Genomic DNA, 105,805 nt, shown 5'->3' with positions numbered 1-105,805 from the left:
GCATCTAAGCGCGAAGCCCCCCTCAAGATGAGATTTCCCAGTATGTAAGACCCCTTGTAGACGACGAGGTTGATAGGTTCGAGGTGGAAGTGCGGCAACGTATGCAGCTGACGAATACTAATCGGTCGAGGGCTTAACCAATTCCTAAGTAATCTAACTTTACGTTGAAGTTTCGTATCTAGTTTTCAAGGCGCAAACAAACGCTTTGACTGTTTGGTGATGATGGCGGAAGGGATCCACGCGTTCCCATCTCGAACACGACCGTTAAGCCTTCCAGCGTCGATGGTACTTGAACCGCAGGGTTCTGGGAGAGTAGAACGTTGCCAAACGACATAGGGATCTTTTGACTTGTCAAAAGTCTCTCTGCATTCCCTGATAGCTCAGTTGGTAGAGCACTCGACTGTTAATCGAGTTGTCACAGGTTCGAGTCCTGTTCGGGGAGCCATTTATTTTTCAAAAACCAGGCCTTTTTATGGAGAGGTGTCCGAGCTGGCCGAAGGAGCACGATTGGAAATCGTGTAGGCGTCACAAGCGTCTCGAGGGTTCGAATCCCTCTCTCTCCGCCATAAGAGCTTTCATTGTAGAAGTGCCTGTTTACGAGGCCCGTTGGTCAAGTGGTTAAGACACCTCCCTTTCACGGAGGTAACAGGGGTTCGAGTCCCCTACGGGTCACCATTTATTCTTAACATCCCATGGAGGCTTAGCTCAGCTGGGAGAGCATCTGCCTTACAAGCAGAGGGTCGGCGGTTCGATCCCGTCAGCCTCCACCATATTATGATTTAATAGTAACGTCGCGGGGTGGAGCAGCCCGGTAGCTCGTCGGGCTCATAACCCGAAGGCCGCAGGTTCAAATCCTGCCCCCGCAACCAACCTCTAACTAAAGAGGAGAATTTTATAGTGTGGAGCTGTGGTGTAGTGGCCTAACATGCCTGCCTGTCACGCAGGAGATCGCGGGTTCGAATCCCGTCAGCTCCGCCATTTTTTTATTACAAGACATGAGTCATTAGCTCAGTTGGTAGAGCACCTGACTTTTAATCAGGGTGTCGTAGGTTCGAATCCTACATGACTCACCATTTGCCTTATTTACAGCATGCGCGTATGGCGGAATTGGCAGACGCACTAGACTTAGGATCTAGCGGGCGACCGTGGGGGTTCAAGTCCCTCTACGCGCATCCAAACAAAAAGAGCTTTCTTTTATCCTTTAACGAGGATCGAAGAAAGCTCTTTTTTCGTACAAACTCGTCTAATTTTTGGTTGACATTGATTATTATTATCACTAATATCAATAGTAGTGATAGACGCGAAATGGCGGGAGGAGATCATTTGAAAACGATTAAGTACTGCTGTCGAAATGAGAAATTTGGATCCAAACAAATATATAAATCCATAAAGAATGAATTTCCCGATTTGAAGCAGAAGAAGAAAGACTGCCTTGGCAATTGTAGACATTGCAAGAAAGAGTGTATTGCGATGATCGGGAAGAAGAAACTGCTTTGCGCGGAATCACCAGACCATTTGTATGCTCAATTAAAAGAAATCATCTCGGCATCTAAAGCCAAAAGTGTGACGGCTTGAACATAGATCTATTAAAATTATTACTTCCGTTTGTATTTCTATGCACAATTCTGGTAATCTTGTATGTATGGGGAATACGCAAGAGATAACCATACAGAAAGGTGTGTGCACAGATGTTAAACGATACACTAACAGAAGCGCTAAACGAACAGATGAATTATGAGTTTTACTCCGCGCATGTCTACTTGGCTATTGCTGGTTATTGCGCTGCGGAAAGCTTGGATGGGTTTTCGAACTTTTTTAAAGTACAAGCAGAAGAAGAGAAATTTCATGCAATGAAAATTTTCAAATTTATTAATGACCGTGGGAAAAAGGTCAGCTTTGCTGGCATGAATACACCGGTGAATCAGTACGAATCGATTTTGGATGCATTTGAGCATGCGTATCTGCATGAGCAAGAAGTAACGAAACGCATCTATCATCTGTCCGACTTAGCGTTGAACGATCGAGAGCATGCGACGATGCAGTTCTTGAAGTGGTTCATTGATGAGCAGGTAGAGGAAGAAGCGATGTTTGACAGCATTATTAATAAATTGAAACGCATCGATAAAGATAGCAATGCCTTCTATATGTTGGATGCCGAATTTGCACAACGCTCGTTTACCCCACCAGCTGCGGAATAATTACATATCCTTTTCAAGAGACAAAAACTTACTTGTTTCGCATATTGCTGCGAGAGGTAAGTTTTTTCTGTTTGTTGACATAGGGTGTCAGGGTTTATTAAGTATACTAAAAGTAAAAGAGAGGAAGTTCATCATGGATAAATTAGATTTAGCCAAAACCTATAAAACTTACTATACGGCTCCGACCAAGCCTCAAATTGTTGAATTTGAACCTATTTCTTACGTCACGATCGTAGGGAAAGGGGATCCTAATGATTCGACCTTTGCTAACGCAACAGAAGCGCTGTATACCGTCGCTTATGGTGTTAAGGGCTATTGTAAGAAGGCTGAGCAAGATTTTACTGTACCGAAGTTAGAAGGGCAGTGGTGGGTGGATGGCGATCCTAGAACAGCGTTAGAGGTGCCGAGAGAGGAGTGGCATTGGAAACTGCTGATTCGGATGCCTGTGTTTGTAACGGCGGAGCTCGTAGAAGAAGCACGCAATGGTGCATTATTGAAGAAGAAGGAGCTTAAGGTTATTGCGGATGTAAGGCATGAAACTATACATGAGGGACTCTGTGTCCAGATGCTGCACGTGGGACCGTATGCGACAGAACCAGAAACACTGGCACAGATGGAGCATTTCATTTCACAAGAGCAGCTCAGCTACCGTGGGCTCCATCATGAGATTTACTTATCAGATCCGAGGAAGATTGATCCAGCCAAAATGAAAACGATATTGCGGTACCCCGTTCAAGCAATAGAAGTGGTGAAGGGGTGATTTTTGCTGTAAAATAAAAGATAATGTCGGGAATGGTGGGAGTGAGTACGGATGCACATACGTAAAATGGCTGCAATGGGACAAGCGGTGGTTGTCCTCGTGATTTTGTTAAGTTTGCTGTATCCGGCACCTGCCGCCCACGCTTCTTGGTTAGATCGGATCAAAGATATATATCAATTACCAAGCAATGTAGAGCAGATTCAGAAGGATTACGACGCTACGAAGCAGCAATTAGAAGAACAGAAGGACAAGCTATCGGAGGCCGTCAGACAGTCTCAAGAAATTGAACAACGACTTTTGAGCCAGAATGAGGCGCTTAAAAAGGACAACGAGCAATTGCAGGAACGCTTGAAGGCTATGGAACAAGTTGCCTTAGACAAAGATAAGCGTAATCGTAAAATTACCTACATGATCATTACGGCAGCGGCATTAGTAGTAGGCTATTTCTTGCTTGGACGTGTGTTTCGTTTCTTCGTATGGCAGAGAAGGAAGCGTGGGATGCGCTAGCAGGAGCGGCAAGGGGGTTGTATGGTTTGGAGATTATCTATGAAAATGCAAGCTCACAAGCCAGAATGGCTACGCTGCAGCTTCTAAAGGGAGAGGCTGTGCATGTTCTGCACCCGAACCAAATTGTTGCCTTTCAGGGAAGGCCAGAGCAGCGTGAGGATGCACTGATGAAGCTTCCCAGCATGTATAGGAAGAAGCGGTTGATCCAATCACGCATACTCGGTCCTGGGCGTGTGCTCATGGGCTTGCCAGAAGCGTATAGTTTGGCTGTCGTCCCTTTGGAAGCAGATGACGATCTATTGTTTGAATTTCGTCATGTGCTGTTCTATACGGAAGGTGTGACGTTTACAACGCATTTACAGAGTATGAAGAACACGTTGATTACGCAAGATTTGGTTAAAATGCAGTTTCACGGCCCTGGTAATCTAGGTTTGCTAACAGCTGGCCCTATCCATCACATGGCCCTAGATCCTGTGGAGCCCTTGTATGTTGATGTCCATTGCCTTGTTGCCTACCCGCGGCAGGCTAAGCTGCGCCTCTGTGTATACGGCAACACGCTGGCGAGCCAACATATGAATTATCACTGGGAGATAACGGGGCAGGGTCACGTACTCATGCAGCCTTGTAAGCCTGATCCCAAATTAGATGAGCATATGAAATCGGATAGTTTGCTGCGTCGCATAGCGCGGGAAGTACTGCCCTTTGGCGGCGTTTTCATAAAATAATAAAAAATTATGAAAAATAGTTGCATTTGTTTTGAATACCTGATATATTATTCCTTGTCGCCTCAGAGAAACACTTGTTGAGCGAAAGAGAAATAATACCGTGCGGAAGTGGCTCAGCGGTAGAGCATCGCCTTGCCAAGGCGAGGGTCGCGGGTTCGATCCCCGTCTTCCGCTCCAATATTTGCGCCCTTAGCTCAGCTGGATAGAGTATTTGACTACGAATCAAAAGGTCGGGAGTTCGAATCTCTCAGGGCGCGCCATTTATACTTTATTCACACTTCGGGACGTAGCTCAGCTTGGTAGAGCACCTGCTTTGGGAGCAGGGGGTCGCATGTTCAAATCGTGTCGTCCCGACCAATTCGTTATTTTTAATATGCGGGCGTAGTTTAATGGTAGAACTTCAGCCTTCCAAGCTGATCGCGCGGGTTCGATTCCCGCCGCCCGCTTACGAGCAAGAGAAAAGGCCACCTTCGGGTGGTTTTTTTTTGTTTATATTTGGGTTCGCAGGAGTTTGCATAGTAGCGAAGGATGAACTAATCATCAAATTTTCGATAGTCATACTCGTATATCTAGGTTAAAATGGGAAAAACATGCAAAGGGGACTTACCGAAATGAACGCAATTGAAAATCGTATTCAAGGGCTGCATAACTATCATTCGGAGTTAACAGCACCCACTGATCTGGCTGCATTCTGGGAGCGCGCATACGCGGAAGCTACACAAGGAGCATCATATACGAGAGAGTCGGTGCCTTCAAATTTTGTACAAGCAGAAGTGAATAAGATCGTTTTGAGGGGTGCTGCGGAAACGCCGATTCATGCTTGGTTGTTACTGCCTGCAGAGAGCAAGTCTAAGAAAGTGCCTTGTATTGTTACATTCCCGGGCTATACAGGTTCCAAGGGAAGACCAGAGGATCATGCAGCTTGGCTGCTTATGGGGTATGCGGTACTTGCGGTTGATGTACGCGGGCAAGGCGGCGAGAGTGGTAACCTGCTGCCGCAGGAGACCGGCATGACGAAGGGATGGATTACACAGGGGATTCTCGATGCGGAGACGAGCTATTATCGAGCGGTTACAATCGATTCCTTGCGTGCTGTACAATGTGCGTTAGAGCAGCCTGAGATCGACAGTGAGCGAGTATTTGTAAGCGGCGGAAGCCAAGGCGGAGGGATTGCCTTACTCGTTACTGCACTTGAGAAGCGTATTCGGGCAACCATTGCCCATGTACCAAATCATTGTCACATGGATCTAGGCTTGTTGAATTCGGTTAGTTCACTCAGCGAAGCGGCTGATCTGGTTACCCGGTTTCCAGAATATCTGCCTAAAGTACTGAAAACGATTTCTTACTTCGATATCATGAACCTAGGTGATCGTATTGGGCAGCCTGTTCACATTTCGGTAGGATTGAAGGATACGTGTTGCTTACCAGAAGCGATATTCGCTGCCTATAACCGAATTGAATCCCCAAATAAATCGATTAAAGTGTATCCCTTCATGGGGCATGCGACACCTCCTGGTTCCCATGCAGCGGCACATGCCTTTTTCTCAAAGTGGTAAGGACTAAAACAAGTGTCGAGTAAAGATGACAATCCCCTGCCTTGTTGGAAAGTAAGAAGCTGCACAGTTGGATAACCTAAAGCTAACTTGAAGGGAGGTGGGGACGGATGGTCAATGAGGAGTCGTTTGAAGAGGTATTCGAGCTGATGCAAGTCGCTTTTCCAGAAACGGAAATAAGAACGTATGAGGGTCAGCGGGCGCTTTTACCTCATCCTAGTTACAGGATCGATGCCGAGAGAGATGACCAGGGGCAATTGCTCGGTTTTTTGGCCAGTTGGAACTGGAGCACGTTTCGATTTGTAGAACATATTGCTGTCAATGTTGCCATAAGAGGTGGCGGGATTGGCAAGCGAATGCTGATGAAGTACATGAGCAGTGCAAGCACGCCTATTGTACTTGAAGTCGAGCCTCCAACTACCTTAGATGCGACGCGGAGAATCGAATTCTATAAGCGCTGTGGTTTTCATTTGAACCGATTTCCCTATGCACAACCTCCGCTGCGAGAAGGGCAAGCGATGCTTCCTCTCCATATCATGAGTTATCCGAATCCTTTGACTGAAAGTGAGTTTAATCCCTGTAAGGAGGTTCTGTTTACAGAGGTATACAGGCAGCCAGTGGGCTTGGTCTGAGGTCATTTTGAAGACAGTTACTCTGAAAAGAGTAGCTGTTTTTTTGCGATTTTCACCCGAAAAGGAAATAATTACCGCCATGTAAAAGTTGTCAAGCCAAAACAAACTGTGCTAGTCTAACATAGACAAAAAATGCCGAATCTCGGAGCATCGAAAGCTCCGGTACGGGGGAATTCTTTATTTGGGGTGAATGAATGCTCAGTTAGTCTAGTTTTAGGCTAATGGGGCTTACTAGGGAAAACCTCTTCCCGAACCCGTCAACTAACCTCGGAGGCTTCAAGGAGGCACAACGTTTTGAAACTTTTTACCAAAAGCTTTATTTGTTCATGCGCTATTGTAGGCGCAGCCATTTCACTGTTCGCCGCGCCATCCGCGCATGCGGCAACGGATTCTTCTTCGGTGAAGGTTCAAGTCAACGATGACTTGGTGCAGTTCCCAGAGGTACAGCCTTTTATTGATAAGGCCGGTACACTCCAAGTGCCACTTCGCGTGTTGTCGGAGAAGTTAGGTTATCAAGTGGGTTGGGCGAAGCAAGGCGATGAAGTTGTCGTCACACTTATGAACAAAGAGCAATCCATTCAACTTACTACTGACGAAGAGAAAGCGATCGTGAACAGTAAGTTAGTTGAACTAGAGAGCAGTCCTACGTTGCTAGAGGGAAGTACCTATGTTCCGCTGCGTTTCATCACAGAGACGTTTGGCTCTGAGATTGCGTGGAATGATGCGAATAAAATCGCTATCGTCGAACAAGACGGTAAAACTCACAAGCCCGCATGGATTGCACCCCCACCCGCAGCCCTAGCAGCTCCAGTCGCCAAGATTGTTCAGCCATCCGTTTCAGCTCAAATTATTCAAGCTGCAACGACTTTTAAGGGGACGCCTTATCGATGGGGAGGAACGACACCTAAGGGCTTCGATTGCTCTGGATTCGTTCGTTATGTATACGAGGCCAAAGGTATTGAACTGCCACGCACCTCCGTGCAAATGTACGATCAAGCAGGGACAAGAGTGACGGATTTGAAAGCGGGAGACCTTGTTTTCTTTGCTTCAGGTATCGTCAATCATGTGGGCATTTACATCGGCAATAATCAATTCATCTCCTCAACAACATCTGTTGGTGTGACGGTTGATAGTCTCGCTAGCTCCTATTGGGGCTCAAGATATGTAGGTGCAAAACGCGTACTATAAGACAGTTACTCCATATCGTATATGCAGGGTGAATAAGAGCGTATGTTCGCTGTGTCTTTCGCAAATGAAAGCATAGCGGCGGATGCTCTTTTTTTTGCGCGAAAATATGCGATTTTTATCGAAATTTTGAGGATTATAGCCTATAATGAGAAAATGGTTGGAAGAAAGTAGGTGACGCGTACGACATGCAAGTTAGTGTCTGGAAAAGCTGGTTTCATAAAATTAAAATGTCGGGTCGAACAGATCGCATGTACAACGTGGAAACAGGTCCTGCCATTCCGGACGACATTCGGGTCGTGATTAAGCAATTTTTTCATACGTATAACCATTTCAAAGGGGCAAGGCAATTCCAAACGGATACTTTTATTAAAGAAGTATTCTATGCAACGAAACAAGATCCGAAGGATCACCGCTCGATAGATGAGATGGAAAATTATATCCAGAGCAAGAACGTCAACCGTTTACGACTGAAATCGTATGTCATTGATGAATATCTGCGAATTGGTGAAAAGGTATGTATGATTGGTGTGACGCGGGAGTTTAGCAATGCGCATCGCAATCGTGTGCTTTATTTTATCGTACAGGAAGAAGGCACTTGGCGGTTTCATCATATCGTGAGATCACATCATGGGAAAATTATCGAGAAGTTTCAGGTGAAGGAACAGGTTGGATTTGTAGTTGGGGATGATAAGGTAGCGTTGCTCTTTCTAACACATGCAGATTCAGCAGATGCTTCCTCGTTTATGTTGGGGGATTATGTACATACGGAAGGCTATTTGGAAGTGGAACAAGAGGTAAGCGGTCAGCTCTATTATCGGATTGTTCGGATGAATCGCGTTCATTAAGAAGGTATAAGTCAGGATACAAGCGGCATGAATAGGCTTTGCTCTGTCGAGTAACGCTTATTTGGTGTGCGTGCAGATGGCGGTAGGTAAGTGGACAGGGCGCATCTCCTTATGAAACAATAGAACTATCATTTATCAGGTTAAAATGAAGTGCAACATGTTTGGAAGGGAGGCAAAGATGGAGAAAGAACCGTTGGAGCTGCAAGCGCAGTTTTGGAAAAAGGTAAATGGTGAACAGTTAGGTCAGCTTTTACAACAGATCGCATTGCGCACGGAGTTGAATCCTAGTGAGTTGGCTTTTGTGTGTATCGGGACCGATCGTTCAACTGGCGATTCACTAGGTCCACTCGTTGGAAGCAAGCTTGCAGAGCTAGGCTATCCGCATGTCATTGGTACGTTAGCGGCACCGTGTGATGCCAGTAACTTGGCGATTCGCCTGCAGGAAGTTCCACCGAATGTCGTGGTGATTGCGATAGATGCATGTTTGGGACAAAAATTAAGTGTAGGTTTATACCAGTTGTCGAACCAGCCGTTGGCACCCGGGAAATCAGTCGGTAAAGTGTTGCCGCCTATTGGTGACTATACGATTGCGGCGATCGTCAATGTGGATGGACCAAGGCAGTACAATGTGCTGCAAACGACTTCGTTATATCATGTCTTGCGAATGGCAGATGAAGTTGTTCGTGCAATCACCTATGCAATTCCTTTGTAGCTGAGGGGCAGCAAAGAGGAGAAAGATCGGAGTGATATGTGAGTGATAGGATCAGGAGGGCCAGGGGGAATGGGGCGGCTGTCCGACCGGAATCGTCCCAAGGCCAAGTTGAAGGATGTATCGATACGAAGGATTTTGTTATTGTTCAAAAGCTATTGGGGACAAATTATGGTGATTATTGGCTTGGCGCTGCTTGCGGCAGTGATTGGGCTTATTCCACCACTCGTTATGAAAGAAATTATTGATACGGCGATCCCGCAGGGGCGTGTCAAACTGCTATCGGTTATGGCGCTGCTGATGATTCTGCTGCCTGTGCTGAGCGGCGTGCTCGGCGTTTGGCAAAACCATCTGAATACCAAAGTAACCCAAGGGGTTATTCGGGATTTAGGACAGTCCTTGTTTGTTAATTTGCAGCGACAGTCGATGGCGTTCTTCACGGACGCGCGCTCAGGCGAAATTGTGCAGCGAATCACTGGCGATGTGCAGTCGGTACAGAGTGTGGTGACATCCATTGTGGTCTCCTCCATCACGCAGATTGTTATCGTCTTCACGACGATAGGCATTTTATTTGCGCTAGATTGGAAGCTTGCGATTATCTCGGTATTGATATTGCCGCTTTTTGTGCTGCCTGTTAAAAAGGTCTCCCAGGTAAGGAAGGTCTTGCGGCTCGAAACACAAAAAGTGCGTTCGGAAATCACCTCGCAGTTAAATGAGAACTTCGGCATTTCGGGTGCGTTGTTGACGCGGATTTTTGGCAGAGAGAAGCAGCAAGAGCAGGAATTTACGAAGATGAATCAAAAGGTGATGGATCTCGAGCTGCGTCTCAATCTAGTCGGTCGTTGGTTCGGGATGGCAACGAATACCCTTGGGCCTTTAGGAACGGCCATCATCTATATCTATGGCGGCTACTCCGTTATCAACGGGGATATGACGTTAGGTTCAATCGTCGCGTTTACGGCGTATTTGGGAAGATTGTACATGCCTGTAGGCACACTCCTGAATCTGCAAGTTGAAGTCGCTACGGCGCTAGGGGTATTCCAGCGGATTTTTGAGTATCAGGACATGGTGCCTGATGTCATGGATGCCGAGGGAGCACGCCAGTTAGGAACGGTTGCAGGGCGCGTGAGTTATAAGCAGGTGTCTTTTGCTTATAAGTTGGAGAAGACGGGGAGAGCGGAGGAGCTAGGAGTAGGGCAGAGAGGAAGAGCGGAAGAGCTAGGAGTAGGGCAGAGAGGAAAAGCGAAAGAGCCTAGAGAGAAGGTGGTGCAGTATGCGCTGCGCGACGTCACCTTCGAAGCGCAGCCAGGTGAGATGGTCGCGCTCGTGGGACCAAGCGGCGCGGGGAAGTCGACGCTGATCGGGATGATCGCGCGGCTGTACGACCCGACAGCCGGTGTTGTCGAGGTCGACGGCGTCAACGTCCGCGACGTGGGGTTAGCGTCGCTGCGCGCGCAGATCGCGTATGTGACGCAGGAGTCTTTTCTGTTCCACGCGACGATTGGCGACAACTTGCGCTTTGCGCGGGAGGACGCTACGCGTGAGGAGATGGAGGCCGCTTGTCGGCAGGCCTACATCCACGATTTCATCGTGTCGCTCCCCGAAGGGTACGACACGATGGTCGGAGAGCGCGGCCACCGGCTCTCCGGTGGCGAGCGTCAGCGGATCGCGATTGCTCGCGCGATCCTGAAGCGCCCGCGTATCCTCATCCTCGATGAGGCGACGTCGCACTTGGACTCGGAATCCGAGTCCTATGTGCAGGCCGCGCTCGAGGAGCTGATGCAAGGGCGCACGACGCTCGTGATCGCGCACCGGCTCTCCACGGTGCTGGCCGCCGATCACATTCTGGTGATCGAAGCGGGCAGTGTCGTGGAGCGGGGCACGCATAGCGAGCTGCTCGCACTGGAAGGGCTGTACGCACGGCTGTACAGCACGCAGTTCGCCAAAGCGGCCGAGGAGGCAGCGAAAGGCGGCTTAGCGTAGCCGCGAAAAGCAAGGAATAAGGCTCGAAAGGGGCCTTATTCCAGAGCAAAGCCGCGCACGGCATGGCAAATAGCGCCCCAAAAGGGCGCTAAAACCGAGCATCGCCCGCCGAACGGGCGGAAACGCAAAAAAAGGGATATTCTCCCAGGTCAATGGACCGGAGGGAATATCCCTTTTTCATTACTCCACCCGAACGTTCACCTGTGGAGCGGGGGCTCCTGTGGGTTCCGCCAACGCTGCGGGATCCAGTTTGGTTTCTTCGCGCAGTAAGTAGCCGAAAAACAAAACGTAGTAGGATACGATGATGAAGAAAACACCAGCGGTGACAGGATCCTTTGAAAACTGAGAGAGCTCAGCAGGTGTAAAAGTAGTCGTTGGACCTGTCGACAGGGCAACAGCTGCGTAGCGGTATGCGATGCGGCCTAGGAAGAGAACGAGTACGGTGACTTCAACCCAGAGATGTGTACGATAATACCAGCCATCGCTCCTATGCTCGAAGCGGGTATGGCGGATTGCTGTACGTCCAAGCAACGTACCGCCAGCAAGTCCGATCAGATAGCCGATGAAATGGATGGGGTGCACGAAGCCCAAGAGGAAAATGATGACCCCGAGGAGGCTGAATAAGGACAGACGAAAGATGAGTCTGCCACGGGAAAGCTTTTGAAAGCCAATGGTACGCTTCGTCCTTCGATAAATAAAAAAGCCAAAGATGAGAAAAGGAATCACATAATGCAAAGAATCCTGCAGGTGAAGCACCTCCAAACCTGTCGTTGTATATGTCCATATTGTAGCAAATTTGGACGGCCCATCGTGAGAAATGTTATTCCGTTTACAAAATATTGTCATACACTTAATAGTAGTTCGATAAACTTACTATTACACACTCAAAGTGCAGCAAGGAGTTGACGGTAAATGGCAATGATCACTCATGTTAATGTATGTAACACAGTTAATGAAATTTACTGTTGTCTTCGTAATAAAGTCGTGAAGCTGGACGTGCAGCAAAAGGAGCAATATTGCAAAGGGTGTAAAATGTTCGCAGGTGGTGCAGCGGGCTACGACAACGGGGTTTCTTGTATATGGGAAGATTTGCGAACCATAAGTAATCCGCATGTGGTCTTAGATCCCGCCCAAGAGTTTAAACATAATCAAATTCGCCAAGTGCCGCCCGAGGGTCCGGCCTTATTTGTATATACACCCAGATGGTAAAACATATCCTATTTGATTTTGATGGGACACTTGTCGATTCGAGGGCGCTTTTAGTTAAGCTTTACAATGAAATGGCCATCCAACATCGTTTTCGCCCTATCCGCGAACAGGACTTAGGCCCTTTACGCTCGATGTCGATTTCTGAACGCGTAGATCGCTTAGGGGTGCCTGTGCTTCAAATTCCTAAGCTGATGGTGGCAGGGCGACAACTGTATCACGAAAATATTCGATCCCTGCAGATTGTGCCTGGTATGAAAGAGGTCGTTGCGAAGCTTTCCGCGCAAGGCGTTAAGAGCTCGATTCTTTCTTCCAATTCAGAAGCAAATATTCGGCTATTTTTAAGAAAGAATAAGCTGGAGGGTGCATTTAAGGAGATCATTTCAGCGAAGCATATTTTCGGCAAGCATCACTCTATTCGCAAAGTAATGAAGCAGTGGGGAACCACGCCTACGCGCATGATTTATGTTGGCGATGAAATACGAGATATTGAATCCTGTAAAAAGTTAGGTGTGCCCATCGTAGCTGTGACATGGGGATACGATTCTCCGCAGCTGCTGCACAGCGGAAATCCAGACTATATGGCAAACACGCCTGGGGAGCTATACCGCACGTTAATGAGTCTAACTTGAGGGACAACAGGGTAGATAGGCAGGGGGCCGCCACAGGATGACTGGGGGGGCTTTTTATGTTGACCTTAAGGGGGAAAGCGTAGAATTAACAGTTATCCGTATTTTTCAAGTAAAATAAGAGAGCAAGGTGAAGGAAGGGAACAGGAGGTTTAACATGTTATTTTATTCAATTATTCTAGTGACTACAGCTATAGATCAATTGTCTAAGTATTGGATACGCTCCGTGATGACGGTGGGTGAATCTATGCCATTTTATAAAGATATCATCTCATTTACGTATTATCAAAATAGCGGGGCAGCAGGCAGTTCACTGCAGGGATGGGCTCCTATACTCGGCGTTCTGGCCATTCTCATTGTCGCAGGAATTTGGTGGTATCGTAAAAAAGGGGGCTTTCCAGGCCCGTTAAAACAAAGCGCTGCTGCATTTCTTGTTGGTGGAGCGATTGGTAACGGAATTGAACGTCTGCTATTCGGGAAAGTCACTGACTTTATCGTTTTTCACTCCGGAGGTGGCATTATGAATCTAGCTGATCTTGCCATTAATTTGGGTGTTGTGCTGTATATGGTAGATATGCTGTGGGCACAGAGGGGCAAATGGAAGGGAAATCGAAAAAATCCGCAAATTTCATAGGTATTTATACCCTTTCATGTGAGGGTTGATATGGAACTTAAGAACTATTTGTGGTATCCTTCAAGAAGAAGTAAGTTATTTGGAGGGATGGTCACATGAAACCGGATCGACAACTACTTGTTGATGAGTTTTTTGCGATGATTCGAAGGTTGAACCGCACGGGTGCCGATATTATGCATGTGAGAGAATTTTTCTGGCGATCGTCTGAAATTCGCGGACTCATTCCGCCAACTGTTGAGTTTATGACGGTTCTCAAAGCATACAATGCGGTGCTTTTTCACGAGTTTCGCAAATCATTAGTGCCCCATACAAGCATGCATATCTTAGCCAATGTACATATGGAAGCAGGCGATGCGCTGGTTAGCTTGGGGATCACAACGTTAGAAGATCTTGAATTAGCGGTTAAAGGCAGGATTTTAACCAAAAATTAACATAGTTACAAACATGCCGATGCAAAAGCCCAAGCGAATTCGCTTGGGCTTTATGCTTGGCATTAGTCGTCTTTCTTCTGCTGAAGGGCTGCAAGCAGCTTGTCTGCGAGTGAGTTCCCAACGCCGGCAGAATCGGAGAATTGTTCGATCAGCTGGCGGTTGGCCTTGGCTGTAGCCTTGCGACCGCCGCCTCCCTTCGCATCGCCATCGATTTTCTCAACGACATTGCAGGGACGGCATTGAAAATATTTGCCTGCTTTCCCTGTGTGGATTTCCATCTTCTTATGGCACTGCGGGCATCGGTGGTTCGTTAATTGTCCGTCAGCTTCACGTTTATAGGAGCATTCCCGACTGGAACAAACGAGATAACGTCCTCTTTTACCTTTGACTTCCTGAAGGAACTCGCCACAGTCGGGGCACTTACTGCCGGTCAAATTATGCGGTTTATACGCTGCGGAGCTGTGTTTGACTTCGTCAACAAGTTCGGCTGCTTTTTTGCGAATACCGCTGAGAAAAGCTTCCATGCTGCCTTTCCCTTTGGAGATGCGTTCAAGTTCTTGTTCCCAGCGTGCCGTAAGCTCGGGTGAACGCAGCTCTTCAGAAGCCAGCTCGATGAGCTGTGTGCCCTTACCGGTAGGAATGAGCAAGGAACCTTGGCGCTCAATCGTGTCGGAGGACACGAGCTTCTCGATGATATCTGCGCGAGTCGCAGGTGTGCCGAGACCGAATTTCTCCATTTGCGATAGCAGAGATGCTTCATTATGGCGAGAAGGAGGCTTCGTTTGGCGGCTAACTTGGCGGACGTTGCGAGCGGTAACGGTGTCTTTCTCAGAAGCCTCTGGCAACAATTGTCCAGAATCTTCTTCAGCATCATTGTCTTCGCGATCAGGATCGCTGAAATCCGTGGCACCATAGACCTCTTTCCAGCCCGCTTGTTTCACGACTTTGCCTGAAGCGTAGAGCTTCTCGCCAGCGATTTCGATGGTTAATTTCGTTTCATCGAAGCGGCAAGGACCGCTGAATAAAGCTAAGAAGCGGCGAAGAATCAGATCATAGAGTCGACGTTCATCTGCACTTAATGTTGCAAGTGAGATGGCTTCACCTGTTGGTATAATGGCATGGTGATCGCTGACTTTGGAATCGTCGACAATCCGTTTCGTGATGGTTAGCGGCTTCCGGATAAAAGGTGCAGCCAGCGCCGCATAAGGGCCAATAGCAGCACCTTTCAAACGGCCGAGCAAGGTCGGTACCATGTCCGAGGTCAAATAGCGCGAATCCGTTCGCGGGTAAGTGACCAACTTGTATTGCTCGTAAAGCCGTTGTAGAACATTGGACGTCTGTTTAGCGGAGAAGCCAAATTTGCGGTTCGCGTCGCGCTGCAGCTCCGTTAAATCATAAGCCAGCGGATGCGGAATCTGCTTCTCGGTTTTATTAACCTGCACGATACGGCCGTTCTGGCCTTGCAGTTTGGCTTTCAAGCTATCGGCGCGCTCGCGGTCCCAGATGCGCGAGTCGCCGGTCTTCGGATCCCGCCACTGGGCGCGGAAGGATCCGAGTTCGGCTTCGATCAACCAGTAGTCGACGGACCGGAAATCGCGGATTTCCGCCTCACGGTTGATCATCATGGCCAGCGTGGGCGTCTGCACGCGTCCAGCGGATAACGACGCGCCGAACTTGCTGGTCAGCGCGCGGGTTACGTTGAGGCCGATCAGCCAATCGGCCTCGGAACGGCAGACGGCTGCTTGATACAGCCGGTTGTAGTCAGTGCCAGGCTTCAGCTGCGCGAAGCCTTCGCGGATGGCCTGATCCGTCTGCGACGAGATCCAAAGCCGTTTGAACGGCTTCTTCCAGCGGATCAGCTCCATAATCCAGCGCGCGACAAGTTCGCCTTCGCGCCCCGCATCGGTTGCGATGACCAGCTCCGACAGGTCACCTCGACGGCTGAGATGCTCGATGGCACGAAACTGCTGCGACGTTTCTTTCATGACTTTGAGCTTCATTTTGCCTGGAATAATGGGCAGATCTTCAAGGTTCCAGGTCTTGTACTTGGGATCGTAATCATCAGGCTCAGCGAGCGTAACGAGATGACCGAGTGCCCAGGTGACAACATATTTAGAGCCCTCGAAATGATGTTTCTGCTTCTGATTACAGCCCAGCACGCGAGCAATTTCTTTGGCTACACTTGGTTTTTCGGTCAGTACAAGAATTTTCATAGGGTGAATTACCTCTTTTCTTCATACAAAATAGCATAAGCGATAGAGAAGTACTTTTCAAACGAGAGTACTTTCTAAGTATTCATACAATTACAATGGGAATTAGTGAAATTTGTCTGTTTTTGTCCTCATATAAGGTATAATGCAGATATATAGAATAGAGGGGGAAACCTCAATGGGGCATTTGTTTTCTCTTTTTACCAATCATACCATTAAAATAAGACTGCAACTCTGGATCAGCGGTATCATTTTGGTGCTGGCGTTCTCGATTATTATTCCTTTTTATTTTATAGAGAAGGGCAATCGGATCGAGGAGGCTGGGGTTCAACTGAAGCAAGTGATTGATGTGCAGGGTTTATATATTGAAAGTTGGAATCAGGAAAAGCTGGATACCATTAAACGCTTCGCACTTTCAGATAACGCCAAGTTCCATCGCATCGGTGATTTGAAACGGGAATTTCAAGATTACGCGAAGGTAAAATCTGAATTTTATTCGATTACCTATGTGGAGCCTGACGGTTATATACGTACAAATTCAACACAGACCTATGTAGGTGATCGTGAATATTACGCGCGCGGCAAGGAAAAGAAGAGCTTTGTTTCAGGTGTTGTCATGTCCAAAGAAAATGATACACCTATGATTACATATTCATCTCCTGTGCTAGGCGATCATGGTGAATTCAAAGGCATTGTGCTTGGTGTTGTTACGCTCGAAATGCTGAATACATTGATGTCACGGCTCAGCTTCGGGGATACGGGGGAAGTCTATGTGCTTGATGGATACGGCAATATGGTAACGGCGTCCAAGCGTATGGAGAATTACCTCCATCCCCAAGGAGTCACACCGGAAATTTATCAACTAGCGTTGGTGAATCGTAAGGCGGATCGTGCTTATATTGGCTTCCGAGGTGAGAGTGTCTACGGTCAATATCGTTGGTCGCAAGAGAAGAACTGGCTAGTTGTTGGGGAAATTACGAAGAAGGAAATCTTCCAGAAGCTCAATGAATTAAGCGTGACGATTATTGTGATCTCGTTGATTGCTCTATTGCTGAGCGTAGCAGCTGCCGTGCTGATTGCCTCCAAAATAGAAAGGCCGATTCGCTACTTGCTGCGTGCAACGAAGGTCATTCAGAAGGGCAATTATGATTACCAGATCAATGCAGATAAAATAAAACATGCACCTGTAGAGCTGCGTCAATTAGTGGTGACATTTAACCTCATGTCTGATCGTTTGAAATCATATATTTCGTTATTGGAGCATTCGGCATGGATGGATCAATTGACAGAGGTTCACAATCGACGGTATATGATGCTTGAAGGAAACAAGCAGCTGCAGTCGTGCATTTACTCAGGACAGACTTGTTCCGTCTTGATGATGGATATTGATCATTTTAAGAAAATTAATGATACGTATGGTCATTTGGTTGGCGATGGCGTTCTGCATCATGTTGCAAGTGTTTTGAAAAGGTATGCCGGAGAGGATGCGATTGTAGCCAGGTATGGCGGTGAAGAATTTATTCTTTTGTTACTGCGAAAGGATGCGCAAGAGAGTGCAGCTGTAGCTGAGGAGGTACGTGAGGTTTTAAAAGAGGAGCCATACAGAAAAGAGTCGCTAACCGTGAAAATAACGGCCAGCATTGGAGTCGCAGAATACTCACCGACCTTGGAATACGGAACGATGGTGCTCGAAGATATGGTTTCCAGGGCAGACCATGCGTTATATCGTGCAAAGGCAAGCGGAAGAAATCGTGTTGTAGTGGATAACAAAAGGTTGTATGAGGAAGATGACCATGTATAAATATGACGTTGGAGGCGCGCTATGAAAGGGAGAACGGCGATTGTTGCAGGAGGAACGGGCTTAGTCGGCAAGGAACTGATCAAACAGCTACTGAACGATCCGGACTATGAGAAGGTTATTGCCTTAGTGCGTAAGAAGATGGATCTGGAGCAAACAGGTGGACAAAGTAAACTAGAGCAGCGAGTGATTGATTTCGCTAAACTGAGTGAGAATCTGAAGTCATCCGAGTTTGCGCATGCTCATGTCTTTTGTACCTTAGGAACGACGATTAAAAAGGCAGGCTCAAAACAGCAATTCCGCAGAGTCGATCGCGACTATCCCCTCATGTTGGCTGAAGTGGCAAGCAAGGGACAAGCAGATAGCTTCGCCATTGTGACAGCGATGGGGGCCGATCGAAGCTCTTCCTTTTTCTACAACCAGGTGAAAGGGGAAGTGGAAGATAAGCTGCGGGGAATGCGGCTTCGTGCACTTCACATGCTTCGTCCTTCACTTATTCTTGGCAACCGAGGGGAGTTCCGACTAGGCGAGAAGATTGGGAGCATCCTGTCGATAGCGGTAACGCCACTGATGACGGGACGCCTTCGTAAGTATCGCCCCATTCATGCGCATACGATTGCGACGGGATTAATTCGAGCTGCGAAGTCAGGGAAAACGGGTGCTCAGGTGCTCAATTCCGATCGGATTGCAGCCATAGCTGGTAAGTGATCCGCTAGTGAGGCCGAGTACCGCACTCAACTTGAATCGAGGGTGGTACTCGGCCTCTATTTTTGATAAGATTAATGTCGTTCATTATTGATGTTCGAAATGATTATAGACATAGAAAGAAGGTTCACACCATGATTGATCATATTGTCCTTGTAAAATTTGGCGAAACAACAACGCAGGAGCAGCTGCAAGAGGTTGTTGATCGTTTTAAAGCACTGCGTCCACATCTAACAGGTATCGTTGATATTCAAGCAGGTCTTAATTTTTCTGAGAAAAATCAAGGTTTTCAAGTCGTACTATCCGTTCGCTTTGAAGATCAAGCAGCCTTGGCGGCATACGGGCCAAACCCTGAGCATCAAGCTGTAGCAGCGTATATCCGTGAAGTTGGGCGTGTAGACAGCCTGATTGTGGATATTGAGATTTAAGTGTAAACCGGTTCTATTTGATTGGTATTTACGAAATATTTACATATTCATAGCTTGAAATTAACACTACTCCTCTATGCTGGAAGAGCATATTCCAATAAGAGGGGTGTTTGTGTTGAAAAAAATGATGAAAACTGTAGTTGGCGGGGCAATGGCGGGATTGCTTGTCGTGGCAGGATTAACGCCTGCTTACGCGATGGCAGCAGAAACAACAACGGATCTTCCGTTACGCAAGACGATTGAAGGAATGGAAGGCAAAGTGACATGGAATGACAAAGACCGTTCTATTCAAATTCAAGTTGGCGGTGTACAAGCAGTCGTAAAACTGGATTCCACTGAAGCTACTTTTCAAGGGAAATCCGTTCAATTGGATAAAAAGCCGTACCTAATCGATGGTTCTGCGCAACTAAGTAAAGATGCATTCAAGACGATTCAGAATGAAGTTATCAAACTTCAAAACAAAACCGGTTTGGAATTGCTCACAACGTATCAAATGCCGAATAAAAAGGCTGAAATCTCAACGTCTACGCCAGATGGTAAAACGTTAATCGTTACCCAAGCAGATCTCGGCAGCATCGCACTGGTATCGATTGAGAACCTAGCAGCTGTGTCGGTTAAGAAAGAGATTAGTTTCACGGATCTTTCCAAAGAAGCTGAAGTGACGAGTGTCGTGAGTACACCTGATGGCAAGTACGTACTTGTAGGTGTTCGCGCTGGCGACAATGTAAATACAGCGAATAAAGGTTACTTAGCTGTTGTGGATATTGAGAAACAAGCGACAGTTAAGACTTATGAAATTGGCGTAGGGCCAGATTCCGTTACAATTTCTAGCGATGGTAAATACGCTGTGGTGTGTAATGAGGATGAAGAGATCGATCCTGCTACAGGTGAAATTGATATGAAGAGTGTCAAGCGTCCTGGTTCGATATCGATTATTGAGTTCCCGAATGGAGATGTCTTGAAAGGTGTGCATACGGAGCTGAAGATTGATTTAACGCAAGTTGGTGGAGGTGTGACTTACCCGAATGATCCACAACCGGAGTATGTAGCGAGTAGCCCGGATAACTCGAAAGCAGCAATTACACTGCAAGAGAATAATGCCATCGCTATCGTTGATTTAGCTTCCAAAAAAATCATCAATATGTTCGGTTTAGGAGTAACGAAGCATAAAGCTGATTTGAAGAGCAATGGTGAGGTATCGATTACGGAAGATATGACGGCACGCCCTGAACCGGACGGGATTGTATGGTCTTTGGATGGGAAGTATGTGATTACAGCCAACGAAGGCGATTTAGGCAAGGATGAGTTTAAAGACGGCGTTAAAGCGGGCGGACGCAATATTATGGTGTGGGATTTACAAGGTAAAGCCATCTATGACAGCATGGAGCTCATTGATAAAATGACAGCTCAAGTTGGTGTGTATCCCGATAGCAGAAGTGCTAATAAAGGCAGTGAAGTGGAGAACTTAACCATTGGAGTTATCAACGGTAAGCCGATGCTAGCAGTAGCTTCTGAGCGTGCTAGCGCCATCTTATTTTTTGACATCACAGATGCAACAAAACCAAATTACTTGGGCCTATTGCCATCAGGCGGCGAGTCACCAGAGGGTATCCTTAAAGTAAGCGGGAAGAACTTATTCGTAAGTTCGGATGAAGTTTCTGGAACGCTTAGCTTTTATGGCGTGAAGTAATAAACAATGCACGAGAGCCTATGCCAAGATGTTGGTATAGGCTCTTCGACATGTCATGAGGAAATGTCACTCTGACTGGTTGTTTCTGAGTTCCTTGCGATAGACCGAAGGCGCAGAACCACTCCATTTGTGAAACTGCTTGGAGAAGTAGAGCGCATCGTTAAAGCCGACGGACGAGGCAATCTGATCGATCGTCATGGCCGTTCGTAACAGCTGTTTAGCCCTTTCCATGCGGATGTTGAATAAATACTGCATAGGGGACAAGCCCGTGGATTGTTTGAACATTTTGCATAGATAGGTCCGATGATAACCAAGGTTGCGAGCGAGATGCTCGATAGAGACGGCTTGCGTGTATTGCAGTTCTAAGTAGCGGATGGCCTGGCCAATTTGGCGCTTAATATCGGTTTCTGCCGTATGTTTAACGGAAATATGGTGTGTATTCACGCGGCCAAGTTCATGTAGAAGCAAGCGCAGCCAGCCCTCGGCTTCCAACTCCTCCAACTGGGGGAAATCGCTTTGGCGAAAAGAGGAGCGAATATGACGATAGTAGTGCCTAATGGTTCGCGGTGTGCTGCCAGATATGACAGCTTGCTCGGGTGACATGCCAATTTGTGCAAGTGTCGTGCTTGCGGCACGGCCGGTAAAAGCAACCCACGTATAGTGCCATGGCGTATTGGCATCTGCGGTGTAAGTGAACAGCTCGCCTGGATAGATGATGAAGGTATCCCCGGCCTGGCAGTCATAGGTTCGTCCACACATTTCAAAAGTACCCTTTCCCGCATGTACGGTATGAATCAAAAAATAATCATGAACAGCGGGTCCCGTTTTGTGGAGCGGGAAAGGCTTGCCTTCACCGCTAAAAAGCACGGACAGTTCAAGGTTACTATGAAGGGGGTTAATATTTACTGAGAAATAAGTGTGCTCTGGAATCATAGAAGCCTCGCTATGTTTTTATCTTGAGCGTACCCTATTAAACTACAAATGTCCATATTGGAGTTGTTTCAATCCATATTTTTCAAACCGAGCATGCGCTATAGTAAAGATATGAAATAGATGAACTATTGGAGGAGAATCTCACATGTCCAAAATTACTTTTTTAGGTGCAGGAAGCACGGTTTTTGCGAAAAATGTACTCGGTGATTGTTTGCTTACACCCGCATTACAAGGCTTTGAAATCGCTCTCTTTGATATTGATCATGAACGGTTGCAAGACTCAGCAAATATGTTGAATAACATCAAGAAAACAAGTGGAAGCACATCCATTATTAAATCGTATACAGACCGCAAAGAAGCGCTTAACGGTGCTAAATATGTGGTGAATGCGATCCAAGTAGGTGGTTATGATCCATGTACAATTACGGATTTTGAAATTCCGAAGAAGTATGGTTTGCGCCAAACGATTGCCGATACGGTTGGTATTGGTGGTATCTTCCGCAACTTGAGAACGATTCCAGTTATGCTGGATTTTGCAGCGGATATTCGCGAGGTGTGTCCGGATGCGTTGTTCCTTAACTACACGAACCCAATGGCTGTGTTGACGAATGTGATGAACACGTATGGCGGTGTGCGTACAGTAGGTCTATGTCACAGTGTGCAAACTTGCGTGCCGGAGTTGTTCAAGCATTTGGAAATTGATCAAACAGGTGTGAAAGCGAAAATCGCGGGTATTAACCACATGGCTTGGTTGCTCGAGGTATCCAAGGATGGCGTTGATTTGTATCCGGAGATTAAGAAACGTGCCGCCGAGAAGCAAAAAGAGAAGCACAAGGATATGGTTCGCTATGAAATGATGCTGAAATTCGGTCACTACATTACAGAGTCCTCTGAGCATAATGCAGAGTACCATCCGTACTTCATCAAACGGAGCTACCCGGAGTTGGTGGATCGTTTCAATATTCCGCTGGATGAGTATCCGCGTCGTTGTATTGACCAAATTAGTCGCTGGAAGCAAATGCGCGAGGATCTTGTGAACGATGCGAATCTGACGCATGTGCGTTCACATGAGTATGCTTCGTATATTTTCGAGGCGATTGAGACGGATGTTCCGTTCAAAATCGGTGGTAACGTGATGAATACCGGCTTAATTACGAACTTACCGCGCGAAGCGTGTGTAGAAGTACCGTGCTTGGTAGATCGCAACGGCGTTACACCTACCTATGTAGGTGATCTGCCTCCGCAGCTAGCGGCGTTGAACCGTACGAACATCAACACGCAGTTGTTGACGATTGAAGCTGCGATTACACATAAACGTGAGCATATTTATCATGCTGCGATGCTAGATCCGCACACAGCTGCTGAGCTGTCGATGGATGATATCGTCGCGATGTGTGACGAGATGATTGAGGCGCATGGCAAGTGGCTGCCTGAGTATATGTAATGGTTGAGGTCGCGGGGGCGGTTGTGCCCCGCGGCTTTTTTTTGCGAAGCGAGAGGGGAGGAGGAAGCAACAAACCGCCAAACCGCCAAACCGCCAAACCGCCAAACCGCCAAACCGCCAAACCGCCAAAACTTTCTCACCGTCAAAAAAGGCACAACCTCTCAATTCAAAACACCCAAAACTGCAAATATGCAGCTTTTATGGAGTTTTTTCGTCAAATATTGGGAAAAACTGCGAATATACATCTTTTTAGTGTCATTTGAGGATTGAGAAGGAAAAAAAAGGTGAATTGATGTATTTTTGCATCAAATCACTGAATTAGAGTGAAGAGGAGCTGAAAAAACTGCATTATCGCATCTTTTTAAAGAATTTGCAGGGGCCAGGAAGAGTAGAAAGAGTGGAAGAGCAGTAGCAGTAGCACTAGCAGTAGCAGTAGCAGGGAAAGTAAGAAGAGCAACAAGAGCAGCAAGAGCAGAAATATCTAGGAGTAGAAAGTGGAAGGAAAAAAGGCAGCAAAAAGGCCCGTAATCACTCCGGGCCTTCCGTGATATTAACCGCCGAATGCGTCGCGGAATGCCTCCGTTAAGCTTTCCAGCTCGACGTTCCATATAGGGGCGATCTCCGGTCCTACGTGTTCGGCGAACCAGTCGGCTAGTAAGCGACGGTTGCTGCCATTATCGACGATGAAGGGGAGATTCAGTATCACTTTTTTCACATAAATGGTCTCAGCGGACTTGATTTGCTCGGGGGTTAGCCAAATTTTGAGCCGCTTAATGGTTCGATATAATTCCTTGTTGCATGCTCTCCGAATAGCACGAGCGTTGGGGTATTGCTGTTTGTGACGTTCACTTTGATTCTGATACACCATAAAGGGATCGACGCTCCTCTCTCTGATATGTGTATGCACAGAGAGGGCGGAGAGCGACTCGTGACAAGGACCTAGGGCGCCCAAGTTCGTGAAGAAAGCTTCGCTGTATTCACACGCGGCTCCATCTTAGTCATCAGTGCTGGAAGCAACATGCCTCGTACGAGAAAGGTATCGATGAGAATACCGGCAGCCATCGCGAATCCAAACAGCAGCAGCTCCTGTAAAGGCTGCGTCATTAAGACGCAGAAGGTCGCCGCCAGCACGATGCCAGCTGAAGAAATGACGCCACCAGTTAACGCGGCACCACGTTGCACGGCTACTTGCCAAGGATGGCGCCGCGATTCCTCTTGCACCCGAGAGACCAAGATGATGTTATAGTCCACACCTAACGAGATGAGAAAGATAAACGTGTACACAGGCAGACGGTAGCTGAAGGCATCGTAACCAAATCCGAAATGAAACACACTCCACACGATTCCCATCGTAGCTGCGTAGGACAGCAGCATGGTGGCCATCATGGTGAGCGCCAGTCGAATTGAACGGGACTGCCAGATGAGCATAAGGGTAATCAATATCGTAATAAGTGAGAAAATAACGAGCGTATCACGCTTATTCATAGTACGAACATCAAGCTGCTCTGCAGTCTGTCCAGCATAATGCAGGGTGAACTGGCCAGGCTCAAAGCCACTCTGCTCAAGCATGGCATCACTATCCTTGCGTAAGCTGGAGATCAAATCAAGTGCGGCTTGATCATAAGGATTCAACTTTAAAATGAGCTGAAGTTTCATATGCTTAGATATGTCAGTATGCTCAGAAGTTAACTGAGCGGGGTCGACCGCCATTGTAAGCGAACTAATCCCCTCACGCCCCTGAATAAGTCCAGTCAGTGTATTTATTTTTTTATTAAACGACTCGTTCCTTACGATTGCTTTCTCCGACTCCAAAAGGACAGTGACTGGCGCCAATTCCCCTTGTGGGAATCGTGCCTCCAGAATTTCAAAACCTTGTCTGGAAGAAATATCGATAGGGAAGGATTTCATGAGATTAAATGAATAACGCGTTCCTAGTGTAGATAGCGCAGGTGCCAACAGTACAATTATGAGCACAAGTGCGGTTATCCGTGGCTTTGTGGTCACGCGAGTGCTGATCCACGCCCAGAAGCTGCGAGGCTCCTCCTTCACAAGCGACGCTTCCTCACGTGGAATAAACGGCCAAAAAGCTCTCCGTCCAATCAAGGCAAACATGGCAGGAATCAACGTCAGTCCACCAAGCAAAATGACGACCATCGCGATGGCAAACACTGGAGCAAAGCTATGATACGGCTTGAACACTGCTGTGAATAAAGTGAGCATGGCGATTAGCACGGTGCCGCCGCTAAAGAAAATCGGTTCAGCTACATGGGAGAAAGCCTTCGACATCGCATCGTACTTGGAATCCGTTGTCCGCAGGGCAGAACGGTAGCGCGCTATGATAAATAAGCAGTAATCCGTCAACACGGCAAAAAGCAAAATCATCATAATGGAGAGGGATTGCTTCTCGACGAATATCCAGCCCATTTTGCCAGCTAAGCCTATGAGTCTATCCACGACTGCATATACCATGCCTGCGATAACCAAAGGTAACAAGGCTAGAAGCGGGGAACGATAGATGACGATTAAAATAACGAGAATAATCCCAAGTGTGGCGAGCATTAACACAATATCGGCCTTTTTGAAGAGCATGATGGTATCGGATGAGATGCCCGCAGGACCTGTAATTTCAAGCTTCATCGTCCCCAAGCTTTGTTGCTCCGACATATGACGAATCTGTTCAAGGGTATCGTAGACAGGACCAGATGCCAGATCCTTCTGCAGGGAGAGTGTTAACAAGAGCGTTGTTCGATCTGCGGAAAATAAGAGCTCTTGCTGCGCGGCAGGCATTTGATGGAAGGGTAGAGAACGCGTGACGTAGAGTGGCTTCTGATCAGAAGCCAGCCACGTACTGATGCTCGTAATAGCACCACGTTCAGAATCTGTAATGGGTTTCTGGGAATGGAACACCAGGATGGCAGTTAAGCCGTCTTGGGAAGGGTAGGCCTCTTGCAATAGCTGTTTAGCTGTTTCAGACAGTGTATGGCTACCAAGGCTGCCTTCACCACCACTTTGAGCGACTTCTTTGGAAGATGGCGCAAATGCGCTTAATAAAAGGATGGCAGCTAACCAGCTGATGAGTACGATTCGGACACCTTTGGCACTGCTTACGAACTTGGCAAGATGTGATAAAGTAGGTTTCATGCAGGTTCATTCCCCTCTCCTAAATCTATTTCAAATAGTAGGAGAGGAATATGAACGGATGATGAATGGGAGATTACATTCGAGGGAGCCTAACAGTGAAAGTAGTCCCTTTACCGAGTTCACTTTGCACATGAATACTGCCACGGTGCAGCTCGATGATTTTCTGAACAATGGATAAACCAAGGCCCGTGCCGGCACTAGCTCGGTTTCGAGAGCGATCCGCTTTGTAGAAGCGGGTGAAAATATGAGGTAGTTCCGCCTCCGACATGCCAATCCCTGTGTCGCTTACCACGACGGTGACCTCCGTCTCTGAAGACTGAATGGCAAGGTGTAAGGCGTCATGAGGACGAGCGTATTTGATGCCATTCGTAATAAGGTTAAGCCAAACCTGATGCATCAATTGATGGTCTGCCGAGACGTCGGTTTCCGGTAAATTCAAATCAATCGCTAGGTCTTTATCCGACCATTGCCACTCGGTATTAATGAGAATTTGACGAATTTGTTCGTCCAGCCTGTACAGGGTTCGCTTAACTACATGACTCTCTTTATCTAACGAGGCTAGTGTTAGGAGTTGTTTGCTGAGAGAGGACAACCTTTTGCTTTCGTCTAAAATGATATGAAGATAGCGCTCCTTCTCCTCCTCGGAGGTCGTCTGATCCAGTATGGATTGGGCGAAGCCCTGAATTGAGGTTAAGGGAGACTGGATTTCATGCGAGACATTGCCCACGAATTCCTGCCTCATAGCTTCTACCTGTTTGAGCGATTGCGCCATGTAGGTGAAATCTCGTGCAAGCTCCCCAATCTCGTCCTGCCGGGAAACGTCCATCGTTATTTCATAGCTGCCTCCAACGATTCGCTTTGTGGCTTCTCGTAATTTTTTGATAGGCTTTACGATAAGTTGGGAGAGAATGATGATGAGGACGATGCTGAAAAGGAAGGTAAGTCCGAGTAGAAAAGCCATCAGGACGCGAACGCCGCCGATCTGCTGTTCCAGAGCAGGCCGAACAAACAAGGCATACGATTTCCCTTGCACCTGAAGGGGAACACCGATACTGTTGCGCAGGCTATTTTCAAAATAACCGATCACCATGAGAACATGCCGCTCTTGCAGCATTCCACGGTACGTTTCCCCCGCTAGAACACGTTGAATATGCTCCGGATCGAACTGTGTATGTTTATACGGTGCCCCATAGAAGGTCCCAGCCATCTGCTCATTCACAACATAGAGCTGGAAGCCCATATTGGCGATATGGGTGAAAAAGGTTGAGGGCTCTACACCCGGCATTTCCTCGTAAAGCGTGCGAATTTCCGTTGTAATTTTCCAAATCTGTTCCTCGTTCTGATCTCTTAATTTCGTTAGATAATACCAATTCGAAAGAAAGAGAGCGAGCACGGAGCTGACCATTGCGATGAGAATAAACGTAACAACGATGCGAAAATATAAAGTTTTCACCTTTCTGTCACCTCAAGCTTGTAACCAAGTCCTCTCACCGTCGTAATTATAAAGTCACTAGTTTTCTCGTAAAAACGCTCCCTCAGTCGCTTGATATGCACATCGATGGTTCGACTGTCACCCTCATAATCTGTACCCCACAGCATGTGAATCAGTTGCTCTCGCGTAAAAATGCGCCCTGGATGACTCGCCAATTGCGCAAGCAGCTGGAATTCTTTGAGCGGTAGAAGCAGCGTTTCACCTGAGATCGTGACTTCATAGCTTTTGCGATTGATGACCGTGTGTCCGAGTGTAATCATTTCCGAGGAAACGAGCTGATATCGCCGTAATAAGGCGCGTGCTCGGAAGAGCAGTTCCTTCGGCTCGAACGGCTTTACTACGTAATCATCGGTGCCTGAGGCAAAGCCCTTTTCTTTATCTTCCATGTCTCCTTTGGCCGTTACAAGAAGAACTGGAATGTCGTAGTGTTCGCGGATTTCAGCGCACAGCTCCAAACCGTCACGAAGCGGCATCATGACATCAACAACAGCGAGATGGATTTGTTCCATTTCCAGCAGTCGAGAGGCTTGTTCACCATCACTTGCTTCAAAGACGGCATAACCTTCTTTGGAAAATAGGAAGCGCATCAATTCGCGTATATGGGCATCGTCATCGACCACGAGTACATGTGTTTTCAAAACGGGAAGCACCTTCTTCGTTGGGATTCAATTGAGCTTGGCATCAGTGTAAACGAAAAAAAGCCTTAATGCCACTTCTGATGTCGAGTCGCCTGAGAATGTGACGATTCGAGTTCGCAGAAAGATGGTTTAAGGTTTCGCTGGAGAAGCCATTTAATACACCTCGATATAACCGACCATCGGACCATTATGGGCCATATCCGTATGCGTCATACAGATGAGGCGATACGTCCCTGCTTGATTGGCGGTAAAATGTACGATGGTTTCTTTGCCTTTTTTGATCTCACCACTGATATTGAGCCCTTCGATGAAAAAGGGGTGACTCTCACCATTGATGCCAAGGATGCTGAGCTTGATGTGTTCACCCTTCTTAACGGGAATGGAGCCAGGGTCCCAGCGGTAAGCCTCGATGGTTTTGCCATCAGCGGTAGTGGATTTGAACTCCCCAACAACCATGTGAATGGTGCGTTCTGCCGTTGGATTGGCTAATGTGGGCAGGATGGTATCGCGATTGACATACAGCCATCCAATGAGAAGGAGTAGAAGCGCGGCTGCTAGTTGAATGACATGCTTGCGTTTGATAATCCATACTCGGGACATAGGGTACGCCTCCTGTACAAGGGTCTTGTACATCTTATGCGGGGGCTTGTCAGCGCATGAATCGGATTATTGGATGAAGCAAATTGACTCAACATGCGGTGATGTGCCAACATCAATTGGTGTATTTTAACAATGAGTTGCATACAAGTAGAGGATAAGAGCCTGTCTATGATAGAATGTGAATGGGATTAGAAAAGCAGAATATCAGAAATAGTCAATACAATTAGCACAGATATATGAGCCCATGGGGGCTGTGTTTACCGGCAAAAGAAAGAAGCGAAGAGAGGGTTACATATGCATGAGTTGATTCAAAGTGTTTTGGTATATTTGGAAGGCCTGGGGTACTGGGGGATATTCCTTGGACTCATGCTTGAGGTCATTCCGAACGAATTGCTTTTAGCCTACGCAGGGTATCTAGTATCCAAAGGTCAAATTAACTTCGTTGGCGGCATGGTGTGCGCGGTCGTTGGGGGAACATTGGCTCAAGTTGTTTTGTATTGGATTGGACGTTATGGCGGCAGACCTTTCCTAGAAAGATACGGCAAATACCTTCTAATCAGTAAGCATCATATCGATGTAGCGGAGAGCTGGTTTAACCGGTATGGGACGGGTATGATTTTTACAGCGAGATTTATTCCAATTGTTCGTCATGCGATCTCTTTGCCAGGCGGAATGGCCAAAATGCCATTAGGTAAGTTCACCTTGTATACGGGACTAGCGTTAATTCCTTACTCGTTTTTGTATATTTATTTGGGCATGAAATTGAAAGACAACTGGGAGACGATCGGCGAATATGCTGGGCCTTATATTAAACCATTGATTATCGCTGCGGTCGTGCTGACAATCTTGTATGCGGGCTATCAATTTTATCTCAAAAGAAAAACGAAAGCATAGCAACATATTGATTTGGCGGTTTCGTTTGCTTTTGATACAATGAAAGGGAATATGGACGATCTAGGGAGGATGAAAACGATGGGTGCAAATCTTGCTAGTAAGTTAGGTACAGGCCTAAAGCCGAAACAATTTATCGAGAGTATGGAGAAAAATAAAGAGCAATTTTTGGCGTATTACGATGGTTTTGCCTGGGATAATGAAGAGGACAAAGAGTATTTTGAATCGTTGAATAATCGCGATGATCTTCGTTGCTTGATTATTGCTGCTGACTGGTGTGGCGATGTTGTTCGCAATGTGCCGGTAGTTTTCAAGGCTTTGGAAGATAGCGGTATTCCAACGGAAGTTCTCATCATTGAACAAAACTATGATGTTATTGATCAGTTCCTGACAGGCGGCGGACGTGGGATTCCAATCGTCGTGTTCACGGATACAGGCGGCTTCTCGCTTGGACACTGGGGACCTCGTCCGAAGAACGTGCAAGCGGTGATGACGCAATTCAAGAAAGATAATCCAGATCGCGATGCGGCTGATTATAACGAAAAAATTCAAGTAGCCAGAGCCGAAATGGGCCGTCAATATGGCGAAGGTAACGGATATCATGCTGTTATTGTGAAGGAACTTCGTTCATTGATCGAGTCGTTCTAAAAAGGTGAAGGTGGCATCACGATGATTAACATTCAATCCTTCGTCCTGGGTCCGGTTCAGACGAACGCGTACTTACTGTCGAATCCAGAGACGAATCAAGGTATTATTATCGATCCTGGTATGAATCCGAAGTCGCTGATCAAGAAGATTGCCGATATGGATATCGTGGCGATCCTGCTGACCCATGCGCATTTCGATCATATCGGTGGCGTGGATGAGATTCGTAAGCTCAAGGGGTGTCCGGTGTATATTCATGACCTGGAAGCCGATTGGCTAACGAATCCGAAGAAAAACGGCTCCGCTCGCTGGCCTGACCTCGGTGCTCCGATTGTGACGGATCCAGCGGAATTTGCTTTGGATGAGGGACAAGTGCTGGAGTTCCTGGGCATTAAGCTCAAAGTGTTCCACACCCCTGGTCATTCGCCAGGCAGCGTGAGCTTCCTGTATGACAATCACCTGTTCAGCGGTGATGTTTTGTTTAAATTATCGGTCGGTCGCACCGACCTACTTGGTGGAGACAACAATACCCTGTTGGATTCCATTCAGGATAAGCTGTTCCTGCTGGATGACGAGGTTATCGTCTATTCCGGGCATGGCGCGAAAACAACGATCGGCTTCGAACGTGAGAATAACCCATACGTGTAAAAGATAAGGACTGCTCCCTCTGTTGAGGGGGCGGTCCTTTTTTTGGGGGTTTGGAGGGGGGAGTGGAGATAGTAGAAAAATTCGAGTTATGGGAGGAGAAGGTGGAGAAATGGCCGCTGTAAGTCGAAATAATCGAGTTAGGGGATGAGAAAGTGAAGAAGTAGCAGCTGTAAGTCGAAAAATTCGAGTTAGGGGAGTGGAAGGCGGAGAAATGGCTGTTGTATGCTCGTTCGCCCATGACACCCACCCAATTTATTCAGTAACTGGGTGTTTACCGTGTGCAACGTAGGTGCTTCCCCATAGACTGATGTTGTAAGCTATTCACCCAACTTCAACAATAACCTTTGAGTTAAACGGTAAGCTTGTGTAAGTCCCTTAAGGGAAAATAATTAGGAGGTGCTCTCTCATGGAATATGTAAAAGTTCCGAATTACCCAATGCAACCAATGCCAATGCCAACTCCAATGCCGATGCCGATGCCTATGCCGACTCCGATGCCAGCTCCAGCGCCAATCATGCAGCAACCCGCACACAATAATATTCACCTGCACGCATCCTACCAACAAACTGAATTTGTTTTCCCGAAACCAGTGACTACTCACGCAGTAGCTCCATGTCCACCAAAAAACAATTCAGCTGCTAGTATTCTAGTATTGTTCATTCTATTGGTTATCATTACACGTTGTATCTGTAGGTACTAATTTCTGGAAATGAAGATGTAAAAGAGGAAGGTAATCTTACTGGACGGTTGTCTAAGTGGGGTTGCCTTTTCTTTTTTTGATGTATTTGAGAATTTATCAATCTAGCAAACTACTAGACAAATAATGGATTACCCGCTAGTATGAAGCCATATAACTACATAAATTGCGAGTAAGGTGTACTTTTGATGCTTCAGTCGAAGGTACTTAAAAGGGAAGTCAGGTGTAAAACCTGCGCGGTCCCGCCACTGTAAATGCGGAGTTGCTTTTCTATCAGGCCACTGTCTCCTTGGGAGATGGGAAGGCGAAAAGTTGACGATGATGCATGAGCCAGGATACCTGCCTTATTTCGTTGTTGCTCTGATTCTCCGGGGGGTGGGAATTCAGTTAGCGTTCTGTAGCCATTATGGCGCACGTATGTTTGTTTATTGATGAATTAAGAAGGCCACCCCGCCTGAGGGATGGTCTTTTTTGTTTTGGCGTGCGATAAATCAAAGCAAAGGGAGAGAAGTGGAAAATGTTTACGAAGTTACAACGCAAAATAATGTCGACAATGTTAGCTGTAATCATGGTACTATCTGTTTTATTTACTGCCATAGCACCAGCTAATCAAGTTTTCGCAGCGAGTGAAGATCCCGTTACCGTTGCACTTCGCGTCGAAGGACCTCAGGGCCTAATTCAAGAGGAGTCTGCTACAGGCTCAACTGCATTAGAAGTACTGCAATCTAAATTCCTGCCAGACAATTTAATTGTCACTAGTTCCCAATATGGTCGCTATGTCTCTAGCATCAATGGGATACAAGAGGCACAATATGGACAATATAGCGGTTGGAATTTTGCTATTAAACGTCAGGGGCAGTGGATCATTCCTGATGTTGGGATAGATCAGTACCGATTAGAAAGTAATGACCAAGTTCTAGTTTATTATGGAGACCTCAATACGCAACTGTTGAAATCGATCTCCATTTCGTCTACACCTGTTAACGCGGATACCCCCTTTTCCGTAACAGTTACGAAAACAACTTATGACTGGGTGAACACAGGGTTTATAGACTCACCAGCTAATGGTATTAAGGTAAAAGTCGGTGCAGTTGATGCGATTACGAATGCTAGTGGTGTAGCTGTATTTGACCATGGTGTAGCCGCGGGGAATTATTCTGTGGAAGCTACCGATTATCGTTCTGGTGCAGCTCCTGGCGTAGTAAGAGGTACACAACCATTGATTGTGGAAACGAAACCAGAGCCTGCTCCCATTGGCCATGTAACGCTCTCGGTTGAGAAGTTTACGATAGGGCAGGGTTATTATAAAGAACCTGTAATCGTCCCTTTCTTCAATGGAGATAATGGTGCTTCCTTGCTTACACGTGAATTAGGTGCGGGGAATTATCAAAATGCAGGAGAAATTAATAATTCTTTCTATTTAACAAAGGTTAAGGATAATAAGACGGCTATACAAGTACCATCATTTATCCAAGATCAAATTACAACAAATGGAGATCAGATTGGCGCGAAAAATGATGCGAACTGGCTGGGTGAATTTGATTATACATCGATGTCCGGATGGATGTACGCTGTTAATAATGTTTTACCAGATGTAGGATTATCTCAGTATATCCCCCACGAGGGGGATGTGATTCGCACGCAATTTTCCCTGTACGGATGGGGAGCTGATCTAGGAGCTAACGAGTGGAGTTATCTGCCAAACCCAGCGGATAAAGATGCGTTAGTTGCTAGAGTAGCTAAAATAAACAGCGACCCGAATAAATCAACTGTTTTAGCGGATACAGCTGTTCGATTAGCATATGAGCACGCCTATACTGTGCTTACAAACTTGGAGAGTACGCAAGCAAGTGTAAATAGTGCGCTAGTTAATCTGAATAAGTCATTTGAAGATACGGAAAAGCCGGGCATTACGGTTACGGGAATTTCGAATAACCAAGAAGTAACTCAGGCCAATCTAGGTTTCAACGTGGTCGTGACGGATAATCGTCCTGAGGCTATTGTATCCGTTGTTAAGTTGAATGGAACGGTGATAACGAAGCTAAACGAAACTTATTCAGTTGTTCTAGTTCCTGGCACGAATACGATTACCATTTCTGCTACAGATGCAGCTGGAAATATCGCCGAGAAATCAATTGTAGTTATATATAAAGCTAGTATGGCTACGACGGCTAAAAACCATTTGAATAAGACTTTAGCCTATATGCTAAGAACAATTACTAGTCCGGGGTATGGAACAGGTAATGGTGAATGGTCGATTCTGTCTTTGGCAAGAGCTAACTACACAGTACCCGAGGAGTACTATCAATCGTATTACACGAAAGTAGTTACCGAAGTTGATCGCCGAATGACTTTAAATAATGGTTTATTGGACAAAGTGAATGGTACGGAGAACTCAAGAGTAATTCTAGGACTTACTTCAATTGGCAAAGATATATCCAGAGTAGGGAACTATGATCTGAGATCAGCGCTTTCTGATTACGATTATGTCATTAAACAAGGAATTAATGGACCGACCTTCGCTCTACTTGCATTTGATAGTCGGAACTATGTTATTCCTAATGCAGGAGCAGGGAAAACACAAACAACGAGAGAAAATTTGGTTTCCTATATTGTAGGTAAAGAAGTGAAAAAAGGAACGATAGATGCAGGAGGTTGGGGGTTCTCTCTAACGAGCGCGGATGTTGATTTGACTTCGATGGCCTTGCAGGCTCTCGCTCCTTATTATCAGTCTCAACCAGATGTGAAAAGTGCTGGAGACCGTGCCATTGCATGGTTGTCGAAAAAACAGGACAGCGAGGGTGGATTTGGTTCGAGCAGCGAAAGCATTGCGCAGGTTATTACTGCATTAACAGCGCTAGGCATTGATCCAAGTACGGATGCAAGATTTATCAAGAATGGTAAGTCTGCTATGGATGCTATACTCACATTTGCTGCAACTGATGGTGGATTTAAACATACTAGAACAGGCGGCGTAAATGGTCTCGCTACAGATCAAGGTGCTTATGCACTTGTTGCTTATGATAGGTTCGTAATTGGTAGCAAACGCCTTTATGATATGACGGATGTAACGGTTGAAGACACCGTGAAGCCTGTTATGACAGTAACCGGGGTTTCAGATAATCAGGAAGTAACGCAGCCGGAGTTAAGTTTGGGCGTTGAGGTAACTGACAATTCCTCTACAAGTGTAACTAAAGTCGTAAAGTTGAATGGGACGATCATATCCGAGGAAAATGGGAGTTATCATCTTATCCTTCTTGAAGGAACAAATACGATTAACATAACTGCAACTGACGAATCAGGCAATATAGCCGAACGTGACATAACTGTTATCTATAGTAAGCCAGATCTCAATCAAGTGTTAAATAAGAATTTAGCTTACATCCTAAAAACCGTCACTAATCCCACATTCGAAACAAGTGGTGGTGAATGGTCGGTACTTTCACTGGCAAGAGCTAAATATGAAGTACCTGAGGGCTATTATCAGGGGTATTACAACAATGTAGTAAATAAAGTAAAAGAATTGATGAATGTAAATAAAGGTGTTCTTGATACGATTAAAGGAACTGAGCATTCAAGAGCTATTCTTGGACTTACGTCTATTGGAAAAGACCCAAGGAACGTGGGAGGATACGACCTCACATCAGCTCTTGCGAACTATGATTATGTGATTAAGCAAGGAATTAATGGTCCTATTTATGCTCTGCTAGCTTTTGATAGCCACAACTATGCTATCCCTACCGTACAGGCGGAGAAGAAGCAAGCAACGAGAGACAATTTAATCGCACATATTGTAGGGAAAGAAGTTAATAAAGGAACGATTGATGCCGGTGGTTGGAGCCTTGGAACACCGCGGCCCGATGTTGATTTGACTGCCATGGCGCTCCAAGCCCTTGCTCCTTATTATCAAACTCACCCTGATGTGAAAAGTGCTGGAGACCGGGCGGTTGCTTGGTTGGCGAAGACACAAGATGAATATGGTGGTTTTGGTACTAGCAGTGAAAGCATTGCACAGGTTGTTACTGCCCTTTCAATACTAGGAATCAACCCGAATACGGATGAAAGATTTATCAAGAATGGCAAGTCGGCACTTCATGCTTTACTTTCCTTCGCTGTAGCGGATGGAGGATTTCAGCATGTGAAGTCAGGGCCAGGATCTGGTGTCGATTCAATGGCTACGGATCAAGGAACTTACGCGCTTGTAGCCTATGACAGATTTGTAAATAGTCATAAATCGCTATACGACATGACGGATGTAACGTTAGAGACAGCACCGCTTCCAGGGGGGAATGAGATCCTTTTACCGGATGGGGATACACCGATAATTCAGATTCCTTCCGATAATAAGGATTACACGGTTGCTGTAACGACTGCCGATACAAATAAAGAAATTACAATTAAGATTCCTGAGGATAACAATGCGAAAATTCAAGTTAAATTGCCATCTAACAGCAGCTTACCCCAAATAGAGGCTGTAAAAGGCAATGTGTCATTGGCTATTCCAAAGGGCGCTCAGATTACTAGTGGTGACTCATCAGCGATCGAGTTAATAACATTTATAGATACGACGACATCCTCGTTAATTAATAAAGTAAACACGATTATTACGAATGGAAAGAAATTAGATTCGGTAAACCAAGCGATCACACTTGGCGGTAACAATAGAATTGAATTTGATCAATTTATCACGCTAACCTTTAAGGATAAGAAAGGGAAGCAAGCTGCTTATATCCAAAATGGCTCTATTCATGTTATTCAAAGCTATGCTAGCGATGCAGAAGGCTTAGCTGGCGGGAATCTTGAATATGCCTACGATAATGGTAATGATCTTATTGTTAAAACAAAGCATTTTACTGACTTTATTACTTACACGTCCAGCGTGGTACAATCTCCAGGTGGTGGTGTGCCTCCAACTTCCAATCGTGTAACATTATCCGTAGATAAGCTGACAATTGATAAAGGTTATGTTATACCCAAATCAAGTGTTGATTTGCAAAGCGGAGATTCTGTATGGAGTGTTCTGAAGAGAGAACTTGATAAACTTGGAATACCCTACGAATTGGGTGCAGAGAAATATGATAGTGTTTATGTAGCATCAATTGATGGAGACGGAGAATTTGACCATGGCAGCGGTAGTGGCTGGATGTACAATGTCAACGGTACCTATCCTCAAGTTGGCGCAAGCAAAATATTCCCTAAGAGTGGGGACTCTATTGAATGGCGTTATACGAAGGATCTCGGGGAAGATTTAGGAGTAAAACCACCAACAGGAGCACTGCCAATTGGCACTACAAACGATAAAAAACCAATCATTGATATCCCATCTGATATCAAAGCAGATTACCCAGTCAACATCACGAAAGACATGAAAGACAAGGAATTAATCACCATCAATATTCCTAATGTCACTTCTAAAGTGATCCTTAACCTTGAAGAAGTGAAAGATAGCATTCCTATGATTTCCGCAGTGAAAGGTGACATCTCATTCTCCATCGATAAGGGAACGGTTCTAAAATCGGGGAATGCCAATATCGAATTAATTACTGCATTAAATACAAATGATACAACGCTTCAGGATTTGATGAAGAAGGGTCTAAGCGAAGAGATTACGAAACAGCTCAAGCTTGGTCAAGCTTTTGCAATGGGGAACGCGAAGGAATCGGTTCTATTCGATAGACCAGTAACCCTTGTTCTAAAAGGTGCGAAAGGTCAGCAAGTCGGATTCATCGAGGGCGACACGTTTACGCCAATCGAAGTATACACGACAGAAGCTGAAGGAATTGAGGCTACAAAAGGTAAGGAGAAGATCACTTACGCGTTTGTAAAAGACAATGATTTGATCATTAAAACGAATCATTTCACGAGCTTTGTTTCGTATACGAGCACCGAAAAAGCGCCTGAGGCATTCGATTTAACTAAGGTGTATTCGGACGCCAACACGATCTCCCCTTGGGCTGTTGATGCGATTAGCGAAGCGACAGAGAAAGCTCTTGTCGAGGGCAGCGATGGTAAATTTAGTCCGCAAACGACGGTTACACGAGCTGAGTTTACGAAAATGTTAGTAGGCGTTCTTGGGCTGGATGTGCAATTGGCTAAGGCGATTAACTTTAACGACGTGACACAAGGGGATTGGTTCTATCCTTTCGTGAATGCTGCGTATAAAGCTGGATTCATTGCAGGAACGAGCTCCGACCAGTTTAGTCCCAATGAGAAGCTGACGCGTGAGCAAATGGCGGTCATTATGGTTAATGCGCTTAAGCTTTCAGCTACTGAGCAGACGCCAATGATTGACGATTTGGAGCAGGTGTCGGCTTGGGCTAAATCGGCTGTACAAACAATTATTTCCCAGGAACTGATGTCAGGATGGGATAATCAATTCCACCCGAGTGATGAAGTAACGCGCGAAATGGCAACGGTTGTTGCGATGAGAGCTTACGATTCTATTAATAACACGAAGTAGGTAGTAAACAAAACAGCACCCCAATGGTTAGTTACTAACCAATGAGGTGCTGTTTTGTTTATGAAACTAACCCGTACTTTTCTTTAATTCTATCTAGTTTATTAAGCATGGGTCTTGCAAGGACAGACAAGAATATGACCGTTGCACCTGCGTGAATTAAATCAAAGGGTACACCTCGAATGCAAGCAAGCACTAGTACGCTAATGGTAGGTTTAGCCTGTGTCATCACGACCGAGGAAAAGTTCATGATGATTCCATAAATGATAAATGTAGCTATACCACCAAAGATACAAAGAGCTATTCGATTTCTTCGTAAAATTCCCTTTTTAAAAAGTGCTCCAGCAAGAAAACCTATGATCCCGAAAGCGAACATCTGCCAGGGTGTCCATGGTCCTTGTCCAAAGAAGTAGTTGGATACAAAACCTGTGACGGCACCGACTAGAAAGCCGGTTTCAGCTCCAAAAGCTATGCCAGAAATAATGACTATGGCAACGACGGGCTTAAATTGAGGAACCATGAAAAAGGCCATCCTGCCAAAGACGCCTATCGCACATAGTACCGCTATGACGACAAGCTCTCTTGCCTGTGGCTTGCGTCCTTCAAAAATTAACGTGAAAGGAAGCATCGTTTCCAAAATAACTAGCATGCTTATAAAGTAGTATTTTCTATCGTCCAGATAATAAATACCGAACCAAATGGTTAACGGTATTAATAAAAGAATCATTAGTGTGGCAGTCCATGTACGTTTGGATAGACTTCTATGTTCCACGGGTGTTTGCTCTTTAGGGTCTGATAGGCTTGCATGAGCATGCTGTTTATTCATGGAACGAGATATACGTAACTTTGGCTTGGGTTCAAAAGAAATGGATTCTTCCGTACCATTAAAGGCCTTAATGATGTCATTCGTGGTAACGGCTTTTGGAATCAAATCTCTGGCCATTCGGCTTGCAGACGTCGTATAGAAGCTATTCCCAGCAAAGAATTCCCTAGGACTGCCCTCGGATACGATCGCTCCGTCGAAGAACAAAGCACATCTATCGGCAAAGCTAGCGCAAAACTCGATATCATGACTGACCATAACAATAGTTGTACCTTGTAGTTTTAAATTGTTCAAAATGTCGGCGAACATCAATTTGTAATGCGCATCTAAACCTTTGGTCGGCTCGTCCAGCAGCAGAATGGAAGGCTGCAGAAGTAATATTTTAGCTAAAGCTGCTCGTTGTTGCTCGCCTCCAGATAGATCATAAGGGTGACGGTCGAGAAGTTCCTGTAACATGCACAACTCCGCAACCTCATGAATGGATTGCTGCACAGCATCCTTGCCCAATTTGCTGTCAGACAGCATCTCAAGGAGATCAGCCCTCACTGTTTTTTGTACAAAAAGTGCTTGTGGATTCTGAGGGAGAACGCCAAGGAGTCCATTGAACTTCTCACCATCTGAATACTTGTCGATTAGTTTCCCCTTTATATGAATAGTTCCACGGTAGTGTTTGCGAAGTCCAGATAGAAGGGAGAGAGTGGTTGTTTTACCTGTTCCATTCCCACCTACAATCGCATAGATTTCACCTGGGTAGGCACGAAAGCTAAGACCTTTCACAACATCAGGGGAATTTTTTTCATATTTAAACCATACCTCGTTCAACACAATCGCAGGATTATCTTCCCGCACTGGAGGATCAGTAGGAAGTATGTCTTTCGTATATGCCTGCTGCTGTGCAAGGTTATGTAAGAATTCCCTTCCCTCACGAACCGTAATGGGGCAAGAAAGCTGATTTTCAATTCTTGCATATACGCGTGTAGGCGTTGGCATCGCATAAAACATGTCGTGCTGTAGATCCCGAAGCTGTTCACCGACTTCTTTCGGTGTGCCTGAATAGAGGATTTCCCCTCGATCCATCACGATAACACGATCAGAAAGTGGCATAACTTCCTCGAGCCGATGCTCGGAGATAAGAATAGTGACGCCAAGTTCTCGGTTGATTTTACCAATAGCAGCTAGAAATTCGGATGCAGCGATAGGATCAAGCTGGCTTGTGGGTTCATCCAGAATTAATACCTTGGGTTGCATGACCATAATTGAAGCAAGGTTCAGAAGCTGTTTTTGGCCGCCGGACAGTTCACTTACTCCTTTATAAAACCATTCTTGTATGCCGAAAAAGCTTGCCATTTCAGCAACACGTCGACGAATTTCTGGCGTACTGAAACCAAGACTTTCAAGGCCAAAGGCAAGCTCATGCCAGACCTTGTCTGTCACAATTTGATTGTCAGGGGATTGCAGGACATAGCCTATTTGAGCGACTTGTATACGTCTTTCTAGCTCTTCTTGAGGCGTCCCATTAAATGAAATCTTACCGCTCCGTGATCCATGGGGTGTAAGATCTGTTTTCATATGTCGCAAAAGGGTTGATTTGCCGCATCCCGACTTTCCGCAGATGGTTATAAACTCGCCTTGATTAATGCGTAACGATACATTGGTTAATGCGTTCTCTGAAGAACCAGGATAGGAGAACGTCAAATGTTGGATTGTAAAGATTTCCACTTGTAGTCCTCCCAAACGTTGATGGATAGCGGTATTGCACAAAGAATGGCATAGGCAACAAAAACGCTCATACTAAACACGGAGAAATCTACGCTCCGCATAGATGGGAAATATCGGAAATACAATGCTTTTGTGCATGCTCCAAAGATGAGGTAACCCCCCGTTACTACAATAGCTATAAGTGCTGCTTTATCGCGGCTATCCCATTTAAATATGGAAAACGCGGTTCTTCCTTGCAACCCGTAGCCTCTGCTTTTCATGGAATCAGCCGTTTCGATGGCGTTCTCCAGCATCCAGGTGACCATGATAGACAATATCCGTATTCCATGCATGATTCTAGGGATTACACTGCCATTGGACACATCTCTGCCGATACAACGTTGAGCATGCGAAACGATGGTAAGTTGCGCCTTGAACTTGGGTACAAATCGCAGCACCATTGAAAAAATTAGCGACATGGCCGGAATGATTCTCCCAAATAGATAAATGAATTTATCCGAAGTCATAATGGCGTTGTAGCAGGAGAACCAGCAAATGACCGTTACGAACATGGTTGCTGATGCAATACCATATGTAATGGATTCCAGAGTAAGGGGATTGCCATTATGTAAATAGGTTAAAATCGTAACTCCCTCATGGTTAAAGGCAGGATTGATTAATGCTGTCATTATAAGCAGAGGAAGCATATACAGAAAATTAAATTTTAATGCTTTTCTCCCATTAAGATAGATGGAATATGAGAAGGCAAGGGTAATGGAAATTGCCAGACATATCGGATGCATGAAAATCATGGAGAACACGATAACCAATGTAAAATACAGAAAATTAACGATAGGGTGAAAGGTTGAAAAAGAATCTTTCATTGTTTTCCACCGCCAGTTGAATTATAAGTGTCACCTACGTCACGTCCCAAATCACAGGTATACACCCACTCAATGACGTCACCTTGTTTCAGTTGATAACGACTTGCTCCGTAATTAGGGAACCAACCGTTCACTTTATACATCCATCCAGAAAGCTCGCCGCAATCAAATTCGTACAAATTATGAATACCTTCAATGTAAGCGGAATTGTACATCGGTGTATTCACAAATTCCATATGAATTTTGTTCTTCTTCATCTCTCTTTGGAGCACATTAAATACCGATTCACCCTCATAAAAGGTAACTTGTTGGGCTTTGTAAATAATGCCGTCTTTCGGTACAAGCTCAACCTTTTCAGGATGGAGCAATTTCATATTAGTAAGAATCGTTAGACAGCTTACAGAGAGTGTGACTGTCATTTGCTTGTCAGAAATTTTTGCATGCTGCGGCTCAATGGGAAGCGGCTTTCCCTCCGGCACAGGATCAGTCAGGTAGGGGTCCTTACCTGTTGTTGGGTCAATCTCCATAGCTGGACTTGCAATTGGTTCGTTGGTCTTGGTTAGATCTGGTTGTCTGCTATCCGCATCTTTACCCGACTTAGCGGGGGTCTCCACAGCTTGAGTTGAGGCAGGTGGCGACACCACAGTCGGACTTGCCACAGGTGTCTGAGTAGTTGAAGATGCATCGGGTGTTGCTGTGGGAACTGGCGATGGTTCAGAGCTCGGTTCAGTCACTGCGGGTGCTGCTAGGGCTGGATTACTTGTTTCTAGGGCGATGTTAGGCATCTGATCGGCTTGCTGACGCGGCATCCCGCTGTTGAAGAAGGCGATGACAAGAACGGTCGTAATGATCACCGCGGTAATGATTTTATTTTTGGTTAATCGCATTAGTTCGCCTCTTTAATAAGTTTCGCTGCTGAGAGTAAACGGTAAAGCATATCTGCTATTTCAGCTCTTGTGACAGATGTAGAAGGCTCAATATTTAGCATATCCTGAGACAATATATGTTCTCGATAGCAAAAGGCTAGCGCATTCCTCGACCACTCGGCAGTCTGTGTGTAATCCCCGAATTGAGCCAATATATCTCTCGTTTCAATTGCGCTCATAGCTGTATCCATGCCGGAGAGCTTAGCCGCATTGGCAATCATGATGGCTGCTTCCTGTCTTGTGATGGTATTATTCGGTGTAAAAGTAGTCGCAGACGTTCCACTTACAATGCTGTAAGAATAAGCTGTGCCTACATAGTCCGCATACCAGGCTGTCGCGACAACATCGTGGAATAGTGTTGATTTTTGCATAGGAAGGCCGAGACTTTTGGTTACAATGGTCGCAAATTCGGCACGAGTCATTGTTTGATTCGGTGCAAACGTTGTGTCAGTCATACCGTTAATCATTCCTCTAGAGGCAAGCGATTCAATGGCCGCTTTGCTTTCATGATGGGAAATGTCCGAGAACGTCTTATTCGCTTCGATTACAGGCATAACTTTTATATCTTTGTGCTTGTTCGGTAAGCCGTTAGTGCTATCAGGCGTAATGGTGGTAGCAAGCTTGACGTCGTTCATTCTGTAGAGGCTGCTCTTACTAACACTGATTCTTTGGACATTCACAAGTCCGTAAAATGCCTGTTCTGTTGACATGCCCGTTACTCCGGTGCCGTCAAAAGTATGCTGGAATCCCTGTCCTTTTGAATAAAAGGATAGTAAATCATCAACAATGGTTTTGCCATTCTTTACAAAACGACTGTCGTGTAGGTCAATGCCAAGTTCGCATAGTGCCATCAGTACTTGTACGGTACTCTCTGAAGTTTTCTCACCCCAGCTTGCGTAGCCGCCATCGGTGTCCTGTAATTTGGAAAGGCGGTCAATTGCTTTCTCTGTAGCCTGTTTCACTTTTTTGTCATGCTGATATTTAGCGAGAGCTTGCAGAGCCATGCCCGTAATATCGGGGTCGGCTGTCTTACCAGAAAGTGCAAAGCCTCCATCTTGTAATTGATGCGATAATATTTCATCGATATACATTTCTCGAGTAGCCTGCGTTTTTGCTTTGGGATTCACAGGTATATTGTAATTACCGCTATCTAGGGATATTAATGCGAAAATAGGACCGTTAATGCCTTGCCAAATGGTTTTATCGAAGTTACCAAGTGGCGTTAACAGATTATATCCAGCAACGTTTGACGGATCAGCTCCTATGGCGGTTAATGCCATTATCAAGCGGGAGTATTCCGTGTATTTTTGATCATGCAGGTTGCCTTGTACATCTTTGACATAGGTTTCAACGCCTTTATAATAATCGTCGTAATAGCTTTGAGGTACGTTATAGTTGGAGCGGGCCAGCCCGATAATGGCCCATTCACCGCCTATAGAGCCTACCTGTGGCTTCTTGACTGTTTTGAGTAAATACTCAGCTGTAGCGTTTACGGTATCGTCCACAGCCATATTCGAGATAGCCGATACAGGTATGATGCTTAGACTGCTCGCAAATAGGACTAGAGCCATGAATAGGGTGAAAATCCTATAATGTAGTTTCATAATATCCTCCTAGTAAAATGATAGAGATGATGAGCATACAAAAAAGCCCTTGATTTAAAAGAATCAGGGCTGTGATGTCAGTATTGGTTGTAGACAACAAAAAAGCACCCCCTCTATCGTCCGTAGAGTTTGTGAATACACATTAAGGCTGGTCTCCTGACTCATGCGTCAACGCTTCTCTAACCTTCCCGGTATAGGAATACCAGTGGTAATTTATAGAGTCGCTCTTCATTTACAGTGGCGGGACCGTGCTGGAATTTCACCAGACTTCCCAATTAAGCATTACTTATTACTAATAAGCATGCACCTTAACTATTACTTATTCGATTAGTCTAATCATATATTCAGTTCAATTGTTTGTCTATGGAAGTTTAGTCTTTCCAGGAGGGCACTAAAATTCCTTGGTTTTCGGTAGAAGTGAAACCGCAAAGTAACGTCATTTTTGCACAAGATAGCGTCACATTTGTAACCGCATTCTTGCTATGCTTTGAGTAACAAATAGCAGGAGGCTGAACGACATGCTAAAGGTAGCAATTATTGGTGCGGGTGCGATCTCAAGAGCGCATATTGAAGCGTATTTGAAATTTCCGGAGCGGTGTACCATTGTCGCGATTAGCGATATATATGAGGATAAAGCGCAGGAACGAATTGACCAATTTGAGCTGAAAGATGCGAAGGCTGTGAAGGATTATAAAGAGTTGCTAGACGCGGATATCGATCTCGTGTCCATCTGCACGCCACCGTATACGCATGCTTCGCTTACGGTTGAGTTTCTAGAAGCAGGCTCACATGTGATGGTGGAGAAGCCGATGGCTTCCTCTCTCGAGGAATGCGACTTGATGAATGCAGCTGCGCAGCGCACAGGAAAGATTTTATCCGTTGTAGCGCAGAACCGTTTCAAGACGCCAATGATGAAAATGAAGTCTGTGCTGGAAAGCGGCCTCATGGGCAACATCGTCCACACACAGGTCGATTCCTTTTGGTGGCGCGGTCATTGCTACTATGATCTCTGGTGGCGTGGTACGTGGGAGAAGGAAGGCGGAGGTCCGACGCTAAACCATGCGGTACATCATATTGATGCCTTGCTCTGGATGATGGGCAGCCCAACGGAGGTCCAAGCCTTCATGAGCAATGTGTCGCATGACAATGCCGAGGTCGAGGACTTGTCCATCGGAATGCTGCGTTTCGCGAATGGGTCCTTAGGTCAAATTACGAGCTCAGTCGTTCACCACGGTGAGGAGCAGCAGTTGATTTTTCAAGGATCGAAAGCGCGCGTATCTGCGCCATGGAAAGTGAAGGCGTCGAACTCGACGTCGAATGGGTTCCCAGAGCCGAATAAGGAGCTGGAGGAAGAGCTCGAAACGTTGTACAACAGCTTGCCGGAAGTGGTCTATGTCGGACATGTCGGCCAAATCGACAATGTGTTAACGGCGATTGAAACGGGCGCTCCTGTGTTGATCGATGGGATCAGCGGCCGCCAAACGTTGGAGCTCATCACCGGAATTTACAAATCAGCGAGCACAGGCGAGTTGGTGAAATTTCCACTAGACGCGGATGATGCCTTTTACACGAGAAGCGGTGTGCAGGCGAATGCGACGCATTTTTATGAGAAGAGCACGTCCATTGAAAACTTCGCACCACAAACGATTACAACGGGAAGTTCATTCAAATAACAACAGAGGAGATTTACGATAATGCAAAAAAGTGATGGCATGAATTATGCTCCACAAGGGAGCTTTAAAAGAGTTTGTGAGCCAGGTGAGTTTATTTTTGCAGCGGCAGCGCTGGATCATGGTCATATATATGGCATGTGTAATGGACTTCGTGAAGCGGGTGGGGAATTGAAATGGGTGTACGATCCCGATCCAGCCAAGGTGGATCAATTCCTAAGCAAATATCCTGGTGTTCGTGCAGCAACTTCGTTAGACGAAATCCTTGGGGACGCAGAGGTGAAACTCGTAGCGGCAGCAGCGATTCCAAGTGATCGCGGCCCACTAGGGCTTCGCGTGATGGACAGCGGCAAGGATTATTTCACGGATAAAGCTCCGTTCACAACGCTGGAACAATTGGAAGCAGCACGTGCGAAAGTAGCAGAGACAGGACAGAAATATGCGGTTTATTACAGCGAACGTCTACATGTGGAAAGTGCCATTTATGCGGGACAATTAATTGAACAAGGCGCGATCGGTCGCGTGCATCAAGTCATTGGGTTGGGGCCGCATCGTATTAATTTGTCGAGCAGACCAGATTGGTTCTTTGAGAAGGAGAAATTCGGCGGCATTCTATGCGACATTGGGAGTCATCAGATCGAGCAGTTCCTGTATTTTACGGGAGCAAAAGATGCGAAGGTCGTACACAGTAAAGTAGCGAACTACAATTACCCGCAGTATCCGAACTTTGAGGATTTCGGGGATGCTACGTTGGTCGGAGACAATGGCGCAACCGGCTATTTCCGCGTGGATTGGATGACGCCGGATGGTTTAAGTACATGGGGCGACGGCCGTATGACGATTCTGGGGAGCGATGGGTATATTGAGCTTCGCAAATATGTGGATATCGCGCGCGAACAGACGAGTAACCATGTGTATCTGGTGAACAAGGATGGGGAGCAGCATTTTGCTGTCAGCGGCCAAGTGGGTTACCCTTACTTTGGTCAGTTGATCTTAGATTGCTTGAACCGTACGGAAGTGGCGATGACACAGGAGCATACGTTTAAAGCGGCAGAGCTGTGCCTTATCGCACAGCGCGATGCCATGATCATCACGGCAGCAGAGTAAGAGTGGCCTCATACTGCTTCAGTAGTTGCTTGCGATATTGGTGCGGCGTAATGCCGATGTGGCTTTTGAACATTTTGCAAAAGTAAGAGCAATTCGTCACACCAACCGCTTCGCCAATGCGAGCGACAGTCTGATCCGTAGACATCAGCAGCTTAACGGCTTGCTGCAGTCTGCGAGCGGTTACATAATCGGAAATGCTGGTACCTGTGCACTCGGAAAACAAATGGGACAAATGATAAGGGGAGAGATGCAGCTCGGCTGACATCGTCTCCAAACGCAGCGGTTCCGTGTAGTGCTCCTCCAACCAGCTAAGAATGCGCTCAGCTTGATGGGTTTTACGCGTAGGGCCAGAGCGAATCTGACCATCGTGCTGCTCCCACAGCGGCATGAAGCTTCGGTAAAAAGCGATGAGAAAGAGGGAGTACTCCTCTAACTCATCTTTTTTATTTATAGAGGGGAGCTTCGCCTCTAAGCTTTGGAAAAGCGAATGAAACAGCTCACTCTCACTGAGTCCGTATAGGCAGGGCGTTTGCAGCGTGCTGGTATGGATATGTTTGAAAAAAGCCAGCAATCGCGGCCAATGTTCAAAGTAGGATTCATATACGGAAGGTTCGAATTGAACGACGGTGCGCACGAAAGGCGTATCGGGTTCAACCTGAATATGGTGTAGTTGATAAGGCTGGAACACGCATAACATCCCGGAAGTTACTTCATAGCTTTTCTGATCAACGATCAAGGTCCCATGTCCCTTGTGAACAAGTAAGATTTCTATCCCTTGATGGGCGTGGAACGTACCCTGATATTGCTCAGATCCAATGCTTTCTCTTTGATAGGCAAAATAGAGCGGATTCTCGTTCAAACCAATATTTCGAACATAGGACATCAGGGTCACTTCCTTAGCAACGCGTAGGGTATTAAGCGCTTGATACAGCCAAAGTATACAGGAATGTGGCCGTGATCGGCAAGGTGGATCTGATAGGAATTCTGTTTAAACCTAAGACATTTGTCTTGGGTTTAGTTTGTTTTGAAGGGCATATCGACGCGCTAAGTAACTGGATATTATACAGCTAATTTTGCACCTTTTTCTCATTTTCAAGTAATAACTGTATTTTCTACAGCTAATTGAGCTCAGTTCGATGTATGTTGTGGAATTTAGCTATATTAGCTGTACTTTTTACATCTAATTGAAAATTTCAGATGAATTTCAATTAATTAGCTGTACTTTATACAGTTATTGTCGGCGAGAGGCGAGTAGTGAGGGATGCGGTGTATAGGGAGTGTCAGCGTGAGGTAAGCAGAGGGGGAATGTAGTGTGCAAGAAGTGTCAGCGTGTGGTTAGCAAGCAGAATTTGCAGCGATGTAAATAAAGGAAGGCTACCCTTCTAATCCATTTCTAATTTTCACATGAGAGAATGTGATCTGTAGGAAGGAGGAACACATTGGTGCTCAGATGGTTACGCAACAACGAGGGTCTAACCGCACTTGTTTTTCTACTGCCAAGTCTGGCCGGATTTGCGGTTTTTTTCTTAATCCCCTTTGGGATGGGGTTCTATTATTCGCTCATGGACAGCCCTGTAGATGGCTCATTTGTGGGGATAGCGAATTATCGCGAGCTGCTGGGTAATCCCATTTTTCGGCGGGCAGCCGTGAATACAAGCTTGTTTATGGCAGTCTGTGTACCGCTGAACATGTTGATTGCACTAGGGCTAGCTATGATGCTCAATCGCAAACTGCCGATGCGCCAAACGTTCCGAATCTCGATCTTGAGTCCGCTTGTTGTACCGGTGGCTTCGGTGGTGCTGGTGTGGAATGCGTTGTTCGACCTCCATGGGACGATCAATGCTTGGCTAGCAGGCTGGGGAATACGGCCGCAAGACTGGATGGAAAGTAAGGCTTCCTTGTATGTGCTGATTATTGTCTATCTGTGGAAAAACATCGGCTACAATATGATCCTCTTCCTAGCAGGCCTCCAGAACATCCCGGGCGATTATTACGAGGCAGCGTCGATGGATGGAGCGGGCAAGTTTCGGCAGTGGCGGTCCATTACGCTTGTCTACCTGACGCCAACTGCTTTCTTCGTTTTCATTATGTCGATTATTAACTCCTTCAAAATGTTCCGAGAGACGTACTTAATTGCCGGCAATTACCCGGATGAAAACATTTATATGCTGCAGCATTATATGAACAACATGTTCAAATCGCTGGATTATCAGAAGCTCACTTCTGCTGCATTTTTAATGGCTGTGGTGATTGTATTCCTCGTCTTGACGTTATTCGTGGTGGAGAGACGCATCAGCAAAGCAATCGGATAGCGGAGGATCCACGCTGGAAAGGAGTTTTTACATGCAAGCAGCTCGCATTAAGCCGCTAACTAACCGCTTGGGACGCCAAACATCGCGATTCGTGCTAATCACTGTGCTCAGTGCGCTAATGGCGGGATTTCTGTTCCCGATGGCGCTGACCATTGCGAACTCATTCATGGCGGAAACGGAGATTACGAGCAACTACGCTGCTCTTTCAGGCGATACAGATGATGGCCCATTCATCACGATGAAATGGATACCAGATCGCGTAACCTTGTCACAATTCTACGCTGTATTGGTGGGAAGGCCACAGTTCCTATTCATGTTCTGGAACTCGGTGAAAATGACAGTCCCAATCATCGCTGGCCAACTGGTTGTCGCTTCGCTCGCTGCGTATGCGTTTGCCCATTTACGTTTTCGGTTTCGCGAGCCGCTCTTCTTTTTGTACATTGTCACGATGCTGATGCCCTTTCAGGTGACACTGGTGCCCAATTTTATTGTTGCGGAAAAGCTAGGTCTGCTCGGTTCGTATGGGGCGATTATTTACCCGGGCATCTTCAGCGCCTTCGGCGTGTTTTTGCTGCGGCAGTTCATGATGGTCGTACCTGCGAGTTATATCGAAGCGGCACGTGTGGATGGTGCGAGTCACTTTTACATATGGACACGGATTGTTCTGCCGATGTGCGGCACAGGTGTAGCGGCACTATCAATCCTCGTTTTTATCGATAACTGGAATATGGTGGAGCAGCCGCTGATCTTCTTGAATGATGCGATTAAACAACCGTTGTCTGTGTATTTAGCCGTTATTGGAGACGAGGAGCGAGGCATCGCCTTTGCCGCTTCTGTGGTATATATGCTGCCTCCGCTTCTAGTTGCTCTGTATGCAGAGAAGTATTTGGTTGAAGGCATCCAGTTATCTGGCATCAAAGGGTGAGACGGATTACCTATAGGAGGAACGTTGTATGGATGCATTAATGGCCGCCGCCGATGGCGAACGCGCCAAGAAGAAGGGAATTCGCAAGGCAATCGTTACTTTCGTTATTGCGATGGTGGCCTTGACGTTCTTTTCCAATACCCTGCTAGGTATATCGCTGGCTGAGGTGACCACGGAAAAGGCGCTCGCAGGCACATTATCACATGAGGTCACTGGCTCGGGAACGGTGGAATCCGCAGAGACTGCTGATGTCTATGTGGAGACCAACTGGGCCGCAAGCGAGGTCGAAGTGAAGGTCGGGGATACGGTGAAGGCTGGCCAAGAGCTAGTGGTTTTTAAAACAAGAGAGACCGAAGACTCGCTACAAGATAATCAGGCGCGATATGCCCAGAAGCAGTTGAGTTTGGAGAAGCTTCAAGAAAATTATCAGGACACCTTCCGCAGCAATGACGAGAAGCAACTGCGCAGCATAGCCCGCGATATCGAAAGCACGCAGCTGGATATGCAAATTCTGGAGCGGCAGATCGCCAATCAACAGCGTCAGCTTAAAGAGTTCTCGCGGATGGCCGCACCTGTCAGTGGCATTGTCACAGCCGTCAACGCAGTGAAAGGAGCTCCTGTTCCTAGCGGGAAAGCGGCGGTGAGCATAGCGGATTTGTCCAAAGGTCAGCAGATGAAGGCTACCATTGACGACGCTAAGGCGCCTTATGTCACGGTGGGAGATAAGACGGAGCTCATTTTCTCAACGCTCAACAATGCTAGAATTTCCGCGCAAATCACCGATATTCGGGATGCAATAAGCCCCTCGGGTTCCAATCAGTCTAGCCCGTCTACGCAAAAAGGGAAGGAAATCACCTTCACGCTGAAGGATGATCGATTGAAAGGTGGGGAAACAGCTGAATTCGATATTGTAAAAAAAACAGCTTCACTCCGCTCGCTCCTGCCTAACGATGCGGTGCGAGAGGATGATCAAGGTACCTACGTTCTGCTCCTAAAAGAGAAGAAGGGTCCACTTGGTACAGAATACGTTGCGCAGCGGGCGAATGTACAGATCGGGGATGCGGATGATACGAAAACATCCATCGAGAATGGGATTACACCTCTGGATAAAGTGATCGTGTCGAGCTCGAAGTCGATTTCGGATGGTGACCGCGTGCGTGCAAATGACTAACAGGGAGGAGGGAGGTTATGCAGCGTTCCCGATTGGCCGCATGGATGGTATTTACCGGTGTGCTGTTGCTGCTGGCGAGCAGCGGATTCATCGCTTCTGTCGTAAGGGACTGGGAGCAGTCGAACGGCTCCTACGGGATGCAGCAGATCACGGTGAACGTGGATCCATCGGCTGCACGAGCAAGCCCAGTGGGTTTGTCCTTGAAAGAGGCGGAGCTTCTGACCAAAAAGTGGGCACCGCTGCCCATCGCTTATGCAGCGAGGGAGCAATCACGCGCCGTATATGGCGCTGCCCGGCTGAATGCCGACGTGTTCGGCGTGAATGGCGACTACACGGATTTTAACGAGATGAAGCTGAAGGCAGGTGCTTCTTTCGCGCGAAACTCGGTGGAGGAACACAGCCGGGTCGCGATTGTGAGCGAAGCTGTTGCTCAGCAGCTCTTCCATGCCAATCAGGTCGTAGGAAAAACGATTGAGCTGTTTGGTGTTGCTTTTACGGTCATCGGGGTGATCGAGGAGGAGGGTTCTCTGCTACGGCACATGTCCGACGATGGCACTCCGAATGTGCTGATTCCCATCACGACGCTATTCGATATCCAGTCAGATACGAGCATTGAAACCTTGCAATTGGCTGGTAAGCCTAGCGCTGTTGCAGGGGGAGAAAGCCAAGTGAACCAGGTACTCAATTCAATCGGTCACAGCCCTGGGCAATTCACAATCGTCAACCACGAGCTTGCTCATACACGAATGGCGCAATGGCGTTTGGTTCAATTGTTTGTATGCGGCATGCTTGCGATCTACCTGTTCGTACGGTTACTTGTTCGACAGTTAACAATCATCCAAGGTGTTTTACGAAACAGATTGGCTAGAGATAACTGGATCGATGCCGTGATTCACGAACGATCAGCACTGCTCATTAGCACACTGGCTATACTCGGTATGACCGCCTGCATCATGGCCCTCTGGAAGGGCATCCAGTTTCACCTCTACATTCCGCTGGAATGGGTGCCGGAGCAGATCATTGATCTGTCGTTTTATATGGAAAAGCTGCGCAGCTTCTGGCAGCAGGAAGCAGCCCAGATGGGCTACGTCCCATCTCCGCAGGAATTGGTGATTGATGCCGCTAATCGGCTAACAGGCGGGTTGTTCCTAGGGGGCATGTTGTTCGGCTTGCCATTGCTCTTGCTTGGCATTCGGTTATGGGTGCTGGAACGAGTACCCGTGTATACCCAATTGCAACGCATATTCATGTATGTGCCTGTTGCAGCTGTCTTCATTTTTGCCATGGCCCAGTGGGCAGGATTGTCTTACCAGATCGAGCTGCTGGACTATGCAGTACTAGGTGCTCTATGCACCGTGGCTATTATTTATTGGAACCCATCTAAAGGAGTGGAATTTTCTTATGCGCAAAATGTCAGTTAAACAATCGGTCATCGCTTGCTCACTCGTTTCTATGTTATCCCTCACGGCTTGTTCGTCCAATCCGACGACAACTACGGGGGATACAGGGAGTACATCCTCGCCAGCCCCAGGGAACAAAACAATTACGCTATCTGTGATAACATCCGATCGTTTTCTCGAGCTAGCCAAACAGAAATACGAGGCTCTGCACCCCGACACCAAAATTAACATTAAAGAGTATGCAGCAGCACCTCAAACGGCGCCACAAGGCCAAGCACAAGGTCAGGGGCAGGGGCAGGGGCAGCAGCAGATGATGATCATGCAGAAGCCAGACCCGAAAAACACGGAGAAATACGCCAGTTCCGTAGGGGCTGAGCTCATGAGCGGTAAAGCCTCGGATATCATCGTGACAAGCGGGCTTCCGTATCAGAAATATGCCGATAAGAAGCTTTTGGAAAATATCAGCGACCTGATGAGTAAAGATGCTTCGTTCAAGAAGGATAACTATTACACAGGTATTTTCGATGCAATGACATATAACGGTTCCTTATATGCGGTCCCTATTAAAGTAGGATTGAATATGTGGCTCGGCAATCAAGCCTTATTGAGTGCACAGCAGATCGACGATAGCAAGTGGACTTGGGCGGATTTTAAGAAAAAGGCTAGCAGTATGATCGCGGATAAAAACAATGACGGTAAGCCAGATACGTATCCAATGGGTAAAATAGAGCCTGCTGAGCTCGTCACATCGATGCTCAATAGCAGCTTCTCGAAATTCGCCGATGTTGGCGCGAAGAAAGCCAAGTTCGATACACCTGATTTTATTAACATGCTTAAGCTTGCGAAATCCATGTATGACGATAAGGTCATTCTTGCTGATAACTCGGATCCGAACAACGTCGTTTTCCAACCAAAAGGGAACGTTCTGATGTACACCGATATGTATACGATGCCGAAGATGAATTTTGAGGGCAAAGGCGGATACTACAATCTCCCTTCAGAGAGCGAAGCCAAAGGTACGCAGTTCACTTCTTCATTGCCACTTGCGATTAACAGCAAATCAGCTAACAAGAAGGAAGCTTGGGAATTCGTGAAGTACTTGCTGTCCGATGAGATGCAATCGGCTAGAGAGTTGACGGGAATTGCCGTTAACAAGACAGGAGCTAAAGCGCAAATTGACTTCTTGAAAACGCTCGGAACAGGCGGCGAAGGCGGCGGTAAACAAATGAAGCTTATGATTAATGGCAAGGCAGCGACGGTTCAACCTGCCACGGAGCAGGATGTGGCGGCGATGGAGAAGATTTTGAACAATGTTAGCGTATATGCAGAAAACGATCTGAAAATCACGAATATCGTTGCCGAAGAAACGGCACCGTTCTTCCAAGGTCAGAAATCCGCTGAAGAGGTTGCGAAGGTCATTCAGAATAAGGTGAACACGTACTTGCAGGAGTAACGCTAGTCAAGGAGGATGTATGCATCATGATGATTCGTCACCGTAAAATAATTCATTGGCTTCTGTTCCTCTTCCTCCTAAGCAGCGCAGCTTCCCCTGTTTCGGCTTCGGCCGGAGCTGGGGTTGCTTCGTCTACATCTGCGGAGCTCCAGAAGGAGCAGGTTGTTGGCTCTACCTCGTTAGGAAAGGCTTCCATCAATGAGGACAGTTACATGGAAGTTCAAGATGTCATGCTATTGCCTGGCGATCAGGATGGGATGGTCACCTTTAAGGTCAATGTCCATAACGGCGGTGTGAGCGAGCTTTCTTTTAAAAATTATTGGGTACGCCTGCAGTCCAAGGCTGGCAGTACGTTTACAGTCAACCAGTTAGCGCAGAGCGGCGATACGCATGGGATCGCACCTGGTACGAGTGAATCATATAGCCTCTATGCGAAAGTGAACGCGACAACCAAGCTTCAGGATCTCGTTTTTAAGCTCGTTGGGCTAGATTTCTCAGTTGCTGGCTATGAGCGTGTGGTGGGGCAGATGTCTCCTTCGGTGGATTACACCGTGGTGACGCCTGTGGGAGCGAAGCGTTCGGTTGAGATTGACGGTACACCTTTCCATGTGAACATGAATCGTACTTCCATTAGTAGAAATGACGATTTCTATTTACCATCCTTGTACGTTCAAATGGAGAATATAGGGACAGGCAGTATGAAGCTGCCAGATCTGAGCTATTTCATTCGTACTGCCCAGGGGCACATGTATCCGCTGCAAGCTGCAACGCTGGGGAAAGGGACGGAGCTGCAACCCCTGGCTGAAAAAGAAGGACTTCTCAGCGGGTCTATTCCTAGGGAAGCGGGAGCGGAGGGGTGGCAGCTTGTCATCACGGAAACGACGACTGGAAGTGACGGCAAGGGCAGCTTGAAGCTGCCTGTCGCCTTTTTCGAAGTGCCGGAAGCTGTGGAAGTTGAGGTTTCGCTAGGTAACGATTACGAATTTTCCAACAAATCAGGCACCTATACCGCACGGTTGACATCCTTGCAGCGATTGCCATGGGAAGATCAAGATATTTTGGCGGCTAATATCACTTTGACGAATAAAGGAAGTCAGGCGCTGCCTATTCCAGATTTGAAGGGTTATTTTGAACTAGATGATGCGGTCAATATTGAAGCAAGTTTAATTCGGACAGACCGTGTGATCAGCCTCCAGCCCGGCAAAGAGATCAATCTACAATTGGCTGGGAAAATCCCGTATACGAGCGATTTCAAGGACTTAAATCTCGTCCTACAAGAGAAGGCTGCGGATAATCAAGTGAGTGATCTGCTCACCTTTCATCATAATAAAGAGCTGATGGGGATGAAGGTGATTCCTGCCAACGGAACAAGAACACTGACCGATATTGGGCAAAGCGCAGCGTATTCTGTGCGTTCTACGCAAACGTTCGCTGGCGAAGGTGCCGATCTGTTCACGGTGCAGCTGAGTGTCGCTAACTTGGAGAAGCGGTTCACGGATTTGCGCAAGCAAGTTGCGCAGTTTCAGGCGGAGGATGGGACGGTGTTCCCGGCTCGCATTTCAGAGATTAGCAATAAGGTCATTCCAGGTGGCAAAGCACTTGTCTATGTGTACGCAACCCTACCGAAAGGCTATAAAACAGCAGAGTTAAAGCTGATTCTTGGCGATGAAGTTACCTTCTCAGGTGTAGCTGAAGAGAATGGCTATGTCAACGCCGCTGTCTTTCAGTTGCCTGAAGAGATTGAAGAGCCGTTGCATGGCTTCGCAACATTAGACGTCTACCCGTATACGATTACGTTAAGTCATATCGGGACCCAGATCGATTTTACAAAAGGAACGGTTATGCTGGATTTCGATTATGATCTAAAAAGGGATACCTTAGTGGAAACGAGCATGAAGGACCATTCCTTGATTGTTGAGCTGAGAGACGAATTGAGTGAGAGTGGGAAGGAAATTATCGTTAGTCAAACGTATGAGCTGGATGGGAAGGATCCGTCCAAATCTCTAGAAGTGGGCTTCCACGATGCCACAATCACGTACACGAACAAAGATACCATTTATAAGATCAGTGATATGAAAACGTATCAATTTAATGTCTACCACCAATTCCAAAATGGACAGAAAAAGCTGCTAGCAACCAAAGAACTGGACTGGTTCATTTATACAGATTAAACTCAGCTATTTTTAAGCTAGCATTCATCTAATCCTTTTATACTAAAACCATGAGAGAGGTTGCGGATACCAACTAGGAGGAAAGTCGATGAAAATACTCGTTGTGGAAGACGAGCTGCCGTTGCTGCAAACGATACGAACCTTGCTGGTAGAAGAAGGCTACCAAGTGGATGCGACTGCCTGCGGTGAAGAGGGCTGTTATTTGGCAGAGCAAGGTATCTATGATTTGTTGGTGCTCGATCGGATGCTGCCTGGGATGGATGGTGTCAAAATTGTTCATACCTTACGGGCTAAGCAAGTGCTGACGCCAATCCTGTTCCTCACAGCAAGAGATAGCGTTGAGGATATGGTGAAGGGACTCGATTCAGGTGCGGATGATTATATGACGAAGCCTTTTGGCGTACCGGAATTACTTGCCAGGGTGCGGGCTTTACTGCGTAGACGCGGGGGAATCGAGACCGAAGATCGTCTATCTTATGATCAGCTAGTACTGATAAGTAGAACGAAGGAAGTTGCTATTGCCGGAAGGCCTTTAGAGCTTACTTTGAAGGAATTCGAGCTGCTCGAATACTTGCTGCGGAATCGGGGTCAAATTCTAACGCGGGAGCAAATCTGTCTTCGTGTCTGGGGACTTGATTCCGATGTAGGGTCCAATGTCGTGGACGTGTATGTCTACTATTTGCGTAAAAAACTGAAACCGCACGATTATGATCACATGATCCATACGATTCGGAATGTCGGGTATATTTTGAAGGAGAATGCTGTATGTTCAAAAAGACCCGAATTCGTCTAACGACGTTGAACGCTGTTGTTTTCTTCATCATCATCGTCTGTTTGGGCATGATCGTCTATACCGAACTACGCCATCAATTGTATGCCAATGTGGATGAATCCTTACAGCAGCGAGTCCAGCAGGATGCGCAGTTCTTCTACACGAAATCGCAAATCATGTCGCCTGATGAACCTGCGGAAGGCACGACCAAGAAGACGTTAATTCAAGTTCAGGGGATCGATCCGCGCGTGTTTGTGGTGCTATGGGATGATCAAGGAAATTCGTATCCGATCTTAAGCGGTGCTGCGATGCGGAAAGAGGTGAATGCCTTCAAGCCGTATCGATCGATTCCAGCGCCTCAGACGGTGAGCCTCGATAATCATTCTTATCGCGTTCATGCTGTGCAATATGAGCAGCCGAAACTGATGAATCTCAAGGTGTTGACCGATATTTCCCAGGCGAAGGGATTAGACAGTATCACACCTACTTCACTTTTTAGCGAGGCATCGACCAAGATCGTAGCGATTCAAGCCATCAGCCTCATTGACTCTGAGCAAAATATGCTGAAGCAATTGTTGAAGCTTATTCTCATCGGGATCGTGGTTGGCGGCGCTATAACCGTATTAGCAGGTATGTATCTAGCGAATCAAGCGCTGCGCCCGATCAAGGAATCCTGGGATAAACAGCAGCAATTTGTGGCAGATGCCTCGCATGAGCTGCGCATGCCGTTATCCATTATTCGAGCGAATGTAGAGCTTGCGTTTCGGCATCCGGATCGATCGATCCTGCATATGAGTGAGCCGCTGTCTGTCGTGCTAGAGGAGTCGAAGCGGATGGGCCGCTTGACGGAACAACTGCTGACGCTTGCGAGAGCGGATTCCAATCAAGAGGAAATCATGCTCAAGCCTTTGCAACTATCGGAGGTTATTCACGAAGTCGTGCAGAAGTTTGAGCCGTTGGCTGAATTGAAGGGGCAGAAGCTGGAGACGGACGTCGAGAGCGAGATTGAGCTGATAGGGGATGTGGAGCGCATCCACCAGCTACTGGTGATTCTGCTCGACAACAGCATGAAGTTCACCCCCGCAGATGGCACGATTCGTGTGGTGGCCCGCAAGAAGGGCCACGATGTAGAGCTGGTGGTAGAAGACACTGGAGTCGGCATTGCGGCAGAGGATCTGCCGCATATCTTTGACCGTTTCTACCACGGCGACAAATCGCGGACGCGCAGCAGCAGCACGGGTGGCACGGGCCTAGGCCTCGCGATCGCGAAGTGGATCGTGACGAAGCATGGCGGCGAGATTACACCTGCTAGCGTGCTGGGTCAATGGACGAAGATGACCCTTCGTTTCCCGGCGTGGCAGCGGAAGCTGTAGGTGCCGCAACTCTGAATACATACCCCCTGACATAGTGTTGTCAGGGGGTTTCGTTTATTATAGGAAGATAAGCAAAACTACCGTATTTAGATGGGAGATATCACGATGAAGGTACTCACGAACCGTGAATTAAATCGTGCGCTGCTGGCAAGGCAAATGCTGCTTACCCGTGTGAAGCTTCCTGTCTTGGAGACTCTCGAGAGGCTGGTCGGGATGCAGGCGCAATCCCCAAACGCACCTTACTTTAGTTTGTGGTCGCGAATAGACGGGTTTCGTCATGAAGAACTGTCTGAGCTTTTGCGGAGTAAGCAGGTTGTCCGCATGGCGCTAATGCGATCGACATTGCACTTGGCTTCTGCTAATGACGCCCTGCATCTGCGGCCGTTACTGCAGCCTGTTATGGATCGCAGCTTGAAGGGAGCCTTCGGCAAGCAGCTTCATGGCATAGACCAAGAAACACTTGCTGTAGCAGGAAGATCGTGGGTCGAGAAGGAGCCAATGACTTTGAACGAACTGGGCATACGGCTATCCGAACAATGGTCAGGGCTCGATCCAGAGGCTGCCGTGGGATTGGTTCGGAATAAGGTACCGTTAGTGCAACTGCCACCGCGAGGCATCTGGGGGGAAAGCGGACAAGCGGTACATACTTCAATTGAAGCATGGCTCGGCCAACCGCTGTCCTCTTCGTTAGAGCCAGAATGGCTCATTCGGAGATATCTAGCCGCATTCGGACCGGCTACCGTCAAGGATATCCAGATGTGGTCAGGACTTACTCGTATCCTTGAAGTGATAAAAAACCTTCGTCCACAGCTAATCACCTTCCAAAATGAACGAGGCGAAGAATTATTCGATCTGCCGGATGCACCTCGACCTGCTGCCGATACACCTTCCGCACCACGCTTCCTCGGCGAGTTCGATAATATGCTGCTCTCTTATGCGGACCGCAGCCGGATTATGGAGGAGACGTACCGCAAACGTGTGTTCACGGTGAATGGCATCATCCGGGCAACTATTCTCGTAGACGGCTTCGTAACGGGAACTTGGAAGCTGATCAGCAAGCGGGATCATACTGTTTTGCATATAGAACCATTCCGGGTGCTTTCGAAACAAGAGCAAGATGCTCTGTTTGAGGAGGGGGCTCGAATGCTTCAATTCGCAGCTGCGAATTCGTCTACCTCTGAAATTATTTTTTCGAGTATTGTGTAATTTAAGCAAATACCCCTTCTCAAGACGAGGGGGTTTATGCTACACTCAACATGTCTGACAACCTGATAAGTTAACGAAAGAAAGTGGGGCTTCTCATGAAGGTTTCCTTATTTATTACGTGTTTAAGTGATGCATTATATCCAAAGGTTGGCGAAGCGATTGCACGACTACTAGGGCATTACGGTGTTCTACTCGAATTGCCGAAGGTGCAAACGTGCTGTGGGCAGCCTGCGTATAACAGCGGTTACTGGGATGAAGCGAGAGCAACTGCGAAGACCATTCTTACCGCATTTGAGGACAGTGATTTTGTGATTTCTCCTTCGGGCTCTTGCACGTATATGATTCATCACTACGCGAATTTGTTTAAGGATGAGCCGGAGTGGATGGAGAAAGCCACACAGCTTCAGAATAAAACGTACGAATTTACACAGTTCCTAGTTAATGTTCTCGATATTAAGGACATGGGTGCTGTATTTCCACATAAAGTCACCTATCATCCGTCCTGCCACGGAAGCAGGCTGCTCGGCGTGAAGGAAGAGCCGCTTGCGCTGCTGCAAGGCGTCAAAGATTTGGAGTTGGTTCCGCTGCCTTTTGCCGAGGATTGCTGTGGATTCGGAGGGACGTTCTCTGTGAAAATGGCGGATATTTCCGGTGCCATGGTGCAGGAGAAAGTAGACCACGTGAAGGAAACCGAGGCCGAGGTATTGGTTGGGTTGGATTTGGCCTGCTTGATGAATATTGCAGGGAATTTGCGTTATCGCAACGAGCCGGTGAGAGTGATGCATTTGGCTGAGCTGCTATATGAAGGAGTGAAGCACGCATGAGCCACACAGCTACGGGGAAAGCGACAACGGTTAAGGAACGGGCAGATATCGCGCTGAACGATGAATTTCTGCGCAAAGCGGTCAAGTTTACGACGGAGCGGCTGCGCGGCGGGAAGCTGAAAGCAGCGGCTGATCACGGAAATTGGGACGATTGGCGTGAGCGCGGCAGGCAGATTCGTCTGCATACCATTGCGCATTTGGATTATTACTTAACGACGTTTGCGAACAATGCGCGAGCGAACGGGGTTCATGTGCATTTTGCGGATACCGATGCCCACGCGGTCAAAATTTCCCTGGAAATTGCCGCAGCCAAACAGGCCAAATCGGTTGTGAAATCCAAGTCGATGGTGACCGAGGAGCTGCATTTGAATAAAGCGCTGGCCTCTATTAACGTTGAAGCGATCGAGACCGATCTAGGCGAATACATCATTCAGCTGGCGGATGAAACCCCATCGCATATTATCATTCCAGCTATTCATAAAAATAGATATCAAATCGCTGAGCTCTTATCGAAAGATGCAGGGGAGACGTTGGCCCCGGACACGACGATTCTGGCTGGCTATGTGCGCAAGAAATTAAGAGAGAAATTCCTGGAAGCTGACATCGGGATGACGGGCTGTAACTTTGCCATTGCGGAGAGCGGATCGATGGTCCTGTTTGAAAATGAAGGCAACGCACGTATGGTCACGACGGTGCCCAAGACGCAAATTACGTTGATGGGGATGGAGCGGATTATCCCTACTTGGTCAGACCTCGAGGTCATGGCAACGTTGCTTCCTCGTTCAGCTACAGGTCAGAAACTGACCGTATACATGTCCGGCATCACAGGTCCGAGAAGAGACGCAGATGCCGATGGGCCGGAAGAGATGCATATCATCATCGTGGACAACGGTCGCTCGCAGCAACTTGGCGATCCGGAGTTCCAAGAGCTGCTGAACTGCATCCGCTGCGGCGCCTGCTTGAACGCGTGCCCGGTGTACCGCCATATCGGCGGTCATGCCTACGGGGGCACGTACAGCGGACCGATCGGCGCTGTGCTCACGCCAGCGCTCAAGAAAAATGTGGCGGAGTGGGACGACATCGCCAATGCTTCAAGTCTTTGCGGCGCCTGCTATGAAGCATGCCCCGTGAAGATTCCCTTGCACGACATGTTGGTGTCGCTGCGCAGGCGCAAGGTCGAAGCTGGCCACGGCGATAAAGTCGAGGCGGCGGGGATGAAGGGCTTTGCAGCGTTGATGGGCAACTCGAAGCGAATGAGCGCCGTGCTCAAGCTAGGCAGAATCGGCCAGAAGCTGGTCGTTCGCGATGGCGGCATCCGCCTGAAGGTTGGACCGCTCAAAGGCTGGAATAGCTATCGCGTAACACCAAGCCTTCCGAAGGCATCGTTCCGCGAAGGCTGGAAAACGCTTGAGCAAGAAATTCGCCATGGGCTTACTGAAGCTGATCCGGCGATCCAAGCAAGAATGGCTGCGGCTTTGGCAGCGCGGGGCACAAAGGGAGGACATCATCATGGCTAAACGAGACATTACGCCAGAGTGGCAGGAGAAGCTGAACGTGCTGGATCAGCAATCCCTAGCGGAGCAAGAACGTTTCATCCAAGGCATCGCCAACAAGCTGGGGCGTCCGAGGGTGACCGAGAAGCCCGCGCATCCTTACCAAGGCGCTTCGGATAGCTGGAAAGCGTTCAACTGGTCCCCAGAAGAACGCGTAGAGAACTTCACGGCGAACTTCCATGCCGCAGGCGGATACGTAGTTAGGGTCCCTTCGATGGATGAAGCCAAAGCTAAAATCCAAGAACTCGTCAACACGTTAAGTGTCAAACGTGTGATTCACCAGGATCAAGCCGAGCTGCATGCGCTTGAGCTAAGCGAATCGCTTCCAGAGGTTGACTTCTCGGTATGGAATACCGATGAAGATACCAACTGGAAGGCGAGCGCAGCCAATGCGGATCTGGGCATTGTTATGGCTGATCATGCGGCGGCTTACACCGGATCGCTAACTGTGTTATCATCGAAAGAGAAGGGCCGATCGGTGAGCCTGCTCCCTACGGCTTTGATCGTCCTGCTGCCGATTGAACGATTGCGAACGAGATTAGGCGAGATACTCGCCCCACTCGATCAGATAGCAAGACAAGATTTGCCTGCCGGCATTCACTTCATCTCGGGTCCAAGCCGCTCGGCGGATATTGAGAACGATTTGACGATTGGTGTTCACGGTCCAGGGATTGTGCACGTGCTACTTATCGGATAGAAGAGGTACTCCTATGGAAGTTACGAAGCTGCAGAAACAGAATCACTATGATGAGATCGCCCAGCAGATCAAAGAGATGATTGTGCAGGGACAATTGAAAATGGGGGATAAGCTCCCTTCCACCAAGGAGCTGTCCGAGCGCTTCGGCGTCGGACGCTCCACGATGCGGGAAGCGCTCAGCGCCTTGAAGGCGATGGGTCTCATCGAGATTCGACAGGGGGGAGCAAGCCGCGTCATTCGCGATGCGCCCTCCGAGGTGACGCTCCCTGAGTGGACATCGCTTCGCATGAATCGGACGACGCTCTTGGAGCTCATGGAAGTGCGGCAATCGTTGGAGATTTCGATTGCATCCATTGCTGCACGGAAACGAACGCCTGAGGACTTAGCCCAGCTGCAGCGCATCATGCAAGACATGGGGAGTTCGGTAGGCAATGATGCGGAAGGGGAAAGAACCGACCTCGGATTCCATCAGCTGCTCGTTCAAGCGACGCATAATAGCATTATGGAGCAAACGTTTGAGTCCATCCGCAACGCCATGGAAATGATGATTCGCGATATCCGCCGTGCGGAGCTTTATGCGAATCAGGAAGTAGCGGTCAAGCTGCTGAAGGAACATAAGGTGATTTATGAAGCGATCGTCAGCGGAGATCCCGTGCTGGCCTCTGCGGCGATGCGCGAGCATTTGGAGCATGTCGAAAGTATTTTGATCAAATATATATGAATACCCAGAGGGGCTTCCCACAACTCAATGAGGTGAGGGGGAAGGCCTTCTCTTTGTGCATCTGTCAAAATCATACACGAGATGCGACCAAGATTTGCACGCTTCTACCGTCAATGAGTAACTCTTAAAAATCGAGTTACAGCAGTTAATCGCGGCCAACTGGATGCCGTAACTCGAAAAAAGAGACTGTCGATTAATTCCCAAGCGTTTGCCCTACAATCGATTTTAATTGAGTTAGTTCAAACCGAAAAAATATTTAATCGATTAGAAATGACTTGGAAGAACGATTCTCAGCTATTTAACGGAATTGGGACCCCTCAAAATAATTAATCGACAGTCTCAAAAATCGAGTTACAGCACATAATCGCGGTCTATTGGATGCCGTAACTCGAAAAAAACGAGTTACAGCAGGTAATCGCTGTCCTCTGGATGCCGTAACTCGAAAAAAACGAGTTACAGCACGTAATCTCGGCCAACTGGTTGCCGCAACTCGAAAAAATCGAGTTACAGCAGTTATCCGCGGTCTATTGGTTGCCGCAACTCGAAAAAAACGAGTTACAGCTCCCAATCGCATTCCCCAATCGCTAGCTGGCCACGCATCCTAATGTACCAATCCCGTACCTTGGATTTTAACATGCGTTTCTACCTCGAACTTCACCTCTGGATATACGGACTTCCAGTACTCCCAATCCTTCTCTTTACCAAAGTGCTGGCCCAAATAATGAAGCCCAAACCCATACGGGTCAACCTTGGCATCTCTAATTTTGTAGAGGAGAGCCTCTACAGTTTGGTTGACATGCTGCTCAAGCTGCGGTTGTACCTTGTGAATGTCTAAACCCAAAGCGCCCTGTTCAACCATGCCAGTAAGATGGAGTTGCATCTTAACAACGGGAATATCCGCTTTGGGAATCGAGATATGTTGGGTAACTTTCGCTACATAGAAGGCGAGCGGTTTCTCATTATAAGTGATAGCGATCCCTGCCTTGCTAAACTCATTCGCGCTCATATTGTAGAGCTGTGTCTCCTGCGGATTGAGGACGAGACACTGATTGCTTTTATTCAGCAAAGCCAGATGCTCAACAACGTAAGAATCACCATCAAAGCTAATGATTGGAAAATAGGGATCTAACCCTTTTTCCTTGAAGCGTCTGAAGGTGTCGAACAATAACGCAGTTACTGTGTAAGGAGATACTGTTCCCTCTTTTCCGAAGGTGAGAAAAAAGGAGTTTCCTGCAAGTCTTTCGGTTGTTGGGTTGGACTCAAGCAGCTTTCGAGCACTAGGTTCGGCGATGGCTGTATAAGAAATTAATTGAATGTCGCGTCTTCGGGTAAGCCAATTCAATGGCTCTTCGAGGGATTTATTCGCTAAGGTAGCTCCAAATAAGAACATACGGCAATGACCGAAATCAAGCTCTTTATCGACGTGTGCTTTGAGGTTCCTTACGGCTTCTGCAATACTTTTGGCTTCTTGATGTTCGATCTGGCTTTCGGCGAGCCCCTCGCCGACCTTTGAAGCGGGGATAGCGAGCCGCAGTGTTACTAGATAAGGTTTATCCTCCTTACCTGTCCAATCGACACCCATGGCGACGACGAAGAATCGCTTGTCAATATCCTTAAAGCTGCATCCGCCAAGACACGAACAGACAAGTAGAAGGGATAGACAGGTGAGCAATAGTTTGTTTCTCATAATTGGATCTGTTCCTTTTTTTGCTTCCTTACGAAATACATCATGAGGAAAAGGAAATAGATTTCTAAGAAAAATCGAAGTATTAACCAACCCTCGGAGAGATACTGATTTCGTTCCAGATTCATAACCCGCATGAAAAGAAGAGCGAAGAAGCCGATGCCTAATCCGAGCCATACGTTCACCCAAGGAGCAGGGTCTTCTTCAACTTCAATGGAGCCATTGATCATGTAGCGCAGCAACATAATCGTTGTGTGCCAGGTATTCATGACGAACAATAGCGATAGTCCTGTAAAGAGGAGCAGAAAGGCAAACAAAACACGGTTAATAAACCCGTACTCGAGCACCATGGAATCCGCTGTCATACTCCATAGGTAAACATAATCCTCAACCCCAACTGTCCCATGAAAGCCGATAGGCACAAAAAAAGTAATCAGCAAGAATAAAATGCCGAATAGCGGCACAATCCAGCGGAAATTAAATTTAAATCCTACTGTATATAGCCGATTGAAAATCAGGAGACTGAGATAGCCAGAGAATAAGAAAGTAGAGGCAGCGATCGTTGTGAAAGAAGGAGGCTTATTCACATAGCCTGCCACATAACGTATCGCATCCCAGTTAATATTTTCATTGAAAATGGCTTTTATGATAAACAAAATGAGCATGGGGGAACTAAGAATAACCACGGTCTCATGAATGAATTGGACAGTCCTTGTAGATCGTGTGCAAGCCCACACGGCCGCGGTTGCCATGAGAAACAAATTCAAATAGGGGTTAATATCTGGGTAGAAGAACATACGAACCGTTTCTGAATAAGCATATATTACGATAATGCCGGCTGGTAACCATAGGATTAGCGCAGCAAATAAGATATTGGCTTGCGTAAACCACCTAGGGGTATACCGATCACAGATTTCAGGAAAGCCGAGTCCCGGAAACCGCTCAAAGCATGCCATGGTACCAAGCGAAAGAATAGTGCCAACCACCATCGCGATAAGCATACCCGAAACAGCACCATTGAACCGATCTCGGATCAGCAACGAGGGGACAAACATCATGATATTAATCATGCCGACATAGAGCACGTGATAGTAGGTATACCGCGACATGATTTATTTTGACCCCTTTCTAAGGTTATAGTGGTGTGCTTTCGCCTCAAGTTTGGGGTTATAAAAGGCCAGATAAGGTTGACCAAAACTTCTAAGACTGCACCAATAGGAAATTAAGATGAAGCCCAGAACGACGACACCTAGTAACCCAAAGAATATGGCAGCTATGACAAAGATATATTTAACGAAGCGTACCGAGTAGCCAAAACCGTTATTAGGAATGACGAAATTGGAAATCGCGACAACGGAGGTCACGATAATCATAATGGAGCTGACTAACCCCGCCTGTTGGATGGATTGACCCAGAATGAGACCCCCAACGGTTGTTGCGGTCGAGCCCACATAGCGTGGCAGCCTGAGGCTAGCCTCGTTCAAGGCTTCAATCATGAATAACATAATGAAGACTTCGATAAAAGACGGATAAGGGACAACGACACGGCTTCCTGCAATCGAAAGTGTCAATTGAACGCGAAGCACCTCAGGATTATAGGAGACAATTGCAATATACAGGGCTGGCAGTGTAATCGTTAAAAACATAGCCAAATAGCGAAGAATGAGTAAGCATTTGCTCATCCAATAGGATTCGTAGTCATCATCCATGGCGTGTAGGAAATCAAAGAGCCGCACTGGAAGAATGAGCCCAAAGCGGCTTCCATCCTGAAGAAGTGCGATTTTGCCGCGTTCCAGCATGGCTGCGATACGATCCGGCCTCTCGGTTTGGATAATGACGGGAAAAAAACGATGTCTCCGTCCCGATAGCGATTGCATAAGCTGGCCGGCAGCTTGAAGAAGCTTGATTTGTATATTGGAAATCCGTTCATTTAATAATCCAAGAACATCTTCATTGACCAGATCTTTGTCATAAAGAACGGTAATGCGCGTGTTCGAAATTTGACCAATCGTATGCGTTTCTACGCAAAGGGATGGCGCATTATAGCGCATCCGAACGAGGCTAATATTTAAATCCAAGTCTTCAGTTAAGGCACTTTGCGGTCCTTGAATCGCAACTTCAACCTGAACGGTGTCGGGCTTGTCCTGAAATTTCCGTTGTACATCGTATCGATAAACTTGATCTTCAATTTGAAAAAGGGCAGCCCCTTTAAGCAGCAAAGGTGTCCAATGATCAGATTGATCCACTACCCCAAAGGCTGGATTCGCGTTAAGCATCCGTTCGAATTCTTCCGGATTAAAGCAATAGGAGTAAGGAACGGTCAATCCATTTTTGATTAAAGCAAGATCGCAAAGAGACGGGAAGTAGATCACTTCCATCGGCATATAGCCGTTGTCTAGGGTGTCATAGAATAGGTCAGCTGGATTGTTCAATTCAGCACGGATTTGTTCGATCATGCCAATTCCCCCAATTCCCTTACATTACCATGCGGTTTAGCGTGCCCTGAAAGGGGGGAGAATAAACAGAAGTGGAGGTTATCCTTGCAAATATTGTTCAAATCCAGTTCGCTGCGCATATTTCATTTGCATGCCTGGCTTATAAAATTGATAATTGTTTCGACCTAACTCTTTGGCGGCATACATGGCTTGATCGGCATGTTTTAGCAACTGCTCTAAGGTTTCTCCATCGTTGGGATACATGGAAATTCCCAAATTTGTAGATACGAAAATATCGCCAATGTCCATACGGAAAGGTATTTTTAACAAGGTAATGATGGTTTGGGCTTGTTCGATGAGGGTTACTTGATTCCCTTGGGGAAGTAAGATGACGAATTCATCCCCGCTAAGTCGGAAGGCGGATCCCTTCTCAGGTAAGCAACTCGTAAGTAAGGAAGCAAATTTATGTAAGGTTTGGTCTCCAATCAGGTGACCGAAATTGTCATTGATCCATTTGAAACGGTAAATATCTAAATACAAAACGCCTAAGGTTTCCTGATGTCGCTGAGCATAGGATAGTGCTAGTTGAAATTGCTCATTAAATTGATTGCGATTCGGCAATCCAGTCAAGTGATCGTAATACGCTAACTGACGTATGAGTTCTTCGGATTTTCTTTTTTCAGTTAAATCTCGGAGGTAGGCTGTGAATATCGTTTTTCCCCCATACACCCTATTCGTGATGATAATTTCTGCAGGAAAGGTTGTGCGATCAGCGCGATATGCCGTAATTTCAAATCGTTTGCCGATGACGGAATCAGATTTTTGACTTATTAGTTGAAACAATAAAGCAGCATCTTGTCCATTTTGATCGAAGGGGAAGAGCAGATCGAAAAATGTACGTCTCAGCGCTTCTTGGCGCGTGTAACCGAAGATCGTTTCTGCCGCAGGGTTGAATTCAATAATCCAGCCTTGCGATTTAAACATGAAAATACAATCGATTGCTGATTCCAAAATGGAAGCTTTGAGCGCAATCTGTTCGGATAGTCGTCGATCTACGGATAAAGAACTAATGAAACTGATTGCAAAGATGAGCAAGGCTCCGAAGGCCACGTACATGGCTACGACGTAGAAGTCCATATTTATCGCATTGCCACTATGAGCATGGGTTTCCGTAGGGAACGACATGTCAGCAGCTGCCATGCCCATATAATGCATGCCAGTAATTGCGGCACCCATAATTAAAGAACTCGTTAACAGTCGCTGCTGATTGCGTTTAAAAAAGAAATAAAGTGCTGTGATGGAAGCAAAGATGGCAATTACAATAGATAGTGTGAAGGGTAGGGGTCTGTACTGGATCGTCACATTTTGTAGAGCAGCCATACCGATATAATGCATGCCGCTGATCGCGAGTCCCATGATGGTACCTCCGATCAGAAAGCTGGAACGAATCGAACCGGCTTGAAAGGCGACGACGAGGCCTATTAGTGCTCCACCGACCGCGACAAGAACAGAGATACTGACGATGGATATATGATACGTGATGCCATTAGGCAAATGATAAGCCAGCATCGCGATAAAATGCATAGACCATATGCCTATGCCCATGACAAGGGCACTACACAGAATCCAACTTTTCTGGTGCCATCCGACTGAAGTGGACACTTTCCGAGCTAAATTCAAAGCCGTGTAAGACGAGAGCAACGCAATAACGAAAGAAAGCAAAACAAGGACATAATTATAACTTTCCGCTTGCGAATGATGCATGAGAACCCTCCTACCCATTTCCCAGAATAAAAAAAGGATCATCCCGAATAAAGGATCATCCCTAGTTATTCGGCAACCTGTCAACCATAGCATTCGAGTAAGGAATGCGTTAGGCCATGGCTTTGCGTCTCATCGTTTCCGATGATTTGCCTTTTCAATTTGATCGTACTTACAGGCATAATACCCACTAAATCTATTACTATTTAACCATTATAGAGTAGGGAAAAATTAACTGTATATAGCGATAATTGCGGGCTTTTGTCGAATTCGATAAAGAAAGGTAAAGTTGACCCAATTATTTACTTTATAGGTAAAATACAAGGATTAGTCCGCGATTGAAGTGGCTAAGCCGATAGCTGAGGTGTGGCAAGGGATGGCATCAGGTACATGGACGCAGGCTTTCATAGGTGAATGTTTCTTGCCTTTCATTTTGTTTTATTGATGATAATAATAATTTATCAATTTAATAAAACATAAAAATACACATTACCATTAGTAGGGTGTATTCTAGTTAGTAAGCAAAGTACTTTATGGAAGAAATGATAATAGTAAAGAGTACTGGTTAACCACGAGCGCAATCGCAAAAAAGTGAGGGGAATTCGCAATTTTTTTGAGACGCGAAAATTATTTAATTAGAATTTGGGCATACTTGTATTGCTAATAATTGGATCGGTTCTCTCCTCTACCCCATTCTACCTTGGAAAGCCTCGTCATATTATGACAAGGACATGAATTCATGCCCATGAGTGTAAGACTTCTTCAACGCACTTCTTGTCGTATGGCTTATAACTATCATATAATAGTAAGTAATAATTTTCGTATGGCTTATTAATGATCTGGAAAAGGTGTCTCATTAGGCCGCGACCTGGCTTGCTGTAACGCTTAAGCAGGCGCGCCTTTATCTTTTCTGCAAACTTCAGGGTATAAGGATGGTAAAAATGAGCAACAGACAAACTACAACAGACGTCATTTTGATTGGTGCTGGCATCATGAGTGCGACTTTAGGTACACTTCTGAAAGAATTAGTGCCGGAATGGGAAATTAAAGTTTTTGAGAAACTTGAAAATGCTGGTGAGGAAAGCTCTAACGAATGGAATAATGCGGGTACGGGCCACGCGGCACTGTGCGAGCTTAACTACACGTCTGAAAAACCAGACGGTTCTGTAGATATAAGTAAAGCAATCCAAATTAATGAACAGTTTCAACATTCTATGCAGTTTTGGTCTTATCTTGTAAAGGGCAAGCTTATCGAGGATCCTCAGGACTTTATCATGCCACTGCCTCATATGAGTATGGTCCTTGGGAATCAAAATGTATCGTTTTTAAGAAAACGCTATGAAGCCATGTCGAAAAACTCCTTGTTTAAAGGGATGGAGTTCTCTGAGGATCCCAAAAAATTAATGGAATGGATTCCACTCATTATCAAGGATCGTCCATCCAATGAACCGATCGCGGCAACCAAAATTGACTCCGGTACGGACGTTAACTTTGGTGCTTTAACGCGTATACTATTTGATCATTTAAAGAAGAAAAACGTTGATATTAAATATAAACACAGTGTTGATAATCTAAGACGTACTGGTGACGGCTCGTGGGAATTGAAAATACGTAATATCAACAGCGGCAGTACTGAGCGCCATACGGCTAAATTTGTATTTATCGGCGGTGGTGGTGGAAGCTTGCATCTTCTGCAAAAGTCCGGTATTCCTGAAGGCCGGAATATTGGCGGCTTCCCAGTTAGCGGAATATTCATGGTGTGTAATAATCCAAGTGTTGTCGCGAAGCATCATGCCAAAGTATACGGCAAAGCGAAGCTCGGAGCTCCACCAATGTCTGTACCGCATCTGGATACGCGATTTATCGACAATAAAAAGTCGTTATTGTTTGGACCTTTTGCTGGGTTCTCACCAAAATTCCTTAAAACAGGTTCCATGTTTGATTTGGTAACTTCAGTTAAACCGAATAACTTAGTGACGATGTTGTCGGCAGGTGCCAAGAACATGTCATTGACCAAATACCTTATCGAGCAAGTTATGTTATCAAAAGAGAAACGGATGGAAGAACTGCGGGAGTTCATCCCTAGCGCCAAAAGCGAAGATTGGGATCTTGTTGTAGCTGGTCAACGCGTACAAGTTATTAAAGATACAGCTGCTGGCAAAGGAACACTACAATTTGGTACAGAAGTCATTAGTTCAGCAGACGGCTCATTGGCAGCTTTGCTCGGCGCTTCTCCAGGAGCTTCTACCGCGGTATCGGTTATGCTTGAGCTAGTAGCGAAATGTTTCCCAGAACGCATTAAAGAATGGGAACCGAAAATTAAAGAAATGATACCTAGTTATGGTGTGTCACTTCTGAAGCATCCAGAGCTTATTGATGAAATTCATTCTTCAACAACTCGAATTCTTGGTCTGAGCGAAAAGAAAACGTTACAGGCAGCGCGTCAAACTTAATGATCTGTTATCACTTCGAATAAACAGGCTGTAATCCGACTTTGGGATTGCGGCCTGTTTTTTTAATGCTCGTAACCTTTCTGACTGGAAAGGTGAGGGCTATTTTTGTTTTTAAACTTAGTTAATGACAGTAAGTAATTCATACTCATGGACTCCCGAAATAACCCAATCTTTAAAACTATTGAAAAATATGTCTTTTTACTAGGGTGATGTACAAGAATTAGAGGAACTAATTGACTATACTGTATAGATCTAAAAAACTATCATCGGGAGGGAAACAAATTGCCAACAAAACGGTCACAAGTTGAAAGTCTACTAAATCAACTCGATATCGAAGATATTGAGAAGCTCAAGATTGAGTACTACAACGAAGAAAAAGTAAAGTTAGAGCTTGATGATGATCTGGGTCCAGTTCAAAGACAATTATTGATTACACAGTTTTTGGACAGCATCAATTGGTTCTTCGCAAAGGAATTTGAAGTTCAGCTGTATAACGGAGCTGAATTTGAAATCGAATTTGAAGAAGGCGATGATACAGGAGTCACAGGACCAACAGGACCTACAGGTCCAACGGGTGCAACAGGAGCAACAGGAGCAACAGGAGGAACTGGAGCAACAGGTGCAACAGGAGTAGCCGGAGCAGCAGGTGCAACAGGTGCAACAGGCGCTACTGGAGCAACAGGAGCTTCTGGCATTACAGGAGCAACAGGTGCAACTGGTCCTACGGGAGCAACAGGAGCTTCAGGTATTACTGGAGCGACCGGAGCGACAGGTGCAACCGGTATTACGGGTGCAAGTGGAGCAACAGGTATAACAGGTGTCACTGGAGCTTCCGGAATCACTGGTGCAACAGGACCTACAGGAGCAACAGGAGCAACAGGAGCAACAGGAGCAACAGGAGCAACAGGAGCAACGGGTGCAACTGGTGAAACAGGAGCTCCAGGTCCTGAAGGAGGAGCAACAGGAGCAACAGGAGCGACTGGTGCAACAGGCGCAACGGGTGCAACAGGAGATACAGGAGCGACTGGAGATGCAGGAGCAACAGGTGCGACTGGAGGAACTGGCCCAATTGGCCCAACAGGCCCTACGGGAGCAACAGGAACAGGTTTAACAGGAGCGACTGGCGCGACAGGAGCAACAGGAGCAACAGGAACTCCAGGATTATCTGGCCCAGCAGGACCAACAGGTCCAACAGGAGCAACGGGTGCAACAGGAACTGCAGGTTTAACTGGAGCAACAGGTGCGACTGGTGGAACAGGCCCAACAGGACCTACGGGTGCAACAGGAACTGCAGGATTAACAGGAGCAACAGGAGCGACTGGAGGAACTGGCCCAACAGGACCTACAGGTGCAACAGGTGATGCTGGTTTAGCAGGAGCAACAGGAGCGACTGGAGCAACTGGCCCAACAGGACCTACGGGTGCAACAGGAACTGCAGGTTTAACAGGAGCAACAGGTGCGACTGGAGGAACTGGCCCAACAGGACCTACGGGTGCAACAGGTGATGCTGGTTTAGCAGGAGCAACAGGTGCGACTGGCGGGACAGGCCCAACAGGACCTACAGGTGCAACAGGTGATGCAGGATTAGCTGGAGCAACAGGAGCAACAGGGGCTACTGGAGCAACAGGAATCACAGGTCTAACAGGTGCTACTGGCACAACCGGAGCAACTGGAGCAACTGGTGCAACAGGAGCTACAGGAGCTACAGGAGCTACGGGAGAAGGAGCTATTGTTCCTTTCGCATCCGGCTTACCTGTTACGTTAACAACAATTGCAGGCGGTTTGGTCGGTACGACAAGTTTAGTTGCTTTTGGTACTAGTACTGCAGGTGTTTCTCTGATTGGTGGTCTCATTGATACGGTGGCTGTTGCCAATATGGCCTTCTCCGTACCGCGTGATGGCACGATTACCTCGATGGCTGCATTCTTGAGTAATACAGTTGCACTTGCTCTAGTTGGCACAACGATTACTGTAACGGCACAATTGTATGAATCAACTGCACCAGATAACTCGTTCTCGCCTATCCTGGGAACAGCAGTCACACTTGCTCCAGCTCTCACCGGAGCAGTAGCTATTGGAACTGTTTCAGATGGTTTATTAACAGGGCTTTCCATACCAGTTACTGCTGGAACACGACTGCTCATGGTATTCTCTTGTAGTGCTACTGGCTTGACACTGATTAATACAGTTGTTGGTTATGCAAGCGGTGGCGTTAATATCGTATAACACATTGTACTCAGAATTTGCGGAAAGAAGCATCCTTTTAAAGGGTGCTTCTTTATATTTAAGTTGAGTAAAACTAAACTTTCCATAGACCATTTTCATACTTGGAAATAGAATAAGATGCATATGAAATGAAACATAAAAGGAATGAAACCTATTGACTCAAGAAGAAGTGCTGCAAGGCGGTAATGTAAATCAGATTGTCCGCAAGGAGAATACGGTTCGCCGACCCATAGGCTATTGGAGTGCGAATGTGCATGAATTGCTCCTACATTTAGACAGACAAGGATTTGAAGGAGCGCCAAGATTTCTTGGAATCGATGACGCTGGTCGTGAAATAGTAACCTATATTGCCGGAGAAGTTCCGGGGAACAACTATCCAAAGCTTGACCCATACATGTGGTCGGACGAAACTTTACTGGGGTTGGCCTGCCTCTTGCGTCGTTTCCATGATGCGACTACAGCATTTACACCTAATCCGGAGGCAAGATGGCAGCTTAGTTATCCTGATGTTACTGAACACGAAGTCATCTGCCATAATGATGCGGCGCTATATAATATTGTTTTTCAGAATGAAGCTCCTGTGGCACTAATAGATTTTGACATGGCAGGTCCTGGGCCGCGCATGTGGGATATTGCTTATTCCCTGTACACATCGGTTCCGCTAGCAAGTTTCGCACCAGGCTCATCTTCAGGAACAACAACGGCTTACCAATCTGACATACACGCCTCAGATCGCCGTCGGCGAATTCAATTATTCTTTGAATCTTATGGAATTCCAGTCCCTGCTAATCTGCAACAGTGGATTATTCAACGTTTAATTGTACTGTGTGATACGCTGAGAAATGGTGCCGCTGAGGGGAATCTTGCTTTTCAAAAAATGGTGGATGAAGGTCACTTGGCGCACTATGAGAGAGAAATTCATTTTGTAACAGAGCATTTCAAAGATTGGATATAAATGCTACACTTTTCCCTCGGGCGGTTAACGGAGCACCAACGAATGCCGTCTTTGAGGGAGATATTGATTATACATGCTATAGCATGTATAATACGGAGTGAATCACGCTGAGTAATAAAGGAGAGAACGATGGAGCTATTCGAAATTACAGGATTTCAGGTTAATCGTACGAATGTCAAAATGAACAATTATTTTACGAAACAACTAAAGCAATTTGAAATTACACCTGAGCAATGGGGGATTCTTAGTGTCCTCGATAGTGATAAAGCTACAACTCAAAAAGATCTAGCGGAAACGATCGATCGGGATCAGACGACGATTGTTCGAATGATTCATTCATTAGAAAAGAAAGAAATCGTTAAACGCGTAGTCAATGATACGGATAAACGATCGCATAACTTATACTTAACCGCTAAAGGAGTTCGGCTTAAATCCAAGGTTCTTCCCGTGGTGCTCGAAGCCCATAATCATGTTACGAGATATTTGAGCATGTCTGAAATCAGTGAATTGAAAGTTATTCTTGAAAAACTATACGCGAGTGTAAAAGATGAGTAATCTGAAGGGAGGTGAGTAGGTAGAAAGAGGTAAATTCGTTACAGATCAAATATATGCTATAGCATGTATTTGTGAATACAAAAAGATTGGAGTGAAAACGATGATTATTTTGATTTTACAAGTGATAGTGGGCGTGTTTTTTATGTTTACAGGGGTCAGAATTATAAGTGGTAAAATGGCAAATGAATTCAAACGCTTGGGAACGCCACCTGTTTTTAATTTTTTGACGGGGCTTATTGAGATTGTCTGCTCGATTGGTATGATTGTGGGAATCTGGGTATCTATGGTCGCAACCCTAACAGGAATTCTTTTAGGAGGAACAATGCTGGTGGCGGCAGGTATGTTGCTATTTGTGGCAAAAGATCCGTTCTCGAAGGCAATTCCAGCCATAATTCTCTGCCTATTGTCCGCGGTTATCGCGATAAGCCACTTATTTGGGGCGGCTGCCTTGTAGCTGAGAATTGTCCTAGTCGTATTTTTTGGACTTACTCAACATTGTTTGTTTGATCTTACTTTTAAGGATGTCAGCAAAACTGTTTCTCTAGACCCACACAACTTTCGTCTAGTATGATAGTCATCGACATAGATAGAGAGTGGTGTAAGCATGGAAAACATGTATGATGACATCAAGCAAGGCGAAAAAGGTGCTTGGTTAAGTATAATCACGTACATTATTCTTTCCGCTTTGAAGTTAACCATCGGGTATTTCTCCAATTCCGAAGCGTTATCAGCGGATGGTTTAAATAATGCCACAGATATTATTGCGTCTATTGCTGTTTTAGTCGGGCTAAGAATATCGCGAAAACCACCGGACAAAGATCACCGGTACGGTCATTATCGAGCGGAAACCGTAGCGGCGTTAATTGCCTCTTTTATTATGTTCGCAGTAGGTATTCAAGTACTCTATCAAGCATTTACGAAGTTTTGGGTGGAGCGCATAGAGACCCCTGATATGGTTGCGGCATGGACGGCTGTTTTTTGTGCCGTTATTATGTACTTGGTCTATCAGTATAATGTTCGTTTGGCTAGGAAAATAAACAGTCATGCGATGATGGCGGCTGCACAGGATAATCGTTCGGATGCGTTTGTGAGTATCGGTGCTTTTATCGGTATCGTTGGTTCTCAATTTGGATTGCCATGGCTGGATCCTATAACGGCACTTATTGTTGGTTTTATTATTTGTAAAACAGCATGGGATATTTTTCGTGATTCTACGCACGCGCTAACGGATGGCTTTGACGATGCGGAGCTTCAAACTATTAAAAAGACGATTCGCGAGATACCTGGTGTGGAAAAAGTAATTGATGTTAAAGCCCGAATTCATGGAAACAATAAGCTGGTTGATGTGACCATCGGTGTAGATCATGAGCTTAACGTAAGCGAAAGTCACGACATTACGGAGCATATTGAGAATAGAATGAATGAACTTCATAACATATCCCACGTCCATATTCACATTGAACCTATCGAGGTATCAAGTAGTCCAAAAAATGACAAAGCAGAGGCTCGCACTTAGTGCGGCCTCTTTTGCTATGCGTTAGTAGGGAATTACCAGGGGAACGAGAAGCGGTGGCGTGTACTTTTCCGGTTCAACGCACCGGTGAATACGAGAGCAGTGAAATAGAGGAACAAGGAAAAGACGATGGAAGTGACTACACACCATGCCGGCGGAAAACCTAGGTTGACAACATAAGCATAGGCCCAGTGACCGCAAATCAGCATCAGCATCATACAAATCGCAACCTTGACATAAGGTCGAATACTCCAATAAAATCCGATCGAGCTTGAGATGGAAAAGAAATTTAACAATGTTTGAACCACAATGCCGATACCAATACCGTACGCTACACCAATAATGCCATATTGGCTGCCGAACACAAAGATGGAGACACCTTTAACTAAGGTGGCAATGATGTAATTCCACAGCGTCGCTTTCGCGCGGCCAAGCCCCAGTAGTATCGCATGAAGTGGGGCATCGAAATAATGCAGGAAGAACATCGGCGCTAGAATTTTGAGCAGCAAGCCTGCTTCCGGTGAGTGATAGACAAGTGTCGTTAGCGGTGTTGCCCACTCGTACAAGATAACGGTCGCGGGTGCGCCGATCAGTAGTCCCAAGGTCAACGCTTGATTCATCCGCTCATGGATGAGCAGACTGTTCTTGTTCGCCGCTGCCTCGCCAATCGCAGGAATGAGTGCGGTGGACAAGGATTGCGTAATAAAGCTTGGCATGAACAGCAGCGGGAACGCATAACCGGCTAGCATACCGAATTGCTTCGTGGCTAACGCCGTGCCGACGCCAGCCAGCGCGAGGCTGGTTGTAATGAGAAGTGGTTGGAAGGTGCTGTACAACGAATGGATGACTCCGTGCCCTGTCGTCGGGAGTCCAATTTGTAGCAGCTCGCCAAGTGTCCCCTTTCCTTTCTTCAGATTGCTTGCCCATGTCTCTCCGGGCCTCTTCGATTCACCATGAAGCTTGTAGCTAGCCATCAGGAAGAGGAGGCTAATCGCTTCGCTGACAACAGAGGCAGCCATTGCGCCAGCAGCCGCATAAGCGACGCCATAAGGCAGCAAGAGGTGAACCAGCGCAAGTACACATGCGATTTGCACGGTATGCTCCAGCACATCGGAAGCGGCAATGGTCTTCATCTGCTGCATGCCGCGGAAATATCCCTTTAATACAGCGGAGACAGCGACGATCGGCGCGATCGGTGTGATCGCGAGCATCGCGTAATATGCGCGTTGATCGCTAAGCAGAATGGATGCGATCCACTCCGATCCAAATAACGATAAGGTCGTCAGCGTTACACTCAAGAAGCCAGTGACCGCGAGAGAGACATGCAGGATGCGTCTCACTTTGGTCCGTTCACCGCGAGCGTTGGCTTCTGCGACCAGCTTTGAAATGGCGACGGGTAATCCAAGCTCCGTAATCGTAATGACGAGCGGGACGAGCGGATGAGCCATCATCAGGATGCCAATCCCCTCTGCGCCCAGTACGCGAGCGATATACATGCCGCTGATAAAACCGAGAATACGGTTGATGAAAGCAGCGACAGACAAGACCAGCGTACCTCTCATGAACGATTGCCCATGTTGTGACATGATTGTTGCCCTCCTGTTTATCGAATACTTAAATGTATTCAATAATTGGAAAAGCATGCGAACAAGCCGATCTTGATGTCATTGGAATCACGTTGTCACCAAGTTGAGGGCTGTTTTACGCTCATAGAAGAAGTCGATTTTCGACGACTCGGAGGGGGAATGGTGCGATTGTGCTACTGAGCGTGCGTTTTCGGACGTCTTACGTGAGAGTTTCGTCAATGCAGCCAATTTGTTTGATTGAGAAGTCGATTTTCGACGTCTCGGAGGAGGAATGGTGCGATTGTGCTATTGAGCGTGGGATTTCGGACGTCTCACGTGAGAGTTTCGTCAATGCAGCTAATTTGTTTGACTGAGAAGTCGATTTTCGACGTGTCGGAAGAGGATTGGTGCGATTGTGCTACTGAGCGTGCGATTTCGGACGTCTCACGCGAGAGTTTCGTCAATGCTGAAGAGAACACCGATGCGGGTAGAGTGTGGCGTACACACGGGATCACTATTTATTCGTGTTTAGATGGTTAGATAGCAAGGGAAGAAGGGGTTCATTATTCCTATTCTTTAACGAAAAGAGGCTGTATCAAAGTCTAAATTGACTTTAATACGGCCTCTTTTTCTGGACGGGGTAGGATACGCCCAGATGCCACCAAACTTAACGATGTTCCACGAGATCAATTGCTCCAAGTATCACATGAGCAACTCCGAAACCAAGGACACCGACACCAAGAAGCTTGTACTTGCTTTTCAGCATTGAAGCGCCAGATGCAGAAACGACAGTCCCCAGAACAGCCGGAATCAATCCTTCACGCATGAATACCACTCCTTCAGGTTTGTTTGGCAAGACACCCTTTAGTTTGCTTCAAAATAATATGCTTATTCAGCGAGAGATTATTTCGGGATTTCTGCTTATGATCAACTTCATTATGCGATTGTATGCCCCATAATAAGCAAGTTTCAACGCTGGTTTTGCCCCGCAATACGAAGAATTCCCAGTGAAAATGCGGATATTTTCAAATATGGTATTTAATTTAACAAAGTACCTTGACAGTCATAGTAGTATGCCGTATTATGTGGATATGGAGGTGACGATATGAGCGAGAACAAAATCACATCCGACCTGCTTCGCGGACATACGGATACAATGATTCTACGGCTTTTGTCTGAAGCGGATCGCTACGGATACGAGATAGTTAAGCTGATTGCCGAGCGCTCGGGCGGCGAGTATGAATTAAAGGAAGCTACGATGTACTCCAGTGTCCGGCGGCTTGAGACAGACGGCGATATCGAGTGGTATTGGGGCGATGAGACGCAGGGCGGAAGGCGCAAGTATTTTAGGATAACTGAAAAAGGCAGAAACGCTTACGTTCGCAACAAGAACAATTGGGAATATTCGAAACGCGTACTAGAAAACTTATTATAAGGAGATGGGATTATGAATAAGAAGTTAACGAATTATTTAAACGGTGTTTTCACACCGTACGATGGGGTAAAAAGTGTTACGGAATTAAAGACCGACCTGCACTCAGATTTGCAGGAGCGATATCGTGAACTCAAAGCCGAGGGCAAAGACGATGATACTGCGTTTGCCATGACCATTGAGAGCATCGGTGACATCGAACAAACGATCCTTGAAGTCGCGAACCTTTCTCGCTCACTGGAACGGCAACTAGTGACAAACTTTAGCGCAAGCGACCTTGCAATGGGCGACTTTGCAGGAGTGAGGGCTCATAAAGGTCAATTTAATGCGAGCGCGCTGCGCGGTGCCGACTTTAAAGGTGCTGACTTGACCGGCAGTTCGTTTAAATCCAGTGATTTACGTGATGCCAATTTTGACGGCTCGAATCTGACGGACTGTGTCCTAACGGCAACTGACCTAACGAATGTTAGCTTCAAAGAATCGATCCTTGTACGCACGAACTTCAGCGTTTCCGGAATGGAAGGAGCCAAATTCACAGGTGTGAAATTAAGCGACGTCACAATCAGCAAGATGGATCTTAAAAAAACAACCTTTGAAGATTGCATCTTTGACGGCGTGGACTTTGAATATTCCGACCTGAGCGGGCAATGTTTTGACGGGCAAACCTTTATCGGCGTTAAGTTTGATAAATCGGCAGTAAACGACGTTTCTTTTAAAGGCGCAATCCTTAAGAATGTATCTTTTCAGGCATTCTTCTCGTTGACCAATAAGTATTACCGTGCATTCAAAACCATTTGCTTTGACGGTGCAGTCATGGATAAGTTGACATATGCATCGCTTAAAGGCATGGGGGCAGATTTGTCTAAAGTTACTATTCGATAAGGAGGGGAAATTTATGCGAAACACTTCAATTAAAGTGACAGGGTTGCACAAATCCTATAAGCAGCTTCAAGTCTTAAAGGGTGTTGATTTCGAAGTTGAAACAGGCAGTATTTTCGCCCTCCTTGGCTCCAACGGGGCGGGTAAGACGACGGTCGTGAGAATTCTCAGCACACTGCTGAAACAAGACAGCGGAACCGCCTCCATCAACGGATTCGACGTTGCGACCAAACCAGAGCATGTGCGCCAGTCGATCTCCTTGACGGGACAGTTTGCCGCGGTGGATGAAATTTTGACCGGACGGGAAAATCTCGTCTTGATTGCTAAGCTTCGCTATCTGAAAAATCCGCATCAGGTCGCAGACGATTTGCTTAAAAGCTTCGGTCTAACAGACGCCGCAGATCGCAGGGTCTCTACGTACTCAGGCGGTATGCGCCGCAGGCTCGACATCGCCTTGAGCCTCGTGGGAAAACCGAAAATTATCTTCCTTGACGAGCCAACTACAGGTCTTGATCCGGAGGCACGTATTGAAGTTTGGAAGATCGTTAAGGAACTTGCTGACGGAGGGACTACGGTGCTTTTGACCACGCAGTACCTGGAGGAAGCTGAACAGCTTGCCGATCGAATTGCCATTTTGCATGAGGGTAAAATTATCGCCAACGGCACACTTTCAGATCTGAAAAAGATGTTCCCATCTACGAAGGTGGAGTACGTTGAAAAACAGCCGACATTGGAAGAGATCTTCCTCGCAATCGTAGGCAAAAAGGAGGCCATATAAATGGAAACGACAAAAAATCACTTCTTCAGTGACCTGAGCGTTATGCTTGGACGGTCGATGCGCCATATTTTCCGCAGTGTGGACACCATTATCACCGTTACTATCATGCCGATCGCGATGATGCTGCTGTTCGTCTATGTGTTAGGCGGTGCCATTCAAACAGGAACGGATAACTATGTGAATTACTTGTTACCAGGTATCCTTATCATCGCTATTGCTAGCGGCATATCCTACACAGCTTTCCGCTTGTTTACAGATGTACAAAAGGGTATATTCGAACGTTTTCACTCTATGCCGATTTCACGTTCCACACTGCTTTGGGGGCATGTGATGACCTCACTGGTATCCAACGCAATGTCGGTTGTCATCATCATTCTTGTTGCGTTACTTATGGGTTTTCGTTCGACCGTAGGGATACTGCCATGGCTTGCAGTTGCTGGTATTCTAGCGTTGTTTACACTAGCATTAACGTGGGTAGCGGTCATTCCGGGACTGACGGCCAAAACAATCGATGGAGCAAGTGCCTTCTCCTATCCGCTTATCTTCCTGCCATTTATCTCCTCAGCTTTTGTGCCAACAGAATCAATGCCGCGTGTTGTTCGCGCTTTTGCAGAAAACCAGCCAGTGACTTCGATCGTGAATGCGATTCGTGCACTGCTGTCGGGTCAGCCAGTGGGCAATGGTATATGGATTGCGCTTGCATGGTGCGTTGGCATCATGATTGTGGCTTATTTCTTCGCTATGAGGGTTTATAAAAATCGGGTGTAAACCGCGATTAACGTTATCCGAATTTAACATCAGTGAGGACTGTAACTAAAGCATGCAAATAAATAAGTATGACTACTCATACCGATGCCAAAGCCGATGTAAGTCGGAAGGGGTTTCGGTATATTTATTTTATTTTTGAAATCACAACGTAACAACATTTTAACACAAAGCACGGCAAAGACAGTTGGATAGAAAGGGGATACAATGGAATCACACTAACAGAGGAGTGGACAAATATGGAGAAAGCCCAAATTCAGTTTGAACGAATATCACCTGAAAAGGCTGGGATTGCATCAGATGCCGTATTAGCCTTTGTGGAAAAGGTGGAGGAATTAGGAATCCCTCTGCATAGTTTCATGCTTCTTCGGAGCGGAAGACTTGTTGCTGAAGGTTATTACAGTCCCTTCCAAGCAGATCACTTACACCCTATTTTTTCGGTAAGCAAAAGTGTAACCTCCGCCGCTATAGGCATTGCTATAGGTGAGGGGCTTTTGAAACTGACTGACCGAGTTGTGGATTTCTTTCCGGAAAAACTTGAAGATGAGGTCCATCCCTACACAGCGATGATGACTATCGAACACTTGCTGCTTATGGCTACGGTACACCCCAGATCTACACACAAGCAGCAAGCAGATGACTGGGTCAAAGTTTTTCTCAATACGCCTCCTTCCAAAATGCCGGGTACAAGCTTCGCGTATGATACGACGGGAACTCATACATTAGCTGCCATTGTGCACAAGGTAACAGGAACTTCTGTCCTGGCCTATCTTCGCCCCCGGTTGTTTGATCCGCTCGGAATGGGGGAACTATGGTGGGAAAACTGCCCATCCGGAATCAACAAAGGTGGCAGCGGTCTCCACTGCACAACGGATGCATTAGCACGGTTTGGCCAGCTTTACCTTCAGGATGGGGTGTGGAATAATGTCCGCATACTTCCTGAAGGGTGGGTAGAACGCAGTACAGGCAATCGAATCGGCACCTACGGCACTCGTTTCATGCTAGACGGTAAGCTGGGCTATGGCTATAAATTCTGGCGGATCCGTAACAACGGCTATTGTGCGTTTGGTATGGGCGGTCAACTTGTCATCGTGCTGCCAGATCAAGAGGTCGTGCTTGTAACTACTGCTAATACACTCGAGTACAAGGATGGGCAAGCGCTTATTTTTGAATGCTTTTGGTCTACTATTTATGCCTCGCTCATAGAGAACGATGGTGCTAGTCTTGCACCCAATGTGCCAGCGGAAAATGCACTGCAACAGCGTCTTACTACATTGAAATTATTCATGCCGGAAGGGAAAGTGAGTTCACCGCTTCTCGGGAATATATCGGGAAGGCGATGGATTCTGGAGCCTAATCAGTACGATTATGAAGCATGTGAGTTCGAGTTGGAGGGAGAGGAGCCGGGACTTTACTTCTACAAAGAGGGCAAACGTGTAGATTTGCGGTTCGGCTTAGGAGATTGGACGCCAGGAGTGGACCCTATCATGCATACAGATTCAACCTCTTATGGTGCTGCAGTATGGACGGATGAACGAACATTGGTTGTGACTGTTCACATTGTCCATCCACTTCAAATGTTTACTTTTACTTGTCGATTCCAAGAACAAGACAGTTTAAGCGTTCAGATTGTTCCAGCTGGCATTCAGTTGAACGAACATGATGGGCATCTGAGCGGGCACTTGAGGTAGCGGCTAAGTGAAAATGTATATCATAATGAGTATTAAATCTAACCCACCTTGTGTAATAAGGTGGGTTATTCGTTTACTCGTTTGAACAGTAGAAAATATATAACTAGACTTAGGGCATTGTATAGATTCGTATGTCTATTTGATTCGTCCATGCATTCCTATCTCGCAATCATATAATGAAGAGATGCTAGAAATATGAAGAGCTGAAGCATTATTAACTAGGGGGTGCAAATTATGAGTAATGGCGCAACAGGACCGACAGGTACCACAGGAGCAACGGGTGCAACGGGAGCAACAGGTACGACAGGAGCAAAAGGATCTACTGGGGCCATAGGAGCAACAGGACCTACAGGTACGACAGGAGCAACAGGTGCAACGGGAGCAACAGGTACGACAGGAGCAAAAGGATCCACTGGGGCCATAGGGGCAACAGGACCGACTGGTACCACAGGAGCAACAGGAGCAACGGGAGCAACAGGTACGACAGGAGCAAAAGGATCTACTGGGGCTATTGGGGCAACGGGACCGACAGGTGCAACAGGAACGGCGGGAGTAGCAGGCGCAACTGGTGCTACGGGGGTAACAGGTAGTACAGGAGCGACAGGATCGACAGGTGCAACGGGAACGGCGGGAGTAGCAGGCGCAACTGGCGCTACGGGGGTAACTGGCAGTACAGGAGCAACAGGACCGACAGGTGCAACGGGAACGGCAGGAGTAGCAGGAGCAACTGGTGCTACAGGGGGAACTGGCAGCACAGGAGCAACAGGAACGGCAGGAGTAGCAGGCGCAACTGGCGCTACGGGGGTAACAGGTAGTACAGGAGCAACAGGTGCGTCAGCGAATACCACCCCTACTTCTATTAACCGTATTTATGTATCAAACGCAAATAGCAACACGGTCTCCGTAATCAATGGTTTTACAAATAGCGTTATTACAAGTATTCCAGTTGGAACTCAGCCGGCTGGTGTCGCTGTGAATTCTATCACGAACCGTATTTACGTAGCGAACACGATCAGTTCCACTGTGTCGGTAATAGATGGAGTTACCAATACGGTCATAGCTACGATTAATGTCGGAACATTGCCAATCTATCTCGCTGTAAATACGAATACGAACCGTATCTACGTAGTAGCATCAGCGGCCAACGTTGTATATGTGATTAACGGAAATACAAATTTGGTTGTAAATTTGATCCCAGTAGGAGATAATCCAATCGGAATCGCTATTAATCCTATTACAAATCATATTTACGTGGCGAATCAAATTGGTAACACGCTTACCATTATTGATAGTGTTACGGAGACTGTGATAAGTACAACATCAGGATTTTTTACGCCAAGAGGTGTTGCAGTCAATCGTAATACGAATGCAATCTACGTAGCAAACTCTGCTAACGGCACTGTCACTGTAGTAAATGGAATTAACTTCTCTATTGTAGCTGCCCCTGGGGTAGGAACGATTCCAGAGACTGTGGACACTAACCCTATTACGAATGCTATTTATGTCACGAACAGGGGAGGAAACAATATCACAGTTATAGAGGGGGTTACTGTAGTAACTTCTACTACAGTAGCGAACTTTCCAGCTGGTGTCGCTGTCAATCCTTTAACAAATGCAATTTACGTGGCAAATGGTAGCAACAACACGGTCTCAGTTATTAATGGAATTACGAATACTCTGCTACTTAATATCGGGGTTGGATTATCCCCATTTGGGGTCGCAGTGAATCCCTAAGTGTAACGTAAGGACGATAGGTCGACATAGAAAGGGAGCTGTTTGCCATAGCTGGTAACAGCTCCCTTTTACCTGCTGTACAAAAGTTTGATGTAGTCGATATGCTTACTCTCCTCGATTTTTACACAATTTAGCAACATCCGTGTATAAACAAAGGTTTTAAAAATTGGTATGATGGGAAATAACGAAAGCGATTTCAAAGCGAAAGGTGGGAGTTTGATGTCAGAAAAACCAATAAGCGTACTGATCGTCGATGATGAGCTGCCGTTACGACAAGAACTTCGCTCCCTGCCGTGGTCGACATTGGGGGCGCGGCTCGTAGGGGAAGCAGAGAACGGAGCAGAGGCAGCGGCGCTCTGCGAGGAGCTGCAGCCGGATCTGGTCATCACAGACATTACGATGCCCATTATGAATGGGATGGAGCTGTTCCGCACCTTGCGGAACAAATGGCCGCAGACCCAGGTTGTGCTTCTCACCTGCCACAGCGATTTTCATTATGCGCAGGAGGCAGTGAAGCTCGGTGCTTTAGACTACTTCACGAAGCTGTCGTTCGATGAAGAAGATATGCAGGCTTTGATTGATAAAACCCGAGCAGCCATGAGTCGGCAATTGGATCTTCGCCACTACGGTCAAGATCAACAACGAAGACAACTGGCGAAGCTCGTTAATATGCTTACGAAAGAAGGCAGCGTCTCAGCCTTAGAGCTGCAGACGATTTGGGAGGCTTGGCAAACGGAGGCGCCGCTCTACTTGAACCGTCTAGCCATCGATGTGCAAGAAACCAACCGCTTCCACCTCATGACCGAGCTAGAGCAAATATTAAAGCAGTGGGAGCACGCGCCGAACCACCACCACACAAGCGCGTTCCAATGGTGCCTGACCGGCGATCGCGAGGTGCTGCTCGTGTTCCGCCAAGCCGCAAGCGAAGCGGACGCGATGCTCCTCATGGATCAGCTGCTAGCCGAGCTGCATGCTGCGCTAGAAAGGGCGCTGCCGTACATGAGCGGCGCCTTTCAGCTCCTGGCTGTCACCGGCGAAGCCGTCCGACAGCCCCAAGATCTGCTCTCTTCGCTGCGCTCGATCGCGGTGACGCCGGCGCTGCTGTTTTACGGCCGGCCGCTGGCGACAACCGCTGCGCGCGACGCCGCGCAGGGTGAGACAGAGCCGGACGCGCACCAAGATGCGCTGCTGATCCGGCAGCGCTGGCTGCAAGCAGCGAAGGACAAAACGGAGCTGCAGCGTTTTTATCAGGAAGATTTCGGCCCGTGGGCGCTTCAGAATCGCTTCAACCCGGCCAAGCTGATCGCTTACTTCCTCCGCGTGCGCGAGGAAGCGATAGCGGCACATTCACATCTGCGGCACAGCGAGCAGGAAGCTATGACCGCGCAGCTCTTAGCCGCCGGGACACTGACGGAACTCATTAGCCTCTTCACAAGAGAGCTCGCTTACGGGGAAGGCGATACACGAAAAGTACGCAAAGAAGTCCAGCTTGCCCGCAAGATCATCATGGAAAAACTCGGCGAACCTATAACGCTGACTTCCGTCTCGGAAGAGGTTGGGCTCAGCTCCTACTATTTGAGCCGGCTTTTTAAAGAAGTAACAGGGGAATCCTTTAACGACTATGTCACCCGGCTGCGCATGGAAAAAGCCGTCCAGCTGCTGCAGACGACGCAGATGAAGGTATATGAAGTCGCCGAGCAGGTAGGTATCCCGAGCTATCGTTACTTTTCCCAGTTGTTCCGCAACTGGACCGGTGTAGCGCCGACAGAATACAAAAAGGGATGATGACCGCATGAAAGCAATTCTATCGTGGTTCAGCAGTTGGACGATGCTGGCGAAGCACTTTCTATTCTTATCCATCGCAACGGTCGTCTTGTTAGGTGGCTTGGCCTGGAGCAACCTGCGGGAAGCTGAACATTTGTTTCGCATGCAGGTTGTGACGGATGCGCAGGTCATTATTGACCGCACGAATCTCTATATGAATGCCTATCTGGACAACGTGCAGAACATTCTCCTCCTGATCTCGACGCGGGATGACTTGTTTGACGACGGCAAAGAGAAGGAGGCCTCAGAGGTGCTCCGCAACTATGCCAACAAGAACAGCACGTTGTATAAAAACCTGTACCTGGTGCGGGAAGACGGCAACGTCATTACGAATTCGCAGACGACGTTTGATATCATCGGCAATCCCTACATGGAGTCACTGCTTACCAAAGCCAAACAGACCTACGGTATGTTTATTACAGAGCCTTATCAATCCCCAATGTCAGGCAAAACAGTTGCGTTCGTTCTGCCGATTCAATCGGCGCAGTCGAAGGCTTTTCGAGGGATTGCCGTTGTCGAAATTGACCTTGTACAGCTGACGAATATGCTTGCACAATTTATGAATACGAAGAATCAAACGTTTGCCATCATCACCAATAAAAACAATGTGGTTCACTCCTTCGATACGACGCTTCCGCTCAGTTCTTACCGACTGCTGCCCTATAATACATCGGTGTTTCCACCGGAGCTTGGGGCTGACTTCGTGACGCAGATCGCGGATTTGCCGGTAGGTGCCTCAGAACTAGAGGGTCCGCAAGGAGGACTGGTGGCGGTCAAGTCAGGCATGAACAAGCTGGGATGGTACTTTATTGCTTTCTATGAAAACAGTTATTTCTACCACAACATTCAAAGCCTGTACCGAAACTTCAGTACGGCCGGTCTGTTCTGGATAGTCATTATTTTGCTCAGTACCTACATGATTTCGAGATACATTACGCTGCCGGTGCGCACCTTAGTGGCCAAGATGGACCGGGTACGTGACGTCGACGTTCAGCATACCATCCATGTGACGGGCAACGATGAAATTGGCCGCTTGACGCGAAGCTACAATGCCATGATGGAGCGGATTCATTACCTGCTGTTGGAGACGAGGGAGGCAGAACGGCGGAAAAAACAATTCGAGCTGAAAATGCTTCAGAGCCAGATTGCTCCCCATTTTTTATACAATACACTTGCCTGTATTTCGAGTTTAGCCAAACAGCATAAAATTCACGAAGTGCGAGAGACGATTAAGGCTTTGGTCGGTCTACTGTCCTTGAGCTTTGATAAAAGCTCCGAATTTGTTACGTTGGAGGACGAGTTGGAGGGGCTGCGCATGTATGCGTATATTCAGAAGATTCGATACGGGGACAAATTTACAATGTCAATCGACGCGGCGCCGGAAACACGTAAACTGAGGATCTTGAAGCTGACGCTGCAGCCACTGGTGGAGAATGCGATTTTTCACGGCTTGGTGCCGCTCAAACGGACGGGGAATATTTGGATTCGTGCAAAATGCGTGAGGGAAAAACTCATCATTACGATTCGGGATGATGGTCTAGGCATGAGCGCCGACCAACTCCATAGCTTATTCGCTGAGCGAACGAAAGCTCCGAGTAAACATAGATTTACCGGCATTGGCGTCATGAACGTACATGAGCGGATTGGGCTTAATTTTGGACCGACTTATGGGCTCTCTATATTTAGTGTACCGGAGGTCGGCACCCTCATCCGAATGGAGCTTCCAGTAGATCTATATACAGAAGACTCGAAATAAAGCGTTTGCAAGAATTCGTACATTTTCGCAGGATCACTGTATATTTTCCGAAGAAAGCGCTTGCTATACTGAGATCAACACTTAGGAGCAAGCGATTTAACGGAAAGAAGGTGGCCTCATGGACCAACAGATGGTTGCACATCGAGAGACGAAGGCCGGAAGCAAGATAAGAGAAACGAGGGCAAAATTGTCAGCGAAGCAGATATGGGCGTTCCGAGCTTTTTACCTTATGCTGCTGCCCGGCATTGTTTATTTTATTATCTTCCGCTACGTCCCGATGTACGGCATTATTATCGCATTCAAGGATTATCAGATGCTGGATGGTATCTGGAAGAGCGGCTGGGCCGATCCTTGGTACAAGCATTTTGAAATCTTTTTCAATTCCCCCTACTTCGGGCAATTAATGGGCAACACGATGATTATCAGCGTCTATAAGCTGGTTTTCGGTACGATACCGCCGATCATTATGGCGCTGTTGCTCAATGAATGCCGGCTGAGGTGGTTTAAGACAACCGTACAGACCTTGACCTACATGCCACATTTCTTGTCTTGGGTCATCATCTACGGGGTGCTCATCGCGCTGTTCTCGCAAAGCTCGGGTCTCGTAAACAACTGGATCGAAGGCGCTGGGGGTAAGTCGATCGGCTTCATGACCTCGACAGATTACTTCCGGGCGATTCTGGTTGGTTCGGAAATTTGGAAAGATCTCGGTTGGGGCGCTATTATCTACTTAGCTGCAATGGCTGCGATTGATCCAACCTTGTATGAAGCCGCAAGAGTCGACGGTGCGAGTCGTCTACGGATGGTTTGGCACATTACCTTGCCGGGCATTCGCAATGTGATCGTGCTGCTCCTGATTCTGAAGCTGGGACATATTATGGATGCAGGCTTTGATCAAATCTACATTTTATACAACATTCAAGTTTACGCTGTTGCAGATATTCTGGATACTTGGGTGTTCCGGACAGGTCTTCAGCAGTTGAATTTTTCGCTTGGCGCTGCCGTCGGTTTGTTCAAATCATTGATTGGTTTGGTTCTGGTTGTAGGCTCCAATCAGTTGTCCAAGAAGTGGGGTGAGGGCATATGGTAAGAGGCTGGGAGGATCGAATTGTAAACGCTGTCGTTGTCATTATTTTGAGTCTTGCAGGCCTGGCAGCCATTTTCCCACTCATGTATGTCGTGTCCGTCTCTATCACCCCGTTCTCTGAAGTACTGAAAAACGGCGGTTTTATCCTGATTCCGAAGTCCATCACTTTCTCAGCTTATCATAAGCTTCTGACGGAAACGGCGATTCCCCGGGCGTTCTGGGTAACCATATTCATTACCGTCGTCGGAACTGCGGTCAATCTGGTGCTGACGCTGCTTATGGCGTATCCGCTCAGCCGCCGCAATCTGCCGGGAAGAAGCATGTTCTTGCTCTTGGTTGTGTTCACGATGTTATTTAGCGGCGGTATTATTCCGACGTATCTGATCGTGAAATCGTTAGGTTTGCTTGACTCCGTGTGGTCGATGATTTTACCGAATGCCATTTGGAGCTTTAACGTTCTGATTATGAAAAGCTTTTTCGAAAATCTGCCCGAAGAACTGTTTGAATCGGCAAGAATGGATGGCGCGAAGGAATTCCGCATTCTGTGGCAAATTGTACTGCCGCTTTCTGTACCTTCCATGATGACAATTGGACTTTTCTATATGGTTGGCCATTGGAATGAGTTTTTCCAAGCCATTATGTACGTGACAGACCGCAGCTTATTTCCGCTTCAGGTCATCATTCGTGAAATTTTGATGCTGACGCAGCAGCCGCTTGAGAATGCGGAAAATATGCTGCCGACCGAAACCATGCAAATGGCGGCCGTTGTTTCAGCCAGCTTGCCGATTATTCTGGTGTATCCGTTCATTCAAAAGCATTTTGCCAAAGGCATGCTGATGGGCGCTGTCAAAGGTTGATCCCGTTCCCTAGATGCTCGGGACTGCAGCCTGCGCATTCGGTGACGGCAACATATAGCCAAACATATCTTTCATTTTACAGAAAGAAGGGGTTTAGATGAAAAAGAAATTGTTCGTTCCAGCTCTACTCGCTATGACATTTGCAGGAGGCACACTGCTTGCCGGTTGCGGATCATCCACGACGGGCACAACAGAGACGAATAAACCGGCGGAAAGCACCAAAGCAGCAGCTACATCGAGCGGCAAGCCTGTTAAAATCGACATTATCGAAACAGGAAGCGGGCTGCCTACACCTGATCAGGACATCATTAAGCAGGAGCTGGATAAAGCGCTGAATACGGAAATTAATTTGACCGTATACGCTTCGGGCGACGACTATAAAAATCAACTCAACGTACGGATGGCATCAGCGAACTTCCCTGATTTGTTTGCGGTGGATCGCCAACAGCTGAAACAATTCTCGGAACAAGGCTTGCTGCTTGACCTTACACCTTACATGGATAAGCTGAAGCCTACGAAGGATTTTATCGGTGATGCTTCTTTGAAGAAAGGCGCTCTAAACGGCAAGACGTATGCCATTGCCAAGTCGCCTACGGTTCCTTACAACACGTACTGGATTCGTAAGGATTGGTTGGATAAGCTCAATTTGAAAGTACCGACGACACCAGAAGAGCTTTATAATGTTGCAAAGGCTTTCACTGAGCAGGATCCGGACGGCAATGGGAAGAAGGATACTTTTGGTCTGACGGGTAGCAAATTTGGCGCGTTTGAGCCGGTCTTTGGCGCATATGGTATCGCTTATTCGGGTGTACCGAGCTTATATGTAAAAGATAATAAGATGGTGAACTCCCTTTATGATCCTAATATGAAGGATGCGCTCGGATTCATTCAAAAAATGGTGGCATCAGGTGAAGTTGATCCTGAGCTCATGGCGAATACAGGAACGCAGCATCAGCAAAAGGCGATTAAAGGACAGGCTGGTATTGTGTACCTAGACTGGCCGAATGTCACCAAGGATCAGTTCGTTGAACAGATCAAAGCTGTGAATCCGAATGCGAACTGGATACAGGTAGAAGCAATGAAAGGTGTTGGCGGTCAATTCGTCAGCGGAAATGACATCGGTGCGACCGCAGGCATGTATGCGATTCCGAAATCGCTCGAAAAGAGCCCGGAAAAGCTGCAAAAAGTGCTGGATCTGTTGAACTACGTTTCCGGTAAAGACGGCTCTCCGCTTGTCCAATACGGTGTGAAAGGCAAGCACTACAACCTGGATGGAACGAAAGTCGTGCCGACAGACCTGATGGGGAAAGAAGGCGGCTACTTCTGGCTCTACCAATTTACAGGTCGTCCGGAAATGGATTATTTGACAGTGAAGTTCGCACCGCAGTCCAAATTCATTGAATTTGCAAGCAAGCAGCCGCGGATCGAAGTCTTGAACGGCTTCGTGGACTTCCCGAACGGTTACAACGCAGCGGATGCGAATCGTTACATTGAAGAAGAATTGTCGAAATTCATTTATGGCAAGCGTCCGCTTAGCGAGTATGACAGCTTCATCAAAACGCTGGAGGGTTCCATGAATTATAAAGCGTATTTAGACGCTGCAGAGAAACGGATTAAAGAGCTTGGTTATATTAAGTAAGATTTGGATCGAAAGCGAAGGCGGCTGTCCCACAAGTCATGATATGACGGGGGCAGCCCTTTTGTTTTGCCTGTTAGTGGGTTGACAAAAAAACGTACCGCCCTTATTATTTAAACGGACGTTTTAAATGATCGTTTAATAATGAGGAGTGGTAACATGAGACAGTCGATAGCAATGTTTTTGAAGCCCGCGACAACGAAGGTAGGGATTATTACAGCGATTACGTTTCAATTGCTGTTTAGTATTATATGGATGACCGGCTATTCCGGGGTTTCGGATAATACGAAGAATTTGAAGATTGCAATCGTTAATGAGGATCAAGCAATGGGTGGCAAAATTGTTCAAAGCTTGCAGAGTAATCTGCCCTTTAAGACAGAAGTCATCTCTTCCAATGAGGAAGCACAGAGCAAGCTAAATAATCGTGAAGTACAGATGGTCATGCATATTTCACCGGATTTTTCGAAAAAATTACAAACACCAGGACAGACAGCACCGATCAGTTATACAGTAAATGAGTCTAATCCGTCTATGACGAAGTCGATCATGCAGGCTGTGGCCGCGAACATTACTTCAACGGTGAATAAAGAGGCAGTAGCGGCAGGTGCATCAGCTGTTCTAACACAGATGAATCCACAACTTGCTGCGGAGCAAGCGACTCAGATTGCACAAGGTCTGGCGAGTAAGGTAAGTTCCGATATACAAAGCACGAATAAAGTAAAGGATATGCCGAATCAAATGTTACCGATGATGCTCGTTCTTGCCTCGATCGTGGGTACGATGATTATGGGAATGAACTTCAGCGTAACTAGCAATGTACTTGGTGCATCTCTGACTAAAACGCAAAAAATGGCAGCGCGTACCAGTATAACTGTGATTGCTGCGGTTGTTGTTGGTCTCATTAGTGCAACTATGGTTGTTGCATTAGGTGGATCCGTAGACAAAGGATTTGCAGAGCTTTGGGGCTTTGAGTCATTATTCTTATTAACGTTTGCATTGGTTGCACAAATGTTTTTGACATTGTTTGGGAACGCAGGTATGCTATTTAACATTGCTATGTTATCCTTGCAGTTGGTGTCATCCGGTGCGATTGTACCGAGAGAACTTTTGTCACATTTCTATCATTCTATCAGTAATTTCTTCCCGGCAACGTATGCGGTGAACGGGTTGATGAATATTTTGTTCGGTGGACCTGGGGTAGGCCATGAAGTTGGTTTCTTATTTGTGATTGCCGCAGTAGCATTTGCGATTGATATGCTCGTTGTGGTCGCTAAAAAAGCCAAGCCGGCTCTATCCACAAATCAAGTTCAATCAAATGCGTAACTATTGATTAGGAGGCCGCTAGGCATGGGTCATCAAGAGTCAGATATGAAAATGAAAATTGTGTTAGCAGCTAAGAAATTATTTGCAAAACATGGTTATGATGCAACTAGCGTACGTCAAATATGTGAGGAGGCCGGGGCCAATGTGGCTCTGGTTTCCTATTATTTTGGCGGAAAAGAGAGCGTTTTCCATGAGGTGTTTAAACAATACTTTCCCTCAAATGAACTGAGAGATTTCTATGGTATCGATGATCCATACCTCGGTATCCAAATGGTCATTAGGGAAGTTCTGAAGATTCGAACAGAGGATCCGGAGCTAATTAGCATCATTCAAATGGAGATCATCACGATTACCCCGCGCGTGGATAAAATGAGAGAGATTTTTTTCCCACTGTGGCAAAAGGTTCGTGATTTATTGGACAAGGGCAGACAAGACGGGGTTTATGAGTTTGAATCGCTGGATAGTACGCTCATGTTTGTTTTGGGAGCCATGTTTTTTTACAAGCAACGCGAGTTTTTTGAACCGATTTTTACGGAAGAACGGCCGGATATGGAGACATTGATTGGGCAAACAACGGCGTTCATTATGCGTGCGCTCGGATATAACAAATAGAGGGGAATTGGGGATATGGGCAAAACAACGATCGTGTGCTTGGGAGAGCTGTTGATTGATTTTGTGCCGGAGGAGAATGGCCAAGCATTGGCTGACGTCGGCAAGTTTGGACGGGCGGCGGGTGGAGCACCGGCCAATGTAGCTGCGGCAGTCGCCAAACTAGGCGGCGACGCTAGGTTTATTGGCAAAATCGGCCGGGATCCCTTCGGCGATTATTTAGTACGCACGCTCCAGGACGTTGGCGTGCAGACGGAGGTATTGCAGACCGATGAGGCGAAGACCGGTCTGGCTTTTGTGTCGCTGCGCGCGGACGGTGAGCGCGACTTTTTGTTTTTCCGCGACCCGGCGGCGGACATGCTGCTGCGCGCAGACGAAGTCGAGTCGCAGTGGCTGGAAGACGCCGCGGTCTATCACTTTGGCTCGGTATCACTGATCGCCGAGCCTTGCCGTACCGCTACGCTCGACGCCGCGCGGCGAGCGAGAGACCTTGGTGCATTGGTGTCGTACGACCCCAATGTTCGGTTAGCCCTGTGGCCGAGCGCGGATGCGGCTCGGGCTGAAATCCTTGCGCAGCTTCCGCTTGCGGATGTGGTCAAGGTCAGCGAGGAGGAGATTGAATTCCTCCTCGGCGTGGACGCGACCACGGGTGCGCAGCAGCTGCTGCAGCGCGGGCCCAAGGTGATCGTGATCACCTTGGGAGCGCAGGGATGCCGCGTGGTTACCGCGCGGCAGGATGTCGTGATTGCCGGCGTGCCTGTGGCAGCCGTCGATACGACTGGCGCCGGCGACAGCTTTGTCGGCGGCATGCTCTTCCAGCTGGCGCAGATAGGCGTTACGCCAGCTACGGTTGTGGATGCGCTGGCTGAAGCCGGAGCTGCCGAGCGAATCTTTGCCTTCGCGAATCGCGTCGGCGCAATGACCACGACGCGCAGGGGAGCAATTCCTGCGCTGCCAACACTTGCAGAAGTTAATGAGGGGATCCAGCTGTAAGCTGGGTCTCTTTTTTTGTTGAATTCTGAGGTATCTACAGCATGAAGATGTATCCGGTTTAGTGAACATCTCGCTTAAACCGAAATTCTGAGATATCTACAACATGAAGATGGACCCGTTTTGGTGAACATCTCGCTTGAACGGAAATTCTGAGGTATGTACAACATGAAGATGTACCCAGTTTGGTGAACATCTCGCTTGAACGGAAATTCTGAGGTATGTACAACTTGAAGATGTATCCGTTTTGGTGAACATCTCGCGTGAACGGAAATTCTGAGATATCTACAACATGAAGATGTATCCGTTTTGGTGAACATCTCGCGTGAACGGAAATTCTGAGATATCTACAACATGAAGATGCACCCGTTTTGGTGAACATCTCGCTTGAACGGAAATTCTGAGGTATCTACAACTTGAAGATGCACCCCGTTTGGTGAACATCTCGCTTGAACGGAAATTCTGAGGTATCTACAACATGAAGATGTAACTAGTTGAGTTGGACATCCGCTTGAACGGAAATTCTGAGGTATCTACAATTACCTGAGTCAAAGGGATAGTGTACATAATTAGTAGTGTGAATAGATCATTACCTCACTACAAAATGGTCCATTAAAGATTGTCTGGCTGTTGTGAAGTAGGATACTTCTGAGTCAAAGGGATAGTACATAGATAGTAATGTGAATAAATCATGACCTCACTACAAAATGGTCCATTAAGGATTGTCTGCCTGTTGTGAAGTAGGATACTCCTGAGTCAAAGGGATAGTACATAGATAGTAATATGAATAAATCATACCTCACTACAAAATGGTCCATTAAAGATTGTCTGGCTGTTATGAAGAAGAATACTCCTGAGTCAAAGGGATAGTGTACATAGATAGTAGTGTGAATAAATCATGACCTCACTACAAAATGGTCCATTAAGGATTGTCTGTCTGTTGTGAAGTAGGATACTCCTGAGTCAAAGGGATAGTGTACATAGATAGTAGTGTGAATAAATCATGACCTCACTACAAAATGGTCCATTAAAGATTGTCTGGCTGTTATGAAGGAGGATACTCCTGAGTCAAAGGGATAGTACATAGATAGTAGTGTGAATAAATCATGACCTCACTACAAAATGGTCCATTAAAGATTGTCTGGCTGTTATGAAGAAGGATACTCCTGAGTCAAAGGGATAGTACATAGATAGTAGTGTGAATAAATCATGACCTCACTACAAAATGGAGCATTAAGGATTGTCTGGCTGTTGTGAAGTAGGATACTTCTGAGCCAAAGGGATAGTGTACATAGATAGAAATCCTGGTGTAAGGGAGTGCTTATCTAGTAATAAGTGGATACTTTCGTAATCGGAATGTCGGTATATCAGGGCGCTTTCATTTGTAGAGCCTATTAATTTGTAAATAGATGTTGAAAATTGGAAGTTTATGTGATACTTTTATTGTATTGTTTCGAACTTAAGTGAATAGAGTTGGATTTGCGAAGAACGCAAATTTCGGGAGATGAATTTTCCGAGGTTTGCGTTTTTTGTTGTTTTTAAAGGATGAAATAGAAAGGAGGTGATTAATTGAACCACAGGAGAAGCCTGCTTATTAGTGTGGTTGCTGCACTGCTAGCCGGGGCGCTCGTATATGGTGTGTATGTGTTACAAGTGAACCAGGTAGAACTGCAGCAGACGGTACAGGTTGTGGTTCCGAAGGATTTTATTCGCGCGGGCCAGTTTATTCGTGATGATATGCTTGAGTTCAAGTCGATCCAGAAAGGAGGTTACACCTCGGAGATGATGACGAAGTTTACTGATGTTGTCGGGCAGGAAGCTATGATTCCTCTAGGGACACGGGAACCTATTTTAAAGTGGAAGGTGAATCGTTATCATCTTTTACCGAATGAGCAACAGGCTACTTTTCAAATTCCTAGAGAGTATCTGCTTTCGGTTTCGAATGGCATACGGGCGGGAGATCGGGTTCGCATGTATGTATCGGGGACCGATGGGAGCTCACGCAGGCTGTTCGATGAGAAAGAAGTGACTGTTGCTTCAGTGAAGTCATCTGCCAATGTGGAGGTAGACAATCCCAAAAATTCAAATTTGCTATCCAAAGTTGAGGGGGATGAGGAGAAGATGTATATCTCCAGACTGGAAGCTAATGGGGCGATCGATCAGATCAATTTGAATTTGACGGAAAGCGAATGGCTTCAGATTGACCAATTATGTTCAGCGAAAAAGGCGAAGCTTGTGATTGCTTTTAGCTCCACGTCGATTCTGGAATCAGGGCAGTAATATGGCAAAAAAAGAGAGGTGAAAGCCAATGCAAATCGCTTTAGTTTCGACGGACCAACGGTTAGTCGATGAGCTTACGAATGTGGTGTATGAGAAACCGTTTGGGTGGCAAATATTTTCGGATGCGAATAATTTAGGAACTAAATTAAAAGAGCATGCTTACTCGCATGTCATTCTATCAGATCGGGAGCTAGTGTACGGGGAGCTTGAGGAGTTGCTTGAAGGCTTGCAAGGACAGGATGAAGTGATGAAGATCATCGTGTTACTTTCGAATTATCATGATGGCTCGATCAATGAGAAGTATGTGAAAATGTGCAAACTGATGAAGCTGGATTATATTCTTCCAGGCCGCAGTACAGCTGCGATTGCAGATGAAATTCGCGCATGGGTGGATGGGGCAAGTGAGGGGGGCTCGAAGAAGGTACCTCCTGGTAAGTTAATTACGTTCGTTGGCTCTACACCGAATATTGGAACGACGTTGGCGTCCTTTGGTGTGGCTGCCATGTTAGCGATGGAGACATCGAAAAAGGTTGGTTATCTGTGTTTGAATCTCAAAAGTTCTAAACTGCATCGCTATCTCGGACGCGAAGAGCACTATTTTACATTAGATGGGTTGAGAGCGGAACTTAAGGCACAAAGCTTAACCCCGGAGAGGCTGCTCCACGTCTGTGATAAGCCGAAGGAGGCGCATGGCTTGCATATCCTTTATGGGAATATGCTGCGTGAGCAGGCGGAGTTTTTTACACCATCGGAAATAATCCATTTGTTGCGGGTGGCGCGTGGCGCTTTCGATATCTGTATTATTGAAGTCAGCGCGTATTGGGATAATGCGGCGACGGTCAGCGGTCTGCTTGAAGCTGACAGCAAAATTGTCGTCACGACCGGGGATATTGCCCATTTTCAGGAGGATTTCTCGAGGTGGATTCGCCAGGTTGGGGCAGTGTTTGGCTTGCAGCCGCATGCATTCGAGTTGATGGCCGTGCAAACGGATCGCAATGCGAAGCAAAGCGAATTCACAATTAAGGATATTCGCAAAGAAACGCAGCTGCACTTGATTGGACATGTCAGTAGACATGGGGATGCCCTCGCTCGTTGTAACCAAGGTAAGCTCATGGAGATGTTGAACCCCACGCATCCTATGCATCAAGAAGTGAGGGGGGTAGCGCGGAAATTTGCTGATTTCTATAAGTTGCCTTTGAGGGTGAATATTCGGCATGATACTTGGTTTCAGAAGCTTATCACGGGCAAACGCGTGGTTAGCTAGAACCATTTGAGGAGGATAGAGGAGTGAGTGGGAAAAGGTTTTCGATGATTACGTACATGCATGAACGTAGGACGGAAGAAGCTGTGGTAGGTTTAAATCACGATCTGAAACAACAGGTTGCTGGCATTAGGCATCCCGATGGGGAAGTCGGTGAATGGAACAATAGTGTGCGTGTAACCGTGAACAGTCAAGATTATGTAGGTACTGGTGAGGAAGCTATTTTTCAGCAATGGGTACAGGATATTCGGAGTGAGCTTGTTGCCTTAAAAGGCAGATCTGAAATTGAGAAACAGTTGTACAATGAGACGCTGAATCGCGCAATTCTGGGTTATGAAGAAGACCGTGGCAAGCTGCTGGCTATCATTCATGATCTTGTATCGAAAAGAAGACTTTCGGATATTCCACCTCGAACCAGCAGATATACGACATTGCCTGAAGCGATTTTTGCCGAAATAATAGGCTTAAATGTGCTTGAGCTTGTCCTTAAACAGAAGGAAGGATTAGAAGAGATACAGGTGGTGGGAAAGCGGATTTTTGAAGTGCGTGGAGGAGTAGCTAGACCATCAGCGTATGAGCTTCCATCCGTCCGAGAACTAGAAAGGATTCAACAAAATTTGGTGTTATTCAACCATGACACTCTTAATCCTAGGAAACGTTGGGCTGAGGTGGTTTTGCAAGATGGCTCGCGTGTGACGATGACGGGCTTCGGATTTACAGCTGAACCCACTTTGACAATACGCTTTTACACAGTTAAAAGATTTGATTTAAACTCTCTTACCTCGCCAGATCTGGCCACAATGGATGCCCGCATGGAGATATTACTTCGATGTTTTATCCACACATACTTCAATATGGTCGTTATTGGACCGACAAACTCAGGAAAAACGAATCTACTCAAGGCAATTATTGCCGAAATGAATGATAATGAGCGAATAATCACGATTGAATCCCGATTCGAATTGCACTTAAAGCGAGATTTTCCCCATAAAAATATCGTCGAATACGAAATAGACGAGGAAGATCCGAGGCATTCGGGCCTACAGGCTTTTAAACTTGCCTTAAGGCAGTCTCCTAAACGCATATGTCATGCAGAGATAAGGGACGAAGATGCTAATTTGTATGTTCGTGCTTGTACACGTGGTCATGAGGGCAGTTTGACAACGGTTCATGTGAGTGAGCTGGAGGATGTGCCAGATGCCATTACAGATATGTGCATGTTGGATGGCAGAGGGATGGATTCCAAGCGCTTGACGAAGCGGATTACTGAATTTGTGACACATATCGGCATTGAAATGCAGGTTGTTCAAGGGAAAAGAAAGATTGTGCGAATCGTCGAATATCGTTATGAAAATGAAGGCGTTTTCGTCACGAATCTAGCACTTTATGACAACTCGACAGACATATGGACATTTCCCGGGAAATTGTCGCTTCATGCTTCGCGTAGAATAAGAAAAGTGGATGAAGCTTGGTTCACGCTGTTGATGGAGCACGGATTTACTGAAAATGAAGGGAAAGAAGGCGGTTTAGAGCAGTGATTTTCGCTAAATATGTCTTTCTCTTGTTGTTATTTGTGCTCGTTTATGTGGGTTTTAGGGCGCTGCTACAGCTGTTTATCCGACAACGCAAGTCGAGGTTTAGGCTTTACTATGTAAGAAACGCCACTTTTAGCGCGAGATTAACCGCTTATTTGGAGACAAGAGGCTGGATATCTAAGCATATTAAAGAGTTGTTAGAAGCCGTCGAATCGAAAATAAGCATGCAGGTGATGTTGACAATCAGTCTAGTGGGGTTGTTATTCGGCTTGTTGGCTGGCGGGTTGTTTTTCCAATCCATAAAAGGTGCGCTTATGATGACGATGATTGGCGCTTCGATACCTTATTTGCTGCTACGAGTGAAGCTGGTGAGTGTCCGATTACGAACAAGGCTAGAGTTTCTTCCTGCTGTCGAAGTCTTTTATCAGTCTTACTTAATTGACCCTAATCAAAATATAAAAATTGCGCTGAAGTATTGTATAGAGGAAAATCGGATTTTATATCCGATTAAGCCTGTTTTCGAGCAATTATATCGTCATTTGATGACGCAAAGGGACACAGAGGAAAGCTTGCGCATCTTCTCCTTGTCGTTGGGTCACATCTGGGCGGATTATTTTACCGGGATTATGCGAGTGGCATTGAAAGAAGGAAGCTTTGTGGGGGATAGCCTAAAGGAACTTATTACAGATATGCGTAAAGCACAGCGTTTTGATCAAATTGAAAGAAATCGATTATTGGAAATCCGTATTGCTAATTTTACTCCAATCGGGTTTATGGTCTTATTTATGTGGATTAATTTTAAAGTAAATGGGGATAACGCTTATTTATATTATGTGATCGACCCTGCTGGTCGGAATATGATTTTGGATGCGTTGTTGTTGATATTTGTATCTTTTTTGATGGGAATCTACTTGTCTATGCGAAGAATGTAAGGAGGTGAATACCTTGGTTATGGTCAATAACCAGCTGCTTGTGCTGCAGTATGCTACACGTTTTGTATTATTTATGCTTGTCATGCTGATGATCTATCATGTCCTCAAACTCATACCTGTTCGCAAAAGGAGATGGCGATCCTTACAGGTAAAAAACACGCTGAAAGAGATTAAAATTCCCTCGCAATTGTATACCTTACTGGGGATGAGTACGAAAGTTGTAGAGACGAAGCGACAGTTGCTGTTAGGATGCGGAATTTGGATGAATGCGAACCTATATGAGGGTGCGAGAAGGTTGCTTTTAGTATTAGCGATGCTTATTGGAGTTATAGGATATGCGGCCTTCAAGCATCCTTGGCTCGCTTTGCAAATACAGCCTGCGTACGTCCTTGTTAGCGCGGTGGTGCTGTCGATTTTTCTAATGTGGGATCAAAAAGTACTTACGATACTAAAAGAAAAGCGGTCCCAGCGCATCGTGCGGGATATTTATGCGATCAGTCGACAGCTCTTATACTATAATGATTCGAAATTGAATTTGCATGACAAATTGTCTTTATGTGTCGGTCAAACGACGTCGATTCGAGCTCATGTCGAGCTGCTGCTGAATGAGTGGTATCAGGGAGCTGAGGAGGCGATTGTTCATTTTAAAAAGAGACTGGGGACCGATGAAGCACATAGTTTTGGTGAGACACTGAATGCGCTAAGGTTGAATGAGCACGGGGACTATTATGAACTGTTGAAACAACGTATTCAGGACTATAAAGAGAAAATGGAATTAATACGTGAGAGCAAGAAAGAAACGGTATCTTATGTGCTTTTCGTACTTGCAGGATTGCCGATATTGAATACATTTCGGGTATTTATGTACCCGTGGATCGCTGAAGGGCAACGATTATTTGATGCTATTAACTAATTACACTAGGAGCGCGAAAATATGAGAAATATTTTGGTAACGGTAATGATGCTGATCGTGGTTGCTTATTTGTTTACTACGATTATTAATGACGGGTCCACGGGAATGAGACGGAATATAAGCACGCACGGGGCGACAGCGAATACAAACATTTCATCACTTCAACCGTAGCACGGTGGGTAATGGATGAGGTCGATTCTTGTTACGGTGCTGTTGGTAATGGTCGTTATCGGTATTTATATCGATGTTGTTGGAGGAAATACGGGGACGCGCAGGCAAGTGAGTGATAGCGGAGCGAGAATAAATGTGTCAATTGAGCGGATTAATCCATGAAGCAGATTTTGGTGTTTATTCTTTTTGCTGCGATGCTCTGTTGGTTTATGTTTTCACCGGTGTATAAGCATGTCATCATAGTTCGACAAGCCGTGTTGCAAAAGGAAGTCGATTATATGCTCGAGGTCGGAGCGAATGGCAGCCATGGGTATATCAATGCAGCGATGATTGCCGAGTCCAGGGATCGTATGGCGGAAAGAGGTTTCGTACCTGGAGAAATTACTTATGAGGTTGGAACCAACTCTGGCGTTAGTGGAATGGATGCGAATACACCTGTTTGGAGAGGAACAGGTCTGAAGCTAACGATTACGTATCCGTATCAACGGCTTTTTGTAATTGATCAACTTATCGGTATACCGGTACCTGCTACATCAGATCGCATGGGGGCAACCGGTATGAAGATGAGTGAATATGTACCTTGAGAGTTGAGGGAACGGCGTGTATAAGCTGCTTTTAATGATGCTAATGAGCGTGGTGTTTATGTCTTTGTATGCCTTACAAACGGATGAAGAACTAGCGATGCATACCGTTTTTCAGGGAAAGCATGGGTTGAATCATGCGGTACATGCGGCTGCACAGCAAAGTGATATGGTAAAGCTGGCACAAGGAATTCATGCCATTGAAGAGGTGAAAGCTAAAGAGGCTGCGATGGCGTATTTGCAGGGGAATTTACGCTTAGATGCAGATAATGAGCCCTTGCCGGATACCTTTTTGCAAAGCGCGGTGGTTGTAGACTTCTTTAAGGTGGTTAACGAGGGGGAAATATTTCCCTACACGTATCGAGATGATGCGAGGGACTACACGGTTACGTTGGAACGCCCTGGTGTTATTATGTTTATTCGGCTGGCGTTTCCGCGAACGTATGCGGTGTTGCAGCCGATTACTTGGACGATTAAGTCTTCAGCGGAGATGGTGTATTGAGGGGAAAGAGATGTCATAGAGTGTCCATTGCGCGATAGCGGTTATTTCCATGTATAATGTGAAATTGAGGTGTTAATCTACGGCATATAGGAGTTGATTTCTATGACAATTTTTCAGCAAAGGCAGCAGTGGCTGCAAGATGAGATGCGCAAGCGAGGGTGGTCAGGCTTTCTGGTCACGCACCATGTCGATATATATTATTACTGTGGCTCGATGCAGACGGGGTATTTGTTCATTCCAACTGAGGGAGAGGCGATTTATCTCGTTCGTCGCAGTTTGGTACGTGCGCAGGAGGAAGCGGCAGCGGATGTTGAAGCTCTTGGCTCTTGGAAAACGCTCGGCGAGCGGCTTCGCGCGCGAGCTGGGGGCGTGGACGCAGCGGCTGGTGGGACGCTGCGTGTGGCGACGGAGCTGGACGTGTTACCCGTCCAGCTGTACATGCGTTTGCAGACCGCGCTGCCCGGCGCGGTCTGGGAGGACGGCTCGCTGCTCGTACGAGAGCAGCGCATGATCAAATCGCCGGACGAAGTCGCGGCGATTCGGGCGGCAGCGCGCGTCGTGGACGGCGCGCTGGAGGCGGTCATCGCCCACATTCGTGAGGGGATGGCGGAATTTGAGCTGATGGCGCTCATTGAGCATCAGCTCAGGCTGCGCGGGCACCAAGGGCTGATGCGCATGCGCGCGTACAATTCCGAGTTGATAACCGGAATGGTCGCGGCAGGCGCGTCGGCAGCGGTGCCGACGTATTTTGACGGGCCGGCCGGGGGCACGGGGCTTCACCCGTCCAGCCCGCAAAGCTCGGGCCGCGCGCTGATTCAGCGCGGCGAACCGATCCTCGTCGATATTGGTTGCACCATCGACGGGTACTTGATCGATCAGACGCGTACGCTGGTGATCGGTGATCTAGACCCTGAGCTGCAGCGAGCCTATGACGTGGCGGAGGAGGTCCTCCGCGCCACGGAAGCTAGGCTGCAGCCAGGTATGATCGCCGAGCATCTGTATCTGCTCGCGCTGGATCAAGTGCAGGAAGCTGGGCTTAGCGCCAACTTCATGGGGTACGGCGCTGACCAAGTGAAATTCCTTGGTCACGGCATCGGGCTCGAGATCGACGAGTTACCCGTTCTCGCCAAGGGTTTTAAATATCCGCTGGCACCGGGTATGGTTATCGCGATCGAGCCCAAGTTCACTTTCCCCGGGCGCGGGGTCGTGGGTATTGAAGATACGTATCTAATCACCGAAGGTGGATACGAGAAATTGACCGTATCCCGGGATGGGATACGGCATATATAGGGAAGAGCCCCGCGGCGTGTCGCGGGGCTCTTTTGTATGGAGGATGGCTTGTTCGCCCCGCACCACTCTTCCTCAGTTGGCTGACCTGATCTCACCTGATCTCACCACCCACTCTTTCTCGCCAC

Annotated in this window: 88 protein-coding genes, 12 tRNA genes, 2 rRNA genes, 1 pseudogene and 4 riboswitches; of the genes and pseudogenes, 84 read left to right on the top strand and 19 right to left on the bottom strand. The window is 46.8% G+C overall.

Translation table 11 applies throughout. From position 1 onward, the window contains the following. From J2736_RS15825 to J2736_RS15705, 25 genes are all read left to right on the top strand, one after another. Window positions 1-141 (top strand): 23S ribosomal RNA (locus J2736_RS15825); the annotation flags it as partial. Between the two features lie 71 nt (window positions 142-212). Beyond that, window positions 213-329: ribosomal RNA gene (gene rrf / locus J2736_RS15820) — 5S ribosomal RNA — on the top strand. 40 nt (window positions 330-369) lie between these two features. Next, window positions 370-445: transfer RNA gene (locus J2736_RS15815), tRNA-Asn, on the top strand. Between the two features lie 29 nt (window positions 446-474). After that, window positions 475-566: transfer RNA gene (locus J2736_RS15810), tRNA-Ser, on the top strand. A gap of 34 nt (window positions 567-600) precedes the next feature. Next, window positions 601-675, top strand: a tRNA-Glu gene (locus J2736_RS15805). A 19-nt stretch (window positions 676-694) separates the two neighbouring features. After that, window positions 695-770, top strand: a tRNA-Val gene (locus J2736_RS15800). Between the two features lie 22 nt (window positions 771-792). Continuing rightward, a tRNA-Met gene (locus J2736_RS15795) sits at window positions 793-869 on the top strand. Window positions 870-901: 32 nt separating this feature from the next. After that, window positions 902-978: transfer RNA gene (locus J2736_RS15790), tRNA-Asp, on the top strand. Window positions 979-997: 19 nt separating this feature from the next. Next, a tRNA-Lys gene (locus J2736_RS15785) sits at window positions 998-1,073 on the top strand. 19 nt (window positions 1,074-1,092) lie between these two features. After that, window positions 1,093-1,172 (top strand) — tRNA-Leu (locus J2736_RS15780). Window positions 1,173-1,323: 151 nt separating this feature from the next. Then, window positions 1,324-1,575: a DUF1450 domain-containing protein gene (locus J2736_RS15775; protein WP_173114693.1), complete on the top strand. Its 252-nt coding sequence runs from the start codon at window positions 1,324-1,326 to the stop codon at window positions 1,573-1,575. A gap of 113 nt (window positions 1,576-1,688) precedes the next feature. Next, window positions 1,689-2,198, top strand: a complete 510-nt coding sequence (locus J2736_RS15770; RefSeq protein WP_056620645.1) for a ferritin — start codon at window positions 1,689-1,691, stop codon at window positions 2,196-2,198. A gap of 133 nt (window positions 2,199-2,331) precedes the next feature. Further along, complete coding sequence (locus J2736_RS15765) at window positions 2,332-2,958, top strand: GyrI-like domain-containing protein (RefSeq protein WP_310499551.1); 627 nt, start codon at window positions 2,332-2,334, stop codon at window positions 2,956-2,958. A 51-nt stretch (window positions 2,959-3,009) separates the two neighbouring features. Further along, a complete protein-coding gene (locus tag J2736_RS15760) occupies window positions 3,010-3,465 on the top strand; it encodes an SH3 domain-containing protein (protein ID WP_310499550.1) in 456 nt (151 codons plus the stop codon). Further along, window positions 3,435-4,190, top strand: coding sequence for an AIM24 family protein (locus J2736_RS15755; protein WP_310499549.1), 756 nt, complete (start codon window positions 3,435-3,437; stop codon window positions 4,188-4,190). Before J2736_RS15760 ends, J2736_RS15755 begins: the two co-directional genes overlap by 31 nt. A 102-nt stretch (window positions 4,191-4,292) precedes the next feature. Beyond that, a tRNA-Gly gene (locus J2736_RS15750) sits at window positions 4,293-4,367 on the top strand. 6 nt (window positions 4,368-4,373) lie between these two features. Continuing rightward, window positions 4,374-4,450, top strand: a tRNA-Arg gene (locus J2736_RS15745). Between the two features lie 20 nt (window positions 4,451-4,470). Continuing rightward, a tRNA-Pro gene (locus J2736_RS15740) sits at window positions 4,471-4,547 on the top strand. A gap of 18 nt (window positions 4,548-4,565) precedes the next feature. Continuing rightward, window positions 4,566-4,636: transfer RNA gene (locus J2736_RS15735), tRNA-Gly, on the top strand. Between the two features lie 165 nt (window positions 4,637-4,801). Beyond that, a complete protein-coding gene (locus J2736_RS15730; RefSeq protein WP_310499548.1) occupies window positions 4,802-5,746 on the top strand; it encodes an acetylxylan esterase in 945 nt (314 codons plus the stop codon). 107 nt (window positions 5,747-5,853) lie between these two features. After that, on the top strand, window positions 5,854-6,375 hold the full coding sequence (locus J2736_RS15725; protein WP_310499547.1) for a GNAT family N-acetyltransferase: 522 nt from the start codon (window positions 5,854-5,856) through the stop codon (window positions 6,373-6,375). Between the two features lie 123 nt (window positions 6,376-6,498). Further along, a riboswitch (cyclic di-AMP (ydaO/yuaA leader) is annotated at window positions 6,499-6,666 on the top strand. A gap of 3 nt (window positions 6,667-6,669) precedes the next feature. Next, window positions 6,670-7,563, top strand: a complete 894-nt coding sequence (locus J2736_RS15720) for a C40 family peptidase (protein WP_310499546.1) — start codon at window positions 6,670-6,672, stop codon at window positions 7,561-7,563. Between the two features lie 185 nt (window positions 7,564-7,748). Further along, window positions 7,749-8,408 (top strand): hypothetical protein, encoded by a 660-nt coding sequence (locus J2736_RS15715; RefSeq protein WP_310499545.1) that lies wholly within the window; start codon window positions 7,749-7,751, stop codon window positions 8,406-8,408. A gap of 178 nt (window positions 8,409-8,586) precedes the next feature. After that, the gene (gene yyaC, locus J2736_RS15710; RefSeq protein WP_310499544.1) at window positions 8,587-9,120 is read left to right on the top strand and encodes a spore protease YyaC; all 534 of its coding nucleotides are present in this window, start codon (window positions 8,587-8,589) and stop codon (window positions 9,118-9,120) included. Between the two features lie 69 nt (window positions 9,121-9,189). Continuing rightward, window positions 9,190-11,100 carry an ABC transporter ATP-binding protein gene (locus tag J2736_RS15705; RefSeq protein ID WP_310499543.1) on the top strand — a complete coding sequence of 637 codons (1,911 nt, stop codon included), beginning with the start codon at window positions 9,190-9,192 and terminating at the stop codon, window positions 11,098-11,100. 180 nt (window positions 11,101-11,280) lie between these two features. On the opposite strand, the gene J2736_RS15700 is transcribed toward J2736_RS15705, so the two are convergent. Next, window positions 11,281-11,946 carry a hypothetical protein gene (locus J2736_RS15700; RefSeq protein ID WP_310499542.1) on the bottom strand — a complete coding sequence of 222 codons (666 nt, stop codon included), beginning with the start codon at window positions 11,944-11,946 and terminating at the stop codon, window positions 11,281-11,283. Between the two features lie 66 nt (window positions 11,947-12,012). On the opposite strand from J2736_RS15700, the gene J2736_RS15695 reads away from it, so the two are divergent. From J2736_RS15695 to J2736_RS15680, 4 genes are all read left to right on the top strand, one after another. Further along, a complete protein-coding gene (locus tag J2736_RS15695) occupies window positions 12,013-12,309 on the top strand; it encodes a hypothetical protein (protein ID WP_310499541.1) in 297 nt (98 codons plus the stop codon). Continuing rightward, window positions 12,303-12,938: an HAD-IA family hydrolase gene (locus tag J2736_RS15690; protein WP_310499540.1), complete on the top strand. Its 636-nt coding sequence runs from the start codon at window positions 12,303-12,305 to the stop codon at window positions 12,936-12,938. Before J2736_RS15695 ends, J2736_RS15690 begins: the two co-directional genes overlap by 7 nt. A 154-nt stretch (window positions 12,939-13,092) precedes the next feature. Next, window positions 13,093-13,569, top strand: a complete 477-nt coding sequence (lspA, locus tag J2736_RS15685) for a signal peptidase II (protein ID WP_310499539.1) — start codon at window positions 13,093-13,095, stop codon at window positions 13,567-13,569. A gap of 95 nt (window positions 13,570-13,664) precedes the next feature. Beyond that, complete coding sequence (locus J2736_RS15680; RefSeq protein ID WP_310499538.1) at window positions 13,665-14,000, top strand: hypothetical protein; 336 nt, start codon at window positions 13,665-13,667, stop codon at window positions 13,998-14,000. A 62-nt stretch (window positions 14,001-14,062) separates the two neighbouring features. Here the strand turns inward: J2736_RS15680 and J2736_RS15675 are convergent, their stop codons facing one another. Then, window positions 14,063-16,213, bottom strand: coding sequence for a DNA topoisomerase III (locus tag J2736_RS15675; protein WP_310499537.1), 2,151 nt, complete (start codon window positions 16,211-16,213; stop codon window positions 14,063-14,065). A 175-nt stretch (window positions 16,214-16,388) separates the two neighbouring features. Here J2736_RS15675 and J2736_RS15670 point away from each other — a divergent pair, with 175 nt between their 5' ends. From J2736_RS15670 to J2736_RS15655, 4 genes are all read left to right on the top strand, one after another. Further along, window positions 16,389-18,011: a sensor domain-containing diguanylate cyclase gene (locus J2736_RS15670; RefSeq protein WP_310499536.1), complete on the top strand. Its 1,623-nt coding sequence runs from the start codon at window positions 16,389-16,391 to the stop codon at window positions 18,009-18,011. Window positions 18,012-18,032: 21 nt separating this feature from the next. Beyond that, window positions 18,033-18,716 (top strand): NAD(P)H-binding protein, encoded by a 684-nt coding sequence (locus J2736_RS15665; protein ID WP_310499535.1) that lies wholly within the window; start codon window positions 18,033-18,035, stop codon window positions 18,714-18,716. A 131-nt stretch (window positions 18,717-18,847) separates the two neighbouring features. Next, the gene (locus J2736_RS15660; protein ID WP_310499534.1) at window positions 18,848-19,141 is read left to right on the top strand and encodes a Dabb family protein; all 294 of its coding nucleotides are present in this window, start codon (window positions 18,848-18,850) and stop codon (window positions 19,139-19,141) included. A gap of 124 nt (window positions 19,142-19,265) precedes the next feature. Further along, a complete protein-coding gene (locus J2736_RS15655) occupies window positions 19,266-20,831 on the top strand; it encodes a choice-of-anchor I domain-containing protein (RefSeq protein ID WP_310499568.1) in 1,566 nt (521 codons plus the stop codon). A 66-nt stretch (window positions 20,832-20,897) separates the two neighbouring features. Here J2736_RS15655 and J2736_RS15650 read toward each other — a convergent pair whose 3' ends face one another. Then, on the bottom strand, window positions 20,898-21,764 hold the full coding sequence (locus J2736_RS15650; protein ID WP_310499533.1) for an AraC family transcriptional regulator: 867 nt from the start codon (window positions 21,762-21,764) through the stop codon (window positions 20,898-20,900). Between the two features lie 145 nt (window positions 21,765-21,909). On the opposite strand from J2736_RS15650, the gene melA reads away from it, so the two are divergent. Next, window positions 21,910-23,208 carry an alpha-glucosidase/alpha-galactosidase gene (gene melA, locus J2736_RS15645; RefSeq protein WP_310499532.1) on the top strand — a complete coding sequence of 433 codons (1,299 nt, stop codon included), beginning with the start codon at window positions 21,910-21,912 and terminating at the stop codon, window positions 23,206-23,208. Between the two features lie 550 nt (window positions 23,209-23,758). On the opposite strand, the gene J2736_RS15640 is transcribed toward melA, so the two are convergent. The 5 genes from J2736_RS15640 to J2736_RS15620 form a co-directional block, all read right to left on the bottom strand. Further along, window positions 23,759-24,076, bottom strand: coding sequence for a dehydrogenase (locus tag J2736_RS15640; protein WP_310499531.1), 318 nt, complete (start codon window positions 24,074-24,076; stop codon window positions 23,759-23,761). 71 nt (window positions 24,077-24,147) lie between these two features. Continuing rightward, window positions 24,148-26,349, bottom strand: a complete 2,202-nt coding sequence (locus J2736_RS15635; RefSeq protein ID WP_310499530.1) for an MMPL family transporter — start codon at window positions 26,347-26,349, stop codon at window positions 24,148-24,150. A gap of 73 nt (window positions 26,350-26,422) precedes the next feature. After that, a complete protein-coding gene (locus J2736_RS15630) occupies window positions 26,423-27,802 on the bottom strand; it encodes a sensor histidine kinase (protein WP_310499529.1) in 1,380 nt (459 codons plus the stop codon). After that, a complete protein-coding gene (locus J2736_RS15625) occupies window positions 27,799-28,479 on the bottom strand; it encodes a response regulator transcription factor (RefSeq protein WP_310499528.1) in 681 nt (226 codons plus the stop codon). The genes J2736_RS15630 and J2736_RS15625 overlap by 4 nt, the downstream gene beginning before the upstream one ends. Before the next feature lie 153 nt (window positions 28,480-28,632). Beyond that, window positions 28,633-29,079 carry a cupredoxin domain-containing protein gene (locus tag J2736_RS15620; RefSeq protein ID WP_310499527.1) on the bottom strand — a complete coding sequence of 149 codons (447 nt, stop codon included), beginning with the start codon at window positions 29,077-29,079 and terminating at the stop codon, window positions 28,633-28,635. 294 nt (window positions 29,080-29,373) lie between these two features. Between J2736_RS15620 and uptA the strand changes: the two genes are divergently transcribed. From uptA to J2736_RS15600, 4 genes are all read left to right on the top strand, one after another. Further along, on the top strand, window positions 29,374-29,973 hold the full coding sequence (gene uptA, locus J2736_RS15615; RefSeq protein ID WP_310499526.1) for an undecaprenyl phosphate transporter UptA: 600 nt from the start codon (window positions 29,374-29,376) through the stop codon (window positions 29,971-29,973). A gap of 78 nt (window positions 29,974-30,051) precedes the next feature. Further along, the gene (locus J2736_RS15610; protein ID WP_068663455.1) at window positions 30,052-30,618 is read left to right on the top strand and encodes a thioredoxin family protein; all 567 of its coding nucleotides are present in this window, start codon (window positions 30,052-30,054) and stop codon (window positions 30,616-30,618) included. Between the two features lie 21 nt (window positions 30,619-30,639). Beyond that, on the top strand, window positions 30,640-31,263 hold the full coding sequence (locus J2736_RS15605; protein ID WP_068663456.1) for an MBL fold metallo-hydrolase: 624 nt from the start codon (window positions 30,640-30,642) through the stop codon (window positions 31,261-31,263). Between the two features lie 855 nt (window positions 31,264-32,118). Then, window positions 32,119-32,321, top strand: a riboswitch (cobalamin riboswitch). Window positions 32,322-32,504: 183 nt separating this feature from the next. Then, the gene (locus tag J2736_RS15600) at window positions 32,505-38,420 is read left to right on the top strand and encodes a DUF4430 domain-containing protein (RefSeq protein ID WP_310499525.1); all 5,916 of its coding nucleotides are present in this window, start codon (window positions 32,505-32,507) and stop codon (window positions 38,418-38,420) included. Window positions 38,421-38,478: 58 nt separating this feature from the next. On the opposite strand, the gene J2736_RS15595 is transcribed toward J2736_RS15600, so the two are convergent. Genes J2736_RS15595 through J2736_RS15580 form a run of 4 tightly spaced genes read right to left on the bottom strand, consistent with a single transcriptional unit; the run spans window position 38,479 to window position 44,352 of the window. Then, window positions 38,479-40,959, bottom strand: coding sequence for an ATP-binding cassette domain-containing protein (locus J2736_RS15595; RefSeq protein WP_310499524.1), 2,481 nt, complete (start codon window positions 40,957-40,959; stop codon window positions 38,479-38,481). Next, the gene (locus J2736_RS15590; protein ID WP_310499523.1) at window positions 40,932-41,822 is read right to left on the bottom strand and encodes an energy-coupling factor transporter transmembrane component T; all 891 of its coding nucleotides are present in this window, start codon (window positions 41,820-41,822) and stop codon (window positions 40,932-40,934) included. Before J2736_RS15590 ends, J2736_RS15595 begins: the two co-directional genes overlap by 28 nt. Beyond that, window positions 41,819-42,709, bottom strand: a complete 891-nt coding sequence (locus tag J2736_RS15585; protein WP_310499522.1) for a DUF4430 domain-containing protein — start codon at window positions 42,707-42,709, stop codon at window positions 41,819-41,821. Before J2736_RS15585 ends, J2736_RS15590 begins: the two co-directional genes overlap by 4 nt. Continuing rightward, window positions 42,709-44,352: an S-layer homology domain-containing protein gene (locus J2736_RS15580; RefSeq protein ID WP_310499521.1), complete on the bottom strand. Its 1,644-nt coding sequence runs from the start codon at window positions 44,350-44,352 to the stop codon at window positions 42,709-42,711. Before J2736_RS15580 ends, J2736_RS15585 begins: the two co-directional genes overlap by 1 nt. 129 nt (window positions 44,353-44,481) lie before the next feature. Further along, a riboswitch (cobalamin riboswitch) is annotated at window positions 44,482-44,678 on the bottom strand. 192 nt (window positions 44,679-44,870) lie between these two features. On the opposite strand from J2736_RS15580, the gene J2736_RS15575 reads away from it, so the two are divergent. Both J2736_RS15575 and J2736_RS15570 read left to right on the top strand, forming a co-directional pair. Continuing rightward, window positions 44,871-46,025 carry a Gfo/Idh/MocA family protein gene (locus J2736_RS15575; RefSeq protein WP_310499520.1) on the top strand — a complete coding sequence of 385 codons (1,155 nt, stop codon included), beginning with the start codon at window positions 44,871-44,873 and terminating at the stop codon, window positions 46,023-46,025. 21 nt (window positions 46,026-46,046) lie between these two features. Then, the gene (locus J2736_RS15570) at window positions 46,047-47,129 is read left to right on the top strand and encodes a Gfo/Idh/MocA family protein (RefSeq protein WP_310499519.1); all 1,083 of its coding nucleotides are present in this window, start codon (window positions 46,047-46,049) and stop codon (window positions 47,127-47,129) included. Here J2736_RS15570 and J2736_RS15565 read toward each other — a convergent pair. Next, window positions 47,113-48,012, bottom strand: a complete 900-nt coding sequence (locus J2736_RS15565) for an AraC family transcriptional regulator (RefSeq protein WP_310499518.1) — start codon at window positions 48,010-48,012, stop codon at window positions 47,113-47,115. The genes J2736_RS15570 and J2736_RS15565 overlap by 17 nt on opposite strands. 559 nt (window positions 48,013-48,571) lie before the next feature. On the opposite strand from J2736_RS15565, the gene J2736_RS15560 reads away from it, so the two are divergent. The 13 genes from J2736_RS15560 to J2736_RS15500 all read left to right on the top strand — a co-directional run bounded on the left by J2736_RS15560 (window position 48,572) and on the right by J2736_RS15500 (window position 63,707). Next, window positions 48,572-49,441, top strand: coding sequence for a carbohydrate ABC transporter permease (locus tag J2736_RS15560; RefSeq protein WP_310499517.1), 870 nt, complete (start codon window positions 48,572-48,574; stop codon window positions 49,439-49,441). Window positions 49,442-49,472: 31 nt separating this feature from the next. Then, complete coding sequence (locus J2736_RS15555) at window positions 49,473-50,366, top strand: carbohydrate ABC transporter permease (protein ID WP_310499516.1); 894 nt, start codon at window positions 49,473-49,475, stop codon at window positions 50,364-50,366. Window positions 50,367-50,394: 28 nt separating this feature from the next. After that, a complete protein-coding gene (locus J2736_RS15550; RefSeq protein ID WP_310499515.1) occupies window positions 50,395-51,537 on the top strand; it encodes an efflux RND transporter periplasmic adaptor subunit in 1,143 nt (380 codons plus the stop codon). Window positions 51,538-51,554: 17 nt separating this feature from the next. Continuing rightward, complete coding sequence (locus J2736_RS15545) at window positions 51,555-52,958, top strand: ABC transporter permease (protein ID WP_310499514.1); 1,404 nt, start codon at window positions 51,555-51,557, stop codon at window positions 52,956-52,958. Further along, entirely contained in the window at window positions 52,939-54,390 is a 1,452-nt protein-coding gene (locus tag J2736_RS15540; protein WP_310499513.1) for an extracellular solute-binding protein, read from the top strand. The genes J2736_RS15545 and J2736_RS15540 overlap by 20 nt, the downstream gene beginning before the upstream one ends. A gap of 26 nt (window positions 54,391-54,416) precedes the next feature. Beyond that, the gene (locus J2736_RS15535; RefSeq protein WP_310499512.1) at window positions 54,417-56,561 is read left to right on the top strand and encodes a hypothetical protein; all 2,145 of its coding nucleotides are present in this window, start codon (window positions 54,417-54,419) and stop codon (window positions 56,559-56,561) included. A gap of 88 nt (window positions 56,562-56,649) precedes the next feature. After that, entirely contained in the window at window positions 56,650-57,354 is a 705-nt protein-coding gene (locus J2736_RS15530; RefSeq protein ID WP_310499511.1) for a response regulator transcription factor, read from the top strand. Then, window positions 57,327-58,706 (top strand): sensor histidine kinase, encoded by a 1,380-nt coding sequence (locus J2736_RS15525; protein WP_310499510.1) that lies wholly within the window; start codon window positions 57,327-57,329, stop codon window positions 58,704-58,706. Before J2736_RS15530 ends, J2736_RS15525 begins: the two co-directional genes overlap by 28 nt. A 105-nt stretch (window positions 58,707-58,811) precedes the next feature. Beyond that, window positions 58,812-59,912, top strand: coding sequence for a winged helix DNA-binding domain-containing protein (locus J2736_RS15520; RefSeq protein ID WP_310499509.1), 1,101 nt, complete (start codon window positions 58,812-58,814; stop codon window positions 59,910-59,912). 95 nt (window positions 59,913-60,007) lie between these two features. Then, window positions 60,008-60,736, top strand: coding sequence for a (Fe-S)-binding protein (locus tag J2736_RS15515; RefSeq protein ID WP_310499508.1), 729 nt, complete (start codon window positions 60,008-60,010; stop codon window positions 60,734-60,736). Beyond that, entirely contained in the window at window positions 60,733-62,253 is a 1,521-nt protein-coding gene (locus tag J2736_RS15510) for a LutB/LldF family L-lactate oxidation iron-sulfur protein (protein ID WP_310499507.1), read from the top strand. Before J2736_RS15515 ends, J2736_RS15510 begins: the two co-directional genes overlap by 4 nt. Then, complete coding sequence (locus J2736_RS15505; RefSeq protein ID WP_310499506.1) at window positions 62,246-62,986, top strand: LutC/YkgG family protein; 741 nt, start codon at window positions 62,246-62,248, stop codon at window positions 62,984-62,986. The genes J2736_RS15510 and J2736_RS15505 overlap by 8 nt, the downstream gene beginning before the upstream one ends. A 13-nt stretch (window positions 62,987-62,999) precedes the next feature. After that, entirely contained in the window at window positions 63,000-63,707 is a 708-nt protein-coding gene (locus J2736_RS15500) for a FadR/GntR family transcriptional regulator (RefSeq protein ID WP_310499505.1), read from the top strand. Window positions 63,708-64,308: 601 nt separating this feature from the next. On the opposite strand, the gene J2736_RS15495 is transcribed toward J2736_RS15500, so the two are convergent. The 4 genes from J2736_RS15495 to J2736_RS15480 all read right to left on the bottom strand — a co-directional run bounded on the left by J2736_RS15495 (window position 64,309) and on the right by J2736_RS15480 (window position 69,590). Next, window positions 64,309-65,394 (bottom strand): Ger(x)C family spore germination protein, encoded by a 1,086-nt coding sequence (locus tag J2736_RS15495; protein ID WP_310499504.1) that lies wholly within the window; start codon window positions 65,392-65,394, stop codon window positions 64,309-64,311. Beyond that, window positions 65,391-66,500, bottom strand: coding sequence for a hypothetical protein (locus J2736_RS15490; RefSeq protein ID WP_310499503.1), 1,110 nt, complete (start codon window positions 66,498-66,500; stop codon window positions 65,391-65,393). Before J2736_RS15490 ends, J2736_RS15495 begins: the two co-directional genes overlap by 4 nt. 3 nt (window positions 66,501-66,503) lie before the next feature. Continuing rightward, entirely contained in the window at window positions 66,504-67,847 is a 1,344-nt protein-coding gene (locus J2736_RS15485) for a spore germination protein (RefSeq protein WP_310499502.1), read from the bottom strand. A 78-nt stretch (window positions 67,848-67,925) separates the two neighbouring features. After that, window positions 67,926-69,590 carry a diguanylate cyclase domain-containing protein gene (locus J2736_RS15480; protein WP_310499501.1) on the bottom strand — a complete coding sequence of 555 codons (1,665 nt, stop codon included), beginning with the start codon at window positions 69,588-69,590 and terminating at the stop codon, window positions 67,926-67,928. A 68-nt stretch (window positions 69,591-69,658) separates the two neighbouring features. Next, window positions 69,659-69,751, bottom strand: a riboswitch (cyclic di-GMP riboswitch). A 735-nt stretch (window positions 69,752-70,486) separates the two neighbouring features. Here J2736_RS15480 and J2736_RS15475 point away from each other — a divergent pair. The 6 genes and pseudogenes from J2736_RS15475 to J2736_RS15450 form a co-directional block, all read left to right on the top strand. Beyond that, window positions 70,487-72,040, top strand: a pseudogene (locus tag J2736_RS15475) (malate:quinone oxidoreductase); the annotation flags it as partial. Between the two features lie 282 nt (window positions 72,041-72,322). After that, window positions 72,323-74,266, top strand: a complete 1,944-nt coding sequence (locus J2736_RS15470) for an exosporium glycoprotein BclB-related protein (RefSeq protein ID WP_310499500.1) — start codon at window positions 72,323-72,325, stop codon at window positions 74,264-74,266. Window positions 74,267-74,420: 154 nt separating this feature from the next. Beyond that, window positions 74,421-75,221 carry an aminoglycoside phosphotransferase family protein gene (locus tag J2736_RS15465; protein ID WP_310499499.1) on the top strand — a complete coding sequence of 267 codons (801 nt, stop codon included), beginning with the start codon at window positions 74,421-74,423 and terminating at the stop codon, window positions 75,219-75,221. A gap of 129 nt (window positions 75,222-75,350) precedes the next feature. After that, the gene (locus J2736_RS15460) at window positions 75,351-75,776 is read left to right on the top strand and encodes a MarR family winged helix-turn-helix transcriptional regulator (protein WP_310499498.1); all 426 of its coding nucleotides are present in this window, start codon (window positions 75,351-75,353) and stop codon (window positions 75,774-75,776) included. A gap of 100 nt (window positions 75,777-75,876) precedes the next feature. Then, window positions 75,877-76,230, top strand: coding sequence for a DoxX family protein (locus J2736_RS15455; RefSeq protein ID WP_310499497.1), 354 nt, complete (start codon window positions 75,877-75,879; stop codon window positions 76,228-76,230). Between the two features lie 150 nt (window positions 76,231-76,380). Next, window positions 76,381-77,292 (top strand): cation diffusion facilitator family transporter, encoded by a 912-nt coding sequence (locus J2736_RS15450; RefSeq protein WP_310499496.1) that lies wholly within the window; start codon window positions 76,381-76,383, stop codon window positions 77,290-77,292. A 32-nt stretch (window positions 77,293-77,324) separates the two neighbouring features. Here the strand turns inward: J2736_RS15450 and spoVB are convergent, their stop codons facing one another. Then, window positions 77,325-78,875 (bottom strand): stage V sporulation protein B, encoded by a 1,551-nt coding sequence (spoVB, locus tag J2736_RS15445; protein ID WP_310499495.1) that lies wholly within the window; start codon window positions 78,873-78,875, stop codon window positions 77,325-77,327. A 330-nt stretch (window positions 78,876-79,205) separates the two neighbouring features. On the opposite strand from spoVB, the gene J2736_RS15440 reads away from it, so the two are divergent. Next, a complete protein-coding gene (locus tag J2736_RS15440; protein WP_310499494.1) occupies window positions 79,206-79,394 on the top strand; it encodes a hypothetical protein in 189 nt (62 codons plus the stop codon). Window positions 79,395-79,521: 127 nt separating this feature from the next. Here the strand turns inward: J2736_RS15440 and J2736_RS15435 are convergent, their stop codons facing one another. After that, on the bottom strand, window positions 79,522-79,680 hold the full coding sequence (locus J2736_RS15435) for an asparagine synthase (RefSeq protein WP_310499493.1): 159 nt from the start codon (window positions 79,678-79,680) through the stop codon (window positions 79,522-79,524). 279 nt (window positions 79,681-79,959) lie between these two features. On the opposite strand from J2736_RS15435, the gene J2736_RS15430 reads away from it, so the two are divergent. The 24 genes from J2736_RS15430 (at window position 79,960) to J2736_RS15315 (ending at window position 105,680) form a co-directional block, all read left to right on the top strand. Continuing rightward, entirely contained in the window at window positions 79,960-80,289 is a 330-nt protein-coding gene (locus tag J2736_RS15430; RefSeq protein ID WP_310499492.1) for a PadR family transcriptional regulator, read from the top strand. 12 nt (window positions 80,290-80,301) lie between these two features. Then, window positions 80,302-81,168, top strand: a complete 867-nt coding sequence (locus J2736_RS15425) for a pentapeptide repeat-containing protein (protein ID WP_310499491.1) — start codon at window positions 80,302-80,304, stop codon at window positions 81,166-81,168. A gap of 13 nt (window positions 81,169-81,181) precedes the next feature. Continuing rightward, a complete protein-coding gene (locus J2736_RS15420) occupies window positions 81,182-81,943 on the top strand; it encodes an ABC transporter ATP-binding protein (protein WP_310499490.1) in 762 nt (253 codons plus the stop codon). Further along, entirely contained in the window at window positions 81,944-82,711 is a 768-nt protein-coding gene (locus J2736_RS15415) for an ABC transporter permease (RefSeq protein WP_310499489.1), read from the top strand. 236 nt (window positions 82,712-82,947) lie between these two features. Continuing rightward, a complete protein-coding gene (locus J2736_RS15410) occupies window positions 82,948-84,399 on the top strand; it encodes a serine hydrolase domain-containing protein (protein WP_310499488.1) in 1,452 nt (483 codons plus the stop codon). Between the two features lie 234 nt (window positions 84,400-84,633). Next, window positions 84,634-86,133, top strand: a complete 1,500-nt coding sequence (locus J2736_RS15405) for a YVTN family beta-propeller repeat-containing protein (protein WP_310499487.1) — start codon at window positions 84,634-84,636, stop codon at window positions 86,131-86,133. A 219-nt stretch (window positions 86,134-86,352) separates the two neighbouring features. Beyond that, on the top strand, window positions 86,353-87,918 hold the full coding sequence (locus J2736_RS15400) for a response regulator transcription factor (protein ID WP_310499486.1): 1,566 nt from the start codon (window positions 86,353-86,355) through the stop codon (window positions 87,916-87,918). A gap of 7 nt (window positions 87,919-87,925) precedes the next feature. Next, window positions 87,926-89,713, top strand: coding sequence for a cache domain-containing sensor histidine kinase (locus tag J2736_RS15395; RefSeq protein WP_310499485.1), 1,788 nt, complete (start codon window positions 87,926-87,928; stop codon window positions 89,711-89,713). A 229-nt stretch (window positions 89,714-89,942) separates the two neighbouring features. Beyond that, window positions 89,943-90,803, top strand: a complete 861-nt coding sequence (locus J2736_RS15390; RefSeq protein WP_397340832.1) for an ABC transporter permease — start codon at window positions 89,943-89,945, stop codon at window positions 90,801-90,803. After that, a complete protein-coding gene (locus J2736_RS15385; RefSeq protein ID WP_310499483.1) occupies window positions 90,797-91,657 on the top strand; it encodes a carbohydrate ABC transporter permease in 861 nt (286 codons plus the stop codon). Before J2736_RS15390 ends, J2736_RS15385 begins: the two co-directional genes overlap by 7 nt. A gap of 97 nt (window positions 91,658-91,754) precedes the next feature. Continuing rightward, window positions 91,755-93,296: an extracellular solute-binding protein gene (locus J2736_RS15380; RefSeq protein WP_310499482.1), complete on the top strand. Its 1,542-nt coding sequence runs from the start codon at window positions 91,755-91,757 to the stop codon at window positions 93,294-93,296. Between the two features lie 156 nt (window positions 93,297-93,452). Next, window positions 93,453-94,616 (top strand): YhgE/Pip domain-containing protein, encoded by a 1,164-nt coding sequence (locus J2736_RS15375; protein ID WP_310499481.1) that lies wholly within the window; start codon window positions 93,453-93,455, stop codon window positions 94,614-94,616. Between the two features lie 24 nt (window positions 94,617-94,640). Then, entirely contained in the window at window positions 94,641-95,228 is a 588-nt protein-coding gene (locus tag J2736_RS15370) for a TetR/AcrR family transcriptional regulator (RefSeq protein ID WP_310499480.1), read from the top strand. Between the two features lie 15 nt (window positions 95,229-95,243). Next, entirely contained in the window at window positions 95,244-96,218 is a 975-nt protein-coding gene (locus J2736_RS15365; RefSeq protein WP_310499479.1) for a PfkB family carbohydrate kinase, read from the top strand. 1,566 nt (window positions 96,219-97,784) lie between these two features. Next, entirely contained in the window at window positions 97,785-98,495 is a 711-nt protein-coding gene (locus J2736_RS15360) for a CpaB family protein (protein ID WP_310499478.1), read from the top strand. A 28-nt stretch (window positions 98,496-98,523) separates the two neighbouring features. Next, window positions 98,524-99,759: an AAA family ATPase gene (locus tag J2736_RS15355; RefSeq protein ID WP_310499477.1), complete on the top strand. Its 1,236-nt coding sequence runs from the start codon at window positions 98,524-98,526 to the stop codon at window positions 99,757-99,759. Between the two features lie 23 nt (window positions 99,760-99,782). Then, window positions 99,783-101,294 carry an ATPase, T2SS/T4P/T4SS family gene (locus J2736_RS15350; RefSeq protein ID WP_310499476.1) on the top strand — a complete coding sequence of 504 codons (1,512 nt, stop codon included), beginning with the start codon at window positions 99,783-99,785 and terminating at the stop codon, window positions 101,292-101,294. Beyond that, window positions 101,291-102,223: a hypothetical protein gene (locus tag J2736_RS15345; protein WP_310499475.1), complete on the top strand. Its 933-nt coding sequence runs from the start codon at window positions 101,291-101,293 to the stop codon at window positions 102,221-102,223. The genes J2736_RS15350 and J2736_RS15345 overlap by 4 nt, the downstream gene beginning before the upstream one ends. Window positions 102,224-102,236: 13 nt before the next feature. Further along, on the top strand, window positions 102,237-103,136 hold the full coding sequence (locus J2736_RS15340) for a hypothetical protein (protein ID WP_310499474.1): 900 nt from the start codon (window positions 102,237-102,239) through the stop codon (window positions 103,134-103,136). Between the two features lie 21 nt (window positions 103,137-103,157). Further along, window positions 103,158-103,307 (top strand): hypothetical protein, encoded by a 150-nt coding sequence (locus J2736_RS15335; protein ID WP_310499473.1) that lies wholly within the window; start codon window positions 103,158-103,160, stop codon window positions 103,305-103,307. A gap of 15 nt (window positions 103,308-103,322) precedes the next feature. After that, a complete protein-coding gene (locus tag J2736_RS15330) occupies window positions 103,323-103,469 on the top strand; it encodes a hypothetical protein (RefSeq protein WP_310499472.1) in 147 nt (48 codons plus the stop codon). Beyond that, window positions 103,466-103,891, top strand: coding sequence for a hypothetical protein (locus J2736_RS15325; RefSeq protein WP_310499471.1), 426 nt, complete (start codon window positions 103,466-103,468; stop codon window positions 103,889-103,891). The genes J2736_RS15330 and J2736_RS15325 overlap by 4 nt, the downstream gene beginning before the upstream one ends. Window positions 103,892-103,934: 43 nt before the next feature. Further along, window positions 103,935-104,390, top strand: a complete 456-nt coding sequence (locus J2736_RS15320; protein ID WP_310499470.1) for a hypothetical protein — start codon at window positions 103,935-103,937, stop codon at window positions 104,388-104,390. 102 nt (window positions 104,391-104,492) lie between these two features. Next, window positions 104,493-105,680 carry a M24 family metallopeptidase gene (locus J2736_RS15315; protein ID WP_310499469.1) on the top strand — a complete coding sequence of 396 codons (1,188 nt, stop codon included), beginning with the start codon at window positions 104,493-104,495 and terminating at the stop codon, window positions 105,678-105,680. Window positions 105,681-105,805 lie beyond the last annotated feature (125 nt).

Origin of the sequence: Paenibacillus qinlingensis, from assembly GCF_031455095.1 — a bacterium.
GTDB classification, from domain to species: domain Bacteria; phylum Bacillota; class Bacilli; order Paenibacillales; family NBRC-103111; genus Paenibacillus_E; species Paenibacillus_E qinlingensis_A.
The sequence above is the reverse complement of the archived record's forward strand: the minus strand, read 5'-3'. Positions and strand labels throughout refer to the sequence as shown.

What these genes read in the sequence shown, in the direction of transcription:
- J2736_RS15670 (WP_310499536.1), top strand. Translation starts at nt 16,389, where the DNA reads ATGGGGCATTTGTTTTCTCTTTTTACCAATCATACCATTAAAATAAGA.
- J2736_RS15380 (WP_310499482.1), top strand. Translation starts at nt 91,755, where the DNA reads ATGAAAAAGAAATTGTTCGTTCCAGCTCTACTCGCTATGACATTTGCA.
- J2736_RS15510 (WP_310499507.1), top strand. Translation starts at nt 60,733, where the DNA reads ATGAGCCACACAGCTACGGGGAAAGCGACAACGGTTAAGGAACGGGCA.
- J2736_RS15420 (WP_310499490.1), top strand. Translation starts at nt 81,182, where the DNA reads ATGCGAAACACTTCAATTAAAGTGACAGGGTTGCACAAATCCTATAAG.
- J2736_RS15415 (WP_310499489.1), top strand. Translation starts at nt 81,944, where the DNA reads ATGGAAACGACAAAAAATCACTTCTTCAGTGACCTGAGCGTTATGCTT.
- J2736_RS15435 (WP_310499493.1), bottom strand. Translation starts at nt 79,680, where the DNA reads ATGCGTGAAGGATTGATTCCGGCTGTTCTGGGGACTGTCGTTTCTGCA.
- J2736_RS15400 (WP_310499486.1), top strand. Translation starts at nt 86,353, where the DNA reads ATGTCAGAAAAACCAATAAGCGTACTGATCGTCGATGATGAGCTGCCG.
- J2736_RS15505 (WP_310499506.1), top strand. Translation starts at nt 62,246, where the DNA reads ATGGCTAAACGAGACATTACGCCAGAGTGGCAGGAGAAGCTGAACGTG.
- uptA (WP_310499526.1), top strand. Translation starts at nt 29,374, where the DNA reads ATGCATGAGTTGATTCAAAGTGTTTTGGTATATTTGGAAGGCCTGGGG.
- J2736_RS15575 (WP_310499520.1), top strand. Translation starts at nt 44,871, where the DNA reads ATGCTAAAGGTAGCAATTATTGGTGCGGGTGCGATCTCAAGAGCGCAT.
- J2736_RS15700 (WP_310499542.1), bottom strand. Translation starts at nt 11,946, where the DNA reads ATGACAATATTTTGTAAACGGAATAACATTTCTCACGATGGGCCGTCC.
- J2736_RS15410 (WP_310499488.1), top strand. Translation starts at nt 82,948, where the DNA reads ATGGAGAAAGCCCAAATTCAGTTTGAACGAATATCACCTGAAAAGGCT.
- J2736_RS15500 (WP_310499505.1), top strand. Translation starts at nt 63,000, where the DNA reads ATGGAAGTTACGAAGCTGCAGAAACAGAATCACTATGATGAGATCGCC.
- J2736_RS15455 (WP_310499497.1), top strand. Translation starts at nt 75,877, where the DNA reads ATGATTATTTTGATTTTACAAGTGATAGTGGGCGTGTTTTTTATGTTT.
- J2736_RS15520 (WP_310499509.1), top strand. Translation starts at nt 58,812, where the DNA reads ATGAAGGTACTCACGAACCGTGAATTAAATCGTGCGCTGCTGGCAAGG.
- J2736_RS15460 (WP_310499498.1), top strand. Translation starts at nt 75,351, where the DNA reads ATGGAGCTATTCGAAATTACAGGATTTCAGGTTAATCGTACGAATGTC.
- J2736_RS15335 (WP_310499473.1), top strand. Translation starts at nt 103,158, where the DNA reads ATGAGAAATATTTTGGTAACGGTAATGATGCTGATCGTGGTTGCTTAT.
- J2736_RS15385 (WP_310499483.1), top strand. Translation starts at nt 90,797, where the DNA reads ATGGTAAGAGGCTGGGAGGATCGAATTGTAAACGCTGTCGTTGTCATT.
- J2736_RS15370 (WP_310499480.1), top strand. Translation starts at nt 94,641, where the DNA reads ATGGGTCATCAAGAGTCAGATATGAAAATGAAAATTGTGTTAGCAGCT.
- J2736_RS15725 (WP_310499547.1), top strand. Translation starts at nt 5,854, where the DNA reads ATGGTCAATGAGGAGTCGTTTGAAGAGGTATTCGAGCTGATGCAAGTC.
- J2736_RS15320 (WP_310499470.1), top strand. Translation starts at nt 103,935, where the DNA reads ATGAGCGTGGTGTTTATGTCTTTGTATGCCTTACAAACGGATGAAGAA.
- J2736_RS15715 (WP_310499545.1), top strand. Translation starts at nt 7,749, where the DNA reads ATGCAAGTTAGTGTCTGGAAAAGCTGGTTTCATAAAATTAAAATGTCG.
- J2736_RS15665 (WP_310499535.1), top strand. Translation starts at nt 18,033, where the DNA reads ATGAAAGGGAGAACGGCGATTGTTGCAGGAGGAACGGGCTTAGTCGGC.
- J2736_RS15760 (WP_310499550.1), top strand. Translation starts at nt 3,010, where the DNA reads ATGCACATACGTAAAATGGCTGCAATGGGACAAGCGGTGGTTGTCCTC.
- J2736_RS15485 (WP_310499502.1), bottom strand. Translation starts at nt 67,847, where the DNA reads ATGATCGAACAAATCCGTGCTGAATTGAACAATCCAGCTGACCTATTC.
- yyaC (WP_310499544.1), top strand. Translation starts at nt 8,587, where the DNA reads ATGGAGAAAGAACCGTTGGAGCTGCAAGCGCAGTTTTGGAAAAAGGTA.
- J2736_RS15555 (WP_310499516.1), top strand. Translation starts at nt 49,473, where the DNA reads ATGCAAGCAGCTCGCATTAAGCCGCTAACTAACCGCTTGGGACGCCAA.
- J2736_RS15425 (WP_310499491.1), top strand. Translation starts at nt 80,302, where the DNA reads ATGAATAAGAAGTTAACGAATTATTTAAACGGTGTTTTCACACCGTAC.
- J2736_RS15490 (WP_310499503.1), bottom strand. Translation starts at nt 66,500, where the DNA reads ATGTCGCGGTATACCTACTATCACGTGCTCTATGTCGGCATGATTAAT.
- J2736_RS15655 (WP_310499568.1), top strand. Translation starts at nt 19,266, where the DNA reads ATGATGAAAACTGTAGTTGGCGGGGCAATGGCGGGATTGCTTGTCGTG.
- J2736_RS15355 (WP_310499477.1), top strand. Translation starts at nt 98,524, where the DNA reads ATGCAAATCGCTTTAGTTTCGACGGACCAACGGTTAGTCGATGAGCTT.
- J2736_RS15330 (WP_310499472.1), top strand. Translation starts at nt 103,323, where the DNA reads ATGAGGTCGATTCTTGTTACGGTGCTGTTGGTAATGGTCGTTATCGGT.
- J2736_RS15650 (WP_310499533.1), bottom strand. Translation starts at nt 21,764, where the DNA reads ATGATTCCAGAGCACACTTATTTCTCAGTAAATATTAACCCCCTTCAT.
- J2736_RS15495 (WP_310499504.1), bottom strand. Translation starts at nt 65,394, where the DNA reads ATGAGAAACAAACTATTGCTCACCTGTCTATCCCTTCTACTTGTCTGT.
- J2736_RS15605 (WP_068663456.1), top strand. Translation starts at nt 30,640, where the DNA reads ATGATTAACATTCAATCCTTCGTCCTGGGTCCGGTTCAGACGAACGCG.
- spoVB (WP_310499495.1), bottom strand. Translation starts at nt 78,875, where the DNA reads ATGTCACAACATGGGCAATCGTTCATGAGAGGTACGCTGGTCTTGTCT.
- J2736_RS15365 (WP_310499479.1), top strand. Translation starts at nt 95,244, where the DNA reads ATGGGCAAAACAACGATCGTGTGCTTGGGAGAGCTGTTGATTGATTTT.
- J2736_RS15450 (WP_310499496.1), top strand. Translation starts at nt 76,381, where the DNA reads ATGGAAAACATGTATGATGACATCAAGCAAGGCGAAAAAGGTGCTTGG.
- J2736_RS15530 (WP_310499511.1), top strand. Translation starts at nt 56,650, where the DNA reads ATGAAAATACTCGTTGTGGAAGACGAGCTGCCGTTGCTGCAAACGATA.
- J2736_RS15570 (WP_310499519.1), top strand. Translation starts at nt 46,047, where the DNA reads ATGCAAAAAAGTGATGGCATGAATTATGCTCCACAAGGGAGCTTTAAA.
- J2736_RS15430 (WP_310499492.1), top strand. Translation starts at nt 79,960, where the DNA reads ATGAGCGAGAACAAAATCACATCCGACCTGCTTCGCGGACATACGGAT.
- J2736_RS15540 (WP_310499513.1), top strand. Translation starts at nt 52,939, where the DNA reads ATGCGCAAAATGTCAGTTAAACAATCGGTCATCGCTTGCTCACTCGTT.
- J2736_RS15545 (WP_310499514.1), top strand. Translation starts at nt 51,555, where the DNA reads ATGCAGCGTTCCCGATTGGCCGCATGGATGGTATTTACCGGTGTGCTG.
- lspA (WP_310499539.1), top strand. Translation starts at nt 13,093, where the DNA reads ATGTTATTTTATTCAATTATTCTAGTGACTACAGCTATAGATCAATTG.
- J2736_RS15755 (WP_310499549.1), top strand. Translation starts at nt 3,435, where the DNA reads ATGGCAGAGAAGGAAGCGTGGGATGCGCTAGCAGGAGCGGCAAGGGGG.
- J2736_RS15730 (WP_310499548.1), top strand. Translation starts at nt 4,802, where the DNA reads ATGAACGCAATTGAAAATCGTATTCAAGGGCTGCATAACTATCATTCG.
- J2736_RS15675 (WP_310499537.1), bottom strand. Translation starts at nt 16,213, where the DNA reads ATGAAAATTCTTGTACTGACCGAAAAACCAAGTGTAGCCAAAGAAATT.
- melA (WP_310499532.1), top strand. Translation starts at nt 21,910, where the DNA reads ATGTCCAAAATTACTTTTTTAGGTGCAGGAAGCACGGTTTTTGCGAAA.
- J2736_RS15770 (WP_056620645.1), top strand. Translation starts at nt 1,689, where the DNA reads ATGTTAAACGATACACTAACAGAAGCGCTAAACGAACAGATGAATTAT.
- J2736_RS15610 (WP_068663455.1), top strand. Translation starts at nt 30,052, where the DNA reads ATGGGTGCAAATCTTGCTAGTAAGTTAGGTACAGGCCTAAAGCCGAAA.
- J2736_RS15580 (WP_310499521.1), bottom strand. Translation starts at nt 44,352, where the DNA reads ATGAAACTACATTATAGGATTTTCACCCTATTCATGGCTCTAGTCCTA.
- J2736_RS15620 (WP_310499527.1), bottom strand. Translation starts at nt 29,079, where the DNA reads ATGTCCCGAGTATGGATTATCAAACGCAAGCATGTCATTCAACTAGCA.
- J2736_RS15705 (WP_310499543.1), top strand. Translation starts at nt 9,190, where the DNA reads ATGGGGCGGCTGTCCGACCGGAATCGTCCCAAGGCCAAGTTGAAGGAT.
- J2736_RS15600 (WP_310499525.1), top strand. Translation starts at nt 32,505, where the DNA reads ATGTCGACAATGTTAGCTGTAATCATGGTACTATCTGTTTTATTTACT.
- J2736_RS15565 (WP_310499518.1), bottom strand. Translation starts at nt 48,012, where the DNA reads ATGTCCTATGTTCGAAATATTGGTTTGAACGAGAATCCGCTCTATTTT.
- J2736_RS15390 (WP_397340832.1), top strand. Translation starts at nt 89,943, where the DNA reads ATGCTGCTGCCCGGCATTGTTTATTTTATTATCTTCCGCTACGTCCCG.
- J2736_RS15765 (WP_310499551.1), top strand. Translation starts at nt 2,332, where the DNA reads ATGGATAAATTAGATTTAGCCAAAACCTATAAAACTTACTATACGGCT.
- J2736_RS15325 (WP_310499471.1), top strand. Translation starts at nt 103,466, where the DNA reads ATGAAGCAGATTTTGGTGTTTATTCTTTTTGCTGCGATGCTCTGTTGG.
- J2736_RS15635 (WP_310499530.1), bottom strand. Translation starts at nt 26,349, where the DNA reads ATGAAACCTACTTTATCACATCTTGCCAAGTTCGTAAGCAGTGCCAAA.
- J2736_RS15585 (WP_310499522.1), bottom strand. Translation starts at nt 42,709, where the DNA reads ATGCGATTAACCAAAAATAAAATCATTACCGCGGTGATCATTACGACC.
- J2736_RS15695 (WP_310499541.1), top strand. Translation starts at nt 12,013, where the DNA reads ATGGCAATGATCACTCATGTTAATGTATGTAACACAGTTAATGAAATT.
- J2736_RS15375 (WP_310499481.1), top strand. Translation starts at nt 93,453, where the DNA reads ATGAGACAGTCGATAGCAATGTTTTTGAAGCCCGCGACAACGAAGGTA.
- J2736_RS15550 (WP_310499515.1), top strand. Translation starts at nt 50,395, where the DNA reads ATGGATGCATTAATGGCCGCCGCCGATGGCGAACGCGCCAAGAAGAAG.
- J2736_RS15640 (WP_310499531.1), bottom strand. Translation starts at nt 24,076, where the DNA reads ATGGTGTATCAGAATCAAAGTGAACGTCACAAACAGCAATACCCCAAC.
- J2736_RS15535 (WP_310499512.1), top strand. Translation starts at nt 54,417, where the DNA reads ATGATGATTCGTCACCGTAAAATAATTCATTGGCTTCTGTTCCTCTTC.
- J2736_RS15440 (WP_310499494.1), top strand. Translation starts at nt 79,206, where the DNA reads ATGCAGCTAATTTGTTTGACTGAGAAGTCGATTTTCGACGTGTCGGAA.
- J2736_RS15315 (WP_310499469.1), top strand. Translation starts at nt 104,493, where the DNA reads ATGACAATTTTTCAGCAAAGGCAGCAGTGGCTGCAAGATGAGATGCGC.
- J2736_RS15680 (WP_310499538.1), top strand. Translation starts at nt 13,665, where the DNA reads ATGAAACCGGATCGACAACTACTTGTTGATGAGTTTTTTGCGATGATT.
- J2736_RS15690 (WP_310499540.1), top strand. Translation starts at nt 12,303, where the DNA reads ATGGTAAAACATATCCTATTTGATTTTGATGGGACACTTGTCGATTCG.
- J2736_RS15480 (WP_310499501.1), bottom strand. Translation starts at nt 69,590, where the DNA reads ATGCATCATTCGCAAGCGGAAAGTTATAATTATGTCCTTGTTTTGCTT.
- J2736_RS15525 (WP_310499510.1), top strand. Translation starts at nt 57,327, where the DNA reads ATGTTCAAAAAGACCCGAATTCGTCTAACGACGTTGAACGCTGTTGTT.
- J2736_RS15395 (WP_310499485.1), top strand. Translation starts at nt 87,926, where the DNA reads ATGAAAGCAATTCTATCGTGGTTCAGCAGTTGGACGATGCTGGCGAAG.
- J2736_RS15515 (WP_310499508.1), top strand. Translation starts at nt 60,008, where the DNA reads ATGAAGGTTTCCTTATTTATTACGTGTTTAAGTGATGCATTATATCCA.
- J2736_RS15405 (WP_310499487.1), top strand. Translation starts at nt 84,634, where the DNA reads ATGAGTAATGGCGCAACAGGACCGACAGGTACCACAGGAGCAACGGGT.
- J2736_RS15590 (WP_310499523.1), bottom strand. Translation starts at nt 41,822, where the DNA reads ATGAAAGATTCTTTTTCAACCTTTCACCCTATCGTTAATTTTCTGTAT.
- J2736_RS15660 (WP_310499534.1), top strand. Translation starts at nt 18,848, where the DNA reads ATGATTGATCATATTGTCCTTGTAAAATTTGGCGAAACAACAACGCAG.